Origin of the sequence: Sphingomonas sp. CFBP 13728 (assembly GCF_014841895.1) — a bacterium.
Lineage (GTDB): Bacteria > Pseudomonadota > Alphaproteobacteria > Sphingomonadales > Sphingomonadaceae > Sphingomonas.
Genome location: NZ_JACYUS010000001.1, coordinates 345,289 through 460,631, shown reverse-complemented (window position 1 = coordinate 460,631; position 115,343 = coordinate 345,289). Strand labels below are relative to the sequence as shown.

92 protein-coding genes, 1 pseudogene and 1 riboswitch (2 of these 94 only partly in view) are annotated in these 115,343 nt (G+C 65.8%); of the genes and pseudogenes, 35 read left to right on the top strand and 58 right to left on the bottom strand.

The window, feature by feature from the left end; all coding sequences use genetic code 11:
• Positions 1-227, bottom strand: the 5' end (the start) of a protein-coding gene (locus IFT67_RS01895; RefSeq protein ID WP_192144838.1) for a LacI family DNA-binding transcriptional regulator. It extends 841 nt beyond the left edge of the window; 227 of the gene's 1,068 nt are visible here — the first part of the coding sequence; the start codon lies at positions 225-227; its stop codon lies off the left edge, out of view.
• A 219-nt stretch (positions 228-446) separates the two neighbouring features.
• Between IFT67_RS01895 and bglX the strand changes: the two genes are divergently transcribed.
• Positions 447-2,711, top strand: coding sequence for a beta-glucosidase BglX (bglX, locus tag IFT67_RS01890; RefSeq protein WP_192146356.1), 2,265 nt, complete (start codon positions 447-449; stop codon positions 2,709-2,711).
• On the opposite strand, the gene IFT67_RS01885 is transcribed toward bglX, so the two are convergent.
• From IFT67_RS01885 to IFT67_RS01870, 4 genes are all read right to left on the bottom strand, one after another.
• Positions 2,698-4,026 (bottom strand): MFS transporter, encoded by a 1,329-nt coding sequence (locus tag IFT67_RS01885; protein ID WP_192144837.1) that lies wholly within the window; start codon positions 4,024-4,026, stop codon positions 2,698-2,700. The genes bglX and IFT67_RS01885 overlap by 14 nt on opposite strands.
• Before the next feature lie 362 nt (positions 4,027-4,388).
• Positions 4,389-4,778, bottom strand: a complete 390-nt coding sequence (locus IFT67_RS01880; RefSeq protein WP_192144836.1) for a hypothetical protein — start codon at positions 4,776-4,778, stop codon at positions 4,389-4,391.
• A gap of 23 nt (positions 4,779-4,801) precedes the next feature.
• Entirely contained in the window at positions 4,802-5,410 is a 609-nt protein-coding gene (locus IFT67_RS01875; protein WP_107962090.1) for a response regulator transcription factor, read from the bottom strand.
• A complete protein-coding gene (locus IFT67_RS01870) occupies positions 5,407-6,996 on the bottom strand; it encodes an ATP-binding protein (protein ID WP_192144835.1) in 1,590 nt (529 codons plus the stop codon). Before IFT67_RS01870 ends, IFT67_RS01875 begins: the two co-directional genes overlap by 4 nt.
• Positions 6,997-7,333: 337 nt before the next feature.
• Here IFT67_RS01870 and IFT67_RS01865 point away from each other — a divergent pair, with 337 nt between their 5' ends.
• Positions 7,334-8,197, top strand: coding sequence for a crotonase/enoyl-CoA hydratase family protein (locus IFT67_RS01865; protein WP_342450530.1), 864 nt, complete (start codon positions 7,334-7,336; stop codon positions 8,195-8,197).
• A gap of 12 nt (positions 8,198-8,209) precedes the next feature.
• Here the strand turns inward: IFT67_RS01865 and IFT67_RS01860 are convergent, their stop codons facing one another.
• Both IFT67_RS01860 and IFT67_RS01855 read right to left on the bottom strand, forming a co-directional pair.
• Positions 8,210-10,108, bottom strand: coding sequence for an EAL domain-containing protein (locus IFT67_RS01860; protein WP_192144833.1), 1,899 nt, complete (start codon positions 10,106-10,108; stop codon positions 8,210-8,212).
• A 261-nt stretch (positions 10,109-10,369) separates the two neighbouring features.
• Positions 10,370-10,735, bottom strand: coding sequence for a DUF4440 domain-containing protein (locus IFT67_RS01855; RefSeq protein WP_192144832.1), 366 nt, complete (start codon positions 10,733-10,735; stop codon positions 10,370-10,372).
• Between the two features lie 288 nt (positions 10,736-11,023).
• Here IFT67_RS01855 and IFT67_RS01850 point away from each other — a divergent pair, with 288 nt between their 5' ends.
• Positions 11,024-12,310, top strand: coding sequence for a glycoside hydrolase family 130 protein (locus IFT67_RS01850; RefSeq protein ID WP_192144831.1), 1,287 nt, complete (start codon positions 11,024-11,026; stop codon positions 12,308-12,310).
• A gap of 81 nt (positions 12,311-12,391) precedes the next feature.
• On the opposite strand, the gene IFT67_RS01845 is transcribed toward IFT67_RS01850, so the two are convergent.
• Together IFT67_RS01845 and IFT67_RS01840 are read right to left on the bottom strand one after the other, a co-directional pair.
• Complete coding sequence (locus IFT67_RS01845; RefSeq protein WP_192144830.1) at positions 12,392-13,324, bottom strand: AEC family transporter; 933 nt, start codon at positions 13,322-13,324, stop codon at positions 12,392-12,394.
• Positions 13,321-14,814, bottom strand: a complete 1,494-nt coding sequence (locus tag IFT67_RS01840) for an FAD/NAD(P)-binding protein (RefSeq protein WP_192144829.1) — start codon at positions 14,812-14,814, stop codon at positions 13,321-13,323. Before IFT67_RS01840 ends, IFT67_RS01845 begins: the two co-directional genes overlap by 4 nt.
• 322 nt (positions 14,815-15,136) lie before the next feature.
• On the opposite strand from IFT67_RS01840, the gene IFT67_RS01835 reads away from it, so the two are divergent.
• Positions 15,137-15,952 (top strand): hypothetical protein, encoded by an 816-nt coding sequence (locus IFT67_RS01835; RefSeq protein WP_192144828.1) that lies wholly within the window; start codon positions 15,137-15,139, stop codon positions 15,950-15,952.
• Between the two features lie 67 nt (positions 15,953-16,019).
• Here IFT67_RS01835 and IFT67_RS01830 read toward each other — a convergent pair whose 3' ends face one another.
• The 3 genes from IFT67_RS01830 to IFT67_RS01820 all read right to left on the bottom strand — a co-directional run bounded on the left by IFT67_RS01830 (position 16,020) and on the right by IFT67_RS01820 (position 21,059).
• On the bottom strand, positions 16,020-17,828 hold the full coding sequence (locus tag IFT67_RS01830; protein ID WP_192144827.1) for a M14 family metallopeptidase: 1,809 nt from the start codon (positions 17,826-17,828) through the stop codon (positions 16,020-16,022).
• 12 nt (positions 17,829-17,840) lie between these two features.
• Positions 17,841-19,985: a TonB-dependent siderophore receptor gene (locus IFT67_RS01825; RefSeq protein WP_192144826.1), complete on the bottom strand. Its 2,145-nt coding sequence runs from the start codon at positions 19,983-19,985 to the stop codon at positions 17,841-17,843.
• A gap of 165 nt (positions 19,986-20,150) precedes the next feature.
• Positions 20,151-21,059, bottom strand: a complete 909-nt coding sequence (locus IFT67_RS01820) for a LysR family transcriptional regulator (protein WP_192144825.1) — start codon at positions 21,057-21,059, stop codon at positions 20,151-20,153.
• A 106-nt stretch (positions 21,060-21,165) separates the two neighbouring features.
• On the opposite strand from IFT67_RS01820, the gene IFT67_RS01815 reads away from it, so the two are divergent.
• The 3 genes from IFT67_RS01815 to IFT67_RS01805 are packed head-to-tail and all read left to right on the top strand — an operon-like array spanning position 21,166 to position 24,283.
• Positions 21,166-22,371, top strand: coding sequence for an MFS transporter (locus IFT67_RS01815; RefSeq protein WP_192144824.1), 1,206 nt, complete (start codon positions 21,166-21,168; stop codon positions 22,369-22,371).
• Positions 22,371-23,339 carry an LLM class oxidoreductase gene (locus tag IFT67_RS01810; protein ID WP_192144823.1) on the top strand — a complete coding sequence of 323 codons (969 nt, stop codon included), beginning with the start codon at positions 22,371-22,373 and terminating at the stop codon, positions 23,337-23,339. The genes IFT67_RS01815 and IFT67_RS01810 overlap by 1 nt, the downstream gene beginning before the upstream one ends.
• A gap of 26 nt (positions 23,340-23,365) precedes the next feature.
• Complete coding sequence (locus tag IFT67_RS01805) at positions 23,366-24,283, top strand: EthD domain-containing protein (protein ID WP_192144822.1); 918 nt, start codon at positions 23,366-23,368, stop codon at positions 24,281-24,283.
• Between the two features lie 295 nt (positions 24,284-24,578).
• Here the strand turns inward: IFT67_RS01805 and IFT67_RS01800 are convergent, their stop codons facing one another.
• Both IFT67_RS01800 and IFT67_RS01795 read right to left on the bottom strand, forming a co-directional pair.
• Complete coding sequence (locus IFT67_RS01800) at positions 24,579-25,046, bottom strand: DUF1203 domain-containing protein (protein ID WP_192144821.1); 468 nt, start codon at positions 25,044-25,046, stop codon at positions 24,579-24,581.
• 91 nt (positions 25,047-25,137) lie between these two features.
• Complete coding sequence (locus IFT67_RS01795) at positions 25,138-26,340, bottom strand: MFS transporter (protein ID WP_192144820.1); 1,203 nt, start codon at positions 26,338-26,340, stop codon at positions 25,138-25,140.
• Between the two features lie 120 nt (positions 26,341-26,460).
• Here IFT67_RS01795 and IFT67_RS01790 point away from each other — a divergent pair, with 120 nt between their 5' ends.
• On the top strand, positions 26,461-27,351 hold the full coding sequence (locus IFT67_RS01790) for a LysR family transcriptional regulator (protein ID WP_192144819.1): 891 nt from the start codon (positions 26,461-26,463) through the stop codon (positions 27,349-27,351).
• 9 nt (positions 27,352-27,360) lie between these two features.
• On the opposite strand, the gene IFT67_RS01785 is transcribed toward IFT67_RS01790, so the two are convergent.
• Complete coding sequence (locus tag IFT67_RS01785; RefSeq protein ID WP_192144818.1) at positions 27,361-28,776, bottom strand: aminotransferase-like domain-containing protein; 1,416 nt, start codon at positions 28,774-28,776, stop codon at positions 27,361-27,363.
• Positions 28,777-28,877: 101 nt separating this feature from the next.
• Here IFT67_RS01785 and IFT67_RS01780 point away from each other — a divergent pair, with 101 nt between their 5' ends.
• Both IFT67_RS01780 and IFT67_RS01775 read left to right on the top strand, forming a co-directional pair.
• Entirely contained in the window at positions 28,878-29,216 is a 339-nt protein-coding gene (locus IFT67_RS01780) for a UrcA family protein (RefSeq protein WP_192144817.1), read from the top strand.
• A complete protein-coding gene (locus tag IFT67_RS01775; protein WP_192144816.1) occupies positions 29,213-30,055 on the top strand; it encodes a PhzF family protein in 843 nt (280 codons plus the stop codon). The genes IFT67_RS01780 and IFT67_RS01775 overlap by 4 nt, the downstream gene beginning before the upstream one ends.
• Before the next feature lie 162 nt (positions 30,056-30,217).
• Here the strand turns inward: IFT67_RS01775 and IFT67_RS01770 are convergent, their stop codons facing one another.
• A complete protein-coding gene (locus tag IFT67_RS01770; protein ID WP_197982888.1) occupies positions 30,218-32,533 on the bottom strand; it encodes an adenosylcobalamin-dependent ribonucleoside-diphosphate reductase in 2,316 nt (771 codons plus the stop codon).
• Between the two features lie 525 nt (positions 32,534-33,058).
• Between IFT67_RS01770 and IFT67_RS01765 the strand changes: the two genes are divergently transcribed.
• Together IFT67_RS01765 and IFT67_RS01760 are read left to right on the top strand one after the other, a co-directional pair.
• Positions 33,059-34,375: an NAD(P)/FAD-dependent oxidoreductase gene (locus IFT67_RS01765; protein ID WP_192144815.1), complete on the top strand. Its 1,317-nt coding sequence runs from the start codon at positions 33,059-33,061 to the stop codon at positions 34,373-34,375.
• A 197-nt stretch (positions 34,376-34,572) separates the two neighbouring features.
• Complete coding sequence (locus IFT67_RS01760) at positions 34,573-35,931, top strand: chloride channel protein (protein WP_244647130.1); 1,359 nt, start codon at positions 34,573-34,575, stop codon at positions 35,929-35,931.
• 26 nt (positions 35,932-35,957) lie between these two features.
• On the opposite strand, the pseudogene IFT67_RS01755 reads toward IFT67_RS01760, so the two are convergent.
• The 4 genes and pseudogenes from IFT67_RS01755 to IFT67_RS01740 form a co-directional block, all read right to left on the bottom strand.
• A pseudogene (locus IFT67_RS01755) lies at positions 35,958-36,785 on the bottom strand (TauD/TfdA dioxygenase family protein).
• A gap of 29 nt (positions 36,786-36,814) precedes the next feature.
• Positions 36,815-37,411, bottom strand: a complete 597-nt coding sequence (locus IFT67_RS01750) for a DUF2147 domain-containing protein (protein WP_342450529.1) — start codon at positions 37,409-37,411, stop codon at positions 36,815-36,817.
• Positions 37,384-38,529 carry an ATP-binding protein gene (locus IFT67_RS01745; protein ID WP_192144814.1) on the bottom strand — a complete coding sequence of 382 codons (1,146 nt, stop codon included), beginning with the start codon at positions 38,527-38,529 and terminating at the stop codon, positions 37,384-37,386. Before IFT67_RS01745 ends, IFT67_RS01750 begins: the two co-directional genes overlap by 28 nt.
• Positions 38,514-39,209: a response regulator gene (locus IFT67_RS01740; protein ID WP_192144813.1), complete on the bottom strand. Its 696-nt coding sequence runs from the start codon at positions 39,207-39,209 to the stop codon at positions 38,514-38,516. The genes IFT67_RS01745 and IFT67_RS01740 overlap by 16 nt, the downstream gene beginning before the upstream one ends.
• Before the next feature lie 175 nt (positions 39,210-39,384).
• Here IFT67_RS01740 and IFT67_RS01735 point away from each other — a divergent pair, with 175 nt between their 5' ends.
• From IFT67_RS01735 to IFT67_RS01725, 3 genes are all read left to right on the top strand, one after another.
• Positions 39,385-40,056, top strand: a complete 672-nt coding sequence (locus tag IFT67_RS01735; RefSeq protein ID WP_192144812.1) for an outer membrane protein — start codon at positions 39,385-39,387, stop codon at positions 40,054-40,056.
• A 91-nt stretch (positions 40,057-40,147) separates the two neighbouring features.
• A complete protein-coding gene (locus IFT67_RS01730; RefSeq protein ID WP_192144811.1) occupies positions 40,148-40,714 on the top strand; it encodes a DUF2141 domain-containing protein in 567 nt (188 codons plus the stop codon).
• Positions 40,711-40,965, top strand: a complete 255-nt coding sequence (locus IFT67_RS01725) for a hypothetical protein (RefSeq protein ID WP_192144810.1) — start codon at positions 40,711-40,713, stop codon at positions 40,963-40,965. Before IFT67_RS01730 ends, IFT67_RS01725 begins: the two co-directional genes overlap by 4 nt.
• A 114-nt stretch (positions 40,966-41,079) precedes the next feature.
• On the opposite strand, the gene IFT67_RS01720 is transcribed toward IFT67_RS01725, so the two are convergent.
• On the bottom strand, positions 41,080-41,418 hold the full coding sequence (locus tag IFT67_RS01720) for a hypothetical protein (RefSeq protein WP_107962288.1): 339 nt from the start codon (positions 41,416-41,418) through the stop codon (positions 41,080-41,082).
• 363 nt (positions 41,419-41,781) lie between these two features.
• On the opposite strand from IFT67_RS01720, the gene IFT67_RS01715 reads away from it, so the two are divergent.
• Positions 41,782-43,149, top strand: coding sequence for an NAD-dependent succinate-semialdehyde dehydrogenase (locus IFT67_RS01715; RefSeq protein WP_192144809.1), 1,368 nt, complete (start codon positions 41,782-41,784; stop codon positions 43,147-43,149).
• Between the two features lie 30 nt (positions 43,150-43,179).
• Positions 43,180-43,479, top strand: a complete 300-nt coding sequence (locus IFT67_RS01710; protein ID WP_192144808.1) for a DUF1330 domain-containing protein — start codon at positions 43,180-43,182, stop codon at positions 43,477-43,479.
• Positions 43,480-43,678: 199 nt separating this feature from the next.
• Here the strand turns inward: IFT67_RS01710 and IFT67_RS01705 are convergent, their stop codons facing one another.
• Positions 43,679-44,398 carry a glutathione S-transferase family protein gene (locus tag IFT67_RS01705; RefSeq protein ID WP_197982887.1) on the bottom strand — a complete coding sequence of 240 codons (720 nt, stop codon included), beginning with the start codon at positions 44,396-44,398 and terminating at the stop codon, positions 43,679-43,681.
• Between the two features lie 102 nt (positions 44,399-44,500).
• Here IFT67_RS01705 and IFT67_RS01700 point away from each other — a divergent pair, with 102 nt between their 5' ends.
• Entirely contained in the window at positions 44,501-45,067 is a 567-nt protein-coding gene (locus IFT67_RS01700; RefSeq protein WP_192144807.1) for a TetR/AcrR family transcriptional regulator, read from the top strand.
• Between the two features lie 125 nt (positions 45,068-45,192).
• Here IFT67_RS01700 and paoC read toward each other — a convergent pair whose 3' ends face one another.
• The 3 genes from paoC to paoA are packed head-to-tail and all read right to left on the bottom strand — an operon-like array spanning position 45,193 to position 48,970.
• Positions 45,193-47,388, bottom strand: coding sequence for an aldehyde oxidoreductase molybdenum-binding subunit PaoC (paoC, locus tag IFT67_RS01695; RefSeq protein WP_192144806.1), 2,196 nt, complete (start codon positions 47,386-47,388; stop codon positions 45,193-45,195).
• A complete protein-coding gene (locus tag IFT67_RS01690; RefSeq protein ID WP_107962126.1) occupies positions 47,385-48,332 on the bottom strand; it encodes an FAD binding domain-containing protein in 948 nt (315 codons plus the stop codon). The genes paoC and IFT67_RS01690 overlap by 4 nt, the downstream gene beginning before the upstream one ends.
• The gene (gene paoA, locus IFT67_RS01685) at positions 48,329-48,970 is read right to left on the bottom strand and encodes an aldehyde dehydrogenase iron-sulfur subunit PaoA (protein ID WP_192144805.1); all 642 of its coding nucleotides are present in this window, start codon (positions 48,968-48,970) and stop codon (positions 48,329-48,331) included. The genes IFT67_RS01690 and paoA overlap by 4 nt, the downstream gene beginning before the upstream one ends.
• A gap of 356 nt (positions 48,971-49,326) precedes the next feature.
• Here paoA and IFT67_RS01680 point away from each other — a divergent pair, with 356 nt between their 5' ends.
• Positions 49,327-50,235, top strand: coding sequence for a LysR family transcriptional regulator (locus IFT67_RS01680; RefSeq protein WP_192144804.1), 909 nt, complete (start codon positions 49,327-49,329; stop codon positions 50,233-50,235).
• A 70-nt stretch (positions 50,236-50,305) separates the two neighbouring features.
• On the opposite strand, the gene glpD is transcribed toward IFT67_RS01680, so the two are convergent.
• The 9 genes from glpD to IFT67_RS01635 all read right to left on the bottom strand — a co-directional run bounded on the left by glpD (position 50,306) and on the right by IFT67_RS01635 (position 62,163).
• Positions 50,306-51,802, bottom strand: coding sequence for a glycerol-3-phosphate dehydrogenase (glpD, locus tag IFT67_RS01675; protein WP_192144803.1), 1,497 nt, complete (start codon positions 51,800-51,802; stop codon positions 50,306-50,308).
• Positions 51,799-53,286 carry a glycerol kinase GlpK gene (glpK, locus tag IFT67_RS01670; RefSeq protein ID WP_192144802.1) on the bottom strand — a complete coding sequence of 496 codons (1,488 nt, stop codon included), beginning with the start codon at positions 53,284-53,286 and terminating at the stop codon, positions 51,799-51,801. Before glpK ends, glpD begins: the two co-directional genes overlap by 4 nt.
• Positions 53,287-53,303: 17 nt before the next feature.
• Positions 53,304-54,113 carry an MIP/aquaporin family protein gene (locus tag IFT67_RS01665; RefSeq protein ID WP_192144801.1) on the bottom strand — a complete coding sequence of 270 codons (810 nt, stop codon included), beginning with the start codon at positions 54,111-54,113 and terminating at the stop codon, positions 53,304-53,306.
• Between the two features lie 143 nt (positions 54,114-54,256).
• Complete coding sequence (locus IFT67_RS01660; protein WP_192144800.1) at positions 54,257-54,610, bottom strand: hypothetical protein; 354 nt, start codon at positions 54,608-54,610, stop codon at positions 54,257-54,259.
• Between the two features lie 207 nt (positions 54,611-54,817).
• Positions 54,818-56,266 (bottom strand): oligosaccharide flippase family protein, encoded by a 1,449-nt coding sequence (locus tag IFT67_RS01655; protein WP_192144799.1) that lies wholly within the window; start codon positions 56,264-56,266, stop codon positions 54,818-54,820.
• Between the two features lie 3 nt (positions 56,267-56,269).
• Positions 56,270-57,274, bottom strand: a complete 1,005-nt coding sequence (locus IFT67_RS01650) for a glycosyltransferase family 2 protein (protein ID WP_192144798.1) — start codon at positions 57,272-57,274, stop codon at positions 56,270-56,272.
• A gap of 109 nt (positions 57,275-57,383) precedes the next feature.
• Entirely contained in the window at positions 57,384-58,193 is an 810-nt protein-coding gene (locus IFT67_RS01645) for a beta-1,6-N-acetylglucosaminyltransferase (RefSeq protein ID WP_192144797.1), read from the bottom strand.
• A gap of 118 nt (positions 58,194-58,311) precedes the next feature.
• A complete protein-coding gene (locus tag IFT67_RS01640) occupies positions 58,312-59,796 on the bottom strand; it encodes a L,D-transpeptidase family protein (RefSeq protein ID WP_192144796.1) in 1,485 nt (494 codons plus the stop codon).
• Between the two features lie 171 nt (positions 59,797-59,967).
• Positions 59,968-62,163 carry a penicillin acylase family protein gene (locus IFT67_RS01635; protein ID WP_192144795.1) on the bottom strand — a complete coding sequence of 732 codons (2,196 nt, stop codon included), beginning with the start codon at positions 62,161-62,163 and terminating at the stop codon, positions 59,968-59,970.
• A 107-nt stretch (positions 62,164-62,270) separates the two neighbouring features.
• Between IFT67_RS01635 and IFT67_RS01630 the strand changes: the two genes are divergently transcribed.
• Positions 62,271-64,082, top strand: coding sequence for a DUF885 domain-containing protein (locus IFT67_RS01630; protein WP_192144794.1), 1,812 nt, complete (start codon positions 62,271-62,273; stop codon positions 64,080-64,082).
• 28 nt (positions 64,083-64,110) lie between these two features.
• Positions 64,111-67,479 carry a hybrid sensor histidine kinase/response regulator gene (locus IFT67_RS01625; RefSeq protein WP_197982886.1) on the top strand — a complete coding sequence of 1,123 codons (3,369 nt, stop codon included), beginning with the start codon at positions 64,111-64,113 and terminating at the stop codon, positions 67,477-67,479.
• Positions 67,480-67,629: 150 nt separating this feature from the next.
• Here IFT67_RS01625 and IFT67_RS01620 read toward each other — a convergent pair whose 3' ends face one another.
• Positions 67,630-68,253: a response regulator transcription factor gene (locus IFT67_RS01620; protein WP_192144793.1), complete on the bottom strand. Its 624-nt coding sequence runs from the start codon at positions 68,251-68,253 to the stop codon at positions 67,630-67,632.
• Positions 68,250-70,205, bottom strand: a complete 1,956-nt coding sequence (gene acs, locus IFT67_RS01615; RefSeq protein ID WP_192144792.1) for an acetate--CoA ligase — start codon at positions 70,203-70,205, stop codon at positions 68,250-68,252. The genes IFT67_RS01620 and acs overlap by 4 nt, the downstream gene beginning before the upstream one ends.
• A 145-nt stretch (positions 70,206-70,350) precedes the next feature.
• On the opposite strand from acs, the gene IFT67_RS01610 reads away from it, so the two are divergent.
• From IFT67_RS01610 to IFT67_RS01600, 3 genes are all read left to right on the top strand, one after another.
• Entirely contained in the window at positions 70,351-71,808 is a 1,458-nt protein-coding gene (locus IFT67_RS01610) for a DcaP family trimeric outer membrane transporter (protein ID WP_244647129.1), read from the top strand.
• Between the two features lie 32 nt (positions 71,809-71,840).
• Complete coding sequence (locus IFT67_RS01605; protein WP_107962140.1) at positions 71,841-73,508, top strand: MFS transporter; 1,668 nt, start codon at positions 71,841-71,843, stop codon at positions 73,506-73,508.
• A 231-nt stretch (positions 73,509-73,739) separates the two neighbouring features.
• Positions 73,740-75,551 carry a DUF885 domain-containing protein gene (locus IFT67_RS01600; protein ID WP_192144791.1) on the top strand — a complete coding sequence of 604 codons (1,812 nt, stop codon included), beginning with the start codon at positions 73,740-73,742 and terminating at the stop codon, positions 75,549-75,551.
• A gap of 50 nt (positions 75,552-75,601) precedes the next feature.
• Here IFT67_RS01600 and IFT67_RS01595 read toward each other — a convergent pair whose 3' ends face one another.
• Positions 75,602-76,045: a hypothetical protein gene (locus IFT67_RS01595; RefSeq protein ID WP_192144790.1), complete on the bottom strand. Its 444-nt coding sequence runs from the start codon at positions 76,043-76,045 to the stop codon at positions 75,602-75,604.
• 592 nt (positions 76,046-76,637) lie between these two features.
• On the opposite strand from IFT67_RS01595, the gene IFT67_RS01590 reads away from it, so the two are divergent.
• On the top strand, positions 76,638-77,387 hold the full coding sequence (locus tag IFT67_RS01590) for a prolyl hydroxylase family protein (RefSeq protein ID WP_244647128.1): 750 nt from the start codon (positions 76,638-76,640) through the stop codon (positions 77,385-77,387).
• Positions 77,388-77,422: 35 nt separating this feature from the next.
• Here IFT67_RS01590 and IFT67_RS01585 read toward each other — a convergent pair whose 3' ends face one another.
• The 3 genes from IFT67_RS01585 to IFT67_RS01575 are packed head-to-tail and all read right to left on the bottom strand — an operon-like array spanning position 77,423 to position 82,561.
• A complete protein-coding gene (locus IFT67_RS01585; protein WP_197982885.1) occupies positions 77,423-78,118 on the bottom strand; it encodes a L,D-transpeptidase in 696 nt (231 codons plus the stop codon).
• Positions 78,118-80,820 carry a two-partner secretion domain-containing protein gene (locus tag IFT67_RS01580; RefSeq protein ID WP_192144789.1) on the bottom strand — a complete coding sequence of 901 codons (2,703 nt, stop codon included), beginning with the start codon at positions 80,818-80,820 and terminating at the stop codon, positions 78,118-78,120. The genes IFT67_RS01585 and IFT67_RS01580 overlap by 1 nt, the downstream gene beginning before the upstream one ends.
• Before the next feature lie 58 nt (positions 80,821-80,878).
• Positions 80,879-82,561, bottom strand: a complete 1,683-nt coding sequence (locus tag IFT67_RS01575) for a ShlB/FhaC/HecB family hemolysin secretion/activation protein (protein WP_192144788.1) — start codon at positions 82,559-82,561, stop codon at positions 80,879-80,881.
• A gap of 594 nt (positions 82,562-83,155) precedes the next feature.
• Between IFT67_RS01575 and IFT67_RS01570 the strand changes: the two genes are divergently transcribed.
• The 5 genes from IFT67_RS01570 to IFT67_RS01550 all read left to right on the top strand — a co-directional run bounded on the left by IFT67_RS01570 (position 83,156) and on the right by IFT67_RS01550 (position 88,707).
• Entirely contained in the window at positions 83,156-83,836 is a 681-nt protein-coding gene (locus IFT67_RS01570) for an NAD(P)H-dependent oxidoreductase (protein ID WP_192144787.1), read from the top strand.
• Between the two features lie 26 nt (positions 83,837-83,862).
• Positions 83,863-84,894: an alcohol dehydrogenase AdhP gene (gene adhP, locus IFT67_RS01565; protein ID WP_192144786.1), complete on the top strand. Its 1,032-nt coding sequence runs from the start codon at positions 83,863-83,865 to the stop codon at positions 84,892-84,894.
• 2 nt (positions 84,895-84,896) lie between these two features.
• Positions 84,897-87,281, top strand: a complete 2,385-nt coding sequence (locus IFT67_RS01560; RefSeq protein ID WP_192144785.1) for a phosphoketolase family protein — start codon at positions 84,897-84,899, stop codon at positions 87,279-87,281.
• Positions 87,269-88,294, top strand: a complete 1,026-nt coding sequence (locus IFT67_RS01555; RefSeq protein ID WP_192144784.1) for an acetate/propionate family kinase — start codon at positions 87,269-87,271, stop codon at positions 88,292-88,294. Before IFT67_RS01560 ends, IFT67_RS01555 begins: the two co-directional genes overlap by 13 nt.
• Positions 88,295-88,422: 128 nt before the next feature.
• Positions 88,423-88,707, top strand: a complete 285-nt coding sequence (locus IFT67_RS01550; protein WP_192144783.1) for a hypothetical protein — start codon at positions 88,423-88,425, stop codon at positions 88,705-88,707.
• A gap of 21 nt (positions 88,708-88,728) precedes the next feature.
• Here IFT67_RS01550 and IFT67_RS01545 read toward each other — a convergent pair whose 3' ends face one another.
• From IFT67_RS01545 to IFT67_RS01525, 6 genes are all read right to left on the bottom strand, one after another.
• Entirely contained in the window at positions 88,729-90,378 is a 1,650-nt protein-coding gene (locus IFT67_RS01545; RefSeq protein ID WP_192144782.1) for an oleate hydratase, read from the bottom strand.
• A gap of 43 nt (positions 90,379-90,421) precedes the next feature.
• The gene (locus tag IFT67_RS01540; protein ID WP_192144781.1) at positions 90,422-90,853 is read right to left on the bottom strand and encodes a response regulator transcription factor; all 432 of its coding nucleotides are present in this window, start codon (positions 90,851-90,853) and stop codon (positions 90,422-90,424) included.
• A 68-nt stretch (positions 90,854-90,921) separates the two neighbouring features.
• Positions 90,922-91,554, bottom strand: a complete 633-nt coding sequence (locus IFT67_RS01535) for a response regulator transcription factor (protein ID WP_107962301.1) — start codon at positions 91,552-91,554, stop codon at positions 90,922-90,924.
• Between the two features lie 8 nt (positions 91,555-91,562).
• Positions 91,563-93,275, bottom strand: coding sequence for a PAS domain-containing sensor histidine kinase (locus tag IFT67_RS01530; RefSeq protein ID WP_244647127.1), 1,713 nt, complete (start codon positions 93,273-93,275; stop codon positions 91,563-91,565).
• A gap of 1 nt (position 93,276) precedes the next feature.
• Complete coding sequence (locus IFT67_RS20850) at positions 93,277-93,411, bottom strand: hypothetical protein (RefSeq protein ID WP_258191315.1); 135 nt, start codon at positions 93,409-93,411, stop codon at positions 93,277-93,279.
• 3 nt (positions 93,412-93,414) lie between these two features.
• Complete coding sequence (locus tag IFT67_RS01525; RefSeq protein ID WP_192144780.1) at positions 93,415-94,233, bottom strand: universal stress protein; 819 nt, start codon at positions 94,231-94,233, stop codon at positions 93,415-93,417.
• Between the two features lie 224 nt (positions 94,234-94,457).
• Between IFT67_RS01525 and IFT67_RS01520 the strand changes: the two genes are divergently transcribed.
• The 4 genes from IFT67_RS01520 to IFT67_RS01505 all read left to right on the top strand — a co-directional run bounded on the left by IFT67_RS01520 (position 94,458) and on the right by IFT67_RS01505 (position 99,589).
• A complete protein-coding gene (locus IFT67_RS01520) occupies positions 94,458-95,108 on the top strand; it encodes a BON domain-containing protein (RefSeq protein ID WP_107962303.1) in 651 nt (216 codons plus the stop codon).
• Between the two features lie 2 nt (positions 95,109-95,110).
• Positions 95,111-95,812, top strand: coding sequence for a VIT1/CCC1 transporter family protein (locus IFT67_RS01515; RefSeq protein ID WP_192144779.1), 702 nt, complete (start codon positions 95,111-95,113; stop codon positions 95,810-95,812).
• Positions 95,813-95,975: 163 nt separating this feature from the next.
• A complete protein-coding gene (locus tag IFT67_RS01510; protein ID WP_244647126.1) occupies positions 95,976-96,968 on the top strand; it encodes a L,D-transpeptidase in 993 nt (330 codons plus the stop codon).
• Positions 96,965-99,589, top strand: a complete 2,625-nt coding sequence (locus IFT67_RS01505) for a cation-translocating P-type ATPase (RefSeq protein WP_192144778.1) — start codon at positions 96,965-96,967, stop codon at positions 99,587-99,589. The genes IFT67_RS01510 and IFT67_RS01505 overlap by 4 nt, the downstream gene beginning before the upstream one ends.
• On the opposite strand, the gene lysA is transcribed toward IFT67_RS01505, so the two are convergent.
• The 12 genes from lysA to IFT67_RS01445 form a co-directional block, all read right to left on the bottom strand.
• The gene (gene lysA / locus IFT67_RS01500) at positions 99,577-100,866 is read right to left on the bottom strand and encodes a diaminopimelate decarboxylase (RefSeq protein WP_192144777.1); all 1,290 of its coding nucleotides are present in this window, start codon (positions 100,864-100,866) and stop codon (positions 99,577-99,579) included. The genes IFT67_RS01505 and lysA overlap by 13 nt on opposite strands.
• 94 nt (positions 100,867-100,960) lie before the next feature.
• Positions 100,961-101,242, bottom strand: coding sequence for a hypothetical protein (locus IFT67_RS01495; protein WP_192144776.1), 282 nt, complete (start codon positions 101,240-101,242; stop codon positions 100,961-100,963).
• Complete coding sequence (locus tag IFT67_RS01490; RefSeq protein ID WP_192144775.1) at positions 101,239-101,721, bottom strand: class I SAM-dependent methyltransferase; 483 nt, start codon at positions 101,719-101,721, stop codon at positions 101,239-101,241. The genes IFT67_RS01495 and IFT67_RS01490 overlap by 4 nt, the downstream gene beginning before the upstream one ends.
• Positions 101,722-101,754: 33 nt before the next feature.
• The gene (locus IFT67_RS01485) at positions 101,755-102,021 is read right to left on the bottom strand and encodes a hypothetical protein (protein ID WP_107962309.1); all 267 of its coding nucleotides are present in this window, start codon (positions 102,019-102,021) and stop codon (positions 101,755-101,757) included.
• 98 nt (positions 102,022-102,119) lie between these two features.
• Complete coding sequence (locus IFT67_RS01480; protein ID WP_192144774.1) at positions 102,120-103,526, bottom strand: PepSY-associated TM helix domain-containing protein; 1,407 nt, start codon at positions 103,524-103,526, stop codon at positions 102,120-102,122.
• Positions 103,527-103,540: 14 nt separating this feature from the next.
• On the bottom strand, positions 103,541-105,757 hold the full coding sequence (locus tag IFT67_RS01475) for a TonB-dependent receptor (protein ID WP_192144773.1): 2,217 nt from the start codon (positions 105,755-105,757) through the stop codon (positions 103,541-103,543).
• 143 nt (positions 105,758-105,900) lie between these two features.
• Positions 105,901-106,335, bottom strand: a complete 435-nt coding sequence (locus IFT67_RS01470) for a DUF2946 family protein (protein ID WP_192144772.1) — start codon at positions 106,333-106,335, stop codon at positions 105,901-105,903.
• Positions 106,336-106,405: 70 nt separating this feature from the next.
• Positions 106,406-107,866, bottom strand: coding sequence for a PepSY domain-containing protein (locus IFT67_RS01465; RefSeq protein WP_342450528.1), 1,461 nt, complete (start codon positions 107,864-107,866; stop codon positions 106,406-106,408).
• A complete protein-coding gene (locus IFT67_RS01460; RefSeq protein WP_192144770.1) occupies positions 107,853-110,033 on the bottom strand; it encodes a TonB-dependent receptor in 2,181 nt (726 codons plus the stop codon). Before IFT67_RS01460 ends, IFT67_RS01465 begins: the two co-directional genes overlap by 14 nt.
• A gap of 232 nt (positions 110,034-110,265) precedes the next feature.
• A riboswitch (cobalamin riboswitch) is annotated at positions 110,266-110,497 on the bottom strand.
• A gap of 80 nt (positions 110,498-110,577) precedes the next feature.
• Positions 110,578-112,071: a tryptophan halogenase family protein gene (locus IFT67_RS01455; RefSeq protein ID WP_192144769.1), complete on the bottom strand. Its 1,494-nt coding sequence runs from the start codon at positions 112,069-112,071 to the stop codon at positions 110,578-110,580.
• Positions 112,068-113,540: a tryptophan 7-halogenase gene (locus tag IFT67_RS01450; RefSeq protein ID WP_192144768.1), complete on the bottom strand. Its 1,473-nt coding sequence runs from the start codon at positions 113,538-113,540 to the stop codon at positions 112,068-112,070. Before IFT67_RS01450 ends, IFT67_RS01455 begins: the two co-directional genes overlap by 4 nt.
• On the bottom strand, positions 113,537-115,060 hold the full coding sequence (locus tag IFT67_RS01445; RefSeq protein WP_446740801.1) for a tryptophan halogenase family protein: 1,524 nt from the start codon (positions 115,058-115,060) through the stop codon (positions 113,537-113,539). The genes IFT67_RS01450 and IFT67_RS01445 overlap by 4 nt, the downstream gene beginning before the upstream one ends.
• 257 nt (positions 115,061-115,317) lie before the next feature.
• On the opposite strand from IFT67_RS01445, the gene IFT67_RS01440 reads away from it, so the two are divergent.
• Positions 115,318-115,343, top strand: the beginning of a protein-coding gene (locus IFT67_RS01440; RefSeq protein ID WP_192144766.1) for a TonB-dependent receptor. It continues 3,337 nt past the right edge of the window; 26 of the gene's 3,363 nt are visible here — the first part of the coding sequence; its start codon is at positions 115,318-115,320; its stop codon lies beyond the right edge, outside the window.

The window sequence follows — 115,343 nt, the reverse complement described above, 5'->3', positions numbered from 1 at the left end:
AAGAATTCGCCGTGCAGGTCGGGGACGACGACGCCGATCATGCCCGAGCGTGCCGAACTTAGATGGCGCGCCGCGGCGTGGGGGACATAGCCGAGCCGCAAGGCGACGCTTTCGATGTGTTCGCGGACTTCGGGGCGCACGTTGCTGTGCCCGTTGAGTGCGCGCGACACCGTCGCCACCGACACCGCGGCTTCGCGGGCGATATCACGGACAGTGGCGTGCGGCATGAAGCGTCAGTATCCCCTCTGGCACCGATCTGCGTGTTGCGACCGGCATCTTGTTCTTGATGTAACCGGTTACATGATCCAGAAGCAGGGATCAAGAACCTTGCGACGATCGTCTTTCCGGTGTGGGCTGGAGCGATCGCTACTGGCATGGACGGGGATGAGCGGATGACGGCGGCAACGAATTCACAAGTGATTTCAAAGGCAATTTCACGGCGGGCGATGATGATGGGCGCGGCGGCGGTGACGGCCTGGGCCGCCAGTCCAGCACGCGCGCTGCTTCAGCAGGTAAGGGGTGGTGCCGCGGCGCTGCCGGCATCGGTCGAGGCGCTGATCGGCCGGATGACGGTCGTCGAAAAGGCTGGGCAGCTGACGCTGATGGCGGCGGCCTGGGCAGGGGGGGCGGCGACGTCGCTCAACCCGGCTGGCGGGACCGCCAGTTTCGATAGTCAACTCGCCGACGTCCGGGCCGGGCGGCTTGGTGGTGTGTTCAATGGCAACGGCGCGGTGATGGCGCAGCGGATGCAGACCGTTGCCATGCGCGAGTCGCGTTTGAAGATCCCGTTGTTGTTCGCGGCCGACGTCATCCACGGCCTGCGCACCGTGTTCCCGGTGCCGCTGGCCGAGGCGGCGAGCTTCGATCCGGAGCTGGCCCGGCGGACCGCGCGCGCGGCCGGGGCCGAGGCTGCTGCGTCGGGGATCGACTGGACCTTCGCACCGATGGTCGACATCGCCCACGACGCACGCTGGGGGCGCGGCGTGGAGGGTGCCGGCGAGGACGTGCTGCTCGGCACGATGATGGCGGCGGCACGCGTTCGCGGGTTCCAGGGCGAGCGCGGGCTCGCGGCACCCGATGCGGTCGCGTCGTGCGCCAAGCATTTTGCCGCCTATGGCGCGGCCGAGGCTGGCCTCGACTACAACTCGGTCGACATTTCCGAGCGCACGCTGCGCGAAACGTACTTCCCGCCGTTCCAGTCCGCCTTCGCCGCGGGATCGCCGACCGTCATGGCCTCGTTCAACGAGATCAGCGGCGTCCCCGCCACCGCCAATCCCTGGCTGCTGACCGATGTGCTCCGCCGCGAATGGGGTTTCGACGGGCTGGTCGTCTCCGATTACACCGGCGACGAGGAACTGATCGCGCACGGCTTCGCCGCCGACGCGCGCGAGGCTACCAAGCTCGCCTTCATGGCTGGCGTCGACATGAGCATGCAGAGCGGCTTCTACCTCAAGCACCTCCCCGATCTGGTGGCGTGGGGCGACGTGCCGATGGCGCGGCTCGACGAAGCCGTCCGCCGCGTGTTCGCCCTGAAAGTGCAGCTCGGACTGTTCGACGACCCATACCGCCGGATCGATCCACGCCGCGAGAAGACCCGTATCCGCACGCGTGAGAGCCTGGCGCTCGCGCGTGAAGCCGGTGCGAAGTCGATCGTCATGCTCAAGAACGACGGCGGCCTGTTGCCGCTGCCGCGCGCGGGCAAGCGGATCGCGCTGATCGGTCCGTTCGCAGCCGGACAGCACGACCTGATCGGACCGTGGAACGTCTACGGCACCGATGCCGAGGCGGTCGACCTCGCGACCGGAGTCCGCGCGACCGTCGCGGATCCGTCGCTGGTCAGTGTCGCGCTTGGATCGGGCGTCGACGGTCCGCTGGCCGGCGGCATCCCCGCGGCGGTCGCTGCCGCGCAAGCCGCCGATATCGTCGTGCTCGCGATCGGCGAGAGCCAGCGCATGTCGGGTGAGGCACAATCGCGCGCCGACATCGTCATCCCCCCCGCACAGATGGCGCTGGTCGACGCGGTCACGGCCACTGGCAAGCCGATCGTCGTCCTGCTCCGCACTGGCCGCGCGCTGGTGCTCAGTGGTGCGGTGCTCGACGCGCCGGCAATCTTCGTGACGTGGTTCCTCGGCTCGCAGGACGGCCCGGCGATCGCCGACATAGTGTTCGGCAAGACCGGGCCGTCCGCGCGTCTGCCGGTCTCGTTCCCGCATGCGACCGGGCAGGAGCCCTATCACTACGACCACAAGAGCACCGGCCGCCCCAATCCGCCGGGGCCGCTGGTCGAATACAAGGCGCATTATCGCGAATTCGCCAACGACGCGCTGTTCGCGTTCGGCCACGGCCTGACCTATGGCGACATCGGGTATTCGGGTCTCGACCTCGGCACCGGGATCATGGCGAGCGACGGCGTGCTGACCGTGCGCGCGACGATCGCGAACACCGGCACGCGGGCGGCGGAAGAAACGGTCCAGCTCTACATCCGCGATGTGGCCGCCAGCATTACCCGGCCGGTGCGCGAACTGAAGGCGTTCCGGAAGATCGCGCTGAAACCCGGCGAGCGGCAGGTCGTGGCGTTCACGCTCCGCCGCAGCGACCTGCTGTTCGTCGGCCGTGATCTCAAGCCGACCATCGAGCCCGGCCGGTTTCAGGTCTGGATAGCGCCATCGGCACAGGCCGAAGGCGTCTCAGGGCAGTTTACGCTGGCCTGAACCCCGACAGCGTATCGCGGCGAAGTGGGATGGCGATCACCGCCACCAGCATCGCCGCGATCAGCACCGCGGGCCCGGCGAGCATCAGCCAGCGGATCGCGTGCAGGCTAGCCGCGCCTTGCACTGCGCCGGCTACGAAGCCGTTCGCCTGATAAACCGCGCCGATCGCAAACCCCGCGCCCGCCAGCGCGATTTTCTGCACGAGCGCAAACGTGCCGAACGCCAATGCCTCGACCCGCTTGCCGGTACGCGCTTCGTCCCAGTCGACCGCGTCGGGCAGCAACGTCCATGCGGCGAGCGCAAATCCTATGAACACCGCCTGCATCGCCAGCAGGAACGCCGCGGTTTCCATGCTGTCGGGGGCCGCGATCAGCGCGAACACGGCCGGTAGCACCAAAGCCAATGCGCCCGCACTGATCCACGCGACGCGCGCGCCACAAGCACGGGCCAGCGCAGTCCAGACCGGCAAGGCGATCAGGCTGGCGAGCGCCATGCCGGTCAGCGCGCGCGGTCCGCCCGAGGTGTCGAGCAGGACGTAGCGGAAGAAGTACAGCACCGACTGAGAGGTCAGCGCGGTCGCCGCGCCACCCAAAGCGGCGGCGATGTTGAGCGCTACGAACGCCCGGTTGCGTGCGAGCGTCGCCAGTCCGGCGCTGATGGTGGGGCGATCGACGGGCACGGCAGCGGGAATTGGCTCGGGAACGCGCCACGCCATGATCGCGAGCATCGGCACGCCGAATGCGGCAAGCAGCGCGCTCGCTGCGCCATAGCTGCCCATCCGCTCTGCCAGCCAGGGCAGGGCCAGCGCGACGAGTGCAGCGGCGGCCGAGCCGAACCCCATCCGCCAGCCGGCCACCAGCGACCGCTCCCGACTGGTCCGCGCCACGCGCGTCGTCCACGCCGCGTACGGAATATTAGTGAACGCATAGAGCGTCCGGAACAGCAATTGTGTCGCCAGTGCCCATTTCGCAGCCCCCGCCGGTACCGCGAACATCGCGACGAACGCCAGGCCCAACGGCAACGCGCCCCATCCGACGAGTCGACGATATGAAAGCCGCATCCGCTCCGCCGCCGCGCCTGCGAGGAAATCCGCCGCGCCGTCCCAGATTGCGCCGATCATGAAGATCAGCCCGGCGGTGGCAGGCGGCAACGCCAGCGTGTCCATGTAGAAGAACAGCAGGTAAAGGCTGATCGCCTGCCAATACAGATTGAACGCGAAGTCGCCGGCACTGAACAGCACGAGTGTCCGGCTTGGGATTGCAGGATTGCCGGGAAAGGCAGCCGTATCAGACCGTCGTTGCGATATCTCGTTCATCGTCGGGAGGCATCCGACGAGCTCTCCGGGATACGCCGGCCGGGATGGCAGGCGCATCGGGCAAGCGTGACAAACTCGGTCGAGCTGCCCTTGATGGATCTACCCGGACTTGGCGCACTTGGGCAACGAACTTTGAGCAGCGGGACCAAGGGCCACGATTTTACCAAGGGCAAGGCGTGCTCCTCCTATCTCAGCCCCGAGTAGCACAGACCGGTAGGCCTCCCGACAACCGATCGGCGCTGACCGCTAACGGTCCGTTGGACAGGAGATATGATTGGTTTTGCGACGACCCCATAACGCGACCGTCCGTTGCGGCGGAATGGGGGGAGTATGCAGTGTCAGCGCGTCGACGGGGCGGTGTTTTATCGATCGGTCGTCGGAAGCGCGGCAGCGTCGCAGCCCTTCACTCGCCAGCCGTCCCACCGCGTGACGAGATCGCGTGCGTCCCGAGATATCGCCGCATCGAACGGATCCGCGTCGATCCGCTTCGCCTGCCGCTCGATCATTGCCAACCATTTTGCCCGGACCGCATCGACGTCGTGGGGCAGTATATACCGATGCCACAGCCGCGCGACCCGACGTTCGGCGAACAAGCGTTCCAGTACGTCGTGGGTAAGTTCGAGCGGCAGGCCAGGATCGAGCCGCCGCAACTCGCCGACCATGTGCGACGGATAGATTTCGCGCCGCGTCGCCAACAGATCCAGGATGGCGTCTTCGATCAGCGTTTCGTCTTCTGCGGTCCTGATCGGCATAGAAACTCCGGCAAGGGGGATGGTCACCGCGCAAGCGCGATCAATTGGGCAAGTCCGTTGGTGCCGGTCTTGGCGACGATCGCGGCACGGTGATCCTCGATCGTCTTGGGGCTGAGAGTCAGGAGGTCGGCGACCGCCTTGTTGCTGTGTCCCTGAACGAGCAGATCGAACACCTGCCGCTCGCGCCCGGACAGCGCCGCGGTACGGGCGCGGATGTCGCGCTGGCGCCGCGACCAGGCGACCCCCTCGTCGACCGCGGCGAGCAGGCGGAGTTCGTCGAGCGGCTTCTCCAGATAATCGAGGCCGCCGTGGCGACGCACCGAATCCACCGCATGGGTGGTCGTCGGCCAGGCCGTCATGAACACGATCGCGACGGCGGGATCGATCGCGCGCAGACGGTCGGCAAACCCGAAACCATCGAGATCGCCCATCATGATGTCGGTGACGATGCAATGCGCCGGCGCGTCGGTGTAGACGGACAGCAACGGCGCAGGGTCCAGAAAGGGCTTCGCAGCATGACCGTGGCGCACGAGCAGCCGCGCAACCGCCGCGCCTAGATCGCGGTCGTCATCGACGACGTAGACGACTGCACCATCTGGTCCAGCAGCGCTCTGATTGGCGCGCAGGGTCATGCAACGGCTCCTACAAGTTGCAGCGAAAGCGTCGCGCGTACGGTGCCGTCGCCGTCGGTGACCCGGTCGAGCGTACCGCCATGCGCTTCGATGATCGCGCGCGCCACTAGGGCACCGACGCCCATTCCGGGCTGCGGTCCTCGACGATCCGGGCAGCGGTTCGCGACTGTCACCTCAAGCTGGTCGTCGTGGCGGCGGGCCGACAACGTCACACGACCGTCGCACGCCTGAACGGCATTGCGGACGAGATTGACGATCGCCTGCGCCAGCTCGATCTCTTGCCCCATGATGATGAGGTCGGGATCGACGGGCGCGATCTCCAGCACGACCCGTGCGGCTTTCGCCTCGGCATGGGTCAGTGCGGAAACGGGTAGAGCGCTCGGCTCGTCGACCGACCTGCCCCCGAAACGGCGCAGGCGACGCACGAGCGTCGATAGCGCGGCGGCCTTGCGATCGATGATGGCCGCGGTTTGCGCGATGTCCGGATCGGTGGAGACAGTGATTTCGTGAAGGTGCTTGGCCTCGATCGCCAGTGTCGAGAGCGGTTGACTGATCTCGTGGATCACCGCGACCGACATCGCGCGCAACGTTTTCAAGCGCTCGGCCTGGAACAGCATGCGATCGCGGCGCGACAAGGCTATCTGCGCGCGAACCTGCGCATCGGCGAAGCTGCCGGCGAGATACCCGACGACCACGATCGACGCGAGGCTCATGTGAAATTCCAGCCGGTCTGCGAGTGGCATGTCGCTCGCGGTATAAGGAAGCACCATCGCCGCGACGATCAGGATGGCCAACCAGCCCATGGTGCGCCCGAAGCGCAGCCCGATCCATGCTACCGCCAGCAAGGCAGGGGTCGCGGGGACGCCGAGGCCGATATGCGCGAGCAGCATGCTTGCAGCGATCGCCACGCCGAGAACGACGCCGGCCTCGCCGAGCACGGCAAGCTGGCGCAGCGCCGGCCGATGCAGCGACAGCCGCCCGTCCTGCACCGCCTGGGTCGCCCAAAGCAGCGGCGGGGCGATCAGCAACACGCCGAGCAGGTCGCCAACCGCAAATCCGGTCAGTGATGCGATGGTCTGGCGGAGGCCCACGACCCCGGTAAGCTCGGGACTGAGCAACGACCAGGGGAGTGCGACGAGCGCCACCGCCATGGGCGCGGAGACGGCTGCGAGACCGAGCGGCATCGGTGCAACGCCGAGGCTGGAGTGCGAGCGCGCGGCGACATAGCGGACCAGCCAGACGACGAGGCCATAGACGAGCCCGGGACGCGCGACCCCCACGGCGGCGGCGAGCCAGTCCGGCTGCCCCGGCACGATGATCCCTGCGGCAGTCTGCACCGCCAATTCCGTGGCGACGATGGACAGCGTCAACCGCGGTCCACGGCTCCATAACAGCGCGATACGGACACCCGCCGCGGGATAGAGCAGCGAGTAATAGCTCTGACCGCCCCAGCCCGCCGCGACATGGTGCGCGATCACGAAGGCTACGGCATAACCGACCAGCCACGGCAGATCGGCCGGTCTCGGCACCGCTGCATGAACTGCGGCGCGTATCGCGAGCGGGGCGGGGAGACGAAGCGCAGGCATCGCCGCCTGCCTAGCCGCATCCGGTCTTCGAAGACTATCGGGGAAATTCCCGGATTCCGTGTCCACGGCGCGCTGCAGTGATTTAGCCGAGCCACGATCAACGGAAGCGGAATGCCGATCCGTTCCGGTGTGGGCCGCTGCCGAAACTGCGCGCTGGACCGTCCACTGACGCGACGATGCTGAACGATAGTCGCGGTATCATACCGCCTACATCCCAAAGGATGTCGCTCTAAGCTTCTCGCGCACGAACCACCGTGTGTGAAGAAGGACGTCGTTTATGACAATCGAGTTTGCTCCTGTTGTTCCAGCGGACGAAAACGGGTCGCGACATGGAACCGTGGCCGACCCCCTACGCGTGCCGCTAGGCCGGCAGCCGTTTGCCTATGTGGATTTGGAAACGCGGTTCGATTCCGAGCTCGATACGCTCTGGACCTACATGCGTCAGCGTAGTCGACCGAGCTTCAACCCGGATTTGCTCGTTGAGTTCGCAGGGTGGCAAAACGACATCTGCACAGTCCGATCGTCCGGAACCATGCCGATCCGGTACGTCGTGCTCGGGTCTCGCTTTCCTGGCGTCTTCTCGCTGGGGGGAGATCTCGATCTCTTTGCGACGCATATCCGCAACGGGGATCGCGCCGCTTTGGTTCGTTATGGGCGTGCGTGCGTCCGGATACTCCACCGGAACATGCTCAGCCTGGAACAACCGATCATCACGATTGCCCTGGTCGAAGGCGACGCGTTGGGGGGTGGGTTTGAGGCGTTGCTGTCGTTCAACGTGGTGATTGCCGAACGCGGAACGAAGTTCGGGCTGCCCGAGACCAATTTCGGTCTCTTCCCGGGGATGGGAGCGCACTGCTTCCTGTCCCGACGCCTGGGGGCCGCGCGTGCCGAGCAGATGATCCTCAGCGGCAGGACCTACACCGCAGAAGAACTGTACGACCTGGGAATCGTCCATGCGCTCGCCAATCCCGGCCAGGGGCGTGCCGAGGTCGAGGGCTATATCCGACAGAACCGGCGTCGGCATAGTGGTCACTGCGCCATCTACGAGGCGTCTCGATCGGTGAATCCGCTACCGCTGCGCGAGCTCGAGGCGGTCGTCGACCTTTGGGCCGATGCGGCACTCCGGCTTAGCGAGGCGGACCTGAAGCTCATGCGGCGGCTGGTCGGCGCCCAGACCCGATTGCTCGACAAGGCAGCGTAAAGCGCTCGTTACTCAGGACCGCCCATTCGCCTCGAGCCGGCTCCCGGCAAGCATGGAGGTTACCATGCTTGCCGAGATCGGCCGCGCGAGCAGAAACCCCTGCACCGCATCGCACCGGGTGCGGCGCAACTGATCGAGTTGGGCCTGCGTCTCTATGCCCTCGGCAACTGTCCGCATGCCCAGTTTGGCGGCAAGCTCGATCACGGTCTGGACGATTGCGACCGATGCGGGACTTTGGTCCAGGTCGGTGATGAAAGAGCGGTCGATCTTCAGCGTCTGGAACGGGAATTTCGTCAGGTAGCTGAGCGAGGAATAGCCCGTCCCGAAATCGTCCAGCGTCGTGCGGACGTTGAGGCGGTTGATCGCATTGAGAGCGGCGAGCGACGCATCGATGTCGTCGAGCAGGACCGACTCCGTCACTTCCAGCTCCAGGCGTTCGGCGGGCAGCCCGCTCGCGGCCAACGCCCCCATGATGACCATTGGCAGATTGGCCGACCGCAACTGGATCGGCGACAGATTGACCGCGATCTGCACGTCACCCGGCCATTCGCTCGCAGCTTTGCACGCCTCGCGGATGACCCACCCGCCGATGGCGACGATCAGACCGTTGTCTTCCGCGATGGGAATGAACTCGGCTGGCAAAATCGGACCATGCCGACGATTGGTCCATCGCAGCAGTGCCTCGCACGACAATATGCGCTCGCCGGCAAGATCGAAGATAGGCTGGAACATCACGTGGAACTCGCCCCGCTCCAATGCTCCCGTCAGCTCCAGCGCCAGATCCCTGCTGCGCTGGACCTTCTCGTCCATGAGCGGTTCGTAGAAGCACATACGCCCCCGTCCGGTATCCTTTGCCCGGTAGAGGGCAAGATCCGCGTTTTTGAGCAGGGTATCGGCATCGGCGCCGTCGGCGGGCGCGATTGCGATCCCCAGCGATGCGCCAACGCGTAGCAGGCGCCCGTCATGATCGACGGGCCGCTCCACCAACTCTATGATCCTGTGCCCGATCGAGTTTGCGGCATCCCGGTGTTCGATCTCACAGACTACGGCAAATTCGTCGCCCCCCAATCGTGCGACGATCCCAGCATTTCCGAACGCCTCGTCCAGTCGACCGGCTATGCAGACGAGGAGGGCATTGCCTGCAAGATGCCCGAACGAGTCGTTGATTTCCTTGAACCGATCGAGGTCGATCCAATGGATCGCCAACCATTGGCTACCGCCGTCCAGCGCGCGCAGGCGAGCTTCGAATCGCTCGCGAAACGCCGTCCGGTTGGCCACGCCGGTCAGATCGTCGCGACGGGCGATTGCCGCGTGATGTTCGGCAAGCGCAGCCTTTTCCCGCGACGCCAGGGTCGCTTTCAGGATGACGCTGTACGTCTGTAGCGTGATGTCCATCATCGCGACGACGAACAGGATGATGACGACCGCGAGAACGATCTTGAGCACATCGAACGAGACGATCAATCCGACCGCCAGCGGCAGGGACGCACAACAAAGCTGTGCCAGCGCGATCCATGGGCGCCCTGCATTGCGCCCTGCGATCCCGGCGGCGTAGCCTATCGTCGTCGTCACCGCGAGCAGTTGCAGCACGCCGTCGCTCGTATTCAGCAGCGTGAGCAATCCGAACGTACCGAGCAGCGCCGAATAGCAGAGAGCCCCCACCCGATACACGATCTCCCGACGGCGGCCCGGTGCCTTGTTCGGCGTGGCTCGCTTGGGAACGCGAAGTTCGAGACGCACGGCGTCGGCGATGCGGATGCACGCGACGATCGCGATGGCGATTGCGCAGATCACCATGGCTCGATCGCCGCTGACGATCGATACGGTCGCCGTGATAGCGCTGCTCGTCAGCGCACCGATTATCAGCGACCTCGGTGAGGCATAGAGCGACTCGACAAGCGTTTCGCGCACGGCATCAGCGATCGCCTGATCGGATTGCCGAAGCTGTCTCAGACGAGAGATTAGACCATTCATGAATCTGGCTTTGGACTCGTGAAGTGAAAAAAACCAAAATCTTTCGGTGGATCGAACAAAATGTGGAATCGCGCACGGTGCCGTATGCGCCGACGTCTTTACCTGCCCCGGGAGTATCCCGACCACCGCGCCGGTTTCGCGGGCGGAAAGATTGACCGCACCGAGAAACCGTCGCGTGTATTCAGCGATTGTCGGGGTTTATGCCGCGCTTGCGATCAACGCAGGCGTTTGCTGATGTTGAATGACGCGCCACTCTTCGTGCTCCAAACGCCGCATCGTCGTAGTGCAATACGCAGTGTAACCGGTCGAATCATCGCGGCTGGCTTCCGCTTTGTAGGCGATCGCGATCAGGCCCTCTTGCGGGCGCATGATCTGCTGCTCGCTGAACTGCACCTTCGACCAGCGCGGCGTATTGGCCACTGCCTCGATAGCCTGCGTGCCGGTCAGCACGAAGGGGTGCTCCGGCAAGACCATGACGCACTCGTCGTCGATCAGCGCGCGGTACTGTTCGGCATCGCCGGTCCATAGGCTTTCCTCAAAGCCCCAAACTCGATTGTCGTCCATTCCATGTCTCCTTCTCGCTATCGAGCGCGGGGACGATGGAGTTCGTTCCTTGCGGCCCGCTGGAAATCGCCCTTTCGACTGCCAGAGCATCTTATGTTGTCGGGCAGGAACGTCGTCTCCGACGCAATCTCCAGATCGAGAGCGGAAAGGGCTTCGTGAGCATCCAGGATACGCGCCCTGCCGGCCAGGCGTCGGCCCGACGCGAGTGCGGGATCGCGAGAGGCCCGGCATCGTTACCTTGTTTGTCGCGAGCGCTCGCTCGCTAAAACATCAGAAGGGCCGATGCCGATGAACGCTGCCGATGTCTTCACGACGCTCGATGTCGAGATGAAACCCGATCCGTCGCGCACTGTGATCCGGCCGTTCAGCTTCGGCTATCCCTCGGCTTTCAAAGCGGGACATCCACCCCGCAGCCAGGTCGTGGTGGACCGCATTCGGGCACTCGACGACACGATGCGGGAAAGGATGCGCGACTTGTTGCTGACTCCGATGCGCGAACGCCATCGCAACGTCGAGCAGGTATTGCTTCGTCGCTTCGAAGATGTGCGAGAGGATATCGGCGAAAGCGACTTCAACGACGATGAAAAGCTGTTGATCGGCGCGTATTTCAGTCAGGAATACGCGTTCGAGTCCGCCGCGCTGTTCAATCCCAGCATCGTCTTGCTCGCGGATGAAGAGGCGTCGGTGCCCGGCGCGGTCCGCTTCGTCATGTCGTTGCGGGGGATCGGTGAAGGACATATTTCGTCGATCACGTTCCGCACCGGCGAATGGGGCCCCGGCGATCGACTGGTACTCGACCCCCCCAGCGCCCACGGCGTACCGCCTCGCATCGAGCGTCAGGACGATGGTTGGGTCCGCCTGCTATGCGAGGATAGCCAGGATGCGTCGGAGACGGTCATTTTCCCGGTGCTGCCCAGCCAGCGCCAAGGCATCGAGGATCTGCGCCTCGTCAATTTCACCGATCACGACGGTGTCCGCAGCGTCATCGGGACGTACACGGCGTTCGACGGCAAGAATGCGCGACAGGAAATGCTGCGCGGCGTCGATTTGCGCCGGGTCGAGATGAGGCCGCTTGCCGGGGCGATGACCGGGTACAAGGGAATGGCGCTGTTCCCCCGACGGATCGACAATCAGTTCGTCATGCTCGGCCGGCAGGACAGCGAAAACATCTGGCTGCTGCGTTCCGACGATCTCTATACGTGGGAAACCGGAGCGCCGATCATGGCGCCGAAGTATCCGTGGGAGTTCGTGCAACTCGGTAATTGCGGATCGCCGATCGAGATAGACGAGGGCTGGCTCGTCTTGACGCACGGCGTCGGCATGGTCCGGGGATATTGCATCGGTGCCTGTCTTCTCGACAAGGACGATCCCTCCAAGGTGCTGGCGCGGACCGCGTCGCCCTTGCTGTTTCCCAGCGCGGAGCAACGCGGGGGCTATGTGCCGAACGTCACCTACAGCTGCGGCGCCTTAATCAAGAACCGTCGCATCCTGTTGCCCTACGCGATCGGCGACGAATATTCGGCGTTCGCCGTGGCGGATGTGGACGACCTGCTGGCGGTGATGACGGCGGATTGAGTCGATTTGGCTCGCAGGGCGACGCCCCCTGCGAGCCAATGGCGTCGATACGGCCGCGAGGGATCATGCGATACCGCGCGATTAGCGTGCCGGTATCGCAGAATGGAACATGCCGACCACGAGCAGAACCAGCACGAGCGATACGAGGCTGGACAGCGCGACGAGGATTGCGGCTGCCTTGCGGTTGGTATCGAGAAGCGTTGCGAACAGAGTCACGTTGCTGGCGATCGGGAACAGCGCGACGAGCCCGACGATCACGCGGTCACGAGGGCTCAAAATGCCGACGAACGCCGCTTCCGCCGCGAGCGCAGCGGCGAGCAGAACCAGTCCGCTTGCTTGCCGGATCGCGAGAATGCGCGCCATCAGTTGTGGTCGCCAATCCTCGCCGCTGGTTTCCGCGAGATTGAGACCGATCACGGCCATGCCGAGGACGGAGACCAGCGTGCCGGCTATCGATACGATCGGAGCCGCCCCCTCGGGCATAGTGACGCCCGCCCATTTTGCGATGATCGCACCGATGATGACATAGACGACGGGTACGCGCAGCGCCTTGGTCGCTGCCTTGCGGGTGCCTTCCTTGGTACGGGCGATCAGGAAATAGCCGACCGTGTCGCCGTATAGCGCGCTGCCGATATACGCGCAGATCACCGTCGAAACGCCGACGTCCCCGAACAGCGCCTGGCTGACCGGAACCCCGAAAAATGCGACGTTGAAGAACGAGAAAGAGGCGGAGAGCAGCTTTGGGTCGAAGTCGTCGCCAAGTCGCTTTGCCAGTCGGTGCGCCGGGATGCTCATCAGTGCCGCGACCAAGAACATCATTGGCGGGATCACCATCAGCTGCCGCGTTTCGGCGGCAAGCACCTTGTCGATCACGAGCAACGGAATGAGGCCGAAGACCAGGATCGTCGAAAACAGCTTTGCTGCCCAGGGAACGCGGCTGCCGAAAGCCCATGCGATCAGGATCACGCCGTAGAGTGGCAGGAGTGCCGATGCGATATTACCGAGCGCGCTCATCGTTGGCGCAGAATGTCATCGATCGCGCGGCCCGCACATTCGACATTGAACCACACGGCATTGGTGTCGCGCAGTTCGCCATTCAACAACTGGCCGAGCGCGTAAAGACGCGGTGCATCGCGTGTCGCGGAAATGACCCGGCAGGTGGCACGGTGCGCGATCGCGCCGCCTATTGGATGCGGTTGCAACCAGTCCTTTTCGAGCAAATCCCGGATCAGCGGCTCCTTCATCTCTTCCAGCGTCGTGGCCTGGCCGGTGGCGTTGACGACGATCGGCGCCGCAAGCGTCTCGCCATTCTCGAACCGGACGACGAAGCCTTCGCCGTTCTCGTCCGCGACTGTTTCGTCGACGAGTCCGCGTACGCTGAGCAAACCCCGCGTCATGGCGTCGGCGATACGACGTGCGTTGATCATCGGCGTCACGAAGCGTGCGGCGGCGAAATGCGGCGCCAGCCATTTGCCGAACCGTTTCTGGTCGACGGGGCGCAACAGATTCCAGATCGCGGTCGAATCGTGACGAGCGGCCGTGAGAATGCGCTGGAAAGGTTCGTCTTCGGCCTCGGCCACGGTGATGTCGTGCAACAATGCAGCCTCTGAGTCACGACCACGGCGATCCTCCGCATGCCAATCAATCGGATGGAGCAGGGCGGTTTCGGCTTCCATACGGAAAAGACGGACAAGATCGACGACCGAAAAGGCGGTGCCGCGTTCGCGGATCAGGCGGTGGACGTTTTCCAGCGTGAGGTGACGGCGTTCGTAGCCGGTCTCCGGGGCCGGGATCTCCACGCGCGGCAACAGCCCCTCCTTGGAAACGAGGTGGATGTGACCGCGATGATCGGTGTCGAGCAACGTCATCACCGCATCGATCGCGCTGAGCCCGCTGCCGAGAATGACGACCGGCTGATGCTGGTCGATGCCATCGGTCATGCGCTGCGAAGGGTAGGGGGAGTCGAAATAGCCCGACACGCCGTCGAGGTTGCCGAACCTGTCCGGATCGGGCGTGCCGATCGTCAGCAGAACGACGTCGGTCGCGATCGAGGACCCGTCCGAGAATTCAATCGTCGCCGAGGAATGGTCACCGTCGAGCGTGATCGCTTCCGCACGGTGGATTTCGACCGGGATTCCGGCGGCGCGTGCGTCCTCCAAGGCGCGCTCGAAGACGTCCTGCATGTACATACGATACTCGCGCCGTTGCGGGTATTCCACGCCATCGGGATCGAGCGGCGTGCCCATTGCCGCGCGCCGGGCCTCGAGCCAGGTCCGGAAATGACCCGGCTCGCGGTCGTACAGTCCCATCAGCCGGGATTCGGTATTCAGGAGATGCCCAGGCTGCTCGGTACCGAACGCTAGCCCGCGCGCGAGCTGGTCGTCGCGCTCGACCAAATGGATCGTCCAGCCATCGCCCGGATCGTAGCGCAGGCGCGTCACGGCTTCGGCAAATGCGGCGACGCCACAGGCACCCATGCCGATAATAGTCAGTGTTTTCGGCATGATACCCCACTCCCATAAGGAACCGCGACAACGCGCGGGGGCTATTCAGTGCCACGAGGGACGGAAAAAATAGCAGGACCGAGGCGGCATGCCCGTCAATTGCGAAAAGCAGTTGGTCGGGAGCGCCATGGTACGTCGCCTCGCAGGAAACATTGGCCATCTCGCGGGCACGGACGATGCGACACGGAAAGGGTCTGAGCCGGAGAACTACGTAGATTAATCAACGGGTTCTTTAACTTTTTGATCTGGATCAATGTGTCATCGATCTGGTAGCACGACCGGCATGACCGCTACCAACCCACGCGTCGTCTTCCCGAACCTCGTGGCGTTAGCCGGCGCGGTCGCGGTGATCGTAGTCGTCTCGCTCAGCATTCACGTCGTGATGCTGCAGGTGCTCTGGGTGCCTTTTCCCGAACCGAAGGGGCTTGGCAGGCTGGGGCTGCTTTATCCGATTGCGCAATCGTTGGGGCTCGTGGCGTTGGCCGCGGCCGCACTGCCTTGGCTGAGTCGATTTCACGGTCTCGCACGTGGCCTGATCGTCGGAATGCTGTTCGCGACGATGAACGGCATTTTCCGCACCGGGCTCATGGCCGGCCTGACGACGACAGACTTCGGCGGCGGGGTCGCGGGGTTTGTCCAGGAGGCGCTTCATGACCTGATTCTGGGTACGCTTGCCGTCATGGCCGTGTCGTTTCTACGCGGCACTGCGTTCCGGTTCATGGCAGCGGTCGCGCTGGCCGCGGCGAGCCTCTTCGTCCTCAGGCCGATGCTGGCGTCGCTGCTCGCCCCGATCATCGCGTGGTCGGCGCGGCATATGCATCCGGATGTCTATCTGGTGCCATACGGGCCCAACATATTGGTGCCGAGTTACCTGCTGTTCGCCGAGACGGTGATCGCCTGTCTGGTCGCACGCTTCGTCATTACCCTGCGCGCCGTCGCGTGGGATCGAACGGGGCTCATCCGCTATGTCGGGTTGATCCTCCTCGTTCGCGGCACCGGCGCGATGATGTTCGGTTGGGGCCCGATCATCGGAATGCTGAGCGTCAGCCAATTTTTCTTCCAGGACCTGGTCATGGCGTTGCTCATCCATGCCGCGTGGCGGCGGTTCGGCGAGGGTGGCGCCGATGTGGATAGCTGAGCCGGTACCATGCCCTTCGGGTTCGCCGAGGTGTCGTCCGGCGTGATCGCGCGCCGATGACGACTGCCTAAAGTTCCCGACGAATGGGGTATGTCCGGTAAAATGCGCTACGATCGGGCAGCCGGGCCGTAAGCCATTCCAGGCGAGCCTCGGGGGAGGTTGCAAACGCCGGATCGGCCTTCAGTTTCGTATCGAACGCGGCCCGTACCCGATCGTCTCGGGCGAGCAGCGCCTCGGCCAGCGGCGCGAGCACGAACGCTTCGGCCCCGGGCGGGGACGAGAGCATCTCCGGAAAGAAGCCCCAGGCGAGGAACGAGTCCGGCGCTTCCGGCTCGAGCAGTGCGGCGGCCAGCAAGCCAAGCGGTTGATCGGACGGTACGCGGATCGTGCCGGTCGGGAGCGTTTCCGTCGCCGTGTCGTGCCGGAACGCTGCCTTCAGTGGCAAACGGCCGTCCTGCGCGGGTTGTACGGCCGGGTTCTCCACGCGGGTACGGTCGAGCGTGAGAGTGCGTGGGGCCTCGATCGCGTCGAACCGAATGCCGTGCAGACGAAGGCGATCGAGCACCTCTGCCTGCTCCTTCGGCACCCACCAGGCGATCGGCAGCGTCACCGTCTTCACCGGCTCTTGACCGATGATCGGCATGCGGAAGGTAATGGGCTTGCCTGTCCAGCGCTGTTCCATGCGGCCCGTCGCCGGCGAAAGATATCGTTCGAACGCCACGCCCTTGAACGCGTCGATCCAGCCGATCGGCTGTGCTGCGCGCTTCCAACTCGTCAGCAGGGTGGCGGGGCGGCTGGCGCGATCGGTGGTCTTCGCCGTGACGATGCGATCCTTGTCCGATGCTGCCAGCTTGAGGGCCGCTTCCAGCAGGACATAGGTTCCGAGTACGCGCTGCCGATAGGGTTTGAGCATGTGGTTTTCGACCAACACGGTCGGCACGCCGATGAAATCGCCATAGCCGGTCGAGTATCGGGGCCCCTCGGGCGCCTGGCGGATACCGCTGGCCGGCTGACGCGTGTAGATCGGGCTGGGATACAGCGTCGGAATATGGCCACCGCGTTCGAGCGCTGCTGTAACCGTCGGTCCGAAACGCCCCATCAGCCAGTCGGCGGTAGCACGGTGATAGGCATAGCGGCCCCAGCCGGCATAGGTGAAGGTGATGTCGTACTGCATGTCGAAGCCATCGCTGACATGGCAGTCGACATAGAGGGCCGGATCGAGCCGTTGCAGCAGCGCGATCATCGCGCGCGTTTCGGGCGCATCCGCCTTGGCATAATCGCGATTGAGGTTGATGTTGCGGGCGTTGACGGCGAGGCCTTTCTCGCGCGGCCCGCGCAGCGCCGGAAAGTTCCAGCGGCTCTTCGCTTCGTGGCCGTCGATATTGTAGATCGGTACGAACACCAGATCGACCTCGTCCAGCAGCGAATCCTTCCCGCGCAGGGCGATGTCGCGCAGCAGCATCAGCCCTGCGTCCTTCCCGTCGATCTCGCCCGCATGAATACCCGCCTGGACGAGGACCACGGGTTTGCGCGAACCGCCCTTGCTTGCACGCACCATGAGCATATCGCGCCCCTGACTCGTACGTCCGAACGTCTCGATCGAAATAATCGGTGAGGCGGCATCGAGCCGCTCCAGCCATGCGCGGGTCTGGCCATAGCTTGGCGACGTCGCAAAGCCGGTGCTTTCGGCCGGCGTAATCCAAGGATCGTCCTTGGCGACGATCAGCCGCTCGCTCGTCCCCGACCAGCGAGATGCCGGCGGCAGGACGGACGCGGGAAGTTCGGGACTCTGCGACGCCTGCGACGCCTGCTGCGCCTGCACGACAGGCGCGGCCAGGACGGCGAAGATGATCGACAGGAAGGATGGCAAGCGCATGGTGATCTCGATTCAGAAGCTCGTGCGCAGGCCGATCGTCGCGGTGCGCGGCGCGCCCGGCTGAACCCAGACGGGCGAGTAGCTGTTGGCATACCAATGTTCGTCGAACAGGTTGGTGACGGAGCCGAACAGCTGCACCCCGTCGATGATGTCGAGTTGGCCGAAAACCCGGAAAAGCGTGTGTGACGGCAGCGTGAAATCGGTGCCCGTCTCGCCGTTGCGCTTCCCGACATATTGCAGACCTGCACCGAATAACGCGCCGCGTCCTTGAAGGCTGAAGCGCTTCACCGCCTGCATGTTCACGTTATGCTTGGGGATGTTGATGAGCGGGTCGCCCGGTTCGATCTGGAACGAGAAGTTCGTATCCAGCACGCGCGATCGTGCTTCGGCATGCGTGTAGGCATAGCTGAGGAGCACGTCGACGCCCCCCGGAAGACGGCCGTTGAGATCCGCTTCGATGCCCCGGCTCCGCGCCTTGCCGATCGCAACGGAGAAACCGGGGTTGAGCGGATCGGTTGCGAGAACGTTGGTTTTCGTAAGCTGATACGCCGCCAGCGTGCCGGTCAGCTTGCCACCCAGCGCCGTCAGCTTCACGCCCGCTTCGATCGACCTGCTCGTTTCGGGTTCGAACACGTTGCCACCGGCGTCTGCACCGATATTGGCGCGGTAGCCTTCGCCGTACGCGGCATAGAGTGAGACGGGTGTGCTCACCGCGTAGACGATGCCGGCCTGTGGACTGAGGCGGCTACGCCTGCGTCGGCCGAGCACGGAGGTGAGGCGATTGTCCACCCGCAGCAGAAAATCGTCGTACCGCCCGCCAACGCGGACCTGCAACCGGTCCGTCAGGCTGATCTGGTCCTGCAGATAGGCGCCCATCGTGCGCTGGATATCCAGACGGTTGGTGATCGGCGCGGTGACGGGCGGAGGGTATCGGCCATAGACCGGGTTCTGGAGGTCGAGCACATAGCCTGCCTGGTCCGTCGTGTTCGCCGTCACGACGGGCCCGCGATACCGGGTGAAAAGCTGGTCGGTGTCGAAATAATCGAAATCGCCACCCAGCAGGATACGGTGACGCAGCGTGCCGGTGCGGAACTCACCCGCAAGTTCGGCACGCAATACGCTGTGCTCGGAGGTGTAGCGACGCGAGCGACGCTGGCGCGACAGCGACCGGCCGTCGACGTAGAGCTTCTGGCGAGAGCGAAGCGTTTCGGCGTCGGAGGACAAGCTCGTCAGGAGCGTGTCGCGGTGGCTGGCGCCGACCGACAGGCTCCAGCGGTCGTCGAAATCGTGTTGCAGGCGCAGTTGGTGGCCCGTGGCGCGCGCCACGGTATCACCGTCGCTCGGCTCGCCCAGGAACCGCGAGCGTGGCACCGTGTCGAAATTGTTGTTCAGAACGACGATCCCGCGATCGAATGGCACCTCGACCCGTGTCCACTCGAAGTCGTAGGTAAGGCGCGTCGCGTCACCCAGCTTCAGGCCGATCGACGGCAGGAACCCCCAGCGCTTCTGCTGCACGGTATCACGGAAACTATCCCCGCTCTCGGCGTAGCCGATAAGCCGCGCAGACAGCGTATCGGTGAGCGATACGTTCGCGTCACCCTCGGCGCGAACCGTGTCGAAGCTGCCATATTGCAGCGATGCGGTGCCGAAGGTGCGGCCGAGTTCGGCCTGTTTCGTTACCAGGTTGATCGAGCCGCCCGGTTCTCCCCGTCCGAGCACCGCGGCGGCCGGGCCCTTCAAGACTTCGATGCGCTCGATCCCCGCCACGTCGCGCTGGCCGCTGAAGCCACGCCCGGCATTGAAGCCGTTGACCAGATAGCCGCTGGGCAGGTTCTCATCGCCGGCAAATCCGCGGACGGCAAAACTGTCCCACAGGCCGCCCAACGTGTTCTGCCGCACGACCGACGCATTCAGGTCCAGCGCGTCGGTCAGCCGTAACAGGGTGTTCTGTTCGAGCACCTTGGCGTCGATCGTCGCGATCGCTTGCGGGATCTCACGCAGCGCGAAGTTGCCGCGATACGGCTGGCGCACGCCGGTAACCGTAATTTCCTCACGCTCGCGATCGGCGCGGGTATCGTCGTCCGACTGGGCGAGCGCCGGCGTGCAGGTCAGCATGATGGCAATGGGAAAGGCACCAGCCTTCGAGGCGGTACGCATGGACTGGCGTAAAATGATGATCCCCCTTCGGCAGTTAAGCAGGGGCGCCACCCGTGCGTCCCGTCGCGAGCGCCTATGGGGGATATGATGTAACATCGTCAATGATATCTTGTTACATTTGGATACCGTGTGTCACGGAGGGAGTGAACGCTCGAACCTCGGCCGTCACTCGATCCGCAAACCCTCGGTCAGGGTCTTGAGCAGCGCGGCGACCTTTGGGGTGAGCTGGCGGCTCCTTCTCCAGACAAGGTGCAGCGGCAAGCCGACGGTCGCCAGTTCCGGCAGGATCTCGACGAGTTCGCCGCGGTCGAGTTCGTCCTTGATCAGCCACGTCGCGAGTTGGGCAATCCCGAACCCCGCCTTCACGGCGCCGACCTGCGCCTCTGCGCTGCCCAGGACGATGCGGGCCTCCACCGGGTGCTCTTCGACTTGCCCGCCCTCGCGGGCGAACCGCCAGTTGATGGTGCTGCCATCGCCGCGGCCGTAGCCGATGCAGTCGAACTCGCCGAGCGCAGCGGCGCTGGCGGGCGTTCCGCGGCGGTCGAGATAGGCGGGGGCGGCGCAGACGATGACGCGTTCGCTGCCCAGATAGCGGTGACCGAGATTGTCCGGCCAGGGCTCCGACGCGCCGATCCGGATCGCGACGTCGACGCCCTCCTCGACGATATCGATCTTGCGGTCGGTGAAGGTGATGCTCGGGCGCAGGTTCGGGTGGCGTTCGGCAAAGGCGAGCAGCAACGGCATCGCCTGCATCCGCCCGAAGGCGATCGGCACGTCGACCTTCAGCCGCCCGACGATCTCCGAGCGATGCGCCGCCAGCACCGCTTCGGCATCGGCGAGGTCCCCGAGCACGCGGACGCACGTCTCGTAGAACGCCGCGCCGACGTCGGTCAGCGTCAGGCGGCGCGTGGTACGTTCGAACAGCCGGCTGCCGAGCCGCGCCTCGAGCCGCGCGACGCTCTTGCTGACCGCCGAGTTGGTCAGGTTCAGGCGCACGCCGGCCGCAGTGAAACTGCCGGCGTCGGCGGTGCAGACAAAGGCTTCGATGCCCTTGAGGCGTTCGGACGGGATCATGGCTGACTATCCATTGTGGAATTATTGTCGCGCCATGCACGAATTAATGCCGCACGACGCGTGTTTTCGTCGCGCGTAGAGAGGCCGCCATTCAGGAGCCTTGCCAATGTCGTCCCCCAGCCAACCGATCCACCCCGCACCACCCGGCACCAAGTCCGCCGGCCACGGCCTCGCCGTGCTGCTGTTGGCGATCTCGGCGTTCGTGATCGTCACCACCGAGTTCATCATCGTCGGGCTGTTGCCGAGCCTCGCGCGCGATCTCGACATCTCGATCACGGTTGCGGGGCAGCTCGTGACGCTGTTCGCGTTCACGGTGATGCTCGCCGGACCGTTCCTGACCGCGATGCTGTCGCATTTCGAGCGCAAGCGGTTGTTCGTCGCGATCCTCGTGATCTTCGCCGCCGCCAACGCGCTCGCGGCGGCCGCGCCGGACATCTGGGTGCTTGGCCTTGCGCGGTTCCTGCCGGCCCTCGCGCTCCCCGTGTTCTGGGGCACGGCAAGCGAGACCGCGGGTGAACTGGCGGGTCCAGAGAAAGCGGGCAAGGCCGTCGCCAACGTCTATCTCGGTATCTCCGGTGCGATGGTGCTCGGTATTCCGCTCGGCACGCTCGCATCGACTGCTTTCGGCTGGCGCGGGACGTTCTGGGGCCTGTCGGGGCTGTCGCTGCTGATGGCGGTGCTGCTGCTCGTCGTGATGCCGACGCTGGCACGCCCCGTGCGTGTCAGGCTGGCCGAACAGGCGCGGATCCTGAAGGACCCGTATTTCCTCGGCAACGTCGTGCTGTCGGTGATCGTGTTTACCGCGATGTTCACCGCCTACACCTATCTCGCCGATACGCTCGAGCAGATCGCGCATATTCCGGCGGCACAGGTCGGCTGGTGGCTGATGGGCTTCGGCATCGTCGGTCTCGCCGGCAACTGGCTGGGCGGGCAGTTCGTCGGTCGCGGGCCGCTGCTGGTGACGGCGATCACGTCGCTGGTGCTAGCAATCGGCATGGCCGCGACGACTCTGGTCGCAGGCTCGCACGTCTGGCTGGTGGTCGCGCTCGCCATCTGGGGCATCGCCAACACCGCGCTCTACCCGATCTGTCAGGTGCGCGTGATGCAGTCGGCGAGCCATGCACAGGCACTGGCCGGCACGCTCAATGTCTCGATGGCCAATGCCGGGATCGGGCTTGGCGCGATCATCGGCGGGTCGGTGATCCAGCATATGGGCCTCGGCGCGGTCGGCTATGTCGCCGCCGCGATCGCGATCCTCGCGGTGCTGGTCACGCCGGTGGTGAACCGGCTGAAGGCCTGGAGCGCGCAGTGATGAAGGCGCTGACCCCGGACCTAGCCGAACATCCCGCCTATGCGCGCGTGTTTCAGCCCGGCCGGCTGACACTGGGGTTCATCGCCCCGCTCGAAGCCTATCCGAACGCGCCATGGCCGACGCTCGCGGATCATGCGGCGCTGGCGCGAAAAGTCGATACGCTCGACTTCGCGGCGATCTGGCTGCGTGACGTGCCGTTCTACGATCCGAGCTTCGGCGATGTCGGACAGATCCTCGATCCGATGGTGTATGCCGGCTGGCTTGCTGATCAGACCACGCGGATCGCGATCGGTACGGCAGGGATCGTCCTGCCGCTGCGCGACCCACTGATCGTTGCCAAGCAGGCGGCGAGCGTCGACCAGTTGGCGGGCGGGCGGTTCCTGCTTGGCCTTTCGACCGGCGACCGCCCGTCCGAGTTCGCGGCGTTCGACAGCGATCTCGGCAACCGCCCCGATCGCTACCGCGATGCGATCGACGTCATTCGCGCGGCGACCGAACAGTCGTTCGCCCGCCACGCCTCACGCCACTACGGCACGCTCGACGGCACGATCGACCTGGTACCGAAGCCGGTCGGACCGCGACTGCCGATCCTTGCGATCGGTCGGGCCGGGCAGACGCTGGAGTGGCTCGGCGAGAACACCGACGGCTGGATCTGGCATCTGAGCGACCCTCGGCGGTTGCCCGATGTGCTCACGCGCTGGCGGGCGGCGACAGCCGGCGGGGCGTACAAGCCATACGGCTATGGCGCGATGTTCGACCTGCTGGCCGCCCCCGATGCACCGCTGACATATGCCGCGGGCGGGATCAGGAGCGGCCGCAACGCGCTGATCGAACTCTGGAAACGCCAGCGCGACGAGGGTGTCGCGCATGTCGCGCTCAACCCCAAGCCCTCCCGGCGCCCGTTCGCGGACGTCGCCGACGAACTCGCGACGCATGTCCTGCCGCATTTCCCGACCGACGCGCGTTGAACCCCCTCACCGACAGGATCACCCCCATGCCCAAAGCCTTGACCACCACCGACTATGCGACGCGCGACGACAGCATCGCGATCAACAGCTACACGACGGTGCTGCGCCGTCCCCGCGTGCCGCACGACGTGTTCGCGACCTATTGGCGCGACGTCCACGGCCCGCTTTGCTCGCGCATCCCGGGTCTCGCCTGGTACGTCCAGAACCATCTGGACCGCGAGCAGGACGCACATCTCTGGCCGGCGATCGACGGCATCGCGCCGTTCGCGCACTATGAACTCGATGGCGGCGTCGAGATCGGCTTCGCCTCGAAGGCCGACCAGGACGTCTTCAACGCGGCGAGCCACATCCTGTTCGCCGACGAGCAGAACATGTTCGCCGCCACCGTCGCCTATGCGCTGCCCGACGGATCGCGCACGCTGATCGACCGCATCGCCGACCCGATCCCCAATGGCGACGACGGCTTCGACCGCATCCACGTCCACTTCGGCGCGGCGGGCAACGACGCCGAGACGTTCGGCACCTACATGACCGAGTTCGCCGAAACGCTGGCCGCCGACCCAGCGGTGCTGAAGCTGCGGCTGCACCTGCCGGACCGGTACGACAACGCCGAGCCTGCGCCTCCAGCGCCCAACGTCGATCACCTCGTACCTGACGAGCGTGCGTTGATCGCGGTGATGGAACTGGCATTCGAAAGCCCGCTGACACGCCGCGCGTTCTTTGAGTCCGACACCTTCAAGGCAACACAGCCCGCGCAAAAGGCGAACATCGCGCATGTTTCGGCATTCGCGGTCAGCGGCGTCTACACCTACGTCCGTGACAAGCAGCTTACCACCGCAGGCTTGCGCGGGAGCCGTCAGGCGCAGTTGATCGAGCGGCTCGGCGCCAATAATCAAATCGCAGCCGACGTGCGCGAGTTGATGCGGACCGGTTCGGTCAGCTGAGAATGCGGCACGGCTGAATGGTCCGGGGCGGGATGGCTGCGATCGATATCGTGCGGCAATCCCGCCGGCACTGGCTGCCTTCGGTGAAGTACGGTTAGCTCAGAGCGGAGAGATCGGACGCCGATTCGCAGAGCAGGCGAAACCCTCCAGCTGGGCATCGAGAGCACGATACTCTTTCTGCAAACACGGTCCTGAACTTCTCGAAGTGTGATCGCGTAAACCAGCGATCGATCGTCACACACGCATCGTCACGATCACGCGAGCATTGGTAGCAGCACCGGTGATCGGCTGCTCGTCACGACCTGACGATGCGCGCGGCGTAGCAGCCTGGCTTTGCATAATGCGCGTGCAGATAGGCCGTTTCCCGGTTCGCGAAAAAGCGTGCGATCAGGGCCGCCAGCTCGGTACCCTCCGCAAGGTCTGCGTCGATCATGGCGCCCGATGCGTCGAACGCGCGCAGCGAAATCGTCCGGATGCGAAGCACGTCCGGGATGGCGTCGAGCAGGTCCGACGCGTGCTCGGCGCCTTCGCGGATGTAGATCGCATGGCGTGACCGGTAGGGAGTATCTGCCGGCTGATGCTCGAAGTTGAGGAGGATCGCCGTCTCGCCAATGTCGAGATCGCGCATTTCGATGCGATCGGGAAAGCCGGGCTTGGCGTCGACGACATGGCGCTGGGCGCCAATGCGCGTCAACGCGGTGTCAGAGAGCCCGAACATATGACTGAACTGGCTGGGATCGAGACCCTGGATACGGAACGCCATATGCTTTGATCCTGCTGTTGAAGCGGCCTGCTCGCAGAACCGGAGCGTCGCCGCGTCCCGAACCTTGCGGCTGAACTGGTGACCGCCGTGCTCAAATCTGTGCGGCGGACGGAAAGCCGTGCCGTCTGGCAGTCAGGACGATAACCAGGCACGGTACCAGGAGGATGCACAGGCTCCACGGCAACACGCCGGCACCGCGCGTCTCGAGAAGATACCCGCCGATGAGCCCGCCGCCAGCGATTGCGATGTTCCAGGCGGTGACGATCATAGACTGTGCGACGTCGGCGGCCGTGCCCGCAGCGTGGGCCGACGCCGTCTGGAACAGCGTGGCCGCGCCGCCGAATGCAAGGCCCCAGATCAGCACGCCAGCATAGATGGCCGGTGCGGTGGTGCCGACGCCGAGCAGGATTGCACCGCCAAGGAAGATCATGACGCTGGCGATGCTGAGCCCGCGCAGCCAGCGGTCGATCCGTACGCCGACCACCCAGATGCCGCCGAACGCGGCGATACCGAACGCAAGCAAGATCCGGTCGACCTGACTGGCCAGTCCTGCGCCTTGAAGATAGGGCGCGATGTAGGTGTAGAGGATGTTGTGCGCGAGTACGAAGGTCAGCGTGACGAACAGGATCGGGCGGATACCCGGCATCGTCAACACGCGGCGCAAGGAGGGACGGTCGCCACCGGTCTCGCCAGCGAAGTCGGGGACTTTCCATAGCGTCCATCCGATCAGCGCCACGCTGAGCGCGGTCATGATGCCAAAGCTGACCCGCCATCCGACCGTGCCGCCGAGGAACGTCCCTGCGGGCACGCCAAGCGACAGAGCGATCGGCGTGCCCACCATCGCGACCGCGATCGCGCGGCCCGCCTGATGCGGCGCGACCATTCGCGTGGCGTAGCCGGCGAGCAGTGCCCAGAGCAGCCCAGCCGATACGCCGGCCAGGAAGCGCGCACCCATGATGACCGCATAATCGCTCGATACCGCGGTGACTGTGTTGACCACCGCAAAGCCGGTGATCGCGCCGAGCAGCAACGGTCGCCGCCGCATCGACCGGGTCGCAGCAGTCAGTGGGATCGCCGCCATGAGCGAGCCGATCGCGTAGATCGTCACGAGCTGACCGGTCATCGCCTGGGTTATGTGCAGATCCTCGCTGATCTCCCGGAGGAGCCCGGCGGGAAGGGCTTCGGTGAGGATCGTGATGAACCCCGCGGTCGCGAGCGCGAGCAGCCCGGACAACGGGAACGGGGCTGGCCCAGCCTCACGGGTCGTGATGCTGAAGGTAAGAGCTTCGGGCATGCAATTCTCCCGACGTCGCATTGCGCAGCGTCGCCGTCCCGCCTAGCGCGGATGGCATCGGGGAAAATCAGGCATGGACGATCGACAGAGCGGACGAACATTCCGTAATGATCTGCGCTGATGGACAAGCTTGGAGCGCTGCGCGCTTTCGTCCAGGCAGCCGAAACACGCAGTTTCGTCGAAGCCGGGCGACAGCTCGGGCTGTCCGCATCGGCGATCGGCAAGGCGATTGCGCGGCTGGAGGAGGAGCTTGCGATCCGCCTGTTTCACCGCAACACGCGCGGCATGGCGCTGACCGAGGAGGGCGCGGCGTACCTCGATCGATGCCGCAAGATCCTGTCCGATCTCGATGATGCCGAAGCAGGGCTGCGGGCGGGGGCGACCAGCCCCAGCGGGATGCTGCGCGTCAGCCTGCCGATCGTCGGCATGTTGCTGATGCCCGCGATCTCCAGTTTCATGACCGCTTATCCCGACATTCGCCTCGACATCGACTTCACCGAGCGACTGGTCGACGTGATCGAGGAAGGGTTCGACGTGGTCATCCGTACCGGCGAGGGCGGCGACAGTCGGCTGATGAGCCGCAGGATCGGCGGCTTTCGCCACGCGATCGTCGCGTCGCCCGCTTATCTTGCGCGTCGCGGAACGCCGGTACAGCCCGCCGATCTGACCGCGCATGCCTGCCTGCTGCACCGCTATCCGAATACGGGCAAATTCGAGCGCTGGCCGATCGAGATCGACGGCATAGCGGTGGACCCGCCGCTGGCGGTCCGTGCATCGGCCAGCACGATCGAGCCGCTGGTCGATATGGCGGAGGCCGGTTTCGGGATCGCCTGTCTGCCAGACTTCGCGGTCTCGCGCGCGGTCGAGACCGGCACGTTGACGACGGTGCTGGATCGCCATGTCGGTACGCGCGGCGTGTTCAAGGCACTATGGCCGTCGAGCCGCCACGTTGCGCCGAAGGTCCGGGTGTTCGTCGATCACATGGCGGACAACCTGTTCCGCCATGAGTGAGCGAGATCGTTAGCGGATGGCGTGTCGACAGGCCTCGCCCAGAAACGTGAACAGCGCTTCGTCGTCGCACATCGACACGTTGAACCTCACATAATCGCTCCAACCGCCACTGGTGCTGAACACGTTGCCAGGCGCGAGCACGATGTTTTGCGCCAACGCGGCACGGGCTAGCGCGACCGCGTCCATCCCGACCGGGAGTTGCGCCCAGAGAAAGATCCCGGCGTCGGGCTCGATCCACGGTTCGATTCCGACCGCGCGGAGTCGCTTCGCCGTTCGCGCCATCGCGCGTGAGAGCCGGGCACGGACGGTCTCGACATGCCGGCGATAGCTGCCGTCGGTCAGAACGCCGTGCAGCAGGTCCGCCGACAGCGGGTTGCCCGACATCGACGTCGCGATGCGGAGGTCGGCAAGCGCCTCGATCCAGTCGGGGCGGGCGACGATATGCCCGCAGCGGACGGCGGCGGAGAGCGATTTGGAGAAGCTGCCGATCCGGATCACGCGGTCGAGGCCATCGAATGCAGCGAGCCGCGGCGCGACGATGTGTTCGAAATCGGCGAAGATGTCGTCCTCGACGACGACCAGGTCATGCGCTTCTGCGAGCTTCAGCAGCTTGTGCGCGGTCGCCGCCGCCAGCGTGGCGCCGGTCGGGTTATGGACAGCGGAATTGGTCAGGTAAAAGCGCGGGCGGTGCTCCGCGAGCGCGGCTGCGAACGCCGCAACGTCCGGCCCGGTCGGCGTCATCGGGACGCCGACCACCCTGACGCGGTGCGCGCGCAGCAGGGCGAGAAAGTTGAAATAGCACGGATCGTCGACCAGCACGGTGTCGCCGGGTTCGAGCAGGAAGCGGCAGACGAGATCGAGCGAATGCGTGCTGCTGTCGGTCAGCAGGATCTGGTCGGGCGCGGCGTCGATGCCCTGTGCAGCGAGCCGTCTGGCCAGCAGCGCGCGCAACGGTAGCGATCCCTGCGGCGAGGCATATCCGGTCAGCACGCCATCGCGCGTACACCGTGCGGCGGCGCGCAGCCCCTTGCGGATCGCATCGCCCGCAAGCCAGTCGTCGGGCAGCCAGCCGCATCCAGGCATCAGTCGCTTGCCACCCTCGCTCGATGACTGGTTGGCAAGCGACTGGCGCAGCATCCACAGTGGATCGACCTCGCGCTCGACCGCGCTACCGAGCCGGTCGAGCGCGAGCGGCGCGAGCGGCGAGGCTACGTAGAACCCCGAACCCGGCCGCGACCGGATCGTGCCATCTGCGGCCAGCCGGTCATACGCCTCGACCACGGTCGATTTGGAGAACCCGATCGTCTCGGCCATCGCACGCACGGAGGGCAGGCGCGCGCCGGGCGTCAGCGTGCGCCGCTCGATCCGATCGCGGATGACGTGCATGACCTGTCCGGTCCGCGTGTCCTGCATGTTCGTTGCCATCGTACCGTTCTCTTGACCAATACAGTTCGGCCCGATCGTACGCATCCGTCCCTGTCATGGCCAGCCGCAATTCGGCATCGGTCATCGCACAGGAGGCTATCATGAAGACTATCGTTCCCGTCGCATCGATCCTTGCAGCGCTGTCCACGCCGGCCATGGCGCAGGAGGTGAAAATCGGTCCCGCCCGCTACGCCGTCGCGGTGGCGCGCGCCGATGTGTCAGCGACCACGCCGGCGTCGGCGCGCCGTGCGCTGAATCGTATCGGTCGTGCGGCGACGGCAGTATGCGGCGGTGCCGGCGGCAGTCTGCGCGAAGTGACCAGGGCAGTCGAAGCCACTGCCTGCTGGCGCGAGGCGGTCGACGGCGCGGTTCGCGCGGTCGCCGCGCCGTTGCTGTCGCAGGCTTGGCAAGACCACCACGTATCGGAGAACCGCTCATGACCAAATCTTTCAAGCTCGTCGATGTGTTCGGCACCGATCCGTTCACCGGCAATCCGCTCGCCGTCATCGCCGATGCCGAAGGGCTTTCCGCGGACGAGATGCAGCAGATCACGCGCTGGCTCAATCTTTCGGAAACCACCTTCCTGCTGCAACCGACCGACCCGCTCGCCGACTACCGCGTCCGTATCTTCACGCTCGCACGCGAACTACCGTTCGCCGGACATCCGACGCTCGGCACGTGCCATGCGTGGCTGGAGGCAGGGGGTGTTCCGAAACGCGACGGCATGGTCGTGCAGGAATGCGGCGTCGGTCTGGTCGATGTCCGTCGCGACGGCGATCGGCTCGCGTTCGCCGCGCCACCGCTGATCCGCAGCGGCGCACCGACCGAGACGGAGATCGCCGAAGTGGCCGACCTGTTGCGGATCGACCGGGCCGCGATCGTCGACGCGCAATGGGTCGACAACGGTCCGGGCTGGATCGCGGTGATGCTTGCTTCGGCTGCCGAGGTCCTGGCGGTCGATCATGCGCGCCATCACACCCGTCGTATCGACATCGGTATCGTCGGCCCGCACCCGGCCGGCAGCGATGTCGCGTTCGAGATCCGCGCTATCTTCAGCGACGCGCACGGCGCGCTGATCGAGGACCCGGTCTGCGGCAGCCTGAACGCCTCGGTCGGGCAATGGCTGTTCGCCAGCGGTCGTGCGAACGATCGCTACGTCGCCACGCAGGGATCGTGCATCGGCCGCGATGGACGGGTGAGCGTCTCGCAGGACGAGAACGGACAGGTCTGGGTAGGCGGCCGGACGACGACGATGTTCGACGGACAGCGCCGAGAGTAGCGGTCAACGCCGAGCACGGTTTAGCTGGCAGGTTCCGCCTCGCGCTATCCAAGCTCGATGCTTGTCCGTTCATGATACCGAACGGTAGTCGCCGAGGGTGTCGGAACACCCTCGGCGACCGTCAGCGGCTTCGACAGTCATTGTCCCGCTAGCGAAGCGTGCTCACCCGCATTTGCTGTACCCGCACTGATAGCAGGTCAGGCATCCCTCGAGCATGTGCGCGGTGTGGCGCTTGCAGCTTGGGCATTGTTCGCCGGTCGCCTCCAGCGCGAGCGCTGGTTCGGGCTCCGAATGCTGGCGCAGGATGCGGCCGATCAGGGCGATCAGGCTGGGGGCGTAGCTACCCTTGGTTTCGTGATCGAGACGTACGAGCGCGCCACCCTTGGGGGAATGGACGCGTTCCAGCTCCTCGAACAGGAAGGTCGCATCGCCGCGCCGACACGCCGCCGACAACGTCCGGGTAAGCGCCGCCATCGTCTCGAAATTCTCGACCGAACTGGTCGAGATGAAGATTTCGAAGGGCACGCGGCGACCGTCGGGATGCACATAGTCGTTGATGGTCAGGTAGTAATTCTCGCCATCGATCGGCCACTTGATCTTCACCGTCTTGCCGCTCAGCACCTGCGGGCGGGTCAGTACGTCGGACGTCGAGGCCGACGGCGGCGCGACGACCGGTTCGGCTTCGGTCGAGTCGCTCTTCACCGACAATACGGACCCGCGAATGCCGCTCGGGCGATAGGTCGTGCAGCCTTTCATGCCTTCGCGATATGCCGACAGATAGACCTCGCGGAACGCCTCGTACGGCATGTCGGCAGGGCAGTTGATGGTCTTCGAGATCGCCGCATCGACCCACGCCTGTGCCGCGGCGGCGACTGCGATGTGATCGTCGACGGACAGTTCGAGTGCGGTGACCATATAGTCGGGCAGGGCGGCGGCAGGGTCGAAGCCCGGCATCCGGCTGTAGAGGTACCAGCCGTAATCCTGTACCTCGAAGCGTTCGAGCGTCTGGTCGGTCGCGGTCTGTTCGATCACAACGGCGCGATCGTAATGCCAGCTGAAGGTCGGTTCGACCCCCGAGCTGACGTTGCCGTAGAAGATCGACGTCGTGCCGGTCGGCGCCAGCGTGAGCAGCACGCCGTTGCGGATACCGTAGGTGCGGATGTCGGCGACGAGGTCGGCCGGCAGCCTGGTCAGGAACGGCGCTCGGGCGAACGCTTCGGTGTCGTAGGCCGGGAAGGTGCCACGTTCGCGCGCGAGCGCCACCGACGTGCGGTAGGCTTCGATCGCGATCGCCTTGCCGATCTCCTCGACCAGCGCAGCCGCCGTACGGCCATAGCGCACGCGCATCTGCTGCAGCAGATTGCCGAGGCCGGTATAGCCGAGGCCGATGCGGCGCTTGGCAAGTGCCTCGGCGCGCTGTTCGGGAGTCGGGAAGGGCGACGTGTCGAGGACGTTGTCGAGGAACCGGACGCCGACCTGCACCGCGCTGCGCAGCCTGTCCCAGTCTACCGCCGCGTCGGGCGTGAACGGACTCAGCACCATGTTGGCGAGGTTCACATGGCCGAGGTCGCAGTCGCCATTGGGCGGCAGAGGTTGCTCGCCGCACGGGTTGGTTGCGGCGATCGTCTCGCAATAGTTCAGGTTGTTCAGCCGGTTGACGCGATCGATGAAGATTACGCCGGGCTCGGCATAGTCATAGGTCGTGCGCGTGATCAGGTCGAACAACTCGGCGGCGGGCAGCCGGCGATAGACGTACCAGGGACGGCCGTCCTTCTCGCCGACCGCGACATGCTCGCCGTCCGCACGCGGCACGTGGAAGCCCAGGTCCCAGTCTGCGCCCGCCTCCAGTGCCGCCATGAAATCGTCCGTTACCGTCACGGACACGTTGAAGTTCTTGAGAAAATCCTTGCGCGTCTTGGCCGAAATGAACGCCAGCACGTCGGGGTGCCAGACGGGCAGCACGCCCATCATCGCACCGCGCCGCGACCCACTCGACCGGATCGTGACGCACATCCCGTCCCACATCGCCATGAACGGGATCACGCCCGACGAGATCGATCCGGTGCGGCCGACGACCGCGCCGTCGGGGCGCAAAGTGCCGAAATCCATGCCGATGCCGCCGCCCTGCTGCTGCGTGAACGCCGCGACGTTGAGCGCGGGCATGATCCCCACGCCGGGCAGGCCGGGTTCGCTGTCCATCGAATCCTGGATCGTCGGGCTGACGAAGCAGTTGATCCACGTGACCCGCTTGGTCGTGCCGGCGCCGGCGAAGATACGGCCGCCCGGTACCCAGTCACGGGCTTCCAGTGCTGCAAGCGCCTTCGCCGCCTGTGCGGAATCGTCGTTCGCATAGACGCCGCCGACGACGCGCGCGAACGTGTCGGACGGCGTCGCCTCGCTCCCGTGGCGGTACTTCTCGCGCCAGATATGGACGGTAACGGGCTGATCGAGCGGACCCATGGCGGTGTCGGAAGTCATAGACGAACCTTCGGTAATCAGACGGGCCAGCGTTCGACATACCCTCTCGTGGGGACGGAAATGGCCTCTACCAATCTATGGGTCCAAAAATCGCTCAACGCAACATCTGGTGTGCTTCGCCTGCTTAAAACGCCACAGCTATGGGTTAGTCTGTTGAAGACACTGGCTTGTTCAATCGCTTGATCCAGTCGGCGAGGGGCCGGCATCAAGCCGCGAAACCGGCCGCTCGAATGCCGCTTGGTCCTCGGGTCAGCAACACGGCGGGATACGGTCTGTCCTTGCCGCAAAAATGATAATAAAGCGTCCACCGAGACGTTGCGGCAGCTGCGACGATCGTGTCGACGTATGCGTCGGCAAACCTTGTCGGCGAATCTACCGTCGCGACCATGATGAGCCCGCGGCGGTCACGATCGCCAAAACCGGCTCGCACGGCAAGGTTTCGTCGGTTCCGGCCGACGGGGGAGGCAGTTTCACAGGCGCAACCCCAGTCTGGCTCGCCAGCTTCACTACGCAAGGTATCGCATCATGACCGGCAACAAAATCCAGATCGTCATCGTCGGCGGCGGTGCCGCAGGGCTCGAACTCGCGACCCGTCTGGGTGCACGCTATGGACGCAAGCGTCACGACATCATCGTCGTCGATAGGAGCCGGACGCACATCTGGAAGCCGCTGTTGCACGAGGTCGCGACGGGGTCGCTCGACGCCAACATGGACGAGGTCGGTTATCGCAGCCATTGCCACCGCTGGGGCTACCGGTTCTTTTATGGCGCGCTCGCGGCGATCGACCGCGCCGCACGCCATGTCCATCTCGCGCCGGTACACGACGAGGACGGTCGCGAAGTGATCGCCGCGCACTCGATCCGCTACGACTATCTCGTGCTGGCCTATGGCTCGGTCACCAACGATTTCGGTACGCCTGGCGTTGCCGAGAATTGCACGTTCCTCGACAGCCGCGCGCAGGCGGATCGATTCCGCGATCGCCTGCTCGACCAGTGCCTGCGCGTCTCGCGGATGCTGACCACCGATCCGGCCAGCAACGCGCGTGTCCGCGTCGCGATCGTCGGTGGCGGCGCGACCGGTGTCGAACTCTCCGCCGAACTCTTCAATGCCGCCGCGGCGCTAGGCTATTACGGGCTGGAAGTGTTCGACGGCAGCCGACTCGACGTATCGTTGATCGAGGCTGGCCCGCGCATCCTCCCGGCGTTGCCCGAGCGCCTTGCCCAAGCGGCGCATCGGGAGTTGGAGGCGCTCGGCGTACGCGTACTGACCAACACGCCGGTCACGGCATCGGATCGAAACGGTATGACGATCGGGACCGGCGAGCGGATCGACGCCGATCTCCAGGTCTGGGCGGCGGGGGTCAAGGCGGCGGCCATCCCAGGCGGACTGGACGATCTCGAACTGTCGCGTAGCGGCCAGATCGTGGTGACGCCGACATTGCAGACGGCGATCGACGAGCGCGTGTTCGCGATGGGAGACTGCGCGTCCTGCCTGCTGCCCGGTCGGGACCGGCCGGTGCCGCCGCGTGCGCAGGCCGCGCACCAGATGGCATCCGCGGTGTTCGACAACCTCAACCGTCTCATGGATGGCAAGCCGACGCGGCCCTTCGTCTACAAGGATCATGGCTCGCTGGTGTCGCTCAGCCGCTTCTCGACGGTCGGCACGCTGATGGGCAACCTCGTCGGCGGCAAGCTCGCGATCGAGGGACGCCTTGCGCGGTTCGTGTATCTGTCGCTGTACCGGATGCATCTCATCGCGATCCACGGCTGGCTGAAAGGGAGCGCACTGATCATGGTCGGCCATGTCAACAAGATCGTCCGCCCCCGGCTGAAGCTGCATTGATCGCAAATATCGCAAAGCGCCGTCAGCTGGATTGGCTCGACCAGTAACGTCCGGGATGTTTCCGACGATATGCGGCTTTCGCACTAGTGCTCGCTTGAGCCGCGACCTTCTGGCGAACCGGTGTGGCCGATCGTGCAGGCCCGTCCACAGGCTCGGGCCGGGGTGACGAAGGCGCTGGCGTCATCTAGGTCGATGCGATGGTTGGCCTACTCGATCGCTTGATGCCCGCAAAACGCTGGACCCCGTCGCGCTATCGCGCCTTGCTGCGCACACGCGGGCCACGGTCGGTGCAGTTCCGTACGCGTGCCGCCATCCTGACGGGCGCCATCCTCGTCGGGATGCTCGCGACACTGTTCGCCCAAGCGGCAGACAGGGCGGCGCTCGTGTTTGGTGGGTACGCGCACCGGTGGCACTGGTTGCCGCTTCTGACTACGCCGCTGGGTTTCATGGCACTGGTGTGGCTGACGCGGCGCTACGCGCCGTTTGCGCGGGGATCGGGTATTCCCCAGGTTATCGCCGCTCAGGCTGATCCCGACGCGGCAACGCACAGCCTGATATCGCCGGGGACGGTCGGTGCGAAGGCCGTGCTGACGATCGGCGCGGTGCTAAGCGGTGCGTCGGTTGGGCGCGAGGGGCCGACCGTTCAGATCGCTGCGGCGGTGATGGGCCTGACGCATCGCCTGGTCCGCGTGCCGCTGCGGGGCGGGGTGGTGATTGCTGGCGGCGCAGCGGGCGTCGCGGCGGCGTTCAACACGCCGCTGGCAGGGCTGATGTTCGCGATCGAGGAACTGGCGTCGGCGTATGAGCAACGCGTGACGCTGCTGGTGCTCGCTGCCATCGTGATTGCAGGGATGGTAGCGCAGTCCGTGCAGGGGGACTATATCTACTTTGGAGCGATCGGCGCGCATCTGCCGCTCCTGTCGGCGTTGCTCGTGACACCCGTCGCCGGGATCGTCGGCGGAATGGCGGGCGGACTCTTTTCCCGCACGCTGCTGGCGATGGCGCTGGGCCGCAACCGGATCACGGGGTGGACTCGGGCCAATCCGGTGAAGTTCGCAGGCGCGTGCGGCGTCATCGTGGCGCTGCTCGGTGTGTTCACCGGATTGACCTGGGGAACCGGCTACTCCGCGGCACGGGCGATGATCGTCGGGGTCGACGCGCCATTGTGGTTCGGGCCGGCCAAGTTCGCGGCGACGGCGGCAACCGCGATCGCCGGTCTGCCGGGCGGCATCTTCGCGCCATCGCTCGCGGTCGGTGCAGGCGTGGGAAATCTGCTGCGCGAGCTTTTTCCCGGCGATCCGGCAAGCGCGGTCGTCATTCTGGGCATGGTCGCGTATTTCACCGGCGTCGTTCGCGCGCCGTTGACCGCCGTCATCATCCTGTCGGAGACGACCGCCAGCCGCGGCTTGATGCTCCCCATGTTCGCGACCGCCTTTATTGCCGATGCCGCCAGCCGATGGGTGTGTCGCGAGAAGCTGTACCATGGCCTGTCGAAGACGTTCGCGATGCCGGCCATCCCGAAAGAGAGCACTGCGTCCCGGCCACCGGCAGCGTAAGGCGACACAACCGCTGCTCGAGTCGATCAGGCAAACGCTTCGTCGCCCTCCAGCTTGGTGCGGAGCATGAGGCGTCCACAGGTCGGATCATAGGACTCGGCACGGTGCATCGTCCCGGTATTGTCCCACATGACGAGGTCGCCCGCCTTCCAACTGTGGCTGTAGCTGAACCGGGGACTCGTCGCCCATTCGCGGAGGCCGACGAGCATTGCGGTGCTCTCCCGGTCGGCAAGACCGACCACGTTGCGCGCCGTGCAACCGAGAATGAGCGACTTCCGCCCCGAAGCGTGCGTCCAGACGAGCGGTAGCTCCTTTTCGCCAAGCGACTGCATCGTCTTCAGCATGTCGAGCGTCGGCTCGGGTCGATATTAGAAGAGCGAGGCCCACGGGCCGTGGATGACGCGCAACGCGTCGTAAACGGCTTTTTCCGCGTCGGGCAGGTCGTCATAGGCCGCGTAGGTGTTGCAGAAGCCCGTGTTCCCGCCGCTCGGCGCGGGGACCACGCAGGACAGCAGCGAAGCAAGGATCGGCACGTCGCTGTTCGTGCCATCGATGTGCCAGTAGAGCGACCCCTTGAGGAACTCGGCGGTGGCCGGATTGTGCCGCGCATCGAGCGAGATCTGCGCGGTCATCCGACCGTCGCTACCCTCCGATGCCAGCGTTCCCAACGTCTGTGTGAACGCGATCTGTTCGGTTTCGGTGAAGTGGATTTCGGGAAAGACCAGCACCCCACGTTCCTCGAGCAAGTTGCGGATGTCGGCGGCGAGGTGGCCGGCGAGCAGGTCCCGCTTTGGGTTCAGGATCCGGCTGCCGATGCAGTCCTTCACAGCCTCGCTGCGTAATGTCGTCGTCATGTCGTGCTCCCGGAGCAATTTCGAGGGGATCAGCGGGCGGGTTGCCAGGTCGGGCCCCGGCACAGGAACGCAACGCATCCTTCGACCTTCAGCGTACCGTCGGGGTTCTTTGCCAACCGGGCATTGTAGCTCTTGCCGCTGTCAGGATTGTAGATCCTGCCTTTCCAGATCGATCCGGCGTCCATGAACCCGGTCAGGATGAAGGTTCCCTCGATCGGATTGCCGCGTTTCGAGGGATCGGGATTGGCAATGTCGGTAGTCGGCTTGCCGGGCTCTTGCTTGAGCACCTTGACGATCCGGCCGCAGATCGCCTTTCCGCAGGGTTCGATCCTGACCAGTGCCTTGCCTTCGTCGGTGAGCCAGTTGCCGGTCACCGGGGTTGCTGCGCTTGCGCTAGCCGCCGTGCCGGTGAGGATGGCGACACCGATGGCTGCGCGAAATGTACGAGATGTCGTCATCGATCTTTCTCCCGGGCGCGACCGCCAGACGATGCGCGCCGATTGCTCGCCGGGACGATCCCGGTCTTCGGTACAGAGCAGCGCACGGTGGAGATGCGATGGAGAGTAGGTGCAGGTGTCGTGGAAGAAGACGCCGAAGATCAGAGCGGCAGCCATACCGAGAAACACGCGCCCGACCGGTCGACGCGGTTCTTCGCGCGGATACGTCCGCCATGTGCCTCGGCGATCTTCGCCGCGAGCGTGAGGCCCACGCCGCTGCCGGGGCGGCCGGCGAGCTTGTCGGTGCCGGCGCGCCAGAACGGCATGAACATGCGCGTTTCGTCCGCGGGCGCGAAGCCGTCGCCCTCGTCGGTCACGCTGACGATCGCATGGCCGGTCGCGGTAAATACGGCGACGTCGATGGTGCTGTGATCGGGGGCATGCTTGATCGCGTTGGTGAGTATGTTCGTCGTCACCTGGGTCAAACGGACGGGGTCGCCCCGAACGCATACCGTTTCGTAGGACTCGGTGATGGAGACACCGCGTTCGGCTGCCGATGCGCGAAGATCGCCGACAGCCATTCCCAGCAGCACCGCAAGGTCGACCGGTCGTCTGTCGAGATCAAGTTCCCCCGCATCGGCATGCGCGAGGGTCCGCAGATCCTCGACCAGATGCGACAGGTGCTCAACCTGGCGCAGCAGCCGATCGGCCTCGCCGGTCGCCGGATCGATCACGCCATCCGCCAGCCCGTGCAGCCGTCCCTTCAAAATGGTGAGGGGCGTGCGGAGTTCGTGCGCGAGCCCCGCGGTCAGCACGGTGCGTTCTCGCTCGTAAGCGTCGATGTCGGCGGCCATTCGGTTGAAGCTCTCGATCAGGTCGCCGGTCTCGCCCGGTGTCTTGCCGCGCTCCACCCTGACCGATCGATCGCCCGCAGAAACGAGCGCCGCCGCGCGTGCCACCGCGGTGATCGGTCGGCTGATGCGGCGGGCGAAGATCATCGCGACGCCGCCGCCGACGAGGATCGAGACCAGCGCGATCGTCCCGACAAAGCCCAGGTCGGTAATCGCCGGGGCCTTGGCGCCATAGCGGTCGAACAGGTCGAAATAGCGATCGCTCCCCTCCTGGTGCGTCCGCACGAGGAATTCGAGTTGCTCGCGGGCCTTGGGCGGCATGTGCTGCGTCGTCACGCTCAGCCGGTAGTGAACCGCCGCGATATACGCGACCAGACCGAGCAGCATCGTGATGATCGTGGTTGCCGCCGCCAACACGACCATCCGCGTGACGATGCGGTTCAGCAGTCCGGCCACAGGCGATACCCCATTCCGCGCACGGGTTCGATCATGCCGACGCAGCCGGCCGCCGCGAGCTTCTGCCGTAGTTTCGAGAGGTGGCTGTCGACGACCCGGTCATATGCGTCGCTGTCGGGAGAAGCCGCCTCGAGCAGTTCGGCGCGCGTGAAGGCACGTCGCGGCTGCCGCGCCATGTGCGCGAGGATCTCGAATTCGCTCGGGGTCAACAGGATCCGGATCGCCTCCCCGCCATCGGCCGGGCGACAGCTGACGACCCTTGCGTCGAGTTCGATCAGCAACGTGCCGACCGACAGGGTGCGGCGGTTGGTCGCGCCTTGCGTACGGCGCAGCACGGCCCGGATGCGCTCGACGACTTCGGACGGGTTGAACGGTTTAACCACGTAATCGTCAGCACCTATCCGGAGCGACGACAGCTTGGTCACCTCGTCGTCATGCGCGGTGATCATGATGACCGGCGTGTCGACGCGGCGGCGGATCGTGGTGAGAACGTCGAGCCCGTCGCCACCGGGCAGGCCGATGTCGAGCAGCACGAGCGCGGGGTTCGACTGGGCGTGGGCGCGGATCGCGTCCTGCACCGTGCCCGCTTTCACGACTTCATACCCCGCGCGCTCGACATAGGCGGCAAGCAATTCGGCGATCTCGCGTTCGTCTTCGACGATCAGGATACGGTCAGTCACGCGATAATCCTTCGGATCACTGGGGTCTCATACGCCTTCGTCGCGAATTGTGGACGAACGATGGAGGCACCGCTTCATCATTCCTACACCGAATCCACGACGAGCGTTCATCGTCTCCCGCCATCAGCCTGTTCGACACCGCCCCGAAAGGCGGAACCCGAAGAAAGGCTTCTCCATGACCCGTTCCGTATTTGCCCGCGTGATTGCCCTCGGCGCTGCTGCTTTTTCCGTCGCTGCCCAGGCGCAGGATGCTCCGGCGCGCGGCATCTATGCCGTCGCGCGCGCTGGCGCCTCGGTAAATTCCGAGCAGAAGTTCGACGTCGACACTCTACCGTCGCAGTTCGACGACAAGACGAAATACAAGACCGGGCTGACCGGCGAGATCGGCGGAGGCTATGATTTCGGGATGTTCCGGATCGAGCAGACGATCGGCTATAATGGGAACAGCCTGAACCTAAAGGACCTCGGTACGAGCAATCTGCCGGCGTCGGGCCGGACGCGGTCGTACAATGTCAGTGTATCCGGCTATGTCGATATCCCGCTGCACGCGGTGTTCGTACCCTATATCGGCGGCGGCATCGGTGCATCGCGGGTCGATGCCAATCTGTCACGGGTCGGTGCGTCGGGCATCGGCAGCAGCTATTCGGGCAAGGACTGGGGCATGACCTGGCACGGCGACGCCGGCATCGGCATCAATGTCGCCGCGAAGACCACTCTCGAGATCGGCGGCCGCTACGCGCAGACCAGCAAGCTGGCGTTCGACGGGCAGGATGCCGGCGTGGCGACCCGCTACGAACCGACGCTGCGGACGCTGTCCGGCACGATCGGTGTGCGCCACATCTTCTGATCCCGCGCCGAACGGGTCAAGCCGTTCCCTTCCGAGAAGACAGGGCAGGGCACCGCTTGCGGGCAGCCCTGCCTATAGAGGACCGAACATTATGTTGCTCGCTCTCCTGCTCGGCGTGACGTCCGCTGCACTTCAACACCCTGGCTCGGTGCCGATGGCGGTGAGCCCTTCAGGCGCGATCGGCTCTGGCTTGCACAACGATTGCGCGGCATCCGAACCGGGTATCCGGATCGACGTGTCAGGCCTGCGCGATCGGAGTGGGCGGCTTAAGCTCGAATTGTATCCGGCGAACGCGGACGATTTTCTTGCCGACGACGATGCGCTGCTCCGCGCGGGTAAGGTGTTTCGTCGGGTCGTGACCGCCGTTCCGCCCGATGGGATGGTGAGCCTGTGTGTCGCCGTACCAAGGCCAGGCCGCTACGCCGTGCTGGTCATTCACAAACGCGATGGCAGTCGCGCGTTCAGTATCTCCAACGACGGCGTCGGCTTGCCGGGTAGCCAGCACATCGGTCGTCATCGCCCACCCATCGAGCAGGCGATCGTCACCGTGCCAGAGACGCTCGCGATCGTCACTGCGCGGATGCAATATCTGCGCGGCATTGCCGGATTCAAGCCGATGCCATTCAGGCCGATGCCATTCAGGCCGATGGCGCAATGACGCGCCCGCGGATCGTCCTGATGGGCAGTAGGGCAGGAGGCGATCGGCGCGGTCCCGGCCGACGACAGAGGGCGCTCGTCGGCCTGCTTGCGGCGGCATCGATCGTCGGCGCGCTGACACTTGCCCTGGCTCTGGAGCGCTGGCTTGCCGAGGCGATCGACGATCATGTGATCGCGACCATACTCCTGCTGATCGCGGGCATCATCACGATCGCGTTCGTGTCCCCCCTGTTCGCCAAGCCATCGCGCTGATCCATGCCGCCGAGCAGTATCGATCCCGCATTGTGGTCGATCGCAGCTCTGGCCCGTCGGAGCGATGGTCGGACGCGTCCCGGACAGCCGTTGTCGACGACGGTCTGGTTCGCCTCAGCGCTGTTTCTTGGTCGTGCCAGCGGTGAAATCGGGGTCTTTCTTGGCGACCCAATCGACGAATTTGCGCACCGCAGGTTCGGCCAGCAGCGCTTCGGCATTCATCCCGTGACGCTCAAGCTCGGAGTTCGTGAAATTGGCTGTCACGGTCTGCTGGCAAATCGGGTGCATCGGTACGACATCGCGGCCGCCGCGGCTCTTGGGTACGGGGTGGTGCCAGACGATGGTCTTGCCGGTCGGCCGACCACATAACCAGCAGGGTGGCACCGTCGCTGCAACCTCTTCGTCCACATTCGTGTCTTCGTACGGGCCGTGTTTCGAATGCTTGCGAGCCATGCGTTGATCTTGATCCGTCACTGCGCTGCCAACTGGAAGCAGCGCGTGCGGCTCCACTACACGACCGGTTGATCGATACCGAGAGGAAAGATCGGCGTCGGCAGGGCGACGTTACCCAGCGTGCCCACTGGACCATGGGGCAACCGACGTGGACGTCCGCTGACGGGCATCCGAGAACTCTTAGCGCAGTGGTGTTCTTTTGCAGGAATGATCGGTAGTCGACCGCAAGGCCGCGCCGAACGCCCGCGGATACCGGTCTGTCGCGACTGCACCTATCCCGCGCGATCACGCAGGAACTCCGTCTTCGCGACCGCATTGGTTTGACAGGTGTCGTCATACGCAACGATACGCCCAGGAGGCTCCATGTTTCGCAGCATCAATCCCGCAACCGGGGACGAAATCGCAACTTATCCCGAGCTCACCGGAGCGGAGGTCGATGCAAAGCTCGACAAGGCAGCGGCGGCCTTTCGTGACTGGCGCGACGTGGCCATATCGGAGCGCGCCGCGCTGCTTGAACGGATCGCCGAAGAATATGAGGCGAACGACGACCGGCTTGCCCGGATGGCGGTAGCGGAAATGGGCAAGACGCATGCCTCCGCGTTGGCCGAAGTCCGGAAGTGTGCAGCGGCATTCCGCTACTATGCGCAACAAGGCCCGACAATGCTCGAGCCCGTCCACATCGACTTGTCGGGTGGTGGCTCGGCGGAGGTGCGGTATCTGCCGCAGGGGCCGGTGCTGGCGATCATGCCGTGGAATTTCCCATACTGGCAGGCAGTCCGCTTCATTGCGCCAACGATCCTCGCGGGCAATGTCGGCCTGCTGAAACACGCGAGCATCGTACAGGGCTGCGCGCAGTTGATGGAAGAGATGGTAATCGCCGCCGGCGGTCCCGACGGGGTATTCCAAAACCTGGCGATCAAATCCTCTGCAGTCGCCGACATTATCGCCGACAACCGTGTCGTCGCCGTGACGTTGACGGGTAGCGAGGGGGCAGGGCGTGCCGTTGCCGAGCAAGCGGGCCGAGCTCTGAAGAAGGTCGTCCTCGAACTTGGCGGGTCGGATCCGTTTATCGTGATGCCGTCGGCGGATCTGGACACTGCGGTAAAGCAGGCGGTCACCGCGCGAATCCAAAACACTGGGCAATCCTGCATCTGTGGGAAGCGGATGATCGTTCATGCGGACATTTACGACGCTTTTCTCGCGAAATTCTCCGCGGCGATGCGCGCGGTGACGGCAGGCGATCCGATGGACGTCGCGACCGACATGGGGCCGTTGTCGAGCATCGAGCAGCGCGACACCGTGCTCGGACAGCTGGCCGAAGCGAAGACCGCGGGGGCGCGCCTGTTGTTCGGCGGCGAGGCGCTGCCCGGCAAGGGCGCGTTCCTGTCGGCGGGGATACTCGTCGACCTGCCGCTCGACAGCCCCTTCATGGCGGAGGAACTGTTCGGACCTATCGCGATGGTCTTCCGCGCCGCGGATATCGAGGAGGCGATCCGGATCGCCAATGCGATCCCCTACGGCCTCGGCTCATCGGTATGGACCAACGACCCCGACGAGCAGGAGCGGTTCGTGCGCGATATCGAGGCGGGCATGACCGCCATAAACCAGATGCTCGCATCCTCCCCCGAAGCACCGTTCGGCGGTATCAAGGCGTCCGGACATGGGCGCGAATTGGGTCCATATGGCTTGCACGAGTTCATGAACCTCAAGACGGTCCTGCGCAGCGCCTGATCGTCCCCCGCACTTTGGGAAGGAAAACCTATGACCGCCTATGTCGTCTTCGTCCGCGATCGCATCACCGATGCGGCAGAATTCACCGCCTATCAGCAGGCCGCACCACTGGCACGCGACGGGCATGCGATCACCCCGCTCGCTTTCTATGGTGCGGTCGAGACGCTCGAAGGTACGGCAGTCGACGGCGCGGTCATCCTGGAGTTCGCGTCCGTCGCCGAGGCCCATGGCTGGTATGACAGCCCGCTATATCGCGAGGCACGCGAGCACCGCCTCAAAGGTGCCGAGTACCGTGTGTTCATCATCGAGGGGCTTGCCAACCAGACGTGAGTTCCCCGCCGGATTCCATGAATGCGTGCGGTTGCAGGGGGGCGCGACCGATATGCCTTGGCGTTCGGATACCGCCCGCCTGGTTTCGCGTAACGCATCGTCCCTCGACGATGCCGAGGACGAGCCACACGCGTCGATCGAACCTCGACGCGTGCGGCAGTATCGAAGCGTCGGGATCATCGACCGACGCGGGCATATGCTATGGCCGATCGTCGAGTTCCGGCACGCCGCTGCTGCGATCCGCATAGGCGGCGAGGAACGTCGGCCGGCCCTGCCAGCGCTGCCAGAACGCATCGACATGCTCATAGCGCTCGTCGAGCGGCATCGCGTTCACCTTGAACTTCGAGAACGCGATCGCGGTCGCCATCGTGATATCCGAGAAAGTCGGTTCGTCGCCGCCGAGCATCCAGTCACGACCATCGGACAGATGGCGGTCGATCAGCGCGGTATGGGACAGCGCTTCCTTGCGGCAATGCTCGCCCCACGCGGCGTTCGCGGTCAGCTCGAGCTTCGGCCCGAGTCCCTGGTGCAGGACATGGAACGCGGTCGTGATCCGGTAGAGGATGTGCACCCAGATCCGGTTGTCCCACATCGCGTCGAGCCCCTGCTGCTCCGGCGTCTCGCCCATGATCCGCCGCCCCGGATAGGCCTGGTCGAGATAGCGTACGACCGCGGCGGTCTCCGAAATGAAGCTGCCATCCGCCAGTTCGAGCGTCGGCGTCTCGCCCCACGGGTTCATCTTGAGGTGCTTCCACTGGCGCTGCTCGCCGACCGGCGACATGTCGTAAACCGTTTCGTCGAAGCGGTCCGCGATGCCTTTCTCGTGCAGGAAGATGCGCAGGCGCTGCGGGTTGGGGAAGGCCGAAGGCGAAGTGAACAGGCGGAGCTTTGCGGTCGATGGCGACATTTGAACGGTCATGGCGTGTCCCTACCAAGTGATCGGTAGTCACCAAATGCGCACTTGCCTGCCTCGCGTCAACGTCTATCTATCACTTGGTCGGTTTATGAATGGACAGGGCAGATGGCGAGTTCGAACTCCAGGGAAGCCGTGCTCGCTGCGGCCAAGCGAAGCGCGATGGCGCACGGCTATACCGGCCTCAATTTCCGCGACATCGCGGCCGAGGTCGGGATCAAGGCGCCCAGCATCTACCATCATTTCCCGACCAAGGCCGATCTCGGTGCGGCAGTGGCGCGGCGTTATTGGGAAGATACCGTCGCCCAATTGGCGGCGATCTCGGACGAGACACCACGCGCGCGCGATGCGCTTCGCCGCTATCCCGAGATCTTTCGCAAATCGCTCTCGAACGATAACCGGATCTGCCTGTCGAGTTTCATGGCGGCCGAATACGACGATCTTCCGGATGCCGTGAAGACCGAGGTGCAGGGCTTCGCCGACGTCAACGTCGCGTGGCTGAGCAAACTGCTCGTCGAAGCCGACATCGTCGGATCCGCCGAGAGCGAAACCCGGGCAAGGGCGATCTATGCGGCGGTTGCGGGTGCACAATTGTTCGCGCGAGGCCGTTCGGATATCGCGCTCTTCGATACGATGATCGACAGCTATCGCGCCGCGGGCCTCTTGCCGGGATAGTTGCGGCTCAAGCCACGCCCGCATCGCTAAATAGCATCGTGGTCGTTTGATCGTCATTCCGATCCACCTCGTCGATCGGCTCGACGGCCAGTGCCGGCGGAAGGCGTCCCGCCGGCACTGGAGCATCACGCCACGAGCGGCAGCTTGGCGAGATGCTTTTCGAGCGTGATCGGATAGTCGCGTACCCGCACGCCGGTTGCGTTGTAGACCGCGTTGGCGATCGCCGCGCCGACACCGCACAGGCCCAGCTCGCCGACACCCTTCGCCTTCATCGGCGAGGTGGTGGGATCGGCCTCGTCGAGGAAGACGACGTCTTGGTGCGGGATGTCGGCGTGGACCGCGACTTCGTAGCTGGCGAGGTCGTGGTTGACGAAGAAGCCGAAGCGCTTGTCGACCGCGAGTTCCTCCATCAGCGATCCGCCGACGCCCATCGTCATCGCGCCGATCACCTGGCTGCGGGCGGTCTTCGGGTTGAGGATGCGGCCTGCTGCACACACCGCGAGCATGCGGCGGATCCGCACTTCGCCGGTGTACCGATCGACGCCGGCCTCGACGAAATGCGCGCCGAAGGTCGACTGCTGGTACTGCTTGTCGAGGTCGCCGAACTCGATCGTGTCCTCGACGACGATCTCGCCGCCGGCCGCCGCCTTTGCGAGTGCCACGCGGTTGCCGCCCGAGCGCACTTCCCCATCGCTGAAGGAGATGTCGGTCATGTTGAAGCCGAGCTTCTGCGCAACTGCCTCGCGGAGCTTGACGCAGGCCGCATAGACACCCGCCGTCGAGCTGTTCGCGCCCCACTGGCCGCCCGAGCCGGCCGAGCTCGGCATCGCCGAATCGCCGAGCTTTACGACGACCTTGTCCATGCCGACGCCCATCATCTCGGCCGCGGTCTGCGCGATGATCGTGTAGCTGCCAGTGCCGATATCGGTCATGTCGGTCTCGACGGTGACGATACCCTTGCCGTCCAGCCGCACGCGCGCGCCGGACTTCTGGTTGACGTTGTTGCGGAATGCAGACGCGACGCCCATGCCGACGAGCCAGCGGCCGTCCTGTACCTGCGCGGGCTTGGGATTACGCCGCGACCAGCCGAACTGATCGGCACCGGTGCGCAGGCACTTGACCAGCTGACGCTGCGAAAAACGACGGCCGGGCTTTTCCGGATCGGTCTGGGTGTCGTTCATCACGCGGAATTCGATCGGATCGATCCCGAGCTTTTCCGCCATCTCGTCCATCGCGACTTCGAGCACCATCAGGCCTGGAGCCTCACCGGGCGCACGCATCGCGTTGCCCTCGGGCAGATCGAGTACCGCGAGGCGCATCGTCGTCAGACGGTTCGCGCCCGCATAGAGCAGTCGGGTCTGGAGCACGGCTGCCTCGGGGCCGCCATCGGGAAGATCGCCCGACCAGCTCTCATGCCCGATCGCGAGGATCTTTCCGGCTTTGTCGGTACCGATCCGGACGCGCTGGATCGTCGCGGGACGATGCGTCGCGTTGTTGGTCATGAACGGCCGGGTGAGGGCGATCTTGACCGGCCGCTTGGCAGCACGCGCGCCGAGCGCCGCCATGACGGCGTCCGCGCGCAAGAACAGCTTTCCGCCAAAGCCGCCGCCGACATAGGGCGAGATCAGGCGGACATTCTCCGGCGGCAGACCGAGCGTGGTGGCCAGATCGGCCTTGGTCGGCGTGATCCACTGGTTCGAGGTCCAGACCGTCAGCTTGTCGCCTTCCCACGACGCGATCGACGCGTGCGGCTCCATCATCGCATGGCTCTGATCGGGGGTGGTGTAGTTCTGGTCGAGCTTGACCGGCGCGCTGGCGAACGCGCCCGCGAAATCGCCGACGGCGCTGTCGGCATTGTCGCCGGTGAGCTTGGTCGCGGTGGGCTTGGCGGCGTCGAGATCGAAGCGACCCTTGGCGCGGGTATAGTCGACACGCACGAGCGCCGCGGCGGCGCGGGCCTGTTCGAAGGTTTCCGCGACGACGACCGCGATCGCCTGGTGATAATGATCGATCTCGGGTCCGCCGAGCAGCTTGGCGGTGTTCATCTTGCCCTTGCCGAGCTTGCCCGCATCGGCAGCGGTGACGATCGCGAGCACGCCGGGTGCCGCCTTCGCATCCGCGAGGTCCATCGAGGCGATCCGCCCCTTTGCGATGCCCGAGCCGACGATGTAGCCGTAGGCGGGGTTCGCCACCTCGTGATGCTCATAGGCGTAGGGCGCGCCGCCGGTGGTCTTGAGCGGACCATCGATACGGACGTGCGGCTTGCCGACGACCTTCATCTGGTCGATCGGATTGGTGCCCGCAGGCGTGGTGAACTTCATGCGCGGGCCTCCGCAATCGCTGATGCTAGTGCCCGTTCGGTCAACGAGACCTTGAAGGCGTTTTCTTCCGTCGGCCGTGCGCCAGCCAGCAGCCGGTTGGTGACGGCCTTCGCCCCCTGCGGCATGGCAGCTTCCGCCGCCTCGACGCGCCAAGGTCGCGGCGCGATGCCACCGACCGCGACCCGGCCGGTGCCGTCCTTCTGTACGACGACCGCGACCGAGACGAGCGCGAAGGCGTAGGACGCGCGATCACGCACCTTGCGGTAGATATGCGTGCCGCCGATCGGCTTGGGCAACGTCACCGCGGTGATCAGTTCGCCGGGTGCCAGCGCAGTCTCGACATGCGGGGTCGTGCCGGGAAGGCGGTGGAAATCCGCTATCGGAATAGAGCGTGCGGCTCCTTGCGCGTTGACGGTCTCGACCGTCGCGTCGAGCACGCGCATCGCCACCGCCATGTCGCCGGGATAGGTCGCGATGCACGCGTCGCTGGTACCGATCACGCCGAGCTGGCGGCTGAAACCGCCAACGGCTGCGCAACCCGAGCCGGGCTTGCGCTTGTTGCAGGCCTGGTTGGTGTCGTAGAAATACGGGCAGCGCGTGCGTTGGAGCAGGTTGCCCGCCGTCGTCGCCTTGTTGCGCAACTGGCCCGATGCACCGGCGACGATCGCGCGCGTGAGCACGCCGTAGTCTCGGCGGACGCGGGTGTCGGCGGCGAGATCGCTGTTGCTGACCAATGCACCGATACGGAGACCACCCTGCGGCGTCGCCTCGATCTTGTCGAAGCCGAGGCCATTGACGTCGACCAGATGCTGCGGCGCCTCGATCTGCAATTTCATCAGATCGAGCAGATTGGTGCCGCCGGCGATGAACTTGGTGCCGGGACGCAGCGCGGACTTGGCGGCATCGGCCGCGGTCTTGGCGCGCTCGTAGGTGAAGGGCTTCATGCGTCGACTCCCGCGACTTCCGTCATCGCTTCGAGGATGTTGGAATAGGCGCCACACCGGCAGATGTTGCCGCTCATCCGTTCGCGCATCTCGGCGTTGGACGCGGTCGGCTTGGCGGTGAGGTCTCCGGTGACGTGGCTGGGGACGCCCGCCTTGATTTCGCCAAGTACGGCGACGGCCGAGCAGATCTGCCCCGGCGTGCAATAACCGCACTGATAGCCATCATGCTTGACGAACGCGGCCTGCATCGGGTGCAGGTCCTTGACGGTGCCGAGGCCTTCGATCGTGGTGATCTTGTCGCCCTCATGCATTACCGCGAGGCTGAGGCACGAGTTAATCCGCTTGCCGTCGACGATGACGGTGCAGGCACCGCACTGACCGTGATCGCAACCCTTCTTGGTGCCGGTCAGCTTCATGTTCTCGCGCAGCGCGTCGAGCAGCGTGGTGCGCGTGTCGACCTGCAGCGTCCGGCGCTTGCCGTTCACCTCGAACGACACCGGCATCATGCTGGGTTGCGGCTGCGGCTGACCGACAGCGGCGTCCGCACCGCCCGTCGGAACCGCAACCATCGCCGCAGACGCGGCCCCCCCGATAAGAATTCCACGACGCGACACGTCGATTTCCCCTGATCCGTTCATCGTCATCGTCCTCTGTGTGCCGCGCCGCGCCGGTTCGGAAGGCCCGATTGGCGAATGCATGGCGTGCCGCGCTCGTACCGAGCGGCCAATCCACTATAACTCATTGTAAGGAGAGAGTTTCCCATCTTGTCGATGACGCCAGCTACATGCGTCGATGAGCAGCGCTCATGGTGGGGTAGGCGAGGACGCGAACGCTGGTCGCGGAAGCGGCGTACGGCGTCTGGGTTCGAGCACCGATCGAACTGGCAGCAGTCGTGAATGGTTGCCTGTCCGCATTCTTGAAAGGGGATGGCCAGCAAAGGCCGCCTCTCTACAAGAGTGCGAGACCGACACCGTGTGAGGAAAGACGTACCGCGATGCCTGCCCCTCGTTCCGATCTGACGGAGCTGACCTATTTTCTTGCGATCGCGCGTCACCGTAATTTTCGTCGGGCGGGGCTCGAACTCGGTCTCAGTGCGTCGGGTCTTAGCCATGCGTTGAAAGCGCTGGAGACGCGTCTCGGCGTTCGCCTGCTCAACCGTACCAATCGCGCGGTCACGCTGACCGCGGCGGGTGAGGAGCTTCAGGCAACGATCGGCCGTCCGCTGGAAATCGTCGGCGAAGCGGTCGAGCGGCTCAATCGGTACCGCGATGCGCCTGCCGGTCGGATCAGGCTGAACGTCGCCGCCGACGCCGCGACGCTGTTGCTCGGCCCGGTGCTCCCATCGTTCCTGGAACGTTATCCGGACATCGAGGTCGACGTCGTCGCGACCAATCAGATGATCGACATCACCAGCGAAGGCTTCGATGCCGGCATCCGTCACGGCGGGACCGTCCCGGAGGACATGATCGCGCAGCGCCTGTCGGCGGATCTATGCTGGATCGTCGCCGGATCCCCGGCCTATCTGGATCGCGCAGGCACGCCGGAACACCCCGACGAACTCCAGCATCACCAGTGTATCGGAATACGGCTCGGCGACGATCGGATATACCGGTGGGAGTTCGACGGCCCCGATGGCGAGTTTGCGGTCCCGGTGTCCGGACGGATCACCGTCAACGAGAGCCAGGCAATGCTCGCGATGGCGCTCGAAGGCGGCGGCCTGATGTACGCGATGGAGCCGCTGCTGAGGGCGCATCTCGAAAATGGTAGTCTGTGTCGTGTGCTCGAAGCACATGCGACCAGCGGCCCCGGCTATCACTTGTATTATTCCAGCCGCAGGCACGTTCCAACTGCTTTGCGGCTGCTGATGGATCATATCCGCGAAAAACGTCCGCTCGGTCTCTAAAGCGAACCGAACGGAGGCGGTGAAGGCTATAGCGGACGACCGAGCCAGCTAGCGCGGCGGTCGTCCCGGTTCACGACGATTCGCCACCTCCCGTACGGTCCTGAAGATACGCCTCCACCGCGGCCTTGAGGGGCTCGCCACCGTGTAGACCGAGCTTGGTCCGCCGCCACAGGATGTCTTCCGCGGTGAGCGCCCATTCTTCGTCGACCAGATAGTCGATCTCGCGCTTGGATAGACCATGTCCGATATCGTCGAGGCTCGTCGCGTCGCCGAGCACGCGCTCGATCCGCGTACCGTAAGCGCGCGCCATACGAAGCGCGTTTGCCGCGTCGAGGAATGGCCAGCGTGCGTGGACCGTCTTCAGGAACGTGGCGAAATCGCTGTTGGGCAGATCGCCGCCAGGCAGGGGAACGCCCGCGGTCCAGGGTTTGGCCATCGCGGGGAGGAACGGCGCGAGGTCCTCAAGCGCGTGTTCGGAGAGGCGGCGATAGGTCGTGATCTTGCCGCCGAACGCGGACAGGATCTGCGGCGCTTCGGCGGTGCCGAGGCGCAGGACATAGTCGCGAGTGACTTCGGAGGCGTTCTCGTTGCCGTCGTCGAACAGCGGGCGGACGCCGGAATAGCTGCCGACGACATCGCCCGCGCCGATCTGTCGGGTGAAGTACCGGTTGACGCTGTCGCAGAGATATTCGGTCTCGTCGGGGTCGATCGTCGGATGCGACGGATCGCCTTCATAGGGCTTGTCGGTGGTGCCGATCAGCGTGAAGTCGTCCTCATAGGGGATCGCGAAGATGATCCGCTTGTCGGGGTTCTGGAGGATGTACGCGTGTTCGCCCTCGAACAGCTTGGTCACGATGATGTGGCTGCCCTTGACGAGGCGGGGCGGACGCTCGGCGGTTGCTTGGGGCATCTCTGCGAGCACCTTGCTCACCCAGGGGCCGGAGGTGTTGGCGATGGCCCGTGCGGTAACCTTGGTGCCGTCGCCGAGCGTCGCAACCCAATGGTCGCTCTCCCGTCGGGCGCCTTCGAAGCTGGTGTGCGTGCGGATCTGCGCACCGCGCTCGGCCGCGTCGAGCGCGTTCAGCACCACCAGGCGCGCATCGTCGACCCAGCCATCCGAATAGACGAAGCCGTGGCGGATCGGCTTCAGGCCCGCGCCCCATTTGGTTTTGTCGAGCCGTACGCCGATCGACTTGGGCAGGCGGGTGCGACCGCCGATGTGATCGTAGAGGAACAGGCCGAGGCGGATCAGCCAGGCCGGCCGCATCCCGGCGGCGAGCGGCATGACGAACCGCATCGGTCGGATCAGATTCGGCGCGACGTCGATCAACTTCTCGCGTTCGGCGAGCGCTTCGCGGACCAGTCGGAACTCGTAATATTCGAGGTAGCGCAGACCGCCGTGGATCAGCTTGGTGCTCGATGACGAGGTGTGCGAGGCGAGGTCGTCGCGCTCGACCAGCATCACGCTGAGCCCGCGACCGGCGGCGTCGCGCGCGATCCCGGTGCCATTGACGCCGCCGCCGATGACGAGCAGGTCGACATCGATCTTTGCGTTCGGAACGGTCATGCCTTGGCCCTCGAGCTGGTTCGATCGACGGCTTCCTGCCAGCCAGCCATCAGCGCGGTCCGCTCGTCGCCCTTCATCCTCGGGGCGAAAGTCCGGTCTTCCTTCCACGCGGCGGCAATGTCGTCGGGGCCGTTCCAGATGCCCACCGCCATGCCGGCGAGGAACGCCGCGCCCGCAGCCGTCGTCTCGATGTTGGCGGGCCGGACGACGTCGGTGTCGAGCATGTCGGCAAGGAACTGGCAGAACCAGTCGTTCGCCGCCATGCCGCCATCGACACGGATCTGGCGGGCATCGCGCGCACCGTCCGCGACCATCGCGTTCATCAGGTCGGCGGTCTGGTAGGCGACCGACTCCAGTGCGGCGCGAGCGATGTGCGATCCGGTCGCAGCGAAGGTGAGGCCGGTGATGCTGGCGCGCGCGTCCGGATCCCAGTGCGGCGCGCCGAGGCCGACGAACGCAGGCACCATGAAGACGTCGCCATTGCCATCGAGCTTGGTCGCCATGTCGTCGGTATCCGCGGCGCGGTTGATCAGGCCCAGTCCGTCGCGGAGCCACTTCACGGCGGCGCCCGCGACGAAGATCGACCCTTCGAGCGCATAGGTGATCTCGCCGTCGAGCTGATAGGCGATCGTCGTGAGCATGCCGTTCTTGCTCGTCACCGCTTCCTTGCCGGTGTTGAGAAGGACGAAACAGCCGGTGCCGTAGGTGGATTTGGCATCGCCGCGCTGGAAACACGCCTGGCCGACTACGGCAGCCTGCTGGTCGCCCGCCATGCCGCCGATGGGCACCGCCTTGCCGAGCAGGTCGGAGGTGGTCTCACCAAAGATCGTGCTGTTGTTCTTGACCTCGGGCAGCAGGCTTTCGGGGATATCGAGCATGCGCAGCATGTCCTGGTCCCAGGCGCCCTTGTGGATGTCGAACAGCAAGGTACGCGAGGCGTTGGATGCGTCGGTCGCGTGGACCTTGCCGCCGGTGAGCCGCCACAGCAGGAAGCTGTCGATCGTCCCGAATGCGAGGTCGCCCTTGTCGGCACGGGCACGGACGCCGTCGACGTTGTCGAGGATCCATTTGAGCTTGGTGCCCGAGAAATACGGATCAAGGATCAGCCCGGTCCGCTCGCGTACGAGCGGCTCGTTGCCGTCCGCCTTCAACTGCGCGCAGAGCTTGGCCGTGCGGCGATCCTGCCAGACGATCGCGTTGTGGACGGGCTTGCCGGTCTTGCGGTCCCATACCACCACCGTCTCGCGCTGGTTGGTGATGCCGATCGCCGCGACCTTGCCGCCATCCGCTTCGGCCGCTTCCTTCAGCGTCTCGACGGTATCGCGCCAGATGTCCTCGGCGTCGTGCTCGACCCAGCCCGATTGCGGGTAGTGCTGGGCGAATTCGCGACGAACGGTCTGGCGGGGGACGCCGTCGGTGCCGAACGTCATGCTCCGCGTCGAGGTCGTGCCCTGGTCGATCGCCAGGATGATGGTGTCGCTCACGCCTTACACTCCTAGACTTATTGCGGGCCGGCGACAGGCTTGTCGCGCGGCAGGAACGGCCGGATCAGCAGATGCTGCAGACCGCCGCCGATGATCGCCCCGATCAACGGACCCGCGATCGGTGCCCACCAATACCCCCCAACGCCAGGGAACGCGGATCTGTCCCACCCCATGAGCCACGCAAAGGTGCGCGGGCCGAGATCGCGGGCAGGATTGATTGCCCAGGCTTCCAGATATCCCATCGAGGCGCCGATCACCGCGACCAGAAGGCCGATCACGATCGCCCCGAAATTCGCCTGCGGAGCCATGGTGTTGAACTCGTCGGTGATCGCGAAGATCCCGAAGACCAGGATCGCGGTCAAGATGATCTCGTCGACGAAGCCCTTCATCGTCGTCACCGCGAGGCCGGGCGCGGTGAAGAAGACGCCCGCCGCGCCGCCGCCCGAGCGCGTCAGGTTCTGCGTTGCGTTGAAGTGATCGATCACGTTGTAATACAGCGCATAGACGATCGCCGCGCCGATGAACGCACCGATCAGTTGCGCACACCAATAGGGGATCACCTTCTTCCAGGGGAAGCCGCGGTACAGCGCGAGCGCCAGCGTCACGCCGGGATTGGCATGCGTTCCCGATACCGCGCCGGTAACATAGATCGAGATCGACACCGCCATGCCCCAGGTCATGCAGACGCCCCAGTACGCGGTCTTGTACGGGCTCGGATCGTAGAGCGTGTACATGGCGGCGACCGACAGGCCGAAGGTCATCACGATACAGATCGCGACCGCCTCGGAGATTAGCTCGCCGAGGAAAGCTCTGGATTGCGGGGTCATGTCGATACCCTAACGCCCGTATCGGTTTGGTCGAGTATTTGTTCTTAATTCAGGTTAGCCGAGTGTTCGCTGCGGCGCATGGATGGCGCGGAGCTCGTATCGCAGGGGCCGGCAACGTCATCCCGCAGATACGGGCCACGTGCTCAGAGCTTGCGGTAGGGGTTTCGCAGTTCTTCGATCCAGCCGGCCGTCGGCGGTGGCACGACCCGGGGCGTCTCCATCGTCACCGGCTTTGCGGGCACGGTCGGCGCGATCGCGGCCTTCTTGTGGGCATCGACGGGATCGATCAGTTCGGCGAAGGCGATGCCTGCGAACCCGTTCCGGACCCACTGGACGGTCGCGCCGATGGCTTGAAGCGCACCGACCGAGATCAGGATCGTGGTACCGGGGCGCAAGCCGACGGCATTGTCGATGCGTATGCCGCTGACCGAAAGATCGCGCACGCGGTGCTTGGTCGCGGCCTTCCCGCCGAACTGCTCGACCATCGCCATCAACATGACACTGGTCCGTTGCGCACGCTCGGTATGGCTCGGTGGCGTGTCATCACCTGGAGGGGCGGCGGGGCTATCGGGCACGACGAATAGACGATCTCATGGGCTTGTTGCTGTGTGGCTAATCGTATCCACGGAGACAATCAAATCGATCCTGCCACTCAATGTCGGCCGATAGAGTGCGTGGGAGTTGCGTTCGACCGTCGCGCCGGATCAGGTCCTCGCCTCGCGCGACAGCGACAGTCGCAGGCCACTCACGGCGCGGCGGATTTCGCGCCATGTCGGATGATCGAGCAAGGCGAGCGCAAGGACCCAGAGCGCGGCGCCCAGCACCGCCGAAATCGCCATCCTCACCGACAGGATCTGGCCGTCCCGCACCAGCAGGAGCAACGGCAGACACGCGGCCAGTGTGCTCGTGGCGCTCTTGGCGTAGGTCGAGAGCAACGCGCGTGCCGAAAAGCCGACGATGCGCTGGATCAGGCCGATGTAGATCACGTACCAAATGCCGGCATAGACGAGCCGCGCGATCGCCGCGGCCTCCAGTCCGAACCGGACGAGGCACGCGAGACAGATCAGCGCCGCAGCGGTATCCATGAGGTTGCGGATCAGCAGCTGTCGCAGATGGCCCGACATCAGCGGCACCTCGGTATGAAGCGGCAGCGCGAAGAAGATCAGCTCGCTCAACGCCACCCAGCGCAGCGCCAGCGCGGCCTCGCCCCAACCTGCGCCGTAGATCATCGTGACGATCGGCGCGGACAGCAACGACAGCAGCAGCATCGCGGGCCACATCACGCTGGTGTAGCAGCCGACAAGGTCGCGGTACGGCTGGTCCAGCGCCGTCCTGGTCCGGATCAGCTGTGCGAAATGACTGAAGAACACGGCCGCCAGGCCGCCGTTGAGGAGCATGCGCAGGCCGTCGACCATGCCGGCCGCGCGTCCGAACAGGCCGACCGCGTGCATGCCGAGGACGTTGCCGATGATGAGGTCGGGAGACCGCGTTCCGATCGCGCCGCTGACCGCGAGTACGGTCGTCCCCGAGCCGAACGAGATGATCGGCTTGGCTCCCGCGAAACTGAGGTGGAAGCGCACCCTCCGCGGACCGAGCAGCTGCGCCATCGTCGCGCGCGCGATCTGTTGTGCGAAGAAGCCAAGCGCCAGCGACACGGGACCGTAGCCGAGCAAGGCGAAACCGGCGGACACGATCGCGTTGGCCGCGGCGGCCGCCATGTTGATGAACGCCAAGGTCTTGAAGTCGACCGCGCGCTGCAGCAGCGCGATCGGCACGGTGTTGAACGGTAACAGCAAGAAGGCCGCGGCGATCAGCAGCATGATGGGGATAAGCTGTGTGTTGGAATAATACCATGCCATCGGCATACTCAACGCGGCGATCACGGCACAGATCGCGGCGCCCACGCACAGCGTGATGGTGGTGCAGGTGTCGAGGACCTGATCGGTCAGTTTCTCGGCCCGCACGAGATACCGGTTGAGCCCGAAATCCTGCAGGTTGGAGATAACGCCTGCCGCTGCGAACCCGACCGAGAACGTGCCGAACGCCGATGGCGGCAGCAGGTAGCGCGCCAGGTAGACGCTGACCGCGAAGTTGAACGCGAAGACGAGCCACTGGCCGCTGACCGACCACATCGCGGCTTTACGCACCGCCATCGATCAGCCCCTCGGCATGAGATACGAGCGACACAGGCTGGCCGCGAGTTGCCCTGCGCCGCGCAACTGGCCGTGGCGGAGCAGCCGTCCGACCGCGCGTGTCGCAGGCCGACGCTCGCCGCCCTCCGCGACATACTCGCCGACCAGCTTGACGCCGCCCGACTTCAGCGCGGGCAACGAATAGAGCAGCTTCGGCGCGACGCGCGCGCGAACCCTGCGCGCGATGCCGGGCTCGCCGAAAATGGCATCGAGCTCGCCCAGATGACCGACGTCCGGTAACGCCGCCAGGCCGGAGGTCGGATCCGGGCGGCCCTTGCTGTACTGAAGATAGGCTTCCCATGCGACGGTGGCCCCGACCGCGGTGTGGAGAAGGTGCTGGATCGTCACCTGTCCGTCGTTGACGCAGTAGCGGAGCAGCACGTCATCGACGCTGCATAACTTGGTGATTTGCGACAGCCGCAGCCAGAGGTCGTAATCCTCGCAGTGGCGATACATGGCACGGTATCCACCGACCTTCTCGAATGCGGCGCGCGAGATCATCGAGCCCGGATGGCTCATGATCGGTTTGAACTCCATCGCGGCCAGGAACGTCTCGAAATTGCGTGGATAATCGTCGATCAGCTTGATCGTCCGGCCGTGGACGTCGACGTTCAACTGCTGGCAGCCGACGACGCCGTACTCGGGATGCGCGTCGAAAAAGGCGAGCTGCGTCGCAAACCGGTGCGGCAGGCACTCGTCGTCGCCGTCCATCCGGGCGACGAGATCGCCCTTGGCCATCGCGAAGCCGCGGTTCAGGCTGGCGACCAGCCCGCGATTCTCCTGTTCGACCAGCACGATACGAGGATCGGCGTTCGCCAGCCGGCGCAGGATTTCGGTCGAGCCATCGGTCGAGCCGTCATTGATGATGATGAATTCGAAATCGGCGTAGGTCTGCCGAAGCACGCTGGTCACGGCGCGTTCCACATAAGGGGCGTCGTTATAGGCGCTTAGCAATACCGACAGCCGCATCAACCACATCCTTCAGGTCTTGTGGGGCCTTACAGGCCGCGCCGTTGAAAATGAATGAATGGAATGAAACGGTTACGATCGTTTCGCGGAGCGTCGCTTGTGCATAAATCTAGGTTAAGGCTGGATGGAAATCGATGTACTTGCGACCGAACAGTGCTGGCCCCTCGACGAAGCCCCTGTGCATGGACTCGGTCACGGTTTCCGGGTGCGCCTTGCCCTGAATCCACGTGTCCGCCGTCGGCGACGTCCCGCCGATCGTGATCCCGAGCGGCGCGACGAGCGAGTGAAGGAGCATCTCGTCAGGGCAGTCCGTATATTTGAACAGCCGCCAGTACCACGGGTTTTCGTCGAGGAACTGCAGCATCTTTTCCACCGTCTGGCGCTCGAACAGCCACCATGCGCCGCCGCCATGCAAGGCGATGCCGCGCAACTTGCTCAACGATTTGTCCGGCATGCGGGGGAACAGCCGGCTCAGGATCCGCCATGCGATCGGATTTTGAACGTCGTGAAGCCACCGCCTGGTGTAGCGTTCCAGCGGTTTGTGGCTGACGGGCATGGCTGTCAGCTCCATCAGGTTGGCCGAGCCGACCGGGAAGCGTGCGATCCGTTCACGGATCTGGTCATCGCTTTTCACAGGGTAGCACTGACCGCTCATGTGATAGAAATGCGTGATCGTCGGATCGCGGAGCGCGGCGCGCAGGAGGCGGAGGACTCCCTCGACCTGGCTCAGGCCGCCCCAGTTCACCTGAACGCGGTTGGTCAGGAACGGCGCCTTGTTCCGCAAGTTCGCGAACAGCTCGATATCGGACTTGCGGTCGATGTGAACGAACGGTGCCCACAGCGGACCATCGAGCCGGTCAAGCAACAGGCCGAGCTGTTCCGGGCGATGATAGGCTCGGATCAGGGCAGCGATCTTCATGCAGTCTTACTTTCGCGTGCGGGTCGATGCGCCGATCGTAGCGTGCAGTCGTAAAAGAACAGCTACGGTTCTTATCCGGTCGCGCAAGTCGCCTCGCGTGGCGTTCAGACCCGGTAGCTCAGGGCCCGATATCGATCGCTTGCGCCTCCGCACGCTTTGCCGACGCTTTGGCGAACCCGAGCTGTTCGGCGATCGGATCGTTCCAGCCATAGGGATCCGTGCGGAATGCGACCTTGCCGCCGTCGTCGAGGTAGACGTTGTGATACAGCAACCGGACCGGGATACGACGAGGCAGGGGGACGAAGGTCATCTCGCCGGAGTCCTGCGCGGTCTGCCATGCCTCCGCGACGCCTTCGTCCTGCGCCAGCATCTGCGCAAATCCCAGCGCGTCCTCGACCCGGACGCAACCGTGGCTCAGGTGACGCTGGCTGCGCTCGAACAGCGCCGGCGCGGAGGTGTCGTGGAGATAGATCGCCTGATCGTTCGCCATGTCGAACTTGACGAGTCCGAGCGCGTTGCTCGGTCCCGGTTGCTGGACGATCCAGCCGTCGCGGACGACCATGTTGTGTTCGGCAAGATAGGCCTCACCGACGTTGGCCATCTCGCCGTTCTGGATAGATTTGGGGACGGTCCAGGTGGGGTTCGCGACCAGGCGAAAGATCGGCGAGGACAGGGCCGGCGTTTCGCGGCCGGGTTCGCCGACGATCACCTTGCGTTGATCGATCATGGTGCCGTCGCGGTAATAGCGCAGCTGCGCAGCGGCGGTATTGACGTCGATCCGCGTCGCCGGCGGGGTCCGCGACAGCCAGCGACGCCGTTCGAGCCCCACCGCCAGCGCCCGCGCGCGGTCCCCGGCGCCGAGGTTGAGGACTTTCAGCGTTTCGGGACCGACCACGCCGTCGGCGGCGATGCCGTAATCGGTCTGGAGGCCCTTCAAGGCGTCGGCGATTTCCGGCGTGTAAAGCATCGAAACGGCCTTTGTCGGAGCGGGCAGATATCCGCTCTCGACGAGCTGTTCGACGATGGTCGCGACGCGAGCATCGCGATCGCCGACACGGATCAGACCCGACGGGATCGCCTGCACCGGCGCGGCAACCGTCGCCTTGGCGCTGAATGCGACATAGGCGTCGGACAGTGCCTTGTATTCGGCATCCTGCGGCGCGAGTCCGTCGAACCATGCCGCGAGATCGCCCTTGGCGAGTGCGCGCGTCAGACCAGCTGGAAGATCGGCCGTCGGACGGGGCAGCGTATACACCTGATGCAACGCCGTCGGATCGGTTCGCCCGCGGGCCAGCGCGGTTGCATAGTCGAGCGCAGCCTTCGTCCGGGCGATATCGCCCGCTGCCGCCGTCGCCGCCTGCTCGTTGGAGGTCGGCAGGAACGCTACGCGATCTAGGCCGTGCCGCGTGCGATCGGCGAGAACACTGTCGAACGCTTCGGCGTTCGCAGTCGACCAGACGCCATGCCAGCCGGCTTTGGCGTATATAGAGCGAACGGTTGGGTCGGTGACTGCCTGCCTGTTGATCTGGATCGGCCCGGCGGATATGCCGGCCGGGGGCGGGTCGATCGCCTGCGCGGCGGCCGGATGAGCGAAACCGGTCATCGCAAAGGCCAAGAGCGGCATCGATCCGAACGCCCACCGCGCCCGTACTGTCTTTACTGTCATGCGTCGCTAACGAGTGGACCCTTCGATTGGATCACTTCGACCTACGGATTATCGAGATCGGTAGGCATGGACGCGGATATTCGCTGCGGTGAGACGGTAGTCGGGTCTTCAGCGTCCCGGATTATAGCGGCGCTCCACATGACCCTTGAGCTCGTCGGGATAGAAATAGACCGGCCGCAGCTTGCCCTGGGCATACCGATCGATCTGGTCTGCAAAATGCGGTGAGTGCGTGTCGCCGCTCTGGCCGCCGGCCATGACCGCTGCCGCCTTCACGCGCGGACCGAATTCGACCACCGCGACGAAGCTATTGCCGCTGGTGCCGTAATATCGCTTCGTTCCCGGCCATGGCTTGGCGCCGAACGAGGCGAGGCTGCCCCATTGGGCCGAGGTGAACGGCACCGGGATCGATGGCTGAGAATCGTCGAAATGCGGTGCGATGGAATCGTCGAGACGCTGGAAGCGGTTGATATCCTTCCACGGTGTCCGCCAGTTGCCGAAGTCGCGGCCGAGCCGGTCGACCGCGGCGCTTAACGCGGCAAGCTTTGCCTCCGGGCCGACACGCGTGGCGACGTAATCCGGGACGTTGAGGCGCTCGGCCTGCGCGAAGCTGCCGACTTCGCGCCACAGCTGGTCGCCCCAGAACACCGCCAGGCTGGTCGCCGTGGAGTCGTAGTTCCAGCGGTGATCCCACCCCCGCAACAGCGCGATCGGCCCCGCCAGCGCCTTGCGGCGCGGATCGCCGGCAGGCAGCGTAGTCCACGCATGGACCAGCCCTGGCAGCAGCCGTGCGAACGCCGGCAGATACGGATCGAACGCCGCGTCGCGCAGTGTCTCCGGCGTCCAGCCGGTCTTGCCGGTCAGCAACAGATCGGCGTGGACGCCGCGCGCGTTGCCGCCGACCTGATCCATGTAGCGCGGATAATCCGCCGCCTTCGGGCTGTCCGGCCCCGCCGCGCTCCACGGCCAGTCGTTGGTGTTGTGCGCCCATCCGGTGCGCGGGTTGAGCACGCTCGGCAGGCTGGGGAGGGTATGCAGCCCCCGCCAGTCGGTCGCCGGATCGCTGCCGTCGACCGGCCGGGTGTAGTCGAAGCGGTCGTCGCGCACCGGCATGAACTGCGGCATCAGGAACGCGATTTCGCCCTTGCTGTCGGCGAACAGCGTGTCGTTCGACGCGTTCGCCTTCAGCGCGGCGACCTTCATATAACCGGCGAGATCGGTCGCCTTGATGCGCAGATAGCTCTGCTCGAGCGCGGGTACGGGCTTCCACATGAGTGCGGTGGCGATCCACCTCCCGCCCTTGATCGCGACGATCGGGCCGTGGTGGGTGCGATACGTCGTGAAACTGCGCTCGCCCATCGTGCCATCGGCCCTGCGGAAACGCACCGTCACCACCTTCGTCGCGACGTCTCGGCTGGTCTTGCCGTAGCGATACGCATAGCCCCCGCCGCGCCGCGCGATCCGTTCGGCGAATTCATCGACATTGTCGACGGTCGACGAGGTGTGCATCCACCCGGCCTTCGCGTTGAAGCCCTGATAGATGAAGAACTGACCCCAGGTGCTTGCGCCATACGCGTCCAGCCCGTCCGTGCTGGTCATCTGCGCTTCGGACCGGAAGTAGAAGCTGGTGTGCGGGTTGATCAGCAGCAGCGCATGGCCGTTCGCCGTCAGCCGCGGTGCGATCGCGATGCCGTTCGAGCCTGACGGTTCGCGTGGCACCACGCCCAACTCTTCGGGCGTAGGCGGCGTCGGTTGGCCGTAGAAGGTCTTCAGGTCGCTCAGCGAGATACGCTCGATATCGCCACCGATGCTGCCTTCGGTGAAGCTCAGTGCCATCCAGGGTTCGAAGCGGGTCAGTACCTTGGGTCGGACCTGCGGATACGTGGCGAGGTAATAGTTCAGCCCGTCGGCCCACGCCTGCATCAGCGTGCGCAACCAGGCGGGGCTGGTGGCGTATTGCGCCTTCAGTTCGGCCGGGTCGACGAACAGCCGTTGGCGGAGGTCCGCCCAGATCGCCTCTTCGCCATCGGCCTCCGCGGTACGGCCCAGCGCGGTCAGGTAATTGGCCTCGATCCGTGGAAAATCATCCTCTGCCTGCGCGTAGATCAGACCGAACACCGCATCCGCATCGGATCGGCCTCGGATATGCGGAATGCCCCAGTCGTCGCGCGTGATCGTGACCTGCGTCGCCTGTGCCTGCCACCGCGCGATGTCAGTCGTGGGCGCGACGGACGCAGCCGTCAGCGGCGTTGCCAGCATGGCCAGGAGGATCACCGGGTTGCGCGCGCGCCGTAGGACCGTGTTCATGGGCGCAGCGTAAGGCGGTGGCCGACGAAAGACCATGCGCCGGCAAGGCCATCGGCGATTGCATCGCACCGCGCCGCGCGCGACAAGCGCGGTCGATTGGAGATTCGATGCGTATAGCTCTCGCCCTCATGCTCTTGCCGGTCGTGCCGTTGGTTCAGGCGAACGCGGCCGCTCCTGCGCAAGCCTCGAGTACGGCGGTCCAGGATGCCGCGCTGCTCGCGTTCCTCGACACGGCGTATGACGAGCAGCTCGCTCTGAGCCCGGAATCGCAGACGCAGCTGGGGCTCAAGACGAGCAACGATCGGCTGGACGACTATACCGATGCCGCCGCGCTGCGGGCCGAGGCGCTTGCCGAGCGCCAGCTGGTCGCGATGCGCGCGCGCTTCAAGCCGGCGCAACTGGGCGAGAGCGCCGGCGTCAGCTACCGGCTGTTCGAATACGAGGTGGAACGCGGCCGTCAGTCGCTGCAGTTCCGCAAGCTGCGTTTTCCCGTATCGACCAATGGCAGCCCCGCGGGCGACATCCCGGTCCTGCTCATCAACAATCACAAGGTCGACACGGTCGCCGACGCACAGGCCTATGTCGCTCGCCTGCGCGATACCGAGCGCGTCATGCGCGAGGTCGCGACGACGATGCGCGAGCAGGCGGCCGCGGGCATCATCCCCAACAAGGTGAACTTCGCCCCGGCGCGCGCGGATGCGCAGGCGGTCCTGAAGGGCGCGCCGTTCGACACTGGGCCTGACTCGAGCGTGTGGGCCGATTTCCGCAAGAAGGTCGCCGCGCTCGATGCGCCGGCGGATGTGAAGGCGAAGCTGTTGGCTGACGGCAGTGCCGCGCTCACCGGGCCGTTCCGCCGCGGCTATGACACGCTGTTCGTCGCGCTCGACGAGATCGAGCCGAAGTCTAAGGGCAATTTCGGCGCGTGGAGCCTGCCGAACGGTGCGGCCTATTATGCCGATCGGTTGAAAAGCTCGACCACGACCGACCTGACCGCCGACCAGATCCACGAACTCGGCCTGAAGCAGGTCGCGTCGATCCGCCTCGAGATGGAGGCGATCAAGCGCGAGGTCGGCTTCAAGGGGACGCTCGAGGCGTTCTTCAACTACATCCGGACCGATCCGAAGTTCAAATATCCCAACACCGCGGAGGGCCGCGAGCAGTATCTGGGCGATGCCCGCGCGGTGATCGCCTCGGTCATGGTCGCGGCACCACGCTATTTCCGGACGCTGCCCAAGGCGCCGCTCGAGGTGCGCGCGGTCGAGAAATGGCGCGAAGGCACTGCCTCGACCGCCTTCTACAACCCGCCGTCGGCCGACGGATCGCGGCCCGGCATCTATTACGTCAATCTGGTCGACATGAACCAGACGCAGAAGGTGCAGGTCGCGGGGATCGCCGCGCACGAGGGCGCACCCGGCCATCACTTCCAGATCGCGCGCCAGCAGGAGCTGGCCGGTATTCCGAAGTTCCGCAAGTTCGGCGGCTACGGCGCGTACATGGAGGGGTGGGGGCTGTATTCGGAGCGGCTTGCCAACGAGATGGGCGTCTACAAGGACCCGTATGCTCGGTTCGGCATGCTCTCGTTGCAGGTCTGGCGCGCGATCCGCCTCGTGCTCGATACGGGCATCCACTCGAAGCGGTGGACGCGCGAGCAGGCGATCGCCTATTTCAAGGCCAACAGTTCGGTCTCGGACACCGATATCGCGCGTGAGGTCGACCGGTACTTCAACTGGCCCGGCCAAGCGACGAGCTACATGGTGGGCGAACTCAAGATCGCCGAACTGCGCGCGCGCGCCGAGCGGGAACTCGGGCCACGCTTCGATATCCGCGACTTCCACGAGGCGGTGCTGAGCCAGGGCGCGTTGCCGCTCGCGGTGCTGGACGAGCAGGTGAACCGGTACATCGCGGCAAAGCGGCAATAGCGCGATAACCAGCCCATTCCCCCCTCGCTTGAAGGGGGAATCCCGATCCTGCAAGCGGAGCATCGTCATCGTCGGGCCAAGCGTCATCGTTGCGATCCTGGCCTATGGCGCCTTCCTGTTCACGGTCGCCTGGGTAGTGGACCGGCGTGGCCTGTCGCGCAGGCTCGGGCGGATCGCGTATCCGTTGTCGCTGGCGGTGTATTGCAGCAGTTGGACATTCTTCGGCGGCGTCGGCACCGCGGCGACGCGCGGGTGGGATTACCTCGCAATCTATCTCGGGCCGGCACTGGTGTTCCTGCTCGCGCCGAAGTTTCTCGCGCGGCTGGTGCGGCTGGCGCGCGAGGAGGGATCGAGTTCGATCTCCGACTTCATCTCCGCTCGCTACGGCCGCAGTCGGGGGACCGCGGCGATCGTCGCGGGCACGGCGTTGCTCGCATCGGTGCCGTATATCGCGCTTCAGTTGCGATCGGTGACGCTGAGTTTCGGCGCGATCGCCGGCGTGGGGAGTTCGGCGGAAGTCGGCACGTTCGTCGCGTTGCTGCTGGCGGTGTTCGCGATTCTGTTCGGTGCCCGGCGGTATGAGGTGGCGGGCCGCAATCCCGGCGTGATCGCGGCGATCGCAGCGGAGTCGCTGATCAAGCTGCTGTGCTTCGTCGTGCTCGGCGTGGTGACGGTGGCGCTGCTCGCGGACGTGCCGGCGGAGACGCTGGCGCCATCACTGGCGCGGCTTCGGTCCGGCTTCACCTGGGGGGCGTTGTCGTCGGATTTCTGGGTGCGGACTTTGCTGTCGGCGTTAGCGATCCTGTGCCTGCCGCGGCAATTCTACGTCGGCGTGATCGAAGCGCGGGGACCTGACGCGATCGCCAGGGCGCGCGGCCCTTTCATTGCCTACATGGTGGTGATTTCGCTGCTCGTGTTGCCGCTGGCGCTCGCCGGGATGACGTTGTTGCCATCCGATGCCGAGCCCGATCTCTACGTGCTCGCGGTGCCGCTGCAGCAGGGGCAGCATCTGGTCGCGCTGATCGCGTTCCTTGGTGGTTTTTCCGCGGCGACGGCGATGGTGGTGGTCGAGACGATCGCGCTGTCGACGATGGCGACAAACGACCTGCTCGCGCCGCTGCTGCTCCGGCGGCACGGCGACGCGGGCGAGGGCGAGTTGGGGCGGCGGATGCTGCGCGTGCGGCGCGTCATCATTGCCGCGATCGTCGCGGTCGCGTTGCTGTATGGACGGAGTCTTGGCGCGGACCTGCCGCTGGCGTCGATCGGACTGATCGCGTTCGCCGGCGTCGCGCAGTTCGCGCCTGCGCTGATCGCGACGGTGGGATGGGATTTCGCCAACCATACGGCCGCACGTGCCGGGCTGATCGGGGGCGTGATCGTCTGGATCTACTGCCTGTTGCTGCCGTCGATCGGCGAGGGTGTCGGGCCGGCGTTGGCGCAGGTCACGAGGGGGTGGCTCGATCCCGATGCGTTGCTCGGCTGGCGGATCGGCTCGCCGCTGGTCAATGGCACAGTGTGGAGCCTGGGCATCAACGTCGCGCTGATGGCCGGGCTGCACATGCGCGAGCGGCACCGTGGGAACGCTGCGCTCGACCACGTCACGACGCTCGGCGAGTTGCGGATGCTGGTCGCGCGGTTCGTCGGCGATGGCGAGGCGGAGGCGATCGGCGTGGCGTCGCCCGATCTGCGCGCGCCGATCGACGGCCCCGCTGCGCGCACCGCCGAGCGGTTGATTGCGGGCGTGATCGGCGCTCCGTCGGCACGCAAGATCGTCGCGTCGAGCATTGCCGGGTCGGCGATCGACGTCAGCGACGTGGTGCGGCTGCTCGACCAGCGCGGGCGCTCGCTGCGGTTCTCGCGGACGTTGCTGTCGGCGACGCTGGAGACGATCGATCCGGGGGTCAGCGTGATCGACGCGGACCTGCGGCTGGTCGCGTGGAATCCGCGCTATGTCGAGATGTTCGACTATCCCGAGGGGTATGTCGTCGTCGGGCGCTCGATCGCCGACCTGATCCGCTACAATGCCGAGCGCGAGGGCATCGCGGGCGATATCGCGGCGCATGTCGGTCGGCGGGTGGCGCACCTCGCGCGCGGGACGCCGCACAGTTTCGAACGGCAGCGGCCGTCGGGGAGGTGGATCAAGATGGTCGGGCGACCGATGCCCGGCGGCGGGTATGTCCAGAGTTTCACCGACATCACCGCGGAAAAGGAGGCGCAGGCCGATCTCGAGGCGCGGGTGGCGGCACGGACGCAGGATCTTGCGCGCTCGAACCACATGCTCGGCGAGGCGCGCGCGATCGCCGAGACCGCGACGCGCGACAAGACGCGGTTCCTGGCGGCGGCGAGCCATGACCTGTTGCAGCCGCTGCATGCGGCGCGGCTGTTCTGCGCGGCGCTTGCGGAGGACGGGGCGCCGCATCAGGCGGAACTGGTGCGCGCGATCGATGGCGCGATCGGGTCGGCGGACACGTTGCTGCGTGCGCTGCTCGACGTGTCGCGGCTCGATGCGGGGGGCGTGGTGCCGAAGGTCGAGCGGTTTGCGCTGGGGGCGCTGATCGAGGAGCTGGCGGTGCAGTTCCGGCCGTTGGCGGGGGAGCGTGGGCTGGTGCTGGCGGCGCATCCGGGGGCGTTCAGCGTGGCGACGGATCGCTCGTTGCTGCGGTCGATCCTGCAGAATTTCCTGTCGAATGCGGTGCGCTATTCGGCGCATGGGCGGATCTGGATCGGGGCGCGGCGCAGGGGCGACGACGTGGTGATCGAGGTGCGCGACAACGGGCCGGGCATTGCTGCGGGTGACCGTGAGCGGATCTTCGAGGAGTTCGAGCGGCTCGAAAGCAAGGGGAGCGCGGGGGGCGGCGTTGGGCTGGGGTTGGCGATCGTCCGGCGGATCGCGCGGTTGCTTGGCGTGGCGGTGGAGTTGCGGTCGGACTTGGGGCGGGGGACTACGTTTGCGGTGCGGGTTCCGCTTGCGCCTGCCGGGTTGGACTTGGCGTTGCCGACGCCCTCCGCGACGCGCGCGCTGGTGCCGGGGCTGCGGGTGCTGTGTCTCGACAACGACGCGACGACCCTAGCGGCGCTCGATGCGGCGTTGCGGGCGCGGCGGTGCGTCCCGTTGCTGGCGGCGACGATCGCCGAGGCGATGGAACTGGCGGCGGACGAGGAGCCGGATGTCGCGCTGGTCGACTTTCATCTGGACGAGGCGGAGGACGGGCTCGACGTGGTTGCGCGGTTGCGGGCGATGACGCCGGCGCCGGCGATCGCGTTGGTGACGGCGGACCGCGCGGTCGTGGAGGATGTGCGGTGTGCTGGGCTTGTCGTGCTGACGAAGCCGGTGGTGCCGGCGGATTTGTGGCGGTTTATCGAGGATGCGTCTGCTGCGGCGGCTCTGGGCAGTTGAGCTTCCTTGAATCCTCCCCCGCCAGGGGGAGGTGGCGCCGAAGGCGACGGAGGGGGAGGAACCCGCAACGCACGTTTCCCTTTCCTCCCCCTCCGTCAGGCATGCGCCTGCCACCTCCCCCTGGCGGGGGAGGATCGCAAGAGGGGGCGGCTAATCGGCGAAGTGGATGTCCATCGCCCGCGCCGCGAGGACCGCTTGCGTGCGGTTTTGGACGCCGAGTTTCCGGAGGATGGCGGTCATGTGACCCTTCACCGTGCCTTCGGAGATGCCTAGGTCGAACGCGACTTGCTTGTTCAGGCGGCCGGCCAGCACGCCGAGCAGGACTTTGAGTTCGGTCGGGGTAAGGCTCGCGACGCGTGTCGCCATGTCATCGACGGAGGCCCCTTCGATCGGCGCGTCGCGTTCGCCGGCGAGGGCTCGGGCTACGGCGTTTTCCAACGTGGTTAGGTCGGCGGTCTTGGAGACGAAGCCGATTGCACCATAGGCGCGTGCACGCGGCGCCGCCTCTGCCTCGTCGGCCGAAGATATCACCATGATCGGCGTGTCCGGGCGCTCGGCATGGAGCAGCGCGACCCCCGCAAAGCCTTCCGAGCCCGGCATGCGCAGGTCGAGCAGGATCAGGTCGAGACGCTCCGCCCCGCGCACCGCGTCGACGGCCTCGCAGAGCTGCCCCGCCTCGATCACCACCGCGTCGGGCGCGGCACGGCTGACCGCCAGTTTGAGCGCTTGGCGGAACAGCGGGTGATCGTCGGCGATGAGGATCGTGCGCGTCATGCGGGTACGACGGTGGCCTCCTCGCGGCCGGCGATCAGCGCGTCGACCACCGCGGGATCGGCGAGCGTCGAGGTGTCACCGAGCTGGTCGAGCTGGTTCTCCGCGATCTTGCGCAGGATGCGGCGCATGATCTTCCCCGAGCGCGTCTTCGGGAGCGCGGGCGCGAACTGGAGGATGTCGGGGGTCGCGATCGGCCCTATCTCGCGGCGGACCCACTGCACCAGCTCCTTGCGCAGATCGTCGCTCGGCTCGGCGTTCGCGTTCAAGGTGACGTAGGCGTAGATGCCCTGGCCCTTCACGTCGTGCGGCATGCCGACGACCGCGGCCTCGGCGACCTTCGAGTGGGCGACGAGCGCGCTCTCGACTTCGGCGGTGCCCATCCGGTGGCCGCTGACGTTGATGACGTCGTCGACGCGGCCGGTGATCCAGTAATAGCCGTCCTCGTCGCGGCGGCAGCCGTCGCCGGTGAAATACTTGCCGGGATAGGTCGAGAAATACGTCTGGAAGAAGCGCTCGTGGTCGTTCCACACGGTCCGCATCTGGCCGGGCCAGCTGTCAGCGATGACGAGATTGCCCTCGACTGCGCCCTCCAGCACCTTGCCGTCCGCATCGACCAGTTCGGGGATCACGCCGAACAGGGGTTTGGTCGCGCTGCCGGGCTTGAGTACGGTTGCGCCGGGCAGCGGCGAGATCATGTGGCCGCCGGTTTCGGTCTGCCACCAGGTGTCGACGATCGGGCAGCGGCCGTCGCCAACGACGTTGTGATACCAGTTCCATGCCTCGGGATTGATCGGTTCGCCGACCGAGCCGAGCAGGCGCAGCGACTTGCGGCTGGTGCGCGTGACCCAGTCGTCGCCCTCGCGCATCAGCGAGCGCAGTGCGGTCGGTGCGGTGTAAAGGATGTTGACCTGGTATTTGTCGACGATCTGCCAGAAGCGGCTGTGATCGGGGTAGTTCGGCACGCCCTCGAACATCACCGTCGTCGCACCGTTCGCGAGCGCGCCGTACAGCGAATAGGTGTGGCCGGTGACCCAGCCAACGTCCGCCGCGCACCAGAAGATCTCGCCAGGGCGGTAGTTGAAGACGTATTCGTGCGTCATCGACGCCCAGACCAGATAGCCGCCGGTCGAGTGGAGCACGCCCTTGGGCTGGCCGGTCGAGCCGCTGGTATAGAGGATGAACAGCGGGTCCTCGGCGTTCATCGGCTCGGGTGCGCAGTCGGTCGACTGGCCCTCGACGCAGTCCGCATACCAGCAGTCGCGACCTTCGGTCATCGTGACCTTGCCGCCGGTGCGGCGGACGACGATGACGGTCTCGACCGCGAGGTCGCCGTGGTCGAGTGCGGCATCGACGTTGGCCTTCAACGGCACGGTCTTGCCGCCCCGCAGGCCTTCGTCGGCGGTGATGACGATGCGGCTGTCGCAGTCGTGGATGCGGTTGCACAGGCTCTCGGGGGAGAAGCCGCCGAACACCACCGAATGGATCGCGCCGATCCGCGCGCAGGCGAGCATCGCGAACGCCGCCTCGGGTATCATCGGCAGGTAGATCGTGACGCGGTCGCCCTTCTTGACGCCCTTCGCCTTCAGCGCGTTGCCGAGCTTCGACACCTCGTCGCGGAGTTCGGCGTAGCTGATCTTGCGGTCGTCGGCGGGATCGTCGCCTTCCCACAGGATCGCGGTCGCGTCGGGGCGCGTCTCGGCGTGGCGATCGACGCAGTTGGCGGCGACGTTGAGCTGCCCGTCCTCGAACCAGCGGATGTGGAAGTCGCTCTCGTCGAACGACGTATCCTTGATCTTGGTCGGCGGCACGATCCAGTCGAGGCGCTTGGCCTCCTTCGCCCAGAACGCGTCGGGATCGGTCGCGGCCTCGGCATACATCCGGTCATAGGCGGCGGCATCGATCAGGGCGTCCTTCGCCCATTCCGCGGGGACGGGATAGCTTGCCTCGGTCATCTGGCTCTCCTTTTGCCGCGCTGTACGCGGTCGTGTTCGGGCGATCATCCCGCACCAAAGTAAGGGGTGGACGGAGGGACGCAATGCGCCATGATGACGACGCTAATTCCACGCGTAAGACCAGTGGAAAAGCGCGGAGACGGGGATGACACTCATGGCGTTCAAGAAACGGCTGGCCTTGACGGCGCTGCTCGCGGGCACCGCGCTGGTACCCGGCGTGGCGCAAGCGCAGACGGCGCGCGAGGTTGAGCTCGAGACTCGGTTGAAGGCACTGGAGGCTGCGGTGCAGGACCTGCGCGGCGAGCTGAACGCTGCGCGGGCGACGGCTGCGACCGCGCCACGACCCGCTGCTCCGGCGACGTCGAGCGCCGCACCGACCGCGGTCGCGTCCGCGCCGAACGACTTGCATCCGACGGCCCCCGTCGGGCCGACCGCGCCGACCGCGCTTGCCGAGGCGAAAGCATCCGCCGCAGTGTCGACCGACGGGTTCAAGGTTGCGGGGACGACGGTCAAGCTCAACGGCTTCATCAAGACCTGGGCATCGGTCAGTCGCTACAGCGGCGGCAACATCGCGCCGGAATCGGTCGGTCGCGACTTCTATTTCCCGAGCATGATCCCGGTCGGCGGTCGCAACGAGGGCAACAGCCTGGAATCGCACGCCAAACAGACGCGGATCGTGCTGGCGACGGACACGCCGGTGGCAGGACACAGCCTGAAGGGTCTGCTGGAGGTCGATTTCCAGGTCGTGCCGGGATCGCAGGGTAACCAGCGCGTCGTCAGCGGCTACAACCCCGGCCTGCGGCGCGCGTTCTTTACCTATGACAACTGGCTGTTCGGTCAGGAATGGACGACCTTCCAGTATATCGGCGCGCTGCCCGAGACGACCGACTTCATCGGACCGTCGGAAGGCAGCGTGTTCGTTCGGCAGGCTCAGGTGCGGTATACACGCAAGTTGAGCGATACGCTGACGGTGTCGGTCGCGGCCGAGAACCCGGAGACCGCGTCGACCGGCCTGACCTCTGCCGCGATCGTCGAGAATGCGGACGATCGCCTGCCCGACGTCGCGGCTCGGCTGAACTACAAGACCGCGTTCGGCGAGTTCTCGCTGGCGGGTCTGGTGCGCAAGCTGACGATCGATACCGGACCGCTGAACGAGAGTGCGACGGGCTGGGGCGTTTCGTTCGCGGGCAAGGTGCCGCTCGACGTGTCCGGCCGTTCCGATATCCGCTTCATGGTCACGCACGGCGACGGGATCGGCCGGTATGTCGGCCTGAACCTTGCGCCCGACGCCGTCTTCGCGGCGGTGCCGGGCGCGGAGTTGCGGACGCCCAGCCTCACCGCTGGCTTCGCGGCGCTCAAGCTCGGCTGGACCGACAAGCTGCGCTCGACCTTCATCGGCAGCGTCCAGTCGATCGATTATCCGACCGGCGGCGAACCGATCGGCGCGAGTGCGTCGGCATGGAGCACGTCCGCCAACCTGTTCTTCTCGCCGATCAAGGCCATCGATCTGGGTGTCGAGTTCCGCCACGCGGAACGGCGGCTGGTCGACGGCCAGGTCGGCAAGCTCGACCGCGGCGAACTCGCCGCACGATACTCGTTCTAAAACATAATCGCTCCATTTGAGAGGATACCGCCATGGCGACTACAACAGGGGATGCTTCGCCCCTCGGGCATGTGAAGCAGAGCCAGCCGCTCATCATCATCGCGTCGTCGCTCGGCGCGGTGTTCGAATGGTATGACTTCTATCTCTACGGCCTGCTGGCGACGATCATCACCGCGCAGTTCTTCTCGGGCGTCAACGAAACGACCGGGTTCATCTTCGCGCTCGCGGCGTTCGCGGCCGGATTCGCGGTGCGGCCGTTCGGCGCGCTCGTGTTTGGACGGATCGGCGATGTCGTCGGGCGCAAGAACACGTTCCTCGTGACGATGGCGATCATGGGCCTGTCGACCTTCCTGGTCGGCCTGCTGCCAAGCTACGCGTCGGTCGGCGTCGCCGCGCCGATCGCGCTGGTCGTGCTGCGCCTGTTGCAGGGCCTCGCGCTCGGCGGCGAATATGGTGGTGCCGCGACCTATGTCGCAGAGCATGCGCCCGACAAGAAACGCGGGCTGTTCACCAGCTTCATTCAGACCACCGCCTCGCTCGGCCTGTTCGCGGCGCTGCTGATCGTCATCGGCGTACGTACGCTGGTGGGCGAAGAGGCATTCGCGGCATGGGGCTGGCGCATCCCGTTCATCGTCTCGATCGCGCTGCTCGCCGTGTCGCTCTGGATCCGCATGCAGCTCGAAGAGAGCCCGGTGTTCCAGAAGATGAAGGACGAGGGCAAGACCTCGAAGGCGCCGCTGACCGAGGCATTCGGGCAGTGGAGCAACCTCAAGGTCGTGCTGATCGCGCTGTTCGGTGCGGTCGTCGGCCAGGGCGTCGTGTTCTACACCAGCCAGTTCTACGCGTTGTTCTTCCTCGAGAAGAACCTGCGCGTCGACGGGCCGACCACTAACATCCTGATCGCTATCGCACTGTTGATCGCCACGCCGGCGTTCATCTTCTTCGGCTGGTTGTCGGACAAGATCGGGCGGAAATACATCATCCTGACCGGCTGTGCGCTCGCCGCACTGACGTACATGCCGCTGTTCCATGCGCTGTCGAAGGCCGCCAACCCGGCGCTCTATGCCGCGCAGGCCAATTCGCCGGTAACCGTCGTCGCCAATCCCGACGAGTGTTCGGTGCAGTTCGATCCGGTCGGCAAGAACAAGTTCGACAGCAGCTCGTGCGACATCGCCAAGGCGTATCTGGCGAAGGCCGGCATCTCGTACGCCAACGTGATCGCACCTGCGGGCACCGTCGCGCAGATCCATATCGGCGGCGCGACCATCCCGGTCGTCAACCCGGCGGTGGTATCGGGGCCTGAAAAGGCTGCTGCGATCAAGACATTCGGTGGCGAGGTGAAAGCTGCACTGACTGCGGTCGGCTACCCTGAAAAGGCGGACCCGGCGCAGATCAACAAGCCGATGGTCGTCGCGATCCTCGTCCTGCTGGTGCTGTACGTGACGATGGTCTACGGCCCAATCGCCGCGCTGCTGGTCGAGCTGTTCCCGACGCGGATCCGCTACACGTCGATGTCGCTGCCCTATCATATCGGCAATGGCTGGTTCGGCGGGTTCCTGCCGACCGCGGCGTTCGCGATGGTCGCGGCGACGGGGGATATCTATTACGGGCTCTGGTATCCGATCCTCGCCTGCGCAGTGACGGCGGTTGTCGGTCTCGTATTCCTGCCAGAGACGTTCCGTCGTTCGCTGCATAGCTGAGGAGACATGATCCGATCGTGACGATCGAAACAGCGACGTAACACCACGGCGGTGTCGGCCCGGTTACCAACCGGATCGATGCCGCCGATTGTCGTTATGAGACTTCGGCAAGCGGCCGCCGCGAACGACGCGCTCTGCGATGTATCCCATCGCGATTCCGGCATGTTTGGACGGGATGCTTTCTGTGTGCGTACCCGATAGGCTGCACGACAGTTGATCGAAGGAGTGGATATGCATCGCCGTAAATTTCTCGCGAGCGCGACCGCTGCGTCCGTGGTCGGCGCGCTGCCGATCCGGGCCGAGGCGGCCACTGCCGATCGCAATACGGCGCTTCGCACGATACTCGACCGGTTCTTCTACGCGCGGCTCGATGCCTCGCCCGAGCAGGCGACCCGGCTTGGGTTGGATAGCGGCAGCCGCTCCGCACTGAAATCCAAGCTCGACGATCAGTCGTCGGCCGGACAGGCGGACGATCTTGCGCGTGCCAAGGCAGAACTGGCTGAGCTCCGATCGTTCGGCGCGCATGGTCTCTCGCCGGCCGCGGCGCTGGATTACGAGGTCGTGAGCTATCAGCTGACCCGTGCAGTGGCCGGCGCCGAGCGCTTCACGTACGGCGATAGTCTCGGTCGGTTTGCGCCTTATGTCCTGAGCCAGTTGACCGGTCCTTACCGCGACGTGCCCGATTTCCTCGAATCGCAGACGCGCGTGCGCGACGCGGACGAGGCCGACGCCTATATCGAGCGGCTCTCGGCGTTCCCGAAAGCGATCGACGACAGCACAAGGCGGCAACGCAGCGATGCGGCGCGCGGCGTGTTCGCGCCCGACTATATTCTCGACACCACGCTGAAGCAGCTCGGTAGTGCGATGGAGCGTCCGGCGGATCAGACGGTGATGGTCGCAAGTTTCGCCGCCAAACTGAAGGCCGCCAATCTTCCGCCCGAGCGCGTCGCGAAGGCGACGACGATCGTGCAGCGCGACGTCTTTCCAGCGCTGGAACGTCAGCGCGCGCTGGTCGCCGAACTCCGCGGCAAGGCGGTGCACGACGCAGGCTGCTGGCGCTTGCCCGACGGCGATGCCTATTATACCGCCGCAACGGAGGCCGCGACAACGGTGGCGATGAGCGGTGACGAGATCCACCGTCTGGGGCTGGCGCAGGTTGCCGAAATCGGTGCGCGGATCGACACGATCCTGAAGGCGCAGGGCATGACCAAGGGCAGCGTCGGCGAACGGCTGGTCGCGCTCAACCAGCGACCCGACCAGCTCTATCCGAACACCGACGCCGGCCGCGATGCGTTGCTGGCGCATCTCAACCGCCAGATCGTCGCGATGCAGGCCCGCCTGCCCGAGGCGTTCGCAAGCCTGCCCAAGGCGCCGGTCGAGGTTCGCCGCGTGCCGCCGACCATCCAGGCCGGTGCACCTGGTGGGTATTACCAGAATGCGTCGCTCGACGGATCGCGACCCGCGATCTACTACATAAATCTGCGCGACACCTTCGATCGTCCGAAATTCGGTCTTGCGACGCTGACGCATCATGAGGCCGTACCGGGTCATCATCTTCAGGTGAGCCTCGCGCTCGAAAGCGCTGAAATTCCGTTGATCCGCCGCCGCGGATTTTTCAGCGGCTATTCCGAAGGCTGGGCCTTGTATGCCGAGCAGCTCGCCGACGAGATGGGGATGTATGAAGGCGATCCGCTGGGGCAGGTCGGATATCTCCAGTCGCTGCTGTTCCGCGCGACGCGGCTCGTCGTGGACAGCGGCATGCATGCCAAGCGCTGGAGCCGCGAGCGAGCGACCGACTATCTGATCGCCACTACGGGTATCGCACGGGGACGAAGCCAGGGCGAAATCGATCGCTACACGGTTTGGCCGGGGCAGGCGTGCAGCTACAAGATCGGCCATACCGTCTGGACTCGCCTGCGTGCCGAAGCGGAGAAAAAGCCGGGCTTCTCGTTGAAGCAATTCCACGCCGTCCTGCTCCAGGGCGCGATGCCGCTTGCGATTTTGGAGCGCGTCGTTCGCCGAGGGGGCATTGCGGCCGGCTGATCCGGCAGCTTTCCGATGCCTGCGGTCGGTCGATTTTTACAAGTGCGGGTTTAGCGCGAAAAGCATTGCTGCATGTAAGCGATCCGGGTCGGACCATCGGCGTGCGCCGCGTCGCCGGGAAACCCACGCATCGAGTTTTCGAGTTTGCCGAGCTCATCTCGCGACAGCCAACCCTGGATCTTGCCCTGCTGAACCGACCAGCAGTCCGCAGCGGCCTCACCCGGACCGAATATCTGATGCGCGCATTCATGCGTATACCAGAAGAGCTGCTGTGCGCGGGGCAGATTGAGGACGCGGGGGTGAAGGATGATCCGTCCACGATAGGCCGCTGCGATATCGTCGATCGGCTTGATCATCGTGTCGACCGGACCACAGGTCGCGCGGTAACCGGCCAGCAGCAGAGCGCCTGGCAGGATAAGACGCTGCGCAGCCGCAGGGTGGGGAGCGAGCGCCAGCAACGACGCCGCCGCGCACGCGAGAATGTTTTTGAACATGACGATCCTGGCCCCGCGGACCGCGAGGACGTGTCGGAGGAATTTTGGGAATTGCGCGCCGATGGACGGCGGCGACCTGACTACAGGTCGGGCTGCACTATCTGAGGTACAGGAACAGAAGCCCGGCCCAGAGGAGCAGCGAGAGCAGCAGGGCGGCAACTAGGCCGAGCGCTACCGGGTAGAAGATATCATCGGCCGACGGTTCTGGTACGAACCGCAGGGTATCACGTCGCTTGATACGCGACGTGATGGTAGGCGTTGCTGCTCGCAGCGTACGAAATATCGATTCCGCACCTGCCGAAAATATCGGTTGCATGATAGGTCTCCGCCGATGTCCGTTAAATCGCGTCACCCGTCGCTCTCGCCGGCAGCGGAGCATGGGATGTTCCCGAACTCTTCGGTCTGGTGCGACTTAGCGCATCCATCAGGGCGGGGTGGTCGCGAAAAATTCGCTCAACCGGCCTAACCTATGTTGGTCGTATAAGATAAACGTACGTTAGAGCCGAAAGATGCATCTACTAAAAATATAAATCCATGATAGGAATGTAGGCTATCGCTCTGGTCGAAATGCGATGACTAAGGCAGTGAAAAGATGTCGGAATTTCTCAATACTGGCGCGTGGCCGACCGATGTTTCCGGTAACACGTCGTTGATATCCGCGCGATTGAACGCGCTTGATCTTCGTGATGGTCAGATGGAGGCGCTCACCCGTGCCGACTCTGCGATCGGCGTTCGCGAACGGATCGCGTGCTATCCCGATGCCGTCCGCATCCCGGCGAACAGTGTCGAGCTGTATATCGTCCGTAACTTCCTGTCGGTCGAAGAATGCGATGCACTGATAGCGCTGATCGATGACAATCGCGTGCCATCACCCGTAGTTGCCGACAACCCGGTTCCTTTGTCGCGCACCAGCGAGACCTGTTACCTGTACGCCGGGCCTGGTCCCGTGACGGCGGTGGAGACTAAGTTAGATGCGCTGACGGGGCTCGAACCGCGGTTCGGCGAGGCGCTGCAGGGCCAGCGCTACGCGGTGGGACAAGAGTTCAAGCCACATCACGACTATTTCGATACCGGCCAGCTGTATTGGCGAAATCAGGTGCCGATCGGTGGTCAGCGGACCTGGTCGGCGATGACGTTCCTCAACGAGCCCGAAGCGGGCGGCCGCACGAACTTCCCGACCGCGGGCGTGATGATCGCACCGAAAGCGGGCAATCTGGTGATCTGGAACAACATGGACGAGCTGGGGCGTCCGAATCCGGGATCGCTGCATCAGGGCATGCCCGTCGAACAGGGCACGAAATACGTCCTGACCAAATGGTATCGCGAACGGCCCTGGGGCTGAGCCGGTCGAGGACTGGTTCGGCTCGGTCCGGTTACTTAGTCCGGAACTGCAAAGACGCTGCGTAACGGCTTGGTTTCGGGAAGAATGTAGACGATCCCGACAGTCTCGGTGAACAGCGGCTTCACGACGTCGTCGTAGAATTTGGCGGGCACGTTGATGCAGCCGTACGAAATCCGGTTGTCGTCCGGCGATGCGGACGCAAGTCGCGCGGCACGGTGATCCTGAGGCCGGCCGGCGATGACGCGGTGCAGCGAGAGCGCGGCATCGTAATCGACCCATAATATATCCTGGTCGAAATCGTTGCCGAGCGATGCCTGGAAACGACCCGCGGGCGTGGTGCGCTCGGCCGGCGTGATCGTCGCCAGCTTCCGATGCCCGATACCGGGTACGCTGGCATCGCTGCGCGCCAAGCCGAGCAGGGCGGGGGAAGCACCCCGAAGCGAGCCCTTGCCATCGAACGCCAGGACCTTGGCATTCACCTTGTCGATGACGATGAACGGCAAACCGCGATTGTCGTGCGAGGTCGTCACCCAGTTGGCCGTATCGCGCGCATCGCGCGAGGTCGCTTCGCCTTGGAATTGGACGATCTCTGCGCCGACGGACGACGCCGCTGTCGGCGCGCCCTTATCCGCCTGCTTTGAGACGCTGGCTGGTGCGGCGTTTGCGGAGGAAACACTGATCGTGATCGCGAAGACCAGCGAGGCGAGGCCTCGCTGGTGCAACGGTCTCATCAGTTTCGCGCCTGCTTGCGGGGGTAGACCGGAACCGTGGGTTTGGCGGGTGGCGTCGGCACGGGCGGCACGGTGACGTTCTGCGTCGGTGGTGTAGGTGGCGTCGGGGCCGGCGGGACGAGCGTGGTGCCGACCGGGGGGCTGCCCTCGGGCATTTCCACCCTGACGATTCCAGGGCGATCGGGCGTGGGCGGCGTCACACCGCCGTCGACGATCTCGATCGGCGGCGGATTTGGCACGCGGACGCGAACGGGCGGGACCTCGATAATCGGCCTTGTCGCGTTGGGAAGCTGCGGCACGACCGGGGGCGTCGGCGTCGGCGTCGGCGTCGGCGTTGGCGTTGGCGTTGGCGTTGGCGTTGGGGCCGGAGCTGGAGCTGGAGCTGGAGCTGGAGCCGGGGCAGGCGCTGGAGCTGGCGCTGGAGCGGGCGCTGGAGCCGGGGCGGGTGCTGGAGCCGGGGCGGGCGCTGGTGCCGGGGCGGGTGCTGGAGCCGGGGCGGGCGCTGGTGCCGGGGCGGGTGCTGGAGCCGGAGCGGGCGCTGGTGCCGGGGCAGGCGCCGGAGCTGGAGCCGGAGCTGGGGCGGGCGCTGGTGCCGGGGCGGGCGCTGGTGCCGGGGCAGGCGCCGGAGCGGGTGCTGGAGCCGGGGCGGGCGCTGGTGCCGGCGCTGGGGCGGGCGCCGGTGCGGGAGCAGGCGCTGGAGCAGGTGCCGCAGCCGTGATCGTCCCGGTCGTCCGGAACCCGGCGACGCAGCACGAGCTTGCCAGCGCGTATTGGTCCCCGTTCGCGCCGGTCAGCGTGTAGCCGCTGAAGCTGACGCCGATGCCGGTGCCTTCGCCGGTGCTGTCGAACGTCGCGGTCGCGTTCGGGCCGGCGACCAGCGATACGCCGGTCGGCGTGCCCGAGGTGCCGTTGGTGTTGAACCCGCTCAAGACCGCCGCATTGGTGCCGTCGGCGACCTTCTGCGCGGTCGGGAACAGCAGCATCCGCTGGGTGATCGCTGCGCCTTCGGTCAGGACGAACTCGGTCGAGAAGTCGGTCGGCGTGGTGTACGAAACCGGGTTGTAATTGATCGACACCGGCGCCGCGGTGACGGTGGTCGGCGGCGACAGCGCGGAGAACACGATCGTGCCGCCGTTGACGCCCGGCCCGGTGCCGTCCGACCCAGCGATCAGCGTGAGGCCTACCGGCAGGCCGAGGCTCTGCGCCGGAATTGTCGTGCCGCGAGTTAGCGTGACCGCCGCGTCGATCATCACGTCATGGCCTGCGCACAAGGCGATGTTGCCGTCGGTCGTCGTGATCGCGTGGAACACCTGTACGTTGCGCCCGGCGTTGAGCAGGATGCTGCCGTTGGTCGTGGTCAGGTCCGCGTTGACGTTCACGTCGCGGCCGCAGCACGCGACGATGTTGCCGTTGGTCGCGGTGATCGGCGCGTTGATGTTGACGTCGCGAAAGGCGTTCATCGTCAGCGTCGTCGGCACGCCCGACGCGGTCCACGCGACCGCATCATTGACGAAGATATCGCCGTTGCCGGTGGTCGTGTCGCCCGCCGCGGGGATCGTGCTGATCGTGATGCTGGTCGTGACGAGCTGCGCCGACAGCGTAGCGCCCGAAATGTTGCCGCCCGCGCCGATCACGTAATCCTGCGGATCGATCAACCACATGCCGGTCAGGCCGGACCGCGCGAAGGTCGAGACCTTGGCGCTATCGGCGACGTTGACGGTGGCCGCCGACGTCTCGATGAAGCCGCCATTGCCGCCGACGGGTGCGCTCGCATCGAGTTCGCCGCTGACGGTGACGGTGCCGGTCTTCATGTCGCCGAGCAGCAGGATCGTGCCGCCGCGGTTCTGCAACGTCCGCGCCTCGACGATGCCGGTGTTGTTGACCGCGGTATGGAGCAGGTCGCCAGCGCCTTGCGCGGTCATCACGACCTTGCCGCCGTCGGCGCGGATCAGCCCGCCGTTACGCACCAGCGCGCCGACCGCACCCTTGTCGACCGCGACGTTGAGCAGCCCGTCACCCGCGACATCGAGCGTGATCGCCTCGCCACCCGCGAGCACGACGCTGCCGAAATTCGCCTTGATCGTCCCGCTGTTGCCGACGTTTGCGCCCAGCAACGCGACGTAGCCGCCCTTCGCGGTGATCTTGCCATCGTTCTGGACCGACGCGCCGCTCGTCCCCGCGAAACTGTTCTTCCCCGCGAGGAAATCGGCATCGGAGATGTTAAGCGTCGAGGCGACCAAGCCACCGACGTTCACGTTGGCGGTCTGGCCGAACAGGATGCCGTTCGCGTTGACCAGGAACACCTTCCCGTTCGCCGACAGATTGCCGAGGATGACCGACGGATCGGTGCCGAGCACGCGGTTCAATGCGACCGAACTGCTGTTGGGCTGGTCGAAGACGACGCTCTTGCCTTTGCCGATCGAGAAGGACTGCCAGTTGATCGCCGCGCGGTCGCTGGTCTGCGTCACGGTCAGCGACTTGGTACCGGTCGCGATGCTCGCCTGGCCAGCGACGACCTCACCGCCGGTCGGGAGCGTCTGCGCCTCGACCGGACGCGCCGCCACCGTGCCCGCGAGGCTGAACCCGATCAGCCACGCGAACCGCGCGAGGCCGGTCGTGCCGAACAAGCCGCCGCGCTTGATGCGCGTGACAGTGGGAGCGGGGCGACTGGTGTTTCTGATCGACGAAGGGATGGGGGTCATGTGCGGTATCCTCGGTGGCGGCGGATGGCCGCTGAATTTTTGTGGGGTGCTGGTGCGCTCAGAAGGTCTTCGAGAGCTGGAACCAGGCGCGGCCCGACTTGTCGGGGGCGGACGTCGCATCGGCATCGCCGAGTTTCCGCGCGTAAGTCGCCCTGGCGGCGATCCCGTACGGTCCCGCCCAGCTCAGGCCGGCGCCGTACGCGCTGCGTTTCGCGTGGTTCGATCCGTCGAAATACGTGTGCTTGACGAAATCGACCTCGCCGACATCGACGAACCCGAACAGCTGGAGCGCACCCGGCACGACCTGCGGCAAGGCCAGCCGCGCCTCGGCGGTGGCGACATAGCCCTGGTCGCCGTAAGCCTCGCCCTCTGGGTAGGCGCGGACGGCATAGGCGCCGCCCAGCTCCATCTTCTCGGAGATGTCGAGGTTGCTGAACGCGATCTGCCCGCGCGCGGACGCGAACAGCGACAGCGGCCCGGCGATCGTCTGCAACCGCGCGAAGCTGAACTGCACCTTCCCGTAGCTGCCGTCGGTGCGTGCGGTCAGCGCATCGATCGAGCGCTCGAACGCGCCGCGAATGTCGAGATTGCCGACCGAGTAGCTCAGCGAATACGCGCTCCAGCCGCCCCCGAGCAGCGTGTCGTGCTCATCGCCGCTCAACCCTGCGGTGACGACCTGCGCACGGCGATAGGTCGTGACGTCGACGATGCCGATCTTGTCCTCGAACCATTTCACGTCGCCGCCGAGCGTCACGTACAGGTTGTTGTCGCGCGAGCGGATCAGCGGATAGCTCGCATAGACGCTGGCGACGTCGGCGTTGCCGCTGCCGTCGAGGCTGTCGAATTCCTTGCCGAGCGAATAGTCGAGATGCGCGAACGCGACGCCGAGCGTGACCTGCCCGATCGGTGCCTGGTACGATGCGCGGCCGTAGGCGAGCCCGGAGAACGAGGTCAGCGCGCGCAGGCTCAGCACGTCGCCCGAGCCCGTCGGGTTGTTCCAGTTGACCACGCCGCCGACGCGGTACGCGCCGGTGTAGCGATTGCCGGCATTGTCGGCCTCGACGCTGCCGGTGATGCTCTGGCCGGGGGTGATCGCGACCAGCAGGTCGGACGTGCCGACTGCGGTGCCGGGGCTGAGCGTCGAGGATACGCGCACGCCGGGCAGGTCAGACAGCATCAGCAGGCGGCGTTCGAGCGGCGCGACCGCGACTGGATCGCCGACGTCGAGCCCGGTGAGGATGCCGTTTGCGACGCTATCCGACAGCCGCGACTCGTTCTTGAGCCCGATCGCGCCGAAATGCCCTTCCAGCACTGCGATCGTGACCGCGCCGCTCTGCACGTCCTGCTCGGGGAGGTAGGCGTTCGCGACGAAATAGCCGCGGCTCGTGTAATAGGCGGTGATCCGCGCGGCGAGCGTCTTCAGTTCGGACAGGTCGAGCTCGCTGTTCGGCGTGAACTCCGACGCGGCGATCAGGTCAGCCTCGGGAAACAGCGTCGCACCGGTCACGCGCAGCGACCGGACGAGCGTCTTCGGCCCACCAGCGGCAGGAACGACGACCGGCGCTTTCCGATCGAAGCCGAAGTCGGGCGCGGGCGTCTCGTTCAACGGTACGGGCGGGATCTGCTGGAGCTGTCCACCGGCCCCGACGGGAACCTGCGCCTGCGCCGATTGCGTCGAAATCAGCAGGGCAGCCGGGCTCACAGCCGCAAGCGCGGCCGCCCAAAGGGTCGACTTGTACATGAACACCTCGAAAGTCACCGCGGATGGAAGGCACGGGTCTCCCATCCGCAGCAGCGGGAGCCGTTCGAGTAGAGGGTAGAGCGCCCGAAGCGAGGACGAAGCCTTCGTAAAGATCAGGGCCGCGACGTGATCGCGTTGCACTGCATCTCACTACAGATGATGAGGCGTAAGAGCTTGGGACGTCGTCGGTCGCGAGAATCGCGGTGTATGGCTTACCCCAAAGCGTCCTTAACATATGTCTGGAAACTAACTTTGACACAAGACAATTACGTCATTTGTGCATAAATAAATTACAATTTTTCAGACATGTAGAGAAAACCCAAGTTTTCCGACAGATTCCCGTGAGTTTTGCCGAAGTTATCCGGATGCGACATCAGACGGTTTCGAGCCAGCGACACTAATTGGTTACCGGCCACGATAGTCTCGTTAACCTTTCGCCAAGCGCGCCTCGATGCACGAGTGCGTAATTCCCGAGGGTCAACTGCAATCGCTCGATCGCGTAGTTCTACCTTACCCGGACGCCTTGGATCACCGCGCTGCAAGCTCGTGCGCGATCCCGTGGAGTCCGCTGCGTACTGAAGGGAAAGGCCGACGATGTCCGACGAGCGATCTGCAGCGGGAGGCCGGCACGCGGTGATCCTGTGCCACCCCGATCCGTCGAGCTTCAATCACGCGATCGCGGTCGCCTATTGCGACGCGGTTCGTGCGGCCGGACAGGTGGTCGTCCTGCGCGATCTCTACGCGATCGGGTTCGATCCGGTGCTGAAGGCGGCGGAGCGGCCAACGACTGTCGCAGCAGCCTACGGGCAGGATGTGCTCGACGAGGTGGATGCCATTTCCGGATGCGACGTGTTCGTGCTGGTCTATCCGATCTGGTTCGGGACGCCGCCGGCGATGCTGAAGGGCTATGTCGAGCGCGTGTTCGGTGCGGGTGTGCAACCGGAGGCGCTGCAAGGCCGGGTGCGGACCGATCTGTTGGGCGGCAAGCGGTTGCTCAGCTTCTCGACGTCGGCCGCCAGCAAGATCTGGCTCGACGAACAGGGCCAGGGGCAGGGGCTGAACAGCGTCTTCGATCAGTATATCGTCCACGCGTTCGGGATGCGATCGCAGGAGCATCGCCGGTTCGCGCATATCACGCAGGACCTCCGCAAGCAGTTCGCCGACCAGTATCTCCGCGACGTCGCCGTCCAGGCACAGCGGACCTGCGCGCAGATCGCATTCGGGGACGAGGCCTTGCTGGCCGATCCCGCGCTCGTCGCCCGGATGGCACGCTGATCCATCCGCATCTTCAAGGAAATTCCATGACCCGTATGATGCAAGCCGCCGTCGTCGAGGCGTTCGGCAAACCCCTGATCTTGCGCGAATGGCCGGTGCCGGTTGCCGGACCGGGCCAAGTCGTCGTCAAGACCGAGGCATGCGGGGTGTGCCACACTGATCTGCACGCCGCGCACGGCGATTGGCCGGTCAAACCTACGCCGCCGTTCATTCCGGGGCATGAGGGCATCGGCATCGTCGTCGAGGTCGGCGCGGGGGTGACGATCGTGAAGCTTGGCGACCGGGTTGGCGTGCCGTGGCTTTACTCCGCGTGCGGGCATTGCGAATATTGCCTGTCCGCGTGGGAAACCGTGTGCGCCGAGGCGGAGTTCGGCGGCTACACGCGCAATGGCGGGTTCGCGGAGTATATCCTCGCCGACCCGAACTACGTCGCGCATATTCCCGCCGGCCTGTCCGCGATCGAGGCAGCGCCGATCATCTGTGCGGGGATCACCACCTACAAGGGCATCAAGGAAACCGGCGCGAAGCCGGGCGAGTGGATCGCGATCTCGGGCGTCGGCGGTCTGGGGCATCTGGCAGTGCAGTACGCCAAGGCGATGGGGTTGCGCGTTGCCGCTGTCGATGTCGACGAGGGCAAGCTCGCCCATGCCAAGGCGCTTGGCGCGGAACTGTTGATCGACGCGCGCGAGCCCGACGCGATCGCGGCGCTGAAGGATGGGACGGGGGGCGGCGCGCACGGCGTGCTGATCACCGCGCCTTCCTTGACCGCGTTCAATCAGGGCGTGGCGATGACACGGCGCAAGGGGACGTGCGTGCTCGTCGGCCTGCCGCCGGGTGACTTTCCGATGCCGCTGTTCGACGTCGTGGCGCAGTGCATCACGGTGCGCGGGTCGTTCGTCGGGACGCGCAAGGACATGGCGGAGGCGCTCGCCTTTGCTGCCGATGGCAAGGTGAAGGCCGATATCGAAGTGCAGCCCTTGTCGGCGATCAACGACATCTTCGACCGGCTGCAACACGGGCAGGTCGCGTCGCGCGTCGTCCTCGATTTCGGGAGCTGAACATGGCCGATACTGCAACGCTGGCACCTGCGAAGACGCACCCGCTGTCCCACGACATGCTGCGCCGGATGGACGCCTATTGGCGCGCGGCGAATTACCTGTCGGTCGGGCAGATCTATCTGCGCGACAATGCGTTGCTCGATCGGCCGCTGACGATCGCCGACGTCAAGCCGCGGCTGCTCGGGCATTGGGGGACGACGCCCGGGCTGAACTTTCTGTACGTCCATCTCAACCGGCTGATCGTCGAGCATGACCTCGACATGATCAACATCATCGGGCCGGGGCATGGCGGGCCGGGGCTGGTGGCCAACACCTATCTGGAGGGCTCGTACACCGAACGCTACCCGGCGATCGAGCGTAGCCGCAGCGGCATGCACCGGCTGTTCCGGCAATTCTCGTGGCCGGGTGGCATCCCGAGTCATGTTGCGCCCGAGACGCCGGGATCGATGCACGAAGGCGGCGAGCTCGGGTACTCGCTTGCGCACGCTTACGGCGCGGCGTTCGACAATCCCGACCTGATCGTCGCGTGCGTGGTCGGCGACGGCGAGGCGGAGACCGGCGCGCTGGCGGCGAGCTGGCATTCGAACAAGTTCCTCAATCCCGCGCGCGACGGTGCGGTGCTGCCGATCCTGCATCTCAACGGCTTCAAGATCGCCAACCCGACGATCCTCGCGCGGATCGACGGGCATGAGCTCGACGCGTTGCTGCGCGGCTATGGGCATGAGCCCTATTATGTCGGCGGGAGCGACCCGGCGGCGGTCCACCAACAGCTTGCCGCCGCGCTCGACAAGGCGCTGGCGCGGATCCAGGCGATCCAGGCGGCGGCGCGGATCGAGGGCGTGAAGCCCGAACGACCGCGCTGGCCGATGGTCGTGTTCCGCACGCCGAAAGGCTGGACCGGGCCGAAGTTCGTCGATGGCAAGCCGGTCGAGGGTACGTGGCGCGCGCATCAGGTGCCGATCGCGGACTTCAAGGATCCAGAGCATCTGCGCCAGCTCGAAGACTGGATGCAGAGCTACCGGCCCGAAGAGCTGTTCGACGAAACGGGCAAGTTCCTTGAGGAGTATGCGTCGCTCGCACCGACCGGGCATCGGCGGATGGGGTCGAACCCGCATGCCAATGGCGGCGAGCTGATGGTGCCGTTGTCGTTGCCCGATTTCCGTGAGTTCGCGGTGGCGGTGGACGCGCCGGGCAAGGTCAAGGCCGAGGCGACGCGGGTGCTTGGGCGCTATCTGCGCGACGTGATGAAGCTCAATCTGGCCAGCGTGAACTTCCGGCTGTTCGGGCCGGACGAGACCGCGTCGAACCGGCTTGCCGACGTGTACGACGTGTCGGGGAAGGTGTGGATGGCGGAGATCGAGGCGGTCGACGAGCATCTCGGGCCCGACGGCCGCGTGATGGAGGTGCTGAGCGAGCATCTGTGCCAGGGTTGGCTCGAAGGGTATCTGCTGACCGGGCGGCACGGGCTGTTCTCGTGTTACGAGGCGTTCGTCCACATCGTCGATTCGATGGTCAACCAGCATGCCAAGTGGCTGAAGGTGACCAAGGCGATCCCGTGGCGGCGGCCGATCGCGTCGCTCAATTACCTGCTGACGTCGCATGTCTGGCGGCAGGATCACAACGGGCTGTCGCATCAGGATCCGGGGTTCATCGATCACGTCGCGAACAAGACCGCGGACGTCGCGCGGATTTACCTGCCGCCCGATGCGAACTGCCTGTTGTCGGTCGGCGATCACTGCCTGCGCAGTCGCGGCTATGTGAACGTGATCGTCGCGGGGAAGCAGCCGGAGTGGCAATGGCTCGGGATCGACGCGGCGGTGCGGCACTGCACCGCGGGCGCGGGGATCTGGGACTGGGCGGGTAACGACGCCGACCCCGACGTGGTGATGGCGTGCGCGGGCGACGTGCCGACGCTGGAGACGCTGGCGGCGGTGACGATGCTGCGTACGTACGTGCCCGATATCCGCATCCGGGTGGTCAACGTGGTCGACCTGATGGTGTTGCAGCCACGCTCCGAGCATTCGCACGGGCTCGACGAACGCGAGTTCGACGCGATGTTCACCGCGGACAAGCCGGTAATCTTCGCGTTCCACGGCTATCCGGCGATGATCCACAAGCTGACCTACCGGCGCGCGAACCACGCCAATATCCACGTCCGCGGGTACAAGGAGATGGGGACGACGACGACGCCGTTCGACATGGTCGTGCTGAACGATCTCGACCGGTACCGGCTTGCGCTCGATGCGATCGAGCGCGTGCCTCGGCTGCGCGATTGTGTGCCGCGCGAGACGGCGCGGTATTGGACTACGATGGAGCGGCACAAGCTCTACATCGCCGAGCAGGGCGACGATTTGCTGGAGGTGCGTGACTGGCAATGGTCGCGGTAGTTCTCGCGCTCAACAGCGGGTCGTCGTCGCTCAAATACGGGCTGTACGCGGTCGATCCGGAGCCCGTCCTGCTCGTCGGCGGGACGATCGAGACGCCCGACGATGATGGCGACGATCATGGGCGCTTCTTCGACACGATCGAGACCGCGTTGAAGGGGCGGCCGACGCCGACGGTGATCGGTCACCGGATCGTCCACGGTGGCCCGCACCGCGACGCGCATTGCCGGATCGACGACACGGTAATGGCGGATCTGGAGGCGGCATGCGCGTTCGCGCCGCTGCACGGCCCTGCATCGCTGGCGCTGATCCGGGCCGCGGAGGCGCGCTATCCGCGCGTGCCGCAGATCGCGTGCTTCGATACCGCGTTCCATGCGGGCATGCCCGACATCGCCCGGACGCTGCCGATCCCGCGCGAATACCAGGCGGCTGGCGTGCGACGCTACGGCTTCCACGGCCTGTCCTGCGAGTCGATCGTCCGCCAACTCGGCGGCGACATGCCGGCACGGCTGGTGATCGCGCATCTCGGCAACGGCGCGAGCGTGACCGCCGTGCGCGATGGGCGATCGATCGATACCAGCATGGGGCTGACCCCGTCCGGCGGCGTGATGATGGCGACGCGGACGGGCGATATCGATCCCGGCGTGTTGCTGTACCTGCTGCGAGAAACCGAGCTGGACGCGAAGGCGCTGGCGACGCTGGTCGATCATGCTTCCGGGATGACGGGTATCTCGGGGCTGTCCGGCGACATGCGCGTTCTGCGCGCTGCGGCGACCAAAGACGCCGACCTCGCCATCCGGATGTTCGAGCGATCGGTGTGCAAGCAGATCGCAGCGATGATCGCCTCGCTCGGCGGCGCAGACATGCTCGTGCTGACGGGCGGCATCGGCGAGAACGACGGACACACCGGCCGCGCGGTTCGCGACGGGCTGGCCTGGATACCGGGACTCGACGTCCGTGTGATCGCGTCGCAGGAAGATGCGCAGATCGCCGTGCATGCCGCCGCGCTCGCGTGAGAACAGCGGCGAGTACGTGCTTTCCGAGTCCCGACGTCGGATACCTCCTGCGCTAGGGTCGGAACAGGATCAGCTCCATCGGAACCCGCATCATGCGGCGGCGATCGCGGGCCAGCGGGGAGTTCGCAATGAACGCTATCCACACCGAAATGCGCTATTTCCAGCGGCGTCTCGACGACACGCTGGCGATGGCGGATGCCGCGGCCGGCCCCTGCGCGCGCAAGGCCCATCAGTTGCTCGCGCGGCTGTACGGCGAGGCGCTGGACGCGCTTCTGGCGCAGGCGTCGACGATATCGGTTCAACGGCGCCTGGCGTTCTCTCCAGGCATTCTGCGTGCGGATCGCAACGCGACGGCGCGCGGGCATCGGTCCTCGACACACCGGATGCAACGCACGCTGACGCTCGCCTCGTAAAGCGCCGGTCGCTAACGGGACCTAGCTGGTCCCGTGGTCGCCGATCGTCGCAAGATCGTGGAGCGCGACGAATGCCCTGAACAGCACGCGCGGATCGAACACGCCCTTGTACACCGCGGGGGGCGAACGGCGCAGGCCGAGCAACCCGTAGACCGCGGTCTGCGCCGAGCGGACCGAATATTCGACCGTGAACACGCAGTCGTCGGGCATCTCGCAATATTGACCGATGATCGCGAGGTTGGCGGTGCCGGCGGGGATCACGTCGGACCGGTCGCCATGCCTACGCGGCATGAACTGGCTGGTGATGAACGGCATCATGCACGGGATGCAGATCGCGCTCGCGAGGATCGCCTCGGCCTTTGCAGAGAGCCCGAGATGGCCGAGGATCTCGGTCATTATCTCGCGGCCGGTACAGTCGCTCATCGGCTTGCGGACGAAATCGCCGATCGCATCGACCGACAGGCCGTATCCCCAGAACACCGCGACGTCGTCAGGCTGGCCGAGAAAATGCGGCTGCGAGGGGATGACGATCGAGGCTAGCCAGCTCGACTCGGTGAACGTGATCAACCCGCCTTCACCGGGGACGTTGCCGGTCGCGTCGCGGATCAGCGTCAGGAGCGCGGCGTCGTGCAGCGTGGTCGTGAACGAGACCCATTTCGAGCGATCGACGTCCTCGGTGAACGCGGCCGGCTGGCCGAATTCAGGGCGATCCTTCGCGAGCCTTGCCCAGAGTTTCCACGCCCCGCCCATGCCTGCGCCGTGCAATTCGGGTGGGGCGTCCATCGACCCGAGGCTGGAGCCCTCGGTCATCGAACCAAGCGTGAGCATCACGTAATCGTCGGTATCGATGCGAATTTCGCTGGTCTTGCCACCGCCCTCGATGCGGATGCCGCGGACGACGGTGATCCCGTCCTCTTCGGCTAGGCGGAGATCGGTGACGGTGGTGTTCATCCGGAACTGTACGCCGCGCGCAACCAGCCAGGCGTGAAGCGGGCGGACCATCGAGTCATACTGGTTCAGGGGCGTGCGCATGATCCCCTCCAGCCGGTTGAAGCCGCCGACCATGTGCGCGAAGCGGAGCAGGTATCGCTTGAACTCCACCGCGCTGTGCCAGGGCTGGAACGCGAAGGTGGTGCACCACATCATCCAGAAATTGGTCTTGAAGAACGCGTCGTCGAACTGATCGGCGATGGTGGAGCGATCGAGGATCGCCTCGGGCGTGATCGCAAGCCGTTCGAGACCGCGGATCTGGTGTCCGGTCAGGCCGAATTCGGGCGCGACGTGGCGCTGTCCGCCGGAAAACAGGCGCGAATGCGACGACGTTTTCATCGTCGCGTTCCAGTCGAAGATCTCCTTCGTGACGGTCTTGTCGCCGTCCAGCGTCGGGACCGACGAGAAGAGATCGAACGTGCAGAGGTATTTCGACTCGAGCATCCGCCCGCCGCGCAGCGAATAGCCCTCCGCCGCGGAGCCGCCGCCGTCGAGGCTGCCGCCTAGCAGCGTGCCTTCGTCGATGATCGTGATATCCGTGCCGCGCATATCGCCGTCGCGGATGAGAAACAGTGCCGCGGCAAGCGAGGCGATCCCGCCGCCGACGAGGAATGCCCGGCCTTCGTCGCGGGGGACGGAGGCGGTGTCGGGGTCGTCCTGGAATGGATCGGTGGCGGTCATGGCAAAGTCCTTGGCGACAGAATGGGCTGATACGTGGGCGAGGTCATCCCGCGGCGTTCCAGCCGGACCAACTGCGATCGATCGACGCGGCGATCGCGGTGAGCAGGGAGGCGTCGCCGGTGCCGCGATCCAGGATGCGGTCGCCCTGGCGCTCGGCGGCATGGATCAGCGCGGGCGGCGGAGCGGTACCGTCGAGCAGGATCGCCTTGCCGCGCCAGCCGGATGCGCGCATCGCCCGCAGCATGTCCGTGCCGTCGTCGTCGGGATCGCGACCGCCATGCCCCTCGATATCGACGACGATGCAGGGAAAGTCGCGCGAGCGAGGATCGGCAAGCAGCGCCGCACTGGTGGCGTAGGAGCGAACGTCGTAGCGCTCCGACAGCAGCATGATCTGGCGCGCGCGTCGGATCGCCGGATCGCCATCGACCAGCGATATGCCGATGCCGTCATGGGGGGTGGTCGAATGGTCGGTCATCGATGGTCCTTCGTGACATCGGATGACAGGGTCGAACCGCGCCGTCTGTACGTATAAGACGAGGGGCGTCAGGCGGGTTCGGGCATCTCGCCCAGGCCGGCGGCGAACGCGATGCGCAGGACGTCGGACAGGCTGCGCGCGGACAGTTTCTCCATCAGGTTCGCGCGATGGACTTCGACGGTGCGCGTGGCGATGTCCAGGTCGTAGGCGATCAGCTTGTTCGGGCGCCCCAGCACCATGCCGTCGAGGACGTCGCGTTCGCGCGGCGTGAGCGCGGCGAGGCGGACGACCGCGTCGGCTGCGGCGAGATGCTCGCGGTCGGAGCGCGCCGCCTGCGCCAGCGCGGTCTCGATCGCGGCGAGCAACGCGGTGCGCTCGAACGGCTTTTCGAGGAATTCGACCGCCCCCGCCTTGATCGCGCGGACCGCCAGCGTCACGTCGCCGTGACCGGTCAGCATGATCACCGGCAGCGCGATGCCGGACTGGGCCAGTCGCGCCTGCACGTCGAGACCGTCGATATCGGGCATGCGCACGTCGAGCAGCACGCAGCCCCGCGTCTCGCGCGTGACGGCCTTGAGGAAATGCGTGCCTGCCGGATACGTCTCGACCGCGTAGCCTGCCTTGCGCAACAGGAAGCCGACCGACTGGCGGATCGCCTCGTCGTCGTCGACGATGTGCACCGTTCGCCCTGGTTCAGTCATGGCTGGTGTCAGTCATCGGTTTCGCTTTCCTGGGGAGCGGCGAGCGGCACGGTGAAATGGAAGGCAGTGCCGCCCGTCGCGATGCCGCCCGCCCAGATCCGGCCGCCATGCGCCTCGACGATCGTCCGGCAGATCGACAGGCCGAGGCCCATGCCGTCTTCCTTGGTGGTCGCGAACGCCTCGAACAGGCGCGCGCGGACCGCCGCGTCGATCCCCGTGCCCGTGTCGGTCACGCTGATCCGCATCCAGCCGTCGCGGTCGGGCGCGGTCGCGATCGTGAGTTCCTTGCGCGGCGACGACGCCATCGACTGGATCGCGTTGCGGATCAGGTTGACGAGCACCTGCTGGATCTGGACGCGATCGACGCGAACCGTGGCGGCTGCGACGTCGGCGTCGGCGTTGGTCGCGTCGGCGATCGTCTTGGTGACGGTGATGCCCGCTTCATGCGCGCCGAGCAGGCCGAGACTGGTCGCCTCCTCGACGAGCACGTCGAGCCGCTCGTCGCGAAACCCGGTATCGCCACCATCGACGAACGCCCGCAGCCGTCGGACGATCGTTCCCGCACGCAGCGATTGCGCGGCCGCCAGATCCAGTGCCTCGGCGATATCGACGAGCAACGGCGTGTCGTCATCGCCGATCATCGCCCGTGTCGCCTCCAGGTAATTGGCGATCGCGGTCAGCGGCTGGTTGATCTCGTGCGCAAGCGTGGAGGCCATCGTCCCCATCGCGCTGACCCGCGATACATGGACGAGTTCGGACTGAAGCTCCTGCAGGCGGCGTTCGGTCGCGTGGCGGTTGGTGAGGTCGCGGATGAAGCCGGTGAAGATCCGCTCGCCCGCGATCGACGCCTCGCCGACCGCGAGTTCGATCGGAAACGTCTCGCCCCCCTTGCGCATGGCCCGTTCGAGACGGACGGCGCCGATGACGTGGCGCTCCCCGGTGTGCCGATACGTCCGCAGGTGCGCATCGTGATCGCGCGCCTCGGCCTGCGGCATTAGCATCGCGACGTTCTGGCCGATCACCTCGCGGGCCGCATAGCCGAAGACAAGCTCGGCGGCGGCGCTGAACGAGGCGACGATGCCGTTCTCGTTCATCACGATCATCGCATCGGGGACGGTATTGAGGATCGAGCGAAGGTGATGTTCGCGCCGCACGATCGCCGCCTCGGCAGCCTTTTCGCGCGTGATGTCGCGGATGACCTTGCCGAACCCGCGCAACGCGCCCGCATCGTCGTGCAGCGCCGTTATGGTCACGGCTGCGAGAAATTCGGAGCCGTCCTTGCGGACGCGCCAGCTCTCCTCCTCGATCCGTCCGCAGGCATGCGCCTGGGCGAGATCGGCCTCGGGCTTGCCTGTCGCGATATCGTCGGCCGGATAGAAGATCGCGAAGTCCCGGCCGATGATCTCCGCTTCGGCCCAGCCCTTGATGCGTTCGGCACCGCGGTTCCAGATCGTCACCCGGCCTTTCGGATCGAGCATGTAGATCGCGTAGTTGGTCGCGCCGTCGATCAGGAGCCCCAGCTCTTCGGCGAGCGCGGCATCGCCGCGTGCCACCGCGTCACCGGTCAGGCCGCCGTCCGGAGACTGCGCAGCGATCATGCGCGCGGCACGGACTGTCTTGGCAATGATCTGCAAGTCATTGAGACGAGGGCCTTGTTCGACGAACGGTTCCGCTTCGTCATTCGCCGAGAGTTCGACGTGCAACGTTGGAACATGACCCATGTTAAGCTAGATATCCGCTATGTGCTAATAGTCCTTCGACGAGGATGATCACCGCCAAAATCGTCCCGCCGATGAATGGTCTTGGATTCATCGCGATCGACGCGGCCAGATACTTGCGGAGCGCCATCGCGATCATGCGCTAGTGCGATAGTAGCGTGCAGCGTCGGTCGCGTAGCAACAGGTCTCGCGTGACCCCGCCGAACGCCCATTCGCGAATTCTGCTATGGCCGTAAGCGCCGGCCACGACGAGATCCGCGTCGACGTCGTTGGCGATCGAGGCGAGCGTATCGATACTGGTGCCCTTCATCCGGACCACGATCTTGTCCACGTCGACGCCCTGCCGTGCGAGCCACGCGGCGACATCCTCGAGCGGTCCGCGAGCGTCGAGCGCGTCGATCGCGACCGCGACGATGATCACGCGGTCTGCGGCGTGCAGTATCGGCAGCGCATCGCTCACCGCACGGCGACATTCGCGCGTATCGGTCCAGGCGACCATGACCGTCCTGAAGCTTGCCGTGGCGGCACCGTCGGGCACGACCAGCACCGGACGGCCCGCGCGCAGGATAAGCTCGCCGGTATCGGCATGCGTCGACAGGTCGGCGTATCCCGGTCCGGCGCTGGTGATGACGAGATCGGCCGAGCGCGCATTCTCCGCGACGACATGCGCGATGTTGATGAGCGTCGGGATCGAGCGCCATTCGAGGACGTGGCCAGCGAGCCGCTCATGCGCGTGGAACTCGGTCTCGGCGCGGGCGAGTTCGTCGGCGACGATATCTCGTTCGATCACGGCATATTCGCCGCCGAGATAGCCGTCGCACGCGCCGATCTGGACCGGCTGGCAGGCGGCGATGCCGATCACCGACGCGCCGTGGCGATCGGCGAGCGTCGCCGCGACGTCGAGCAACGCGGCGTTCGGCCGGCCGCCGTCGAGATGCACCAACAGGGTGGAATAGGTCATTATGGCGTTCCCCGATCCGGCTTCGATCCGGGCGCATATCCGGCGCCCCGATCCGATCAGCGGTTTCGTCGATCACGCAGGGTCGCGAAAGGATCGGGAACTACGCAGGCCGACCGCCTGGACGGTGTGCGTAGTTCCCGACGCTGTCGGCGCAGTGGCCCCTCGATAGGGTGACGCTCGCCGGTTCGGGGCTCCCGTGCCGCGCCATCCTTCAGGAGAGTGTCATGACAGCCGACGCCAGATTGCAGAAAGCCGTGCTCGCCGAACTGAACTGGGATCCAAGCGTACCCGCGGGGCACATCGGCGTCACTGCGAACGGCGGCGTCGTGACGCTCAGCGGCCATGCCGGCAGCTATGCCGCGAAATACGCAGCCGAGCGTGCCGCCGGGCGCGTCGAAGGCGTGAAGGCGGTTGCCGAAGAGATCGAAGTGCGGCTCGAGGAACGCTTCAAGCGCGGCGACGAGGCGATCGCCAGCGCCATCGTCGAGCGGCTGTCCTGGGATACCACCGTGCCGCACGACACGGTCCGGGCGCAGGTCGAGGATGGCTGGGTTAGCCTGCGCGGCGAAGTGCGCTGGCATTTCCAGAAGGACGCCGCAGAGGCGGCGGTACGGCCGCTTGCGGGGGTCATCGGCGTGATGAACCACATCGCACTCACGCCGCGGGTCGACGTCACCGACGTCAGCAACGATATCCGGACGGCGCTGCACCGTTCCTGGTTCTTCGATGGCGACACGATCAAGGTCACGGTCGATGGCGGCACCGTCAGGCTGACCGGCTCGGTCGACTCGCCGCACGATCGCAAGGTCGCAGAGCGGACGGCCTGGGCAGCACCCGGCGCGGTCATGGTCGAGAACCTGCTCCAGGTCGTGTGATCGTGCGCCGCGGCGTCGTTCACCGCGAACATCATGTCGCGGACCGGATCGGCTGGCTGCGCGCGGCGGTGCTCGGCGCGAACGACGGGATCGTGTCGACCGCGAGCCTGATCCTCGGCGTCGCCGCCGCCGGCGCGCAATCCAGTGCGATCGTCGTCGCGGGTATTGCGGGGCTGGTTGCAGGCGCGATGTCGATGGCGGCGGGCGAGTATGTCTCGGTCAGCGCCCAGGCCGATACCGAGACCGCCGAACTCGATCGCGAGCGCGACGAACTGGTCGAGGACCCGGTTGGCGAGCTCGCTGAACTGGCAGGGATCTATGTCGAACGCGGCGTGGATCCCGATACCGCCGCGACGGTTGCGGCCCAGTTGATGGCGAAGGACGCACTTCGCGCGCATGCTCGCGATGAACTCGCCATCACGGTCGGTGCAGGGGCCAGGCCGGTGCAGGCGGCGCTCGCGTCGGCGGCGAGCTTCATCGTCGGCGCGGCGATGCCGGTGCTGATCGTGTTCGTCGCGTCGCGTTCGTCCCTCATCGTGGCGGTCGCCGGCGGGTCGCTGATCGTCCTCGCACTGCTGGGCGGGATCGGGGCGAAGACAGGCGGCGCGAACATCTGGCGCGGGGTCGTCCGAGTCACGTTCTGGGGCGCGTTCGCCATGGCCGCGACCGCAGCGATCGGCCGGCTGGTCGGCACGGCCGCATGATCTCCGCCGACGTTGTGGCGGTGTAGCGTCGATCGACCTTCATCCCGGCGCTAGGGGACCTCGAAAGCGAACAGCGATCCGTCCTGCTGCGTAGTTTCCGACGGTAATGCGCACGCCGATCGCCGGATAGCGACGGTTGGTAATATTTTCCCGATCGGACCCCATGATGACGATCCGCCGCATGACGTGCAGCCTCGCGCTCGCCTTGAACGTCGCGACGATTTCCGCAGCGCAAACGCCGGCGCAATTACCGGCCCCAATGCCTACCAGCATCGATGGCCGGATCGAGCAGCTCAAGCCCGGCGAGTTCCTCTGGGCGCCGGCGATCGCGCCGGCCGGGCCCGTTACCATCATCGTGAGTCTCGCCACGCAAAAGGCCTATGCCTACCGGAACGGCGTGCCGATCGGTGTCTCGACCGTGTCCACCGGCAGCGACGGCCATGCGACGCCGACAGGGGTGTTCACCGTGTTGCAGAAGGACGCGGATCACGTCTCCAACCTCTACAAGGACGCCGCGATGCCGTTCATGCAGCGGCTGACCTGGGGCGGGATCGCGATGCATGCAGGCAACCTGCCAGGCTATCCCGCGTCGCACGGCTGCATCCGACTGCCCCCCGCGTTCGCCAAGCTGCTGTTCGGGATCACGCGTCTGGGGATCACCGTCGTCATCACGCAGGACGCGCGCGTTCCGGTGGTGGCGGCGACGCCGGGTATCCTGGGTGCAGGACGGTCGGGTCGCGAAGACTTCGCATGGAATCCCGCACTGTCGCGGACGGGCCCGGTGTCGATCGTCGTCAGCGGCCGCGACCGGCGCGTCGTCGTGCTGCGCAACGGCATCGAGATCGGCTCCAGTGCGATAACGGTCGATGCTCCGATCGAACAAACGTCGGCCTTCACGCTGCAATCGGTCGACGCTGCGGGCGAACACTGGCTGCGGTTGCCGCTGCCGGGCGATCCGCGAACCGGCGAGCTGACCGCGGAGGATCGCGCCAAGGGGCAGTTGCCGGACAAGTTCCGCGTTGCGCTGGCGACGGTGCTGACGCCGGGCACCACCCTGTTGGTGACGCGCGAAACGCTGGCGAATGCCGGAACGGGAACGCCGGTGACGATTATCGAAACGGGTGCCCCGGCCGGTGCCGAAGCAGGCGGCCGATGATCGTCGATCGACCGATCGACGCGCCGGTACCCTCGGCAACGATCTGGCATGCGACATCGACCGATCACATCATGGCGGTGCTGGGAACGCGCGACGCCGGCCTGACCGCGGCAGAAGCCGCCGGGCGGTTGATCCGCGACGGTCTCAACGAGCTCGCGCCGCCGCCGGTGCCGTCGACGCTGCTGCTGTTCCTGCGGCAGTTCAACAGTCCGCTGATCTATCTGCTGGTCGCGGCGGCGGCGATCTCGCTCTCGCTTGGCCATCGGACCGATGCGGGGTTCATCGGCGTCGTCCTGCTCGTCAACGCGGCGATCGGCACGTTTCAGGAGAGCAAGGCGGCGGACAGTCTGGCGGCGCTCGGGCGGATGATCGGCCAGACCGCGATGGTGCGGCGTGGCGGGATGGTATCGGTGATCGATGCCCGCGCGCTGGTCGTCGGGGACGTGGTCGAGCTGGAGAGCGGCATGGCGGTGCCTGCCGACATCCGCTTGTCCTCGAGCAGCGCGCTGCGCGTCGACCAGTCGACGTTCAGCGGGGAATCGGTCGCGGTCGCGAAGGATCAGGCGGTCGTCCTGCCCATCCGGACGGCACCTGGCGAACGCGCGACGATGGTCCTGGCGGGAACGATGATCGAGCAGGGTCGCGGCGTCGGGATCGTCGTCGCAACCGGGGCGAACACTGCGCTCGGCGCGATCGACGAGTCGTTGCGCGCGACGAAGCCGACTCCGCCGCCGCTCGTGATCCGGCTCGACAGACTGGCGCGCCAGATCAGCATCGCGACGATCGCCCTGATCGTCCCGTTCGCGCTCGTGCTGTGGGTGCAGGGCCGGCCGGGCGACCAGATCCTGCTGCTTGCGGTCGCGCTCGCGGTGTCGGCGATTCCGGAGGGGTTGTCGATCGCGGTGACGGTCGCGCTGGCGGCAGGCACCAGGCGGATGGCCGCGCGCAACGTGATCGTTCGCTCGCTGCCCGCGGTCGAGGGGCTTGGCGCCTGCACGATCATCGCCAGCGACAAGACGGGGACGCTGACGCGAAACATCCTGTCGGTCGAGCGCATCCTGCTGGCCGACGGGCGGACGTTCGTGCGGGCCGATTGGGCGGATGATGGCCTGGCGGCGATGCGGCGGGCGGCAGCGCTCTGCAACGAGGCTTCGGTCGGTCCTGACGGCATGCCGGTCGGGGATTCGGTCGACGTGGCGCTGTTGGGCTTCGCGCGCGACGGGGGCGAGGATCTGTCGGTGCTGCACGCGGTACCCCGGATCGCGGCGCTGCCGTACGAACCGGAGCGCAAGTTTTCGACGGTCGCCGTCGCAGAAGGTAGCGGCGCACGGGTGTTCGCCAAGGGGGCGCCCGAAGTAGTCCGGCGGATGTGTCATGCGATCGACCCCGTGGCGCTGGAAGCCGCGACGGCGATGGCGGAAGACGGCTACCGCGTGATCGCGGTCGCTGCCTCGGACGGCGCGACCACGACCGATCCGGACGCGCCTACCGGGCTCGTGCTGCTTGGCTGGATCGGGCTGATCGATCCGGTCCGCCCGGAGGTGCCGGCAGCGATCGCGCGCTGTGCCGAGGCCGGGATCGGCGTGCGGATGGTTACGGGCGATCATCCCGGTACCGCGCTGACGATCGCGCGCGGGCTCGGGCTCGAGGTGGCTACCGATCAAGTGGTCACCGGCACGGAGATGGCCAACCTGGCCGACCAGCCGGGGCGGCTGGCCGGGCTCGTCCTCGGCGGACGCGTATTCGCGCGGATCGAGCCGGTTCAGAAGCTGGAGATCGTCCGCATCCTTGCCGCCAGCGGTGAACTGGTCGCGGTGACGGGCGATGGCGTCAACGATGCGCCCGCGCTCCAGGCCGCTCATATCGGCGTGGCGATGGGTATCGCGGGCACCGACGTCGCTCGCGGCGCCGCCGATCTGGTGCTCGCCGACGACAATTTCGCCTCGATCGTCGCCGGCGTCGAGGAGGGCCGCGTGACCTACGCCAACGTGCGGCGGATCGTCATCATCCTGCTCGCGACCGGGATCGCCGAGATCGGCATGTTCATCGGTGCGGTGATGCTGGGCCTGCCGATGCCGCTGATCGCGGTGCAGCTGCTGTGGCTCAACCTCGTCACGAACGGCGCGCAGGACGTGATGCTCGGGTTCGGGCGCGGCGAGGGCGACGAACTGCGCCAGCCGCCCCGCTCGCCGAGCGCGCCGATCCTCGACCGCAGTGCGATCGCGCTGATGATCCCGCCGGCGCTGTTGATGACCGGGCTGGCGTTGTACCTGGTATCGGGGATGCACCGCGACGGGCGGCCGCTCGCCGAAATCCAGAACGCGGTGCTGCTAATGACGGTGCTGTTCCAGAACGCCTATGTGCTGTGCATGCGCAGCGAGCGACGCTCGATCCTCCGCGAGCCGTTGCTGTCGAACGCATGGCTGCTGGTCGGCGTCGGCATCGCGATCGCGTTGCAAGTGACCGCGATGCTGTGGCCGCCGCTGGGCCGGGTTCTGGGTACCGCGCCGGTGTCTGCGGGCACCCTGTGGTTCTGCGCGGCGGCAGTCGTCGCGACGATCGTCGTGACCGAGGCGACCAAGCACGGCGTTGCGATATGGCAGCTGCGTTATCGGCGCTGACGGGAGAGCGAAAGCGTCGGCCGGCGCCAGCTCGGGACGGGCTGTACGTCCAGCGTCGCTTGCGGCGAAATGCGGTCGGCGACCACCGCGAACCGGTCGTCGTCGACCAGTACTTCGGGGATCAGCGGGCGGCAATTATAGGTCGAGGCCATCGTCGCGCCGTATGCGCCGACGGTGCGGAACACCGCGAGATCGCCGCGGCGGACGTCGTCGATCGCGCGGCCCATCGCGAAGGTGTCGCCGCTTTCGCAGACGGGACCCGCGATGTTGGCGACTATCCGGCGACCGTTCGGTTCGACCGCGACGAAATCATGGAACGCGTCGTACAGGGCGGGGCGCGCGAGATCGTTCATGGCTGCGTCGACGATGACATAGGGATGCGTCGCGCCGGGTTTCACCCAGAGTATCTCGGTCAGCAGCACGCCGGCCTCGCCCGCCACGAACCGGCCCGGCTCGAACATCAGCGTCGCGTCCCAGTCGCGCGTGACGCGCGCGACCATCGCGCCGTACGCCGCGGCGGTCGGGTAGATCTCGTCGGGGCGATACGGGATGCCGAGCCCGCCGCCGAGGTCGACATGCGTGATCCGATGCCCTGCCGCACGCAGGTCCGCGATCAGCGTGCCGACGCGGGAGATGGCGGCCTCCAGCGGTGCGAGATCGGCGATCTGGCTGCCGATATGGATCGCGACGCCGCGCAGATCGAGGCCGTCGAGCCGTGCCAGTCGTGCATAGATGCCCGGCGCATCGTCCAGGCCGACGCCGAACTTGTTGTCGCGCCGGCCGGTCGAGATCTTCGCGTGCGTGCCCGCATCGATGTCGGGATTGACGCGCAACAGCGCCACCGCGCGCAGCCCGCGCGCCGCCGCCAGCCGCGCCAGCACGACGCCTTCCTCCTCGAACTCCACATTGAACTGGCCAACCCCCGCATCAAGAGCAGCGATCATTTCGGCATCGGTCTTGCCGACGCCCGAAAAGACGATTGCCCGCGGGGGAATGCCCGCGGCGAGCGCGCGCAGCATCTCGCCGTGCGATACGATGTCGGCGCCATATCCCTCGGCCGCGAGCAATCGCAGTATGGCGAGATTGGGATTGGCCTTCACCGCGAAGGCGACGTGCTGGCGTGCGATCGGCGCGAGTCCGGCCCTGAAGGCGCGAGCGGAGGCGCGAAACGCGGCGGTCGAATAGACATAGGCAGGCGTGCCGATGCTCGCGGCGATCACGGGCAGGGGCACGCGTTCGGCGTGGAGGACGCCGTCGCGGTAGTGGAAAGGGGACATGATGGTTCCTGGGAAAAGCCCATGTCGCGCGATCCCGCAGCGAGCGGGACCGCGCGTTACGATAAGGAGGGGTTGCCGGTCGAAAGGCGCGCGTTCAGCGGGTGGAGTGGGTCTTCACGCCCGGGCGCTGCCGTCGCTGGCCACGGATCGCGGCGACGAGGTTGCGGTGGCCGCTGCGTTCGACGCGAAAGGCCATCGGCACGCGCTTGCCCTGCACGATCAGCACGACTCCCGCGACGGCGAGGACGAACGCCACCAGCCCGAGCAGCGTGTCGATCCCGTGCGGCGAAGGCAGGTCTCGGCGGCTGCCGATCGTGCAGGCAAGGCCGAAGACCGCGACCCCGGCGATACGCCAGGCGAGATCGCGCGTGGTCATGCCGCCACCGCGCGCGCGATCGTCGCGGGATGATCGATCACGACGCGTCCGGCTGCTGCGATCGCGACCGACAGACCGGCGCGGCCTGCACTGTTATCGCACAGCAGGATATCGGCGGGAAATTCGGCTTCCTCGGTGAGCGCCGCGCGCAGGTCCGCCAATTCGAACGACATACCGATGGCGGGATCGTCGAGGCTGGCGGCGGCGGCGCGGGCCCGGCCGATCAGCGCGGGCGCGCCGTCGATGCCGCGACCTTCGATCGCGGTGAACCCGAGCGAGCGCGCATGGCGTACCGCTCGCAAGAGCAGCGTGCCGGCGCCGCAATCGGCATCGACGATGCGAACGCTGCGCCGTTTGGCGAGTCGTAGTTCGCCGAGCGCGGCGGCGACGGCGGGCCAGCGATCATCATGCTCGGGACGCGTCGCGGTCGCAGGGGCGTTCGGACGCCTGCGGGACTGAAGGCTATGCGAGACGGACATGTCTGGCGCTCCGGAAAACGAGGGACGGGATGGTCACGCGGCACGCGGCAGCGCGGTTTCCCAAGGGGCGACGGGCTCGAACGAGACCTGCGGCACCAGCGGTGTCGTGACGACTACCACCCTTGCGCCGGGAAAGCCGTGGCGCTCGGCACGCGCGAACGCCATCGCCGCGGGGAACGAGACGAAGCGCCCTTCGAGCCGCCCGCCGCTTTCCTGGACCAGCCAATGGCCGGCGGCGTCCTGTCCTACGGTCAGGGTCGAGATGCCTTGGTCGGGCTCCGGATCGGTAACCAGCAACACTGTCGGGCTCCTTCATGCTGTGAGGAGCCGGTAATTATGCGCGCCGCCATAGCATCACGAGCCCGATTTCGGCCTGCGCGCATAGGGTTTGCATAGGGTCAGGTCGGTATCGACGACCTGCGCCCGAACCGGTCGCGGGCGAAGAGGATCGATCGGTCGAGCAGGAAGATCGCGAGTGCCGACACCCCGAGCATCGGGAAGGCGAGGCCCGCTGCGATCAGGATCGCGATGGCGCCCTTGATCCGGGGGGAGGGGACGCGGGCCGGGGCGGCGAGGCGGCCTGCCGGGCGGCGTTTCCACCACATGACGATGCCGCTGACGACGAGCAGGACGATCGCGATACAGATCGACAGCATCACGAGCTGGTTCGCGAGCCCGAAATAATTGCCCATGTGAAGCTGGACGCCAAGCTCGATCGCCTTTGCCGCCCAGCCGTAATCGGGATAGCCGACCTCGCGGATCAGGCCGCCGGTCCACCGATCGAAATAGAGCGTGCGCTGGCCCTGTGGCCGGTCGGGGTAGGTGTAGGCGGTGTAGACGCCGGTAGCGCCGCTCGGCAGGAACAGGCGGTAGGCGCCAGTCACGCCGTAGGTGCGGATCACCGAGTTGGCGATCCGGTCTGTTCCAGATACGGCCGCGTCGTCGCGGACGGCCATCGCCATCTCGTGTCCGGCATGCCCTGCATGTTCGGAGGAGGGCGCGGAGCTTGGCATCGGCGCGAGTTCCATCGTCCACGGAGCCTCGCCAAGCGCCGTCTTCATCGGCACGCTCGTCGGCGCGTTGTGCGTGCGGTTCGAGGCGGGGTAGCCGATACCGATCGCCGCGGTGCCTCGGTTGAGCAGGTCGCCTTCGATGCCCGCCCAGGGGAGCCCGGTCAGCAGCAGGAAGGCGATGAACGCGACCGACCAGACCCCGATCACCGCGTGCAGGTCTCGCCAGAATAGCCGTCCGCCCGCGCGCAGCCGGGGATAAAGGATGCCGGCGAACCCCCGGCGGTTACGCGGCCACCAGAGGTAGAGGCCGGTGGCGATCAGGACCAGCGCCCAGCAAGCCGCCAGCTCGACAACGCGATCACCGATCGTCCCGAGCGTCAGCGACCCGTGCATCGCGTCTGCGAACCCGACGAGCGTGCGAGCGTAGATCGTCGATCCCAAGACGCGTCCGGTGCCTGGATCGACCGCCACGCGCAGTGGTTCGCCTCGGTTCGGCGTTACATACACGACGGCAGACCGGTCAGCGGCGCCGGGAAGGTCGATCCGGGTCGCAGCGCCCGGATATGCGGTCAAGGCGGCGCGGATCATGCGGGACGGCGGCACGTTCGTCGTATGCAGCGCGACGAAGCGTTGCGAAGGATAGAGCGCGTCGTCGATCTCGTCGTTGAAGAGGTAAATCGCACCGGTGATGCTGAGGATCAGCAGGAACGGCGCGACGATGAGGCCGGCGTAGAAATGCCACCGCCAGATCGCGCGGTAGGCCTTCGGATCGATCGAACTGGCGGACGCCATTGGGAAACCCCTGCTCAGAAATGCGTGGAAAGGGCGATTTCGACGCTGCGAGGCGCGCCGATATAGACGTTGGTCGTCGGGTAGCCCGAATACTCGCCGTAGAACGCATTGGTCAGGTTGCGCCCGCGGACCGAGACGGAGGCTTGCGGCGCGACCTGGTAGCTGACCGACGCCTCGACGACGGTATGGCCGCGGACGAAATAGGTGTTGGCGGTGTCGGTGTAGAAACCCGAGACGTGGCGGACGAAGCCGCCGAGCGTCACCGGGAGCGCCTTGATCGTGTAGAGTGCGGACCCGCTGACGGTGGTCGAAGGCGTGTTGATCGGGCGATTGCCGGCGCGATCGATGCGGGCGCCCGCGATGAGTTCGCTGAGCTGATCGTAATTGGCGTCGGTATAGGCGGCGCCCGCCGACAGCGAGAGCGCGTCGGTGACGGCCGCACCGATGCTGAGTTCGACACCCTGCGACGACTGCTCGCCGCCCTGGATCGCCTGCTGCGGATTGGTCGGATCGCGGGTGAGGATGTTGCTCTGCTCGATGCGGTAGGCGGCACCGGTCATCGTCAGCCGCTTGGCGAAGGCGGAGGCCTTGAAGCCGACTTCGTAGGAGTGGCCCTTGGTGAGCTTGTAGCCGGTGTTGACGATCGACTGGAGCAGGATCGAGGACACGGGCGTGACCGCGGTCGTGTATTGGCCGTAGACGGTGATACTTGGTGTGAGATCATAGGTGCTGCCGATCCGCCATGAGAACGGATCATAGGTCGGCGTACCGCGCGTGACGGCGCCGTTCGCGTTGAGGTTGATGATGACGCGGGTGAGATCAATGTGATCGTAGCGCGCGCCGCCGACCAGCAGCCATCCGGGAGTCAGGTTCAGCGCATCCTCGGCGAAGACGGAGGCGGTCTTCAGCTTCGACTGGTAGATGACGTTGGTGGTGGAATAGACGGCGGCGTCGGTCGGGAAGATGCCCACGATCGGCGCGTACGGATCGACGTTGGTGATCCGTGCGGCCGTGTTGCCGCCGATCGGGCCTTGCTGGCGCGGATTGGTGAAATTGGTGTCGTTATATTCGCCGCCGAGGCTGAAGCGGTTGCGAAGGCCCGCGATCTTGCCGTCGTTGGCGATCACGAGGCGCTCGTTCCAGAAGCGGTGATCGTGGTAGATCCGCTGGACCGATCGCGCGAAGCTGCCGTTCGGGAAGGAGGGCGTTGGCGTGGTGAAGACCTGATCGCCGCTGAGCACGAAATCGCGTTTGGCATGGTACCAGGTGAAGTCGTTGGCGACCGACCAGCCGCTGCCGATCGCATAGTCGATCCGCGAGCGCAGCGTCGTGTCGCGCGCGCCGGAATAGGCCCCGGAAGGGTTGTAGTTGCGGCGGCGTAGCGCCTTGTCGAGAACCATGCCGTTGGGGCTGCGAAGCGCGTCGCTTGGGTCGCGCGCGACCGCGGCGGAGACGAACGGGAGGCCCTGATAGCTGCTGTCGTAGCGGTCCTCGTAGTGATCGACCGCGAGCAGGACGGAAAGGTCGGGTGCGGGCTTGAGGAGGATGCTGGCGGTGAGACCCGTGGAACGCGTCGCGTTGTCGTCGACGTCGTAGAGGCTGTCGGAATGCAGATAGCTGGCGTCGGCGCGGATTGCGACGGTGTCGGACAGCTTGAGGTTGATGCCGCTCGCCGCGGTCACGGTTGCGAAGCTGCCGACGCTGAGCAGTCCGTCGAGGTGGTCGCCGTCGAGGGTGGGTTTGCGCGTGACCTTGTTGATGACGCCGGCCAGCGCGCCTTCGCCGTAGAGGACCGAGGCGGGGCCCTTGATGACGTCGATCCGGTCGTAATGCCAGACGTTGGTATCGCGCTGGACGACGGTCGAGGTGGAGACGCGGACGCCGTCCTGGAGGATCGATACGGCGCCACCCGAAAAGCCACGCAACGTCACGACGGCAGGGTTGCCGGGGACGTTGCCGGCGATCGCGCCGACCACCGAATTGAACGCCTCGCGCGCGGTGCGCAGGCCCTGGACCTGCATGTCGGCCTGGGTCAGCGTCTCGACCGTGGCGGGAGTCTCGCGCACCGACAGGCCGAGGCGGCTGCCGGTGTCGGACGTGCGATCGAGCTTCAGCTTATCGCGCTGGCCGTTGACGACGATTTCGGTCTGCGGATCGTCCGTATCGGTTGCGTGGGCGGGGGAGGAGAGTGCGACGATGGACGCCGAGGCGGCCAGGAATGTTCTGAACATGCGAGTCCCTGTTCGTCATGGCGACGCACGAAGGCGCCGGCATGGATGCCGTGGTCCGCGCGGCGACATCGCGCGCGGAGGCTGTTCCGTCCGGTGTGCGGACGGTCGAAGCGGTGTGATCGGCGGGTTTTAAGGCCGTCGGATCACGCGGAGACGCGTGGGGGACCTCGCAAGGGTGGCCTGAGATAGGCGGGCGCGGCGACGGGGGTGGTCGATGTCCGGCGAAACCCCATGGCGACGATGAACGCGATGGCGATCGCGAGCAGCAGCGGATCGACCGCCGCGAGCGAAGGTGCGGACAGCCCGGAGAACGCGCAGGGCATCTCGCGGCTCTGGTGATCGCCCTTGTCCTGGTGATGCATCATGCCGGGCATTGTCTTGGCCATCATCGTGGCCTTGGCAATCATCGTGACCATAGTCGTGGGCGCGGTGCCGCCGCAGATCTGGATCGTCACCGTGCCCCCGGAGACGACCGGCATGAAGCCTGCGGGGACGAGGATCTTCATTGCCAGCGCACATACGATCAGCCACGCCGACAGCGTGCCGTGATCGAGGAAAAGGCGACGGAACCCGGCCATGCCTACCGACTACGCGGAGTGCGCGGCGGTGTCACTTGGGCAAACGGTCCGGTTCGGCGCGATATCGGGATCAGCCGCGCCGGAGCCGTTTCCAGCCGAGCCAGATGCCGCTGACCGACGTGACGAGACCGACGATCGAGAACAGCCAGAGCAGCAGATCCCAGAGCGGGCGATGCAGCGTCAGCACGTTCAGATCCCATTTGTGGAGCAGATCGAACGCCCAGCGATAGGCTCGGCGGCGACGGTCGATGGTCGCGAGCACTTCGCCGGTCTGGGGGTCGATGTAGAGCCAGGTCGCTGGCGGGTCGTCGAACCGTAGCCGGAGGATCGGCAGGCGCGGCTTGCCACCCGGCTCGTACCAATAGGCGTCGGGCGCGGTCAGCCGCTCGAGCGCGATCAGCGTTGCGCCGTGTTGGAGTCGCCGTGCGGCGGCGACGATTGCCGGCGTGCTGGGGCGGGCCGGTGCGAGGGTCGTTGCACCGAGGATCGTTCGTTTTCCATCGGCGGATTCAAGTAGGACGAGGGGCGTATGCGCGTTGTCGATCAGCCGGGCGCGGACGGCGCCCGATCCGGCGGCGCGCAGTCGATCGAGAGGGACGAGGGGCATCGCGTCGGACGCGGCATAGGCGCGCACAGCCGCGGCGTCGGGTTCGGCACTGTGGAACAGGTGCCAGGGATCGACCGACAGCCAGCCGCTGACGATCCATGCGATCAGGAAGCCTCCGCCGACCAGACCGGCGACGTGATGCCACAGCATCCAACCGCGATAGGGCGTCATCCGGCCGCCCTTGAACCGGCGCGATCCCGTCCGCGTGCGCAGGATGCCGATCCACATTCCTGCCACCGCTGCGGCGATGCAGGGGCCGGAAACCCACATCACGACCTGACGCCAGGCGGAATTGTCCTGCCGCAATATCGTCGGATACAGCCAGTGCGGCACCGAGCCGAGCCAGTTCCAGACGCGTTCGCTGCGGGTCGTCGACTGGACGATGCCGCCTGTCGAGGAGGACACGTACAACTGCGTGCCGGTACGATCTGCCAGCGTCACTTTCCACAGCGGACGATGTCGATCGAACCCGCCAGACACAGTCCATTGATCGCGAACGATGCGTTCGACCTGCGCTGAAGTTGCGCGGCCGAAGCGGCTCGCCACGCGCGTGGCGTAGGCGGCGTCGACTGGCGCGAGCAGGGCGCCAGCGTCAGCGGCAACGGTTCGCCGGTCGCCTTCCCAGCGTTCGATCCGCCAGACGGGGACGCCGTCGCGCATCCCGAGCAACAGCTCCTGCGGCAGGTGTCCTCCGTCGATTGGCGGCGGCACGTTCGCCGCGCGCCAGTCGATCGGCTCCACTTGCGCGAGCGTTTCGGCCGGTGTGAGCGACGGGTACGGAACGTACAGCATCACCAGCCCCGACAGGAACCACATCGCGAAGAACAGGCAGCTGGCAATGCCGACCCACCGATGGACGAGATACAGCCAGCGCCGGCCGACCCTGCCGAACGACGCTGCGCGGCCGACGTCAGAACCCGGCACGAAGCGACACGTCCACCGCGCGAGGCCGTCCGAGGATCCACTGCTGCGAATTGTAGCTGTTGATCGCATAATCCTTGTCGAGCAGATTATAGACATGGAGATCGACCGCGACCCGCGGCGTCATGGCATAGGACAGCGTGGCGTCGACGGTCACGTAACCGGGTATGCGGAAGTCGTTCGCGTTGTCCGAATAGCGACGCCCGACATAGCGGAGCCCCGCGCGCGCCTGGAACGCGCGCGTCGCGGTCCAGCGCAGCCACAGGTTCGCCATCGTCTCGGGTACGTCGGGCGGCGTGTTGCCGGCGTAACTCCTGCCGCCCGAGATGAAATCGTCGAACCTCGCGTTCAATACGCTGCCGTTCGCGTCGATCCCGACCCCCTTGGGCAAGTCGAGCGAGACGGCAGCCTCGATACCCTTGGCGGATCGCTGGCCGACCTGCTCGATGGGGCTGGTAGGCGTCAGCTGCGACAGCAGACCTTTCTTGACGATGCGATACGCCGCGATCGTCGCGGTGCCGCGTCCGCCCAGGAACACCGCCTTGGCGCCGATCTCGACCTGATCGCCCTTTGCGTTGCTGAACTGCACCTGCCCGGTCGAATAGGTCGTCAGCGTGCCGAGCGGATCGACTCCGGTCGCGTATTGCGCATAGAGCGAGACGGTCGAGATCGGCTGATAGACGCTGCCGACGCGCCAGGTCGTATTGTGGAGTCGCTTGTCGAGCGCCAAGGTCTCCGTGGGGACGGCGACCGTGGAGTCGATCGTCCAACGCTGGATCCGGTCGCGTTCGTACCGGATGCCGCCGACGATCGAGACGTGATCGCCGAGCTTCAGCCGGTCCTCCGCGAAGACCGCATATTCGTTGGTCCGCGTACGATAGCGCGGTGCGATCCCCTGCGTGTCGACGATCAGGCCGGGGTCGAAGTCATACGGGTCGACTTGGGAAATCTGCGGGTCGGCGCCGAAATTATGCGAGTATGTGAGCTTGATAAGGTTCACGTCGAAACCCAGCACGACGTCGTTCGAAATGCCGTCGGCGATCGGCATCTTTAGCGTCATGCTGGCCTGATCGCCCCATTGCGTCTGGTCGTGGACGATCCCGGTCATGTCGGTGCGATAGATCTGGCCGGGCGTAGCAGGGTCGCCATTCGCTCCGTTCGGGCAGAAACCGTCCGCCGCGATCCAGCAATAGCTTTCGAGATTGAGCCACGATCGCTTCGAAGTCAGGCGGTACGCCTGGTTGCTGACGGTGAGCGCGTCGGTCGGCGTCCAATCGACCTGCAGGCTGGTGCGGTTGTCGCGGTACCGGACATGCCCGTCGCGCGTGTTGTAGTTGCGATCGCGGTTGTCGTCGTCGAGACGTCCGTCGATCAGCGGCGTGCCGAAATAGCGCATCGGGTTCTGGTTGCCGTAGTCGTCGCGCGCGGTGACGACGAGCGTGTCGATCGGTGCCCAGCGCAGGGTGGCGGACAGCGCGTAGCTGCGCGATTGCGCGCGATCGACATAGCCGTCCGATCGCCGATAGCTGCCGTCGACGCGGTACGACAGGCGGTTGCCGATCGGTCCGCCTGCGCCGGCCGCGACGTGCAAACTGTCCTGCGATCCATAGCCGATCTCGCCGTCGACCTGAATCCGTACGGTATTCGGCTGGCGCATCAGCACGTTGACCGCGCCACCAAGCGCTCCCTGGCCGTAAAGTACGGAGGCGGGGCCGCTGAGGATGTCGATGCGGTCGACCATCCAGGGGTCGTTCGGGAAGGTGATCGTGCCGGCTGCCGGAAACAGCCGGACGCCGTCGACCAACTGGAGCACCGAGCCCTGGCCGCTGAACCCGCGCGCGGCGAGCGCGGTGCCGCCATTGCCGAGATTGCCGACGCTGGTGATGCCGGGCGCGCGGCTGGTCGCGTCGATCACCGTCATGTCGCCGCGTGCCCGGATCGTGTCGCCGTCTACGACCGACAGCGTCGCGGGCGTTTCGAGCGGCGTCAGTTTGAGCCGGCTGCCGGTCGCGTTCGGGACGGTGAGGTCCGCTTGATGACGACCGGTGACGAGGATGTCGTTGGTCGTATCGCCGGATCGGTCCTCCGCGATCTGCGCGGAGGTCGTGGACGGCAGTATCGAAACGAGTAAGGACGCGGCGATCGTGACGCGCGAAATCGATAATATCATTGGTAATCCCCGGGGCGTCGGACGAACCGGCAGGGGACGCTCTCGAGCATGGCGCGCGAGCCCACGCCTCGGCTCGCGGCACGAGCGATCGGCCCGAGCACGCGCCTAAGCGAACGGGAGCAGTCGTGCCCACCGGACGCCGTCGCGGCCGGCACGTCTGCCCATGCGGTCCCCACCGCACACATCGTCGCTCAGACGGAGTACCGTGCCTCGGCCATCCCCTGGACCAGGCAAGAGCGACCACACGCCGGCAGGTCTCCTGGCTCACGGGTCACCGCTTGATGCACAACCTTCCCAGACCGATCGGTCCAGTGGCTGGTGGCTCGGGACATTCGCCCGGCCACGCACATGCATCACGCTCGCCGCTTACAGTTGCAGGGACAGCCTCGGCATCGGATGGTCGAAGCCACCCTCACCGCGTTCCCTTTTAAGCTCCTTGCGGAGCACCGGTGCGATCATGCCGACCCGTCCGAAGAACGAGCCAACGGGGAAGGTGTAGCTCGGGCGATAAGCGCGGGCAATCGGCGATCGTGTCGGACCCGTTCTAAACGCCGACGAAGGCTGCGTAGCGGGCGACGAAGTCCGCATGGGATGGCAGGGCTTCGGCGGCGCGAAGGGTGGCGGCGCGCATCTGGCGGAGGGCGTCCGCAACGCGGTCGGCATCGAGTGCATCCACGACCGGGTCGTAACCTACCGGTATGACGTTCTGGCCGAGCAGAACCTGAACCCAGCTCGGGATGCCGAACAGTTCGTCGTCGTAGCGGAAGATGCGCCCCTTTTCGCGGAATAGCGCGAGCTTGCGCGTCAGGCTGTCGGGCACCGGCATGGTGCGGACATGCCGCCAGAATGCGGAATCGTCGCGGCGGGTCGCGTGATAGTGCAGGATGATGAAATCGCGGATCGACGTGTAGGCGTCGCCCATCAGCCGGTTGTATTCGTCGCGTTCGACGGCGGAAAAGCCGCGATCGGGGAACAGCGCGAACAGCTTCGAGATGCCGGTCTGGATCAGGTGGATGCTGGTCGATTCGAGCGGTTCGAGGAAGCCGCCGGCGAGGCCGAGCGCAACGACGTTGCCCTCCCACATTTTCGCGCGCCGGCCTGCCTTGAAGCGAAGCTGGCGCGGATCGGCGGTCGGGGCGCTGTCGAGGTTCGCGAGCAGCAGCGCGGTCGCCTCGTCGTCGGACATGTGCGTGCTGGCGTAGACATGGCCATTGCCGGTGCGGTGTTGAAGCGGGATCCGCCATTGCCAGCCCGCCGGGCGTGCGGTGGCACGGGTGTAGGGCAGTACAGGCGTGGTCGGTTCGGTCGGAACCGCGATCGCGCGGTCGCACGGGAGCCAGTGCGACCAGTCCTCGAATTCGACCCCCATCGTCTCGCCGAGCAACAGGCTGCGGAAGCCCGAGCAATCGATGAACAGGTCGCCGTCTACCGCAGTGCCATCCTCAAGCCGGACTGCGCGGATGTGGCCGTTCTCCGGATCGCGGTCGGCGCCGATGATGCGGCCTTCGATGCGGGTGACACCGCCGGCCTCGGCGTGGCGGCGCAGGAAGGCGGCGTAGAGGCTGGCGTCGAAATGATAGGCATAAGCGAGTGGCGCCGTTCCGCTTGGCTGGCCGAAGCGGCCGAGATGCGCGGCAACCGCGGATGGTGAATAGGCGTCGAGCCCGCCGATGCCGGGGCGATCCCGCAGTTTCAGCCAGAGCTGATGGAACGCCAGGCCCTGGATATCGCGGCCGTGCCCGCCGAATGCGTGCATGTAGCGATCGGCGCCAGTGTCCCAGCCGACGAACTCGATCCCGAGTTTGAACGTGGCGCCGGTCGCACGGACGAAATCGCGTTCGTCGACGCCGATCAACTGGTTGAAGCCCAGGATAGGCGGGATCGTCGCCTCGCCGACACCGACTGTGCCGATCGCATCGCACTCGACGAGCACGACCTGGCGCTGGCCGTCGTCGAGGAACCGTGCCGCGGCGGCTGCGGCCATCCAGCCGGCGGTGCCGCCCCCGACGATCACGACTTTGCGGATGGGAGCGGTCATCGTCTGCGTTCCAGTTGCGCGAGATAGGCGGGGTAGGGCGGCAGGCGCGAGGGCAGGGCGGCATTGGCCTCGGCGATCCGGGTCAGTGCCGTGCGGGACGTCTCCAACGGCGTTGCCGAAGCGATCGGATCGGGGATGCGCGGGATCATGCCGAGGCCAAGCAGCAAGCCGTGCCACTCGTCCGGCTCGAAGCTCTCGTCTTCGTAGAACGGCAGGCGACCGCGGTGAGCGAACTGGTCGAGCGTGTGATCGAGGCTGTCCGTGCGAGGCAGGCGGCGGACGTGCTTCCAGAAGTCGCCGCCAGTTCGGGTCGCGGCGTGATAGTGCGCCGCCTGAAAATCGCGCACGCGCGATGCCTGGCAGTAGGTGCGGGCGTTGTACTCGGCGAGTTCGCTGGCGGCGCAGTCACGGCCGGGCAGGAGGTCGATCGCGCGCAGGATCCCTGCTTGCGCGAGGTGAAGGTTGGCGTCGGCCAGCGGATCGAGCGCAATCGCGGCGTCACCAAGCGCGAGGACGTTGTGGAGCCAGGGTTCCGGGCGGACGCCGGGGGCGATGTCCACGACCTCCTCGCCTGCGGGGAGAATGCGACGTGCGCTGGAGTCCGGTGTCTGGACGGCGGCATAGGCAAGACCGACCAGCGTGCGATCTCGCAGAGGCTTTTCGAACCGCCACCCCGCTGGAAGTGCGATGAGATCGTCGGTCGGGGAGGGCGCGCGGGTCGGCCCCGTACCGAGGAGCAGGCGGTCGACAGGCAGGTATCTGCCCCAATCTTCCCACCGCGTGTCGATCGCCGAGCGAAGCGGGGCGGCGGGGCCGGCGCAATCGAGATACAGATCCGCTACGATCCGACGACCATCCGCCAACATCAGCGCCTCGACGCCGCCATCCGCACGGCGTTCGACACCCGCGAACGCACCTGGAACGGGCGCCAGGCCAAGATGCCGCGCCAACGCGCGAAGCAGATCCCGGTAGCGCGGCGGATCGAGCCGGAGCGCGTAGGCGAGGCCTGAAAGCGGTGAAGCCGAATCGTCCGCTGGGTGCACGAACCGGTCTGCTGCCGCGAGAGCAGCGGCTGGCGAGAACGCGTCGAACGCAGCGACCTTGCCGGCGCGGCGGGCGTTCAGCCAATGCTGGTGGAACGCTCCCGTCCCGATCGGACCGCCGCGGTCGCCTCGTGCCAGGACGACGCGCCCGCCGTCGGAACGCCAGTCGGATAACCGCGTGCCGATATGATGCAGCGTACCGGCCGCCAGGAGATCGCGTTCGCCGAGGCCTATGCGGTCGTGGAACGCGGCGATCGACGGCAGCGTGCCGGGCATGCGATCCGCCAGCGCGGCGGGGTCTGCCGGAGTTTCGATCAACGTGATCGCGAGACCGGGCAGCGCACGGGCGAAGGCGATCGCGGCGGACAACCCGACGATGCCGGCGCCCAGCACCGCAATGCTCCGAACGGGTGTGCGTTCGGTCATGCCGGGATCGTCGCGTTGCGCTGGGCAAGGAACGCGGCGTGGTCTGGCATCGCCCCGGCAGTGGCGGCAACCTGTGCGCGGAGGTTGGCGACGGCGCGGTCGAGTCCGTCGAGCGCGGGGCCGTTCGCGCGCTGGTCCCAGCCCTGGGGGACAATGCCTTGGCCCAGATACACGGCCAGCCAGCTCGGCTCGAGGAACAGCCCCTCGCTATACTGCGCGACGCGGCCGGCGCGGCGAAACAGGTCCATCTTCTCCGCGAGCGTGTCCGGCACGTCCATCGTCCGGACGTGGTTCCAGAAGTCGGAATCGTCGCGGGTGGTGGCGTGGTAATGGAGGATCAGGAAATCGCGGATGCGGTCATATTCCATGTCGACCATGCGGTTGAACTCGGTCCGGTCCGTCGGCGAGATACCCTCCGATCCGGCGCGTTGCGGGAACAGTTCGATCAACTGCGTGATCGCCATCTGCGCGAGGTAGATGCTCGTCGATTCGAGCGGTTCGAGGAAGCCGGAGGCGAGCCCGATGCCGACGACGTTGCCGACCCAACTATTGCGGCGGCGGCCCGCGCGGAACTTGAGGAAGCGCGGGTCGGCGAGGGGCTTGCCCTCGACCGAGGCGACCAGCGAGTCCGCCGCGGCCTGGTCGTCGAGATGCGCGCTGGAATAGACATAGCCGTTGCCGACGCGGTGCTGGAGCGGGATGCGCCATTGCCAGCCGGCCGACTTCGCGGTGGCCCGGGTATAGGGCTCGATCGGCCCCTGGGGTGACGCGCCGGGCATTGCCACCGCGCGGTCGCAAGGTAGCCAATTTGACCAATCCTCCCACGGCTCCGCCATCGTATCGCCGAGCAGCAGGCTCCGGAATCCCGAGCAGTCGACGAACAGGTCGCCTTCGATCGTCTCGCCCGAGTCGAGACGTACGGCGCGGACGTTGCCGGTCTCGGCGTGCTGGTCGACGGCGACGATCCGGCCTTCGGTGCGGCGTGCACCCTGCGCTTCGGCAAAGCGGCGCAGATAGGGCCCGAACAGCGTCGCATCGAACTGATAGGCATAGCCGAAGCTCGCCGCGAGATCGTCGGCAGGGCCGTCGGGGATGGCGAAGCGATGCGCGGTGGCGGCGGCGACAGCGACCGAATAGTCGCCGATCGGCCCTGCGCGTCCGGCAGCGTTCAACCGCAGCCAGTAATGATGGAAGCCGACGTCGCCGAGCGGACGCCCGAACGTGCCGAACGGGTGGATATAGCTGTCGCCGATCGCGCCGAAGTCTCGAAAGTCGATGCCGAGCTTGAACGTCGCATGCGTCGCCCGCATGAAATCCGCCTCGTCCAGCCCCAGCCGTTCGACGAACGCGCGGATGTGCGGCAGTGTTGCCTCGCCGACGCCGACGATGCCGATCTCCGCCGACTCGATCAGCTGCACGGTGCAGGCGCTCGGCAGCAGCCGGACGAGTGCCGCGGCCGTCATCCATCCCGCCGTGCCGCCGCCCACGATCACGACTCGCGTTCGCTCGATTTCCGTCATCATCCCCTCGCGTCGATTAGGACCGTTACGAGACTGTTACCCTGGGGCAACACTGGAACGGCATCCTTTCGAATCTGTCTACCAAATTTCATTATTCAACTTGTGACGGAAAACATAGCTGAGTAATGGTTGGTTCGGCGACCGATTTATCGTTCGTTCCTAGGGAGAAAGCGCAGTTTGTACGCCTGCTTCAGAAGCGGCGGCAAGGGTGCTGGTGGATGTATAAGGGGTCAATAATGCCAAGTGCTGGTGCGTCTGTGACGGTTCGTCTCGCTTCCCGTTT

Excerpts from the sequence above, each read along its gene's own strand:
- IFT67_RS01610 (WP_244647129.1), top strand. The coding sequence starts at position 70,351 with ATGACACTCATGGCGTTCAAGAAACGGCTGGCCTTGACGGCGCTGCTC.
- IFT67_RS01560 (WP_192144785.1), top strand. The coding sequence starts at position 84,897 with ATGGCCGATACTGCAACGCTGGCACCTGCGAAGACGCACCCGCTGTCC.
- IFT67_RS01635 (WP_192144795.1), bottom strand. The coding sequence starts at position 62,163 with ATGAACACGGTCCTACGGCGCGCGCGCAACCCGGTGATCCTCCTGGCC.
- IFT67_RS01620 (WP_192144793.1), bottom strand. The coding sequence starts at position 68,253 with ATGACGCGCACGATCCTCATCGCCGACGATCACCCGCTGTTCCGCCAA.
- IFT67_RS01480 (WP_192144774.1), bottom strand. The coding sequence starts at position 103,526 with ATGGCGTCCGCCAGTTCGATCGATCCGAAGGCCTACCGCGCGATCTGG.
- IFT67_RS01455 (WP_192144769.1), bottom strand. The coding sequence starts at position 112,071 with ATGACCGCTCCCATCCGCAAAGTCGTGATCGTCGGGGGCGGCACCGCC.
- IFT67_RS01700 (WP_192144807.1), top strand. The coding sequence starts at position 44,501 with ATGGCGAGTTCGAACTCCAGGGAAGCCGTGCTCGCTGCGGCCAAGCGA.
- IFT67_RS01815 (WP_192144824.1), top strand. The coding sequence starts at position 21,166 with ATGTCGTCCCCCAGCCAACCGATCCACCCCGCACCACCCGGCACCAAG.
- bglX (WP_192146356.1), top strand. The coding sequence starts at position 447 with ATGATGATGGGCGCGGCGGCGGTGACGGCCTGGGCCGCCAGTCCAGCA.
- lysA (WP_192144777.1), bottom strand. The coding sequence starts at position 100,866 with ATGTCCCCTTTCCACTACCGCGACGGCGTCCTCCACGCCGAACGCGTG.
- IFT67_RS01445 (WP_446740801.1), bottom strand. The coding sequence starts at position 115,060 with ATGACGGAAATCGAGCGAACGCGAGTCGTGATCGTGGGCGGCGGCACG.
- IFT67_RS01590 (WP_244647128.1), top strand. The coding sequence starts at position 76,638 with ATGTCGGAATTTCTCAATACTGGCGCGTGGCCGACCGATGTTTCCGGT.
- IFT67_RS01510 (WP_244647126.1), top strand. The coding sequence starts at position 95,976 with ATGATGACGATCCGCCGCATGACGTGCAGCCTCGCGCTCGCCTTGAAC.
- IFT67_RS01710 (WP_192144808.1), top strand. The coding sequence starts at position 43,180 with ATGACCGCCTATGTCGTCTTCGTCCGCGATCGCATCACCGATGCGGCA.
- IFT67_RS01580 (WP_192144789.1), bottom strand. The coding sequence starts at position 80,820 with ATGACCCCCATCCCTTCGTCGATCAGAAACACCAGTCGCCCCGCTCCC.
- IFT67_RS01870 (WP_192144835.1), bottom strand. The coding sequence starts at position 6,996 with ATGCCTGCGCTTCGTCTCCCCGCCCCGCTCGCGATACGCGCCGCAGTT.
- IFT67_RS01820 (WP_192144825.1), bottom strand. The coding sequence starts at position 21,059 with ATGATCCCGTCCGAACGCCTCAAGGGCATCGAAGCCTTTGTCTGCACC.
- IFT67_RS01850 (WP_192144831.1), top strand. The coding sequence starts at position 11,024 with ATGAACGCTGCCGATGTCTTCACGACGCTCGATGTCGAGATGAAACCC.
- acs (WP_192144792.1), bottom strand. The coding sequence starts at position 70,205 with ATGACCGAGGCAAGCTATCCCGTCCCCGCGGAATGGGCGAAGGACGCC.
- IFT67_RS01720 (WP_107962288.1), bottom strand. The coding sequence starts at position 41,418 with ATGGCTCGCAAGCATTCGAAACACGGCCCGTACGAAGACACGAATGTG.
- paoC (WP_192144806.1), bottom strand. The coding sequence starts at position 47,388 with ATGAAGTTCACCACGCCTGCGGGCACCAATCCGATCGACCAGATGAAG.
- IFT67_RS01600 (WP_192144791.1), top strand. The coding sequence starts at position 73,740 with ATGCATCGCCGTAAATTTCTCGCGAGCGCGACCGCTGCGTCCGTGGTC.
- IFT67_RS01645 (WP_192144797.1), bottom strand. The coding sequence starts at position 58,193 with ATGAAGATCGCTGCCCTGATCCGAGCCTATCATCGCCCGGAACAGCTC.
- IFT67_RS01585 (WP_197982885.1), bottom strand. The coding sequence starts at position 78,118 with ATGAGACCGTTGCACCAGCGAGGCCTCGCCTCGCTGGTCTTCGCGATC.
- IFT67_RS01810 (WP_192144823.1), top strand. The coding sequence starts at position 22,371 with ATGAAGGCGCTGACCCCGGACCTAGCCGAACATCCCGCCTATGCGCGC.
- IFT67_RS01650 (WP_192144798.1), bottom strand. The coding sequence starts at position 57,274 with ATGCGGCTGTCGGTATTGCTAAGCGCCTATAACGACGCCCCTTATGTG.
- IFT67_RS01765 (WP_192144815.1), top strand. The coding sequence starts at position 33,059 with ATGACCGGCAACAAAATCCAGATCGTCATCGTCGGCGGCGGTGCCGCA.
- IFT67_RS01475 (WP_192144773.1), bottom strand. The coding sequence starts at position 105,757 with ATGTTCAGAACATTCCTGGCCGCCTCGGCGTCCATCGTCGCACTCTCC.
- IFT67_RS01780 (WP_192144817.1), top strand. The coding sequence starts at position 28,878 with ATGAAGACTATCGTTCCCGTCGCATCGATCCTTGCAGCGCTGTCCACG.
- IFT67_RS01575 (WP_192144788.1), bottom strand. The coding sequence starts at position 82,561 with ATGTACAAGTCGACCCTTTGGGCGGCCGCGCTTGCGGCTGTGAGCCCG.
- IFT67_RS01640 (WP_192144796.1), bottom strand. The coding sequence starts at position 59,796 with ATGACCGGTTTCGCTCATCCGGCCGCCGCGCAGGCGATCGACCCGCCC.
- IFT67_RS01630 (WP_192144794.1), top strand. The coding sequence starts at position 62,271 with ATGCGTATAGCTCTCGCCCTCATGCTCTTGCCGGTCGTGCCGTTGGTT.
- IFT67_RS01775 (WP_192144816.1), top strand. The coding sequence starts at position 29,213 with ATGACCAAATCTTTCAAGCTCGTCGATGTGTTCGGCACCGATCCGTTC.
- IFT67_RS01595 (WP_192144790.1), bottom strand. The coding sequence starts at position 76,045 with ATGTTCAAAAACATTCTCGCGTGCGCGGCGGCGTCGTTGCTGGCGCTC.
- IFT67_RS01535 (WP_107962301.1), bottom strand. The coding sequence starts at position 91,554 with ATGACTGAACCAGGGCGAACGGTGCACATCGTCGACGACGACGAGGCG.
- IFT67_RS01470 (WP_192144772.1), bottom strand. The coding sequence starts at position 106,335 with ATGGCCGGGTTCCGTCGCCTTTTCCTCGATCACGGCACGCTGTCGGCG.
- IFT67_RS01530 (WP_244647127.1), bottom strand. The coding sequence starts at position 93,275 with ATGGGTCATGTTCCAACGTTGCACGTCGAACTCTCGGCGAATGACGAA.
- paoA (WP_192144805.1), bottom strand. The coding sequence starts at position 48,970 with ATGAACGGATCAGGGGAAATCGACGTGTCGCGTCGTGGAATTCTTATC.
- IFT67_RS01880 (WP_192144836.1), bottom strand. The coding sequence starts at position 4,778 with ATGCCGATCAGGACCGCAGAAGACGAAACGCTGATCGAAGACGCCATC.
- IFT67_RS01505 (WP_192144778.1), top strand. The coding sequence starts at position 96,965 with ATGATCGTCGATCGACCGATCGACGCGCCGGTACCCTCGGCAACGATC.
- IFT67_RS01785 (WP_192144818.1), bottom strand. The coding sequence starts at position 28,776 with ATGGCAACGAACATGCAGGACACGCGGACCGGACAGGTCATGCACGTC.
- IFT67_RS01885 (WP_192144837.1), bottom strand. The coding sequence starts at position 4,026 with ATGAACGAGATATCGCAACGACGGTCTGATACGGCTGCCTTTCCCGGC.
- IFT67_RS01795 (WP_192144820.1), bottom strand. The coding sequence starts at position 26,340 with ATGCCCGAAGCTCTTACCTTCAGCATCACGACCCGTGAGGCTGGGCCA.
- IFT67_RS01830 (WP_192144827.1), bottom strand. The coding sequence starts at position 17,828 with ATGCGCTTGCCATCCTTCCTGTCGATCATCTTCGCCGTCCTGGCCGCG.
- adhP (WP_192144786.1), top strand. The coding sequence starts at position 83,863 with ATGACCCGTATGATGCAAGCCGCCGTCGTCGAGGCGTTCGGCAAACCC.
- IFT67_RS01490 (WP_192144775.1), bottom strand. The coding sequence starts at position 101,721 with ATGTCCGTCTCGCATAGCCTTCAGTCCCGCAGGCGTCCGAACGCCCCT.
- IFT67_RS01770 (WP_197982888.1), bottom strand. The coding sequence starts at position 32,533 with ATGACTTCCGACACCGCCATGGGTCCGCTCGATCAGCCCGTTACCGTC.
- IFT67_RS01715 (WP_192144809.1), top strand. The coding sequence starts at position 41,782 with ATGTTTCGCAGCATCAATCCCGCAACCGGGGACGAAATCGCAACTTAT.
- IFT67_RS01555 (WP_192144784.1), top strand. The coding sequence starts at position 87,269 with ATGGTCGCGGTAGTTCTCGCGCTCAACAGCGGGTCGTCGTCGCTCAAA.
- IFT67_RS01705 (WP_197982887.1), bottom strand. The coding sequence starts at position 44,398 with ATGACCGTTCAAATGTCGCCATCGACCGCAAAGCTCCGCCTGTTCACT.
- IFT67_RS01800 (WP_192144821.1), bottom strand. The coding sequence starts at position 25,046 with ATGGCGTTCCGTATCCAGGGTCTCGATCCCAGCCAGTTCAGTCATATG.
- IFT67_RS01725 (WP_192144810.1), top strand. The coding sequence starts at position 40,711 with ATGACGCGCCCGCGGATCGTCCTGATGGGCAGTAGGGCAGGAGGCGAT.
- IFT67_RS01605 (WP_107962140.1), top strand. The coding sequence starts at position 71,841 with ATGGCGACTACAACAGGGGATGCTTCGCCCCTCGGGCATGTGAAGCAG.
- IFT67_RS01525 (WP_192144780.1), bottom strand. The coding sequence starts at position 94,233 with ATGACCTATTCCACCCTGTTGGTGCATCTCGACGGCGGCCGGCCGAAC.
- IFT67_RS01660 (WP_192144800.1), bottom strand. The coding sequence starts at position 54,610 with ATGTTGATGGCGATGGTCGAGCAGTTCGGCGGGAAGGCCGCGACCAAG.
- IFT67_RS01450 (WP_192144768.1), bottom strand. The coding sequence starts at position 113,540 with ATGACCGAACGCACACCCGTTCGGAGCATTGCGGTGCTGGGCGCCGGC.
- IFT67_RS01655 (WP_192144799.1), bottom strand. The coding sequence starts at position 56,266 with ATGGCGGTGCGTAAAGCCGCGATGTGGTCGGTCAGCGGCCAGTGGCTC.
- IFT67_RS01570 (WP_192144787.1), top strand. The coding sequence starts at position 83,156 with ATGTCCGACGAGCGATCTGCAGCGGGAGGCCGGCACGCGGTGATCCTG.
- IFT67_RS01855 (WP_192144832.1), bottom strand. The coding sequence starts at position 10,735 with ATGGACGACAATCGAGTTTGGGGCTTTGAGGAAAGCCTATGGACCGGC.
- IFT67_RS01790 (WP_192144819.1), top strand. The coding sequence starts at position 26,461 with ATGGACAAGCTTGGAGCGCTGCGCGCTTTCGTCCAGGCAGCCGAAACA.
- IFT67_RS01545 (WP_192144782.1), bottom strand. The coding sequence starts at position 90,378 with ATGACCGCCACCGATCCATTCCAGGACGACCCCGACACCGCCTCCGTC.
- IFT67_RS20850 (WP_258191315.1), bottom strand. The coding sequence starts at position 93,411 with ATGATCGCGATGGCGCTCCGCAAGTATCTGGCCGCGTCGATCGCGATG.
- IFT67_RS01550 (WP_192144783.1), top strand. The coding sequence starts at position 88,423 with ATGAACGCTATCCACACCGAAATGCGCTATTTCCAGCGGCGTCTCGAC.
- IFT67_RS01495 (WP_192144776.1), bottom strand. The coding sequence starts at position 101,242 with ATGACCACGCGCGATCTCGCCTGGCGTATCGCCGGGGTCGCGGTCTTC.
- IFT67_RS01460 (WP_192144770.1), bottom strand. The coding sequence starts at position 110,033 with ATGATATTATCGATTTCGCGCGTCACGATCGCCGCGTCCTTACTCGTT.
- IFT67_RS01735 (WP_192144812.1), top strand. The coding sequence starts at position 39,385 with ATGACCCGTTCCGTATTTGCCCGCGTGATTGCCCTCGGCGCTGCTGCT.
- IFT67_RS01875 (WP_107962090.1), bottom strand. The coding sequence starts at position 5,410 with ATGACCCTGCGCGCCAATCAGAGCGCTGCTGGACCAGATGGTGCAGTC.
- IFT67_RS01665 (WP_192144801.1), bottom strand. The coding sequence starts at position 54,113 with ATGACCCCGCAATCCAGAGCTTTCCTCGGCGAGCTAATCTCCGAGGCG.
- IFT67_RS01760 (WP_244647130.1), top strand. The coding sequence starts at position 34,573 with ATGGTTGGCCTACTCGATCGCTTGATGCCCGCAAAACGCTGGACCCCG.
- IFT67_RS01825 (WP_192144826.1), bottom strand. The coding sequence starts at position 19,985 with ATGCGTACCGCCTCGAAGGCTGGTGCCTTTCCCATTGCCATCATGCTG.
- IFT67_RS01805 (WP_192144822.1), top strand. The coding sequence starts at position 23,366 with ATGCCCAAAGCCTTGACCACCACCGACTATGCGACGCGCGACGACAGC.
- IFT67_RS01690 (WP_107962126.1), bottom strand. The coding sequence starts at position 48,332 with ATGAAGCCCTTCACCTACGAGCGCGCCAAGACCGCGGCCGATGCCGCC.
- IFT67_RS01730 (WP_192144811.1), top strand. The coding sequence starts at position 40,148 with ATGTTGCTCGCTCTCCTGCTCGGCGTGACGTCCGCTGCACTTCAACAC.
- IFT67_RS01680 (WP_192144804.1), top strand. The coding sequence starts at position 49,327 with ATGCCTGCCCCTCGTTCCGATCTGACGGAGCTGACCTATTTTCTTGCG.
- IFT67_RS01845 (WP_192144830.1), bottom strand. The coding sequence starts at position 13,324 with ATGAGCGCGCTCGGTAATATCGCATCGGCACTCCTGCCACTCTACGGC.
- glpD (WP_192144803.1), bottom strand. The coding sequence starts at position 51,802 with ATGACCGTTCCGAACGCAAAGATCGATGTCGACCTGCTCGTCATCGGC.
- IFT67_RS01520 (WP_107962303.1), top strand. The coding sequence starts at position 94,458 with ATGACAGCCGACGCCAGATTGCAGAAAGCCGTGCTCGCCGAACTGAAC.
- IFT67_RS01540 (WP_192144781.1), bottom strand. The coding sequence starts at position 90,853 with ATGACCGACCATTCGACCACCCCCCATGACGGCATCGGCATATCGCTG.
- IFT67_RS01840 (WP_192144829.1), bottom strand. The coding sequence starts at position 14,814 with ATGCCGAAAACACTGACTATTATCGGCATGGGTGCCTGTGGCGTCGCC.